General features: G+C 61.2%; 90 protein-coding genes, 3 pseudogenes and 1 other annotated feature. Of the genes and pseudogenes, 67 read left to right on the top strand and 26 right to left on the bottom strand.

All coding sequences use genetic code 11. The annotated features are described in order from the left end of the window. Window positions 1–309: 309 nt before the first annotated feature. From SSPSH_RS10415 to pelG, 9 genes are all read left to right on the top strand, one after another. Window positions 310–1,371 (top strand): MraY family glycosyltransferase, encoded by a 1,062-nt coding sequence (locus tag SSPSH_RS10415; RefSeq protein WP_006912570.1) that lies wholly within the window; start codon window positions 310–312, stop codon window positions 1,369–1,371. Between the two features lie 223 nt (window positions 1,372–1,594). Then, window positions 1,595–1,990, top strand: coding sequence for a hypothetical protein (locus SSPSH_RS18755; protein ID WP_152522790.1), 396 nt, complete (start codon window positions 1,595–1,597; stop codon window positions 1,988–1,990). After that, window positions 1,987–4,839, top strand: coding sequence for a bifunctional glycoside hydrolase/polysaccharide deacetylase family protein (locus tag SSPSH_RS10410; RefSeq protein ID WP_006912569.1), 2,853 nt, complete (start codon window positions 1,987–1,989; stop codon window positions 4,837–4,839). Before SSPSH_RS18755 ends, SSPSH_RS10410 begins: the two co-directional genes overlap by 4 nt. Continuing rightward, window positions 4,832–8,482 (top strand): tetratricopeptide repeat protein, encoded by a 3,651-nt coding sequence (locus SSPSH_RS10405; protein WP_006912568.1) that lies wholly within the window; start codon window positions 4,832–4,834, stop codon window positions 8,480–8,482. Before SSPSH_RS10410 ends, SSPSH_RS10405 begins: the two co-directional genes overlap by 8 nt. 60 nt (window positions 8,483–8,542) lie before the next feature. After that, window positions 8,543–9,067: a hypothetical protein gene (locus SSPSH_RS10400; protein WP_006912567.1), complete on the top strand. Its 525-nt coding sequence runs from the start codon at window positions 8,543–8,545 to the stop codon at window positions 9,065–9,067. 45 nt (window positions 9,068–9,112) lie between these two features. After that, a complete protein-coding gene (locus tag SSPSH_RS10395) occupies window positions 9,113–10,477 on the top strand; it encodes a PelD GGDEF domain-containing protein (RefSeq protein ID WP_006912566.1) in 1,365 nt (454 codons plus the stop codon). Beyond that, window positions 10,464–11,456 (top strand): tetratricopeptide repeat protein, encoded by a 993-nt coding sequence (locus tag SSPSH_RS10390; protein WP_006912565.1) that lies wholly within the window; start codon window positions 10,464–10,466, stop codon window positions 11,454–11,456. The genes SSPSH_RS10395 and SSPSH_RS10390 overlap by 14 nt, the downstream gene beginning before the upstream one ends. Then, window positions 11,453–13,036, top strand: coding sequence for a GT4 family glycosyltransferase PelF (pelF, locus tag SSPSH_RS10385; protein WP_006912564.1), 1,584 nt, complete (start codon window positions 11,453–11,455; stop codon window positions 13,034–13,036). The genes SSPSH_RS10390 and pelF overlap by 4 nt, the downstream gene beginning before the upstream one ends. Window positions 13,037–13,039: 3 nt before the next feature. Beyond that, window positions 13,040–14,422, top strand: a complete 1,383-nt coding sequence (pelG, locus tag SSPSH_RS10380; RefSeq protein ID WP_006912563.1) for an exopolysaccharide Pel transporter PelG — start codon at window positions 13,040–13,042, stop codon at window positions 14,420–14,422. A 54-nt stretch (window positions 14,423–14,476) separates the two neighbouring features. Here the strand turns inward: pelG and SSPSH_RS10375 are convergent. From SSPSH_RS10375 to SSPSH_RS10325, 11 genes and pseudogenes are all read right to left on the bottom strand, one after another. Beyond that, a pseudogene (locus tag SSPSH_RS10375) lies at window positions 14,477–14,949 on the bottom strand (transposase); the annotation flags it as partial. Further along, window positions 14,555–14,671 (bottom strand) — a sequence feature (AL1L pseudoknot). (Overlaps the previous pseudogene by 117 nt.) A 183-nt stretch (window positions 14,950–15,132) precedes the next feature. Next, window positions 15,133–16,085 (bottom strand): annotated as a pseudogene (locus SSPSH_RS10370) (IS481 family transposase). Between the two features lie 87 nt (window positions 16,086–16,172). Beyond that, window positions 16,173–16,649 carry a pilin gene (locus SSPSH_RS10365; protein ID WP_006912559.1) on the bottom strand — a complete coding sequence of 159 codons (477 nt, stop codon included), beginning with the start codon at window positions 16,647–16,649 and terminating at the stop codon, window positions 16,173–16,175. A 279-nt stretch (window positions 16,650–16,928) separates the two neighbouring features. Further along, window positions 16,929–17,624 (bottom strand): transposase, encoded by a 696-nt coding sequence (locus SSPSH_RS19500; RefSeq protein WP_006912558.1) that lies wholly within the window; start codon window positions 17,622–17,624, stop codon window positions 16,929–16,931. Window positions 17,625–17,779: 155 nt separating this feature from the next. Continuing rightward, a complete protein-coding gene (locus tag SSPSH_RS19705; RefSeq protein ID WP_006912557.1) occupies window positions 17,780–18,256 on the bottom strand; it encodes a pilin in 477 nt (158 codons plus the stop codon). A 572-nt stretch (window positions 18,257–18,828) separates the two neighbouring features. After that, a complete protein-coding gene (locus SSPSH_RS19205; RefSeq protein ID WP_006912556.1) occupies window positions 18,829–19,155 on the bottom strand; it encodes a transposase in 327 nt (108 codons plus the stop codon). A 167-nt stretch (window positions 19,156–19,322) separates the two neighbouring features. Next, complete coding sequence (locus tag SSPSH_RS10345; RefSeq protein WP_006912555.1) at window positions 19,323–19,820, bottom strand: pilin; 498 nt, start codon at window positions 19,818–19,820, stop codon at window positions 19,323–19,325. A gap of 163 nt (window positions 19,821–19,983) precedes the next feature. Then, the gene (gene infA / locus SSPSH_RS10340; RefSeq protein WP_006912554.1) at window positions 19,984–20,202 is read right to left on the bottom strand and encodes a translation initiation factor IF-1; all 219 of its coding nucleotides are present in this window, start codon (window positions 20,200–20,202) and stop codon (window positions 19,984–19,986) included. Window positions 20,203–20,289: 87 nt separating this feature from the next. Further along, complete coding sequence (gene aat / locus SSPSH_RS10335; RefSeq protein WP_006912553.1) at window positions 20,290–21,033, bottom strand: leucyl/phenylalanyl-tRNA--protein transferase; 744 nt, start codon at window positions 21,031–21,033, stop codon at window positions 20,290–20,292. Next, window positions 21,030–22,172, bottom strand: coding sequence for a GNAT family N-acetyltransferase (locus tag SSPSH_RS10330; RefSeq protein ID WP_006912552.1), 1,143 nt, complete (start codon window positions 22,170–22,172; stop codon window positions 21,030–21,032). Before SSPSH_RS10330 ends, aat begins: the two co-directional genes overlap by 4 nt. A gap of 107 nt (window positions 22,173–22,279) precedes the next feature. After that, complete coding sequence (locus SSPSH_RS10325; RefSeq protein ID WP_006912550.1) at window positions 22,280–22,615, bottom strand: hypothetical protein; 336 nt, start codon at window positions 22,613–22,615, stop codon at window positions 22,280–22,282. Between the two features lie 210 nt (window positions 22,616–22,825). On the opposite strand from SSPSH_RS10325, the gene SSPSH_RS10320 reads away from it, so the two are divergent. The 4 genes from SSPSH_RS10320 (at window position 22,826) to SSPSH_RS10305 (ending at window position 27,828) form a co-directional block, all read left to right on the top strand. Beyond that, window positions 22,826–25,285 (top strand): DNA translocase FtsK, encoded by a 2,460-nt coding sequence (locus SSPSH_RS10320; protein WP_006912549.1) that lies wholly within the window; start codon window positions 22,826–22,828, stop codon window positions 25,283–25,285. 131 nt (window positions 25,286–25,416) lie between these two features. Beyond that, window positions 25,417–26,058 carry an outer membrane lipoprotein periplasmic chaperone LolA gene (lolA, locus tag SSPSH_RS10315; protein WP_006912548.1) on the top strand — a complete coding sequence of 214 codons (642 nt, stop codon included), beginning with the start codon at window positions 25,417–25,419 and terminating at the stop codon, window positions 26,056–26,058. Continuing rightward, window positions 26,058–26,462 carry a VanZ family protein gene (locus SSPSH_RS10310; RefSeq protein ID WP_006912547.1) on the top strand — a complete coding sequence of 135 codons (405 nt, stop codon included), beginning with the start codon at window positions 26,058–26,060 and terminating at the stop codon, window positions 26,460–26,462. Before lolA ends, SSPSH_RS10310 begins: the two co-directional genes overlap by 1 nt. Continuing rightward, window positions 26,431–27,828, top strand: a complete 1,398-nt coding sequence (locus tag SSPSH_RS10305) for a replication-associated recombination protein A (protein WP_006912546.1) — start codon at window positions 26,431–26,433, stop codon at window positions 27,826–27,828. Before SSPSH_RS10310 ends, SSPSH_RS10305 begins: the two co-directional genes overlap by 32 nt. A 196-nt stretch (window positions 27,829–28,024) precedes the next feature. Here SSPSH_RS10305 and SSPSH_RS10300 read toward each other — a convergent pair whose 3' ends face one another. Continuing rightward, a complete protein-coding gene (locus tag SSPSH_RS10300; protein ID WP_006912545.1) occupies window positions 28,025–28,702 on the bottom strand; it encodes a haloacid dehalogenase type II in 678 nt (225 codons plus the stop codon). 289 nt (window positions 28,703–28,991) lie between these two features. Between SSPSH_RS10300 and SSPSH_RS10295 the strand changes: the two genes are divergently transcribed. Then, window positions 28,992–29,663, top strand: coding sequence for a response regulator transcription factor (locus SSPSH_RS10295; protein WP_006912544.1), 672 nt, complete (start codon window positions 28,992–28,994; stop codon window positions 29,661–29,663). A gap of 9 nt (window positions 29,664–29,672) precedes the next feature. Here SSPSH_RS10295 and SSPSH_RS10290 read toward each other — a convergent pair whose 3' ends face one another. Beyond that, a complete protein-coding gene (locus tag SSPSH_RS10290; RefSeq protein WP_152522788.1) occupies window positions 29,673–33,335 on the bottom strand; it encodes a PAS domain-containing hybrid sensor histidine kinase/response regulator in 3,663 nt (1,220 codons plus the stop codon). Window positions 33,336–33,354: 19 nt separating this feature from the next. On the opposite strand from SSPSH_RS10290, the gene serS reads away from it, so the two are divergent. Next, window positions 33,355–34,629: a serine--tRNA ligase gene (gene serS / locus SSPSH_RS10285; protein ID WP_021031675.1), complete on the top strand. Its 1,275-nt coding sequence runs from the start codon at window positions 33,355–33,357 to the stop codon at window positions 34,627–34,629. Window positions 34,630–34,728: 99 nt separating this feature from the next. Here the strand turns inward: serS and cysB are convergent, their stop codons facing one another. Then, window positions 34,729–35,709 (bottom strand): HTH-type transcriptional regulator CysB, encoded by a 981-nt coding sequence (gene cysB, locus SSPSH_RS10280; RefSeq protein WP_006912541.1) that lies wholly within the window; start codon window positions 35,707–35,709, stop codon window positions 34,729–34,731. Between the two features lie 126 nt (window positions 35,710–35,835). Here cysB and SSPSH_RS10275 point away from each other — a divergent pair, with 126 nt between their 5' ends. Then, the gene (locus tag SSPSH_RS10275; protein ID WP_006912539.1) at window positions 35,836–36,648 is read left to right on the top strand and encodes a sulfite exporter TauE/SafE family protein; all 813 of its coding nucleotides are present in this window, start codon (window positions 35,836–35,838) and stop codon (window positions 36,646–36,648) included. Window positions 36,649–36,670: 22 nt separating this feature from the next. Next, the gene (cysG, locus tag SSPSH_RS10270; protein WP_040607929.1) at window positions 36,671–38,089 is read left to right on the top strand and encodes a siroheme synthase CysG; all 1,419 of its coding nucleotides are present in this window, start codon (window positions 36,671–36,673) and stop codon (window positions 38,087–38,089) included. 73 nt (window positions 38,090–38,162) lie between these two features. On the opposite strand, the gene SSPSH_RS10265 is transcribed toward cysG, so the two are convergent. Beyond that, entirely contained in the window at window positions 38,163–38,834 is a 672-nt protein-coding gene (locus SSPSH_RS10265; RefSeq protein WP_006912537.1) for a Bax inhibitor-1/YccA family protein, read from the bottom strand. Window positions 38,835–39,064: 230 nt separating this feature from the next. Between SSPSH_RS10265 and SSPSH_RS10260 the strand changes: the two genes are divergently transcribed. From SSPSH_RS10260 to SSPSH_RS10240, 5 genes are read left to right on the top strand one after another with little or no spacing between them, the layout of a single operon-like run. Then, window positions 39,065–39,811 carry a DNA/RNA non-specific endonuclease gene (locus SSPSH_RS10260; protein WP_161627828.1) on the top strand — a complete coding sequence of 249 codons (747 nt, stop codon included), beginning with the start codon at window positions 39,065–39,067 and terminating at the stop codon, window positions 39,809–39,811. Between the two features lie 52 nt (window positions 39,812–39,863). Then, the gene (locus SSPSH_RS10255; RefSeq protein WP_006912535.1) at window positions 39,864–43,502 is read left to right on the top strand and encodes a response regulator; all 3,639 of its coding nucleotides are present in this window, start codon (window positions 39,864–39,866) and stop codon (window positions 43,500–43,502) included. A gap of 3 nt (window positions 43,503–43,505) precedes the next feature. Then, window positions 43,506–44,369 carry a CheR family methyltransferase gene (locus SSPSH_RS10250; RefSeq protein WP_006912534.1) on the top strand — a complete coding sequence of 288 codons (864 nt, stop codon included), beginning with the start codon at window positions 43,506–43,508 and terminating at the stop codon, window positions 44,367–44,369. Beyond that, on the top strand, window positions 44,366–44,947 hold the full coding sequence (locus SSPSH_RS10245; RefSeq protein ID WP_006912533.1) for a chemotaxis protein CheB: 582 nt from the start codon (window positions 44,366–44,368) through the stop codon (window positions 44,945–44,947). Before SSPSH_RS10250 ends, SSPSH_RS10245 begins: the two co-directional genes overlap by 4 nt. 6 nt (window positions 44,948–44,953) lie before the next feature. Next, entirely contained in the window at window positions 44,954–46,027 is a 1,074-nt protein-coding gene (locus SSPSH_RS10240; RefSeq protein ID WP_006912532.1) for a diguanylate cyclase domain-containing protein, read from the top strand. Here SSPSH_RS10240 and SSPSH_RS10235 read toward each other — a convergent pair. Then, window positions 46,024–46,314, bottom strand: a complete 291-nt coding sequence (locus tag SSPSH_RS10235; protein ID WP_006912531.1) for an exodeoxyribonuclease VII small subunit — start codon at window positions 46,312–46,314, stop codon at window positions 46,024–46,026. The genes SSPSH_RS10240 and SSPSH_RS10235 overlap by 4 nt on opposite strands. A gap of 188 nt (window positions 46,315–46,502) precedes the next feature. On the opposite strand from SSPSH_RS10235, the gene parE reads away from it, so the two are divergent. The 3 genes from parE to htpX all read left to right on the top strand — a co-directional run bounded on the left by parE (window position 46,503) and on the right by htpX (window position 51,776). Next, a complete protein-coding gene (parE, locus tag SSPSH_RS10230) occupies window positions 46,503–48,410 on the top strand; it encodes a DNA topoisomerase IV subunit B (protein WP_006912530.1) in 1,908 nt (635 codons plus the stop codon). A gap of 104 nt (window positions 48,411–48,514) precedes the next feature. After that, window positions 48,515–50,740 (top strand): DNA topoisomerase IV subunit A, encoded by a 2,226-nt coding sequence (gene parC, locus SSPSH_RS10225; RefSeq protein WP_006912529.1) that lies wholly within the window; start codon window positions 48,515–48,517, stop codon window positions 50,738–50,740. A 139-nt stretch (window positions 50,741–50,879) separates the two neighbouring features. Next, window positions 50,880–51,776, top strand: a complete 897-nt coding sequence (gene htpX, locus SSPSH_RS10220) for a protease HtpX (RefSeq protein ID WP_006912528.1) — start codon at window positions 50,880–50,882, stop codon at window positions 51,774–51,776. A gap of 18 nt (window positions 51,777–51,794) precedes the next feature. Here htpX and SSPSH_RS10215 read toward each other — a convergent pair whose 3' ends face one another. Next, window positions 51,795–53,891 (bottom strand): EAL domain-containing protein, encoded by a 2,097-nt coding sequence (locus SSPSH_RS10215; protein WP_040607927.1) that lies wholly within the window; start codon window positions 53,889–53,891, stop codon window positions 51,795–51,797. Window positions 53,892–53,908: 17 nt separating this feature from the next. Further along, complete coding sequence (gene epmB, locus SSPSH_RS10210) at window positions 53,909–54,985, bottom strand: EF-P beta-lysylation protein EpmB (protein WP_006912526.1); 1,077 nt, start codon at window positions 54,983–54,985, stop codon at window positions 53,909–53,911. Window positions 54,986–55,073: 88 nt separating this feature from the next. Here epmB and efp point away from each other — a divergent pair, with 88 nt between their 5' ends. Together efp and epmA are read left to right on the top strand one after the other, a co-directional pair. Continuing rightward, entirely contained in the window at window positions 55,074–55,646 is a 573-nt protein-coding gene (efp, locus tag SSPSH_RS10205; RefSeq protein ID WP_006912525.1) for an elongation factor P, read from the top strand. Between the two features lie 40 nt (window positions 55,647–55,686). Further along, on the top strand, window positions 55,687–56,631 hold the full coding sequence (epmA, locus tag SSPSH_RS10200; protein ID WP_006912524.1) for an EF-P lysine aminoacylase EpmA: 945 nt from the start codon (window positions 55,687–55,689) through the stop codon (window positions 56,629–56,631). 8 nt (window positions 56,632–56,639) lie between these two features. Here the strand turns inward: epmA and asd are convergent, their stop codons facing one another. Continuing rightward, window positions 56,640–57,536 (bottom strand): archaetidylserine decarboxylase, encoded by an 897-nt coding sequence (gene asd / locus SSPSH_RS10195; RefSeq protein ID WP_006912523.1) that lies wholly within the window; start codon window positions 57,534–57,536, stop codon window positions 56,640–56,642. A gap of 174 nt (window positions 57,537–57,710) precedes the next feature. Here asd and prmB point away from each other — a divergent pair, with 174 nt between their 5' ends. The 3 genes from prmB to SSPSH_RS10180 all read left to right on the top strand — a co-directional run bounded on the left by prmB (window position 57,711) and on the right by SSPSH_RS10180 (window position 61,332). Beyond that, window positions 57,711–58,646, top strand: a complete 936-nt coding sequence (prmB, locus tag SSPSH_RS10190; protein ID WP_006912522.1) for a 50S ribosomal protein L3 N(5)-glutamine methyltransferase — start codon at window positions 57,711–57,713, stop codon at window positions 58,644–58,646. A gap of 22 nt (window positions 58,647–58,668) precedes the next feature. After that, window positions 58,669–59,769, top strand: a complete 1,101-nt coding sequence (aroC, locus tag SSPSH_RS10185) for a chorismate synthase (protein WP_006912521.1) — start codon at window positions 58,669–58,671, stop codon at window positions 59,767–59,769. A gap of 81 nt (window positions 59,770–59,850) precedes the next feature. Then, complete coding sequence (locus tag SSPSH_RS10180) at window positions 59,851–61,332, top strand: nuclear transport factor 2 family protein (protein WP_006912520.1); 1,482 nt, start codon at window positions 59,851–59,853, stop codon at window positions 61,330–61,332. Here the strand turns inward: SSPSH_RS10180 and SSPSH_RS10175 are convergent. Then, the gene (locus SSPSH_RS10175; RefSeq protein WP_006912519.1) at window positions 61,329–62,216 is read right to left on the bottom strand and encodes a LysR family transcriptional regulator; all 888 of its coding nucleotides are present in this window, start codon (window positions 62,214–62,216) and stop codon (window positions 61,329–61,331) included. The genes SSPSH_RS10180 and SSPSH_RS10175 overlap by 4 nt on opposite strands. A gap of 107 nt (window positions 62,217–62,323) precedes the next feature. Here SSPSH_RS10175 and leuC point away from each other — a divergent pair, with 107 nt between their 5' ends. From leuC to SSPSH_RS10080, 19 genes and pseudogenes are all read left to right on the top strand, one after another. Further along, window positions 62,324–63,733 (top strand): 3-isopropylmalate dehydratase large subunit, encoded by a 1,410-nt coding sequence (gene leuC / locus SSPSH_RS10170; RefSeq protein ID WP_021031673.1) that lies wholly within the window; start codon window positions 62,324–62,326, stop codon window positions 63,731–63,733. Window positions 63,734–63,744: 11 nt separating this feature from the next. Continuing rightward, window positions 63,745–64,533, top strand: coding sequence for a class I SAM-dependent methyltransferase (locus tag SSPSH_RS10165; protein WP_006912517.1), 789 nt, complete (start codon window positions 63,745–63,747; stop codon window positions 64,531–64,533). A gap of 42 nt (window positions 64,534–64,575) precedes the next feature. Next, window positions 64,576–65,220 carry a 3-isopropylmalate dehydratase small subunit gene (gene leuD / locus SSPSH_RS10160; RefSeq protein WP_006912516.1) on the top strand — a complete coding sequence of 215 codons (645 nt, stop codon included), beginning with the start codon at window positions 64,576–64,578 and terminating at the stop codon, window positions 65,218–65,220. Window positions 65,221–65,277: 57 nt separating this feature from the next. Continuing rightward, entirely contained in the window at window positions 65,278–66,354 is a 1,077-nt protein-coding gene (gene leuB, locus SSPSH_RS10155; RefSeq protein WP_006912515.1) for a 3-isopropylmalate dehydrogenase, read from the top strand. A 45-nt stretch (window positions 66,355–66,399) separates the two neighbouring features. Continuing rightward, complete coding sequence (locus tag SSPSH_RS10150; protein ID WP_006912514.1) at window positions 66,400–67,425, top strand: aspartate-semialdehyde dehydrogenase; 1,026 nt, start codon at window positions 66,400–66,402, stop codon at window positions 67,423–67,425. A gap of 16 nt (window positions 67,426–67,441) precedes the next feature. Next, a pseudogene (locus SSPSH_RS19985) lies at window positions 67,442–67,936 on the top strand (type IV pilus assembly protein FimV); the annotation flags it as partial. Window positions 67,937–67,992: 56 nt separating this feature from the next. Next, window positions 67,993–70,098, top strand: coding sequence for a FimV/HubP family polar landmark protein (locus SSPSH_RS10140; protein ID WP_084623564.1), 2,106 nt, complete (start codon window positions 67,993–67,995; stop codon window positions 70,096–70,098). 224 nt (window positions 70,099–70,322) lie between these two features. Beyond that, the gene (truA, locus tag SSPSH_RS10135) at window positions 70,323–71,102 is read left to right on the top strand and encodes a tRNA pseudouridine(38-40) synthase TruA (RefSeq protein ID WP_006912510.1); all 780 of its coding nucleotides are present in this window, start codon (window positions 70,323–70,325) and stop codon (window positions 71,100–71,102) included. A 44-nt stretch (window positions 71,103–71,146) separates the two neighbouring features. Beyond that, entirely contained in the window at window positions 71,147–71,818 is a 672-nt protein-coding gene (locus SSPSH_RS10130) for a phosphoribosylanthranilate isomerase (RefSeq protein ID WP_006912509.1), read from the top strand. Window positions 71,819–71,888: 70 nt separating this feature from the next. Next, window positions 71,889–73,136, top strand: coding sequence for a tryptophan synthase subunit beta (gene trpB, locus SSPSH_RS10125; protein WP_006912508.1), 1,248 nt, complete (start codon window positions 71,889–71,891; stop codon window positions 73,134–73,136). Continuing rightward, a complete protein-coding gene (trpA, locus tag SSPSH_RS10120; RefSeq protein ID WP_006912507.1) occupies window positions 73,133–73,969 on the top strand; it encodes a tryptophan synthase subunit alpha in 837 nt (278 codons plus the stop codon). The genes trpB and trpA overlap by 4 nt, the downstream gene beginning before the upstream one ends. After that, a complete protein-coding gene (gene accD / locus SSPSH_RS10115; protein ID WP_006912506.1) occupies window positions 73,966–74,853 on the top strand; it encodes an acetyl-CoA carboxylase, carboxyltransferase subunit beta in 888 nt (295 codons plus the stop codon). The genes trpA and accD overlap by 4 nt, the downstream gene beginning before the upstream one ends. Next, on the top strand, window positions 74,850–76,106 hold the full coding sequence (gene folC / locus SSPSH_RS10110) for a bifunctional tetrahydrofolate synthase/dihydrofolate synthase (protein ID WP_006912505.1): 1,257 nt from the start codon (window positions 74,850–74,852) through the stop codon (window positions 76,104–76,106). Before accD ends, folC begins: the two co-directional genes overlap by 4 nt. Before the next feature lie 8 nt (window positions 76,107–76,114). Continuing rightward, window positions 76,115–76,783 (top strand): SPOR domain-containing protein, encoded by a 669-nt coding sequence (locus SSPSH_RS10105; protein WP_161627827.1) that lies wholly within the window; start codon window positions 76,115–76,117, stop codon window positions 76,781–76,783. A gap of 67 nt (window positions 76,784–76,850) precedes the next feature. After that, entirely contained in the window at window positions 76,851–77,381 is a 531-nt protein-coding gene (locus SSPSH_RS10100) for a CvpA family protein (protein ID WP_006912503.1), read from the top strand. Window positions 77,382–77,393: 12 nt separating this feature from the next. Beyond that, complete coding sequence (gene purF, locus SSPSH_RS10095) at window positions 77,394–78,905, top strand: amidophosphoribosyltransferase (protein WP_006912502.1); 1,512 nt, start codon at window positions 77,394–77,396, stop codon at window positions 78,903–78,905. A gap of 27 nt (window positions 78,906–78,932) precedes the next feature. Further along, window positions 78,933–79,667, top strand: a complete 735-nt coding sequence (locus tag SSPSH_RS10090) for an NYN domain-containing protein (protein ID WP_006912501.1) — start codon at window positions 78,933–78,935, stop codon at window positions 79,665–79,667. A 173-nt stretch (window positions 79,668–79,840) separates the two neighbouring features. Further along, window positions 79,841–81,028: an O-succinylhomoserine sulfhydrylase gene (locus SSPSH_RS10085; protein ID WP_006912499.1), complete on the top strand. Its 1,188-nt coding sequence runs from the start codon at window positions 79,841–79,843 to the stop codon at window positions 81,026–81,028. A 32-nt stretch (window positions 81,029–81,060) separates the two neighbouring features. After that, complete coding sequence (locus SSPSH_RS10080) at window positions 81,061–81,819, top strand: ferritin-like domain-containing protein (protein ID WP_051339827.1); 759 nt, start codon at window positions 81,061–81,063, stop codon at window positions 81,817–81,819. Between the two features lie 16 nt (window positions 81,820–81,835). On the opposite strand, the gene SSPSH_RS10075 is transcribed toward SSPSH_RS10080, so the two are convergent. The 4 genes from SSPSH_RS10075 to dusA all read right to left on the bottom strand — a co-directional run bounded on the left by SSPSH_RS10075 (window position 81,836) and on the right by dusA (window position 85,050). Continuing rightward, entirely contained in the window at window positions 81,836–82,597 is a 762-nt protein-coding gene (locus tag SSPSH_RS10075) for an SDR family NAD(P)-dependent oxidoreductase (protein ID WP_006912497.1), read from the bottom strand. A 71-nt stretch (window positions 82,598–82,668) separates the two neighbouring features. Next, window positions 82,669–83,397 carry a UDP-2,3-diacylglucosamine diphosphatase gene (locus SSPSH_RS10070; protein WP_006912496.1) on the bottom strand — a complete coding sequence of 243 codons (729 nt, stop codon included), beginning with the start codon at window positions 83,395–83,397 and terminating at the stop codon, window positions 82,669–82,671. A gap of 16 nt (window positions 83,398–83,413) precedes the next feature. Further along, the gene (locus tag SSPSH_RS10065) at window positions 83,414–84,004 is read right to left on the bottom strand and encodes a peptidylprolyl isomerase (protein WP_006912495.1); all 591 of its coding nucleotides are present in this window, start codon (window positions 84,002–84,004) and stop codon (window positions 83,414–83,416) included. Continuing rightward, window positions 84,004–85,050: a tRNA dihydrouridine(20/20a) synthase DusA gene (gene dusA / locus SSPSH_RS10060; RefSeq protein WP_021031668.1), complete on the bottom strand. Its 1,047-nt coding sequence runs from the start codon at window positions 85,048–85,050 to the stop codon at window positions 84,004–84,006. Before dusA ends, SSPSH_RS10065 begins: the two co-directional genes overlap by 1 nt. Window positions 85,051–85,591: 541 nt before the next feature. Between dusA and SSPSH_RS10055 the strand changes: the two genes are divergently transcribed. Beyond that, entirely contained in the window at window positions 85,592–86,674 is a 1,083-nt protein-coding gene (locus tag SSPSH_RS10055; RefSeq protein WP_006912492.1) for a quinone-dependent dihydroorotate dehydrogenase, read from the top strand. On the opposite strand, the gene SSPSH_RS10050 is transcribed toward SSPSH_RS10055, so the two are convergent. Then, entirely contained in the window at window positions 86,637–87,143 is a 507-nt protein-coding gene (locus tag SSPSH_RS10050; protein ID WP_006912490.1) for a YqiA/YcfP family alpha/beta fold hydrolase, read from the bottom strand. The genes SSPSH_RS10055 and SSPSH_RS10050 overlap by 38 nt on opposite strands. A gap of 150 nt (window positions 87,144–87,293) precedes the next feature. Between SSPSH_RS10050 and SSPSH_RS10045 the strand changes: the two genes are divergently transcribed. The 17 genes from SSPSH_RS10045 (at window position 87,294) to SSPSH_RS09965 (ending at window position 108,597) form a co-directional block, all read left to right on the top strand. Beyond that, window positions 87,294–87,533 carry a hypothetical protein gene (locus SSPSH_RS10045; protein ID WP_006912488.1) on the top strand — a complete coding sequence of 80 codons (240 nt, stop codon included), beginning with the start codon at window positions 87,294–87,296 and terminating at the stop codon, window positions 87,531–87,533. Window position 87,534: 1 nt separating this feature from the next. Beyond that, entirely contained in the window at window positions 87,535–88,980 is a 1,446-nt protein-coding gene (locus SSPSH_RS17960) for an alpha/beta hydrolase family protein (protein ID WP_051339820.1), read from the top strand. Window positions 88,981–89,059: 79 nt separating this feature from the next. Then, complete coding sequence (locus SSPSH_RS10035; protein WP_006912486.1) at window positions 89,060–90,181, top strand: beta-ketoacyl-ACP synthase III; 1,122 nt, start codon at window positions 89,060–89,062, stop codon at window positions 90,179–90,181. A gap of 63 nt (window positions 90,182–90,244) precedes the next feature. Beyond that, window positions 90,245–92,863, top strand: a complete 2,619-nt coding sequence (gene pepN / locus SSPSH_RS10030) for an aminopeptidase N (RefSeq protein ID WP_006912485.1) — start codon at window positions 90,245–90,247, stop codon at window positions 92,861–92,863. Window positions 92,864–92,956: 93 nt separating this feature from the next. Further along, window positions 92,957–93,652: a phosphate regulon transcriptional regulator PhoB gene (phoB, locus tag SSPSH_RS10025; protein WP_006912484.1), complete on the top strand. Its 696-nt coding sequence runs from the start codon at window positions 92,957–92,959 to the stop codon at window positions 93,650–93,652. Window positions 93,653–93,679: 27 nt separating this feature from the next. Then, window positions 93,680–95,008, top strand: coding sequence for a phosphate regulon sensor histidine kinase PhoR (gene phoR, locus SSPSH_RS10020; RefSeq protein WP_006912483.1), 1,329 nt, complete (start codon window positions 93,680–93,682; stop codon window positions 95,006–95,008). A 296-nt stretch (window positions 95,009–95,304) separates the two neighbouring features. Further along, complete coding sequence (locus SSPSH_RS10015; RefSeq protein WP_006912482.1) at window positions 95,305–96,561, top strand: porin; 1,257 nt, start codon at window positions 95,305–95,307, stop codon at window positions 96,559–96,561. A gap of 510 nt (window positions 96,562–97,071) precedes the next feature. Then, on the top strand, window positions 97,072–98,097 hold the full coding sequence (locus SSPSH_RS10010) for a PstS family phosphate ABC transporter substrate-binding protein (RefSeq protein ID WP_006912481.1): 1,026 nt from the start codon (window positions 97,072–97,074) through the stop codon (window positions 98,095–98,097). Between the two features lie 106 nt (window positions 98,098–98,203). Next, entirely contained in the window at window positions 98,204–99,433 is a 1,230-nt protein-coding gene (pstC, locus tag SSPSH_RS10005; RefSeq protein WP_006912480.1) for a phosphate ABC transporter permease subunit PstC, read from the top strand. Between the two features lie 20 nt (window positions 99,434–99,453). Further along, window positions 99,454–100,623 carry a phosphate ABC transporter permease PstA gene (pstA, locus tag SSPSH_RS10000; RefSeq protein ID WP_006912479.1) on the top strand — a complete coding sequence of 390 codons (1,170 nt, stop codon included), beginning with the start codon at window positions 99,454–99,456 and terminating at the stop codon, window positions 100,621–100,623. Between the two features lie 56 nt (window positions 100,624–100,679). Next, complete coding sequence (gene pstB / locus SSPSH_RS09995) at window positions 100,680–101,513, top strand: phosphate ABC transporter ATP-binding protein PstB (RefSeq protein ID WP_021031667.1); 834 nt, start codon at window positions 100,680–100,682, stop codon at window positions 101,511–101,513. A gap of 26 nt (window positions 101,514–101,539) precedes the next feature. Continuing rightward, a complete protein-coding gene (gene phoU, locus SSPSH_RS09990; RefSeq protein ID WP_006912477.1) occupies window positions 101,540–102,277 on the top strand; it encodes a phosphate signaling complex protein PhoU in 738 nt (245 codons plus the stop codon). A 227-nt stretch (window positions 102,278–102,504) separates the two neighbouring features. Beyond that, window positions 102,505–104,805 (top strand): penicillin-binding protein 1B, encoded by a 2,301-nt coding sequence (gene mrcB / locus SSPSH_RS09985; RefSeq protein ID WP_021031666.1) that lies wholly within the window; start codon window positions 102,505–102,507, stop codon window positions 104,803–104,805. A 107-nt stretch (window positions 104,806–104,912) separates the two neighbouring features. Continuing rightward, the gene (locus tag SSPSH_RS09980) at window positions 104,913–105,455 is read left to right on the top strand and encodes a tetratricopeptide repeat protein (protein WP_021031665.1); all 543 of its coding nucleotides are present in this window, start codon (window positions 104,913–104,915) and stop codon (window positions 105,453–105,455) included. Continuing rightward, entirely contained in the window at window positions 105,452–107,359 is a 1,908-nt protein-coding gene (locus SSPSH_RS09975) for a DNA repair helicase YoaA (protein WP_006912474.1), read from the top strand. Before SSPSH_RS09980 ends, SSPSH_RS09975 begins: the two co-directional genes overlap by 4 nt. Further along, complete coding sequence (gene tsaB / locus SSPSH_RS09970; protein ID WP_006912473.1) at window positions 107,356–108,045, top strand: tRNA (adenosine(37)-N6)-threonylcarbamoyltransferase complex dimerization subunit type 1 TsaB; 690 nt, start codon at window positions 107,356–107,358, stop codon at window positions 108,043–108,045. The genes SSPSH_RS09975 and tsaB overlap by 4 nt, the downstream gene beginning before the upstream one ends. Before the next feature lie 24 nt (window positions 108,046–108,069). Beyond that, complete coding sequence (locus SSPSH_RS09965) at window positions 108,070–108,597, top strand: gamma carbonic anhydrase family protein (protein ID WP_040607921.1); 528 nt, start codon at window positions 108,070–108,072, stop codon at window positions 108,595–108,597. A gap of 14 nt (window positions 108,598–108,611) precedes the next feature. Here SSPSH_RS09965 and SSPSH_RS09960 read toward each other — a convergent pair. Then, window positions 108,612–109,078 (bottom strand): class I SAM-dependent methyltransferase (locus SSPSH_RS09960; RefSeq protein ID WP_021031664.1); only part of this gene is annotated, 467 nt, incomplete at its 5' end.

Raw genomic sequence — 109,078 nt, 5'->3', positions numbered from 1 at the left:
GGAGGAGCGGATCCATCTCATCCACCTACGGTGTTGGTGCCGGTTCGCCTTGGTTTCCATATGAAATCGCGCCGCGACGCCTGCTGTTTGACTAAGCGGCTATTGCCTTTGCGCGCTTCGTTTGATCGTTCGCAGCCTGAGAGCAGGGCGGCATAGGGCGCAGATTGAACGGGCTGTGCCGAGGCTTTCGGGTCAGCTGCTGGCTTCGCGTTCAGGTGCGGTTCAAGCAATTGTCATAATCATCGTTATAATGTAGCCCGCGATACGTAGCAGACTGGTTTATACCGAGGGCCGAACGGCGATTATCAAGTGATATTTAATCTGGTACTCGGTCTGGTTGCATTCGTCTTGAGCGCTGTCGCGATTCTCATATTGCGGCCGTTGTGCCACAAGATTGGCCACGTTGACCACCCGGGCGGCCGTAAAGGGCATTCCCTTGCTACGCCGCTTTGCGGCGGTGTCGCTATTGCATCCACGGTCGTGCTGCTCGGCATGGGGGCGGTGCCGTCGCGCCAGTTCGCAGGTTTCGCGTTTGGAATTACCGTGTTGCTCGTGCTGGGCGCGCTTGATGACCGAAAGCATGTGCCGGCCCCGGTGCGTCTAGCCATGCAGACACTCGCCGTTGGTGCGGGTATGTGCTTTTTGGGCGAAATATATCTACAGAATCTTGGCGCAATATTCGGCGCGGCGGATTTCGAGCTCGGTGGCCATGCCATATGGTTCACCATCTTTGCGGCGGTGGGCGTGATCAATGCCGTCAATATGGTCGACGGCATGGATGGGCTGGCCGGCGGGTTCTCCGTCATGATTGTCGGCACGATACTGGCGCTGGCCGCTGGGACGAGCGCGGTAAATGTCGTGCTGCTGTGCGTGACGCTTGGCAGTCTTCTCGGCTTTCTGGCGTTCAATTTGCGTATGCCGTGGCAAAAACATGCCCGCATCTTCCTGGGCGATGCCGGGTCGCTGGTGCTGGGATTTATTCTGACCTGGTTCGCAATCCAGGCAGCGCAAGGTCCGCAGGCGGTCATTGAGCCGATTACCGCCGTGTGGCTGTTTGGTCTGCCGCTGGCCGACACGGTCTATCTGATGGTTTCGCGGATGGTGCGTGGCAAGAGCCCGCTAGCTGCGGACAGTTACCATTTCCATCATCTGTTGCAGCGACTCGGCCTGACGCCGGGTTGGGCGTTGTATGCGTGGCTTGCGGTTGCCGGCGCGTTCATGGCCACTGGGCTCGTAACCGAAAGTCTTGGGGTCAGCGAGTCTGCCCGGTGCGTCGCATTCCTGGGCGTGTTCGCCGCTTACTGTGTAATAGCCAATCTGCTGTGGGGGCGGGTGCGCCAGCGAATGGTCAGACAGGCGGCAGCGACCTAGCCTGGCCCCGGTGCCGCAGTCGAGCCTGCCTCTTTGCCTCGGTCGCCTTGGGCCGAAAAACACCCGGCTCGGTTCTGCGCTGGCGGATCTTGTCGGGGCATCCTAAATAATTTCTTTTCGGAGTCGCGAATTTTCGGTTGCCTGCCGCTTTTCGTGCTAGATTATTGTGCGTTGGGTATCGCTGGTAACCGGCTGCCCCGGGGGACGTTTTAAGGGAGCAACGATGGCGCGTAACTATGGCGCCGAGCTTGTGGTGGATGATGGTGTCGAGGCTATTCGGCCCGGTGCCGTTTTGGCATCGCTTGCTCGCAGTTCCGGGATATTGAAGCGCGCTGCCGCGGTTCGTCGGCTGTTTCGAAGTTCCTTGGTGTTGCGCGTCGTTGCTACGCTTGAGCGCGATAAGGTCGATTACGTGCGGCCGTTTTCTCAAGTCGAAGTCTATGCCCCCGCAACTGCGGCATGCGCTGATACGGATTCTTATCCGAGGCGCACGGGTAAGTTTGCGATGCCGTTGTCAGCCTTCGCTGCGCGCGGCTTGCCGGTTGTTGAACCGGGGTTGAGCGCTTTCGTTGGCCGACGTTGTGTTGGCAAGAGTTTTTGTGAAGGAGTTCGTGCGTGAGCACTTTTCGCCTGTTGTTCGACGAAACGTGTGTCGCAACGAACCGCGCCCGGGTATGGCGGTGCACCGGCGTGGCTTTGCTGGCCGCGTTTTTGGCGGTTTTTTCCGTGAATGCGAATGCGGATGTCGATAATCAGCCAAGCGTGGCGATCTATTACGGCAATGATGTGCCGGTGGCCATGCTCGATCAGTTCGATTGGGCTGTGGTCGAGTCCGAGCACATGGGCGAGGGGCAGCTCGACGCGTTGGAGCAGTACGGCACCCAGGCGTTTGCGTATGTGAGCCTTGGCGAAGCCGAGCACTGGCGGGCTGGTGAGACGCTGCCGAACGAAGCCTTCAAAGCGCGCAACGAGGGCTGGAATAGCCAGGCCGCCGATCTCACTCGCAAGGAGTGGGGCGATTACATCATTAATAAGCGCATTCGCCCGCTATGGAGCGAAGGCTATCGCGCGGTGTTCCTCGACACGCTCGACAGCTATCGCCTGTTTGCGACCGACGACGAGTCGGTCAAGGCGCAACAGCAGGCGCTGGTCGCGCTGATCAAGCGTATCCGCACCGAGTTTCCCGGCGTCAAGCTGCTGCTCAACCGCGGTTTCGAGATCCTCGACCAGGTGCGCAGCGATATCGTCGGCGTGGCCGCCGAGTCCTTATATAAGTCGTGGGACGTGCGCACGCAGAGTTATCGGGACGTCAAGCCCGAAGATACGCAGTACGTGCTCGATCGCTTGCGCGAAGTGCGCAACGACTACGGTTTGCCGGCCATCGCAATCGACTATGTCGATCCGGCCGATCGCGACACGGCGCGCGCTACGGCTCGTCGAATCGCGGACGACGGCATCGTGCCGTGGGTGAGTAACGGCGCACTCAATCAGGTGGGCGTGGGCTCGATCGAGCCGATGCCTCGCAAGGTGCTTGTGCTGTACGACGCCTCGGAAAGCGATTACGGCGAACTGGCTTATTCGAGCGCACATCTCAATATCGCGATGCCGCTGGAATACCTAGGTTACGGCGCGGTATATAAGGACGTAGACGGGGCCTTGCCTGACGACACGCTTCGTGGCCGCTACGCCGGGGTGGTGAGCTGGTTTTTGACTGGCGTAGGAGCCCAAGCGAACTATCGTGATTGGTTGCTCAAACAGATGCGTGACGGCGTGCCGGTCGCGTTGCTTGGGGATCCGGGTATACCGGTGACCGGGGAACTGTCTGAGTTGATGGGTCTGCAGGCGGTGCCCTCGATTACGGATCAAGGCCTGGCGGTGGTCGATCACGACGATTTTCTAGGGTTTGAAGGCATGCCGGAAAAGCCGGCTATGAGCGGATCGGGCTACTCGGTGGTTGACGACAAGGTCAACGTTCACCTGAAGGTTCGCGACGGTAACGGCGCCGAGTTCGTTCCGGTTGCGACCGGCGACTGGGGTGGCGTGGCGCTTTCGCCTTGGGCCATCCAGCAGGGGTTGGCCGATCAATCCCGTTGGATTCTCGATCCCTTCAAGTTCATCAAGACCGCGCTCGCGCTGCCGGATATGCCGGTGGCTGACGCGACCACCGAGAACGGCTCGCGCTACTGGATGACCGAAGTCGACGGCGATGCCTTTAATAGCCGCGCCAGTGCGCCGGGCAGCCCGTTCAATGCGCAATTGTTGCTCGACCGTATTCTCAAGAAGTATCGCGTTCCGACCACAGTTTCGGTAATAACGGGTGAGATCGGTCCGGATGGCCTATACCCGGAACTGACCGATCAGGTCGAGCCCATTGCGCGCGAAATCTTCAAGCTACCGTGGGTCGAGATTGGTACCCATACATATAGCCATCCGTTTGAGTGGCTTGGTTTGACGGAGGGTGAGCTAACCGGTGCAGGGCGCACGGCCGCCGGCTATGCGTACAACCTGCCGCTCAAGAATTATCGCTTTGATCTGGAACGCGAAATAGCCGGCTCGACCCGCTATATCAACGATCACTTGGCGCCGCCGGGGAAGAAAGTCAAGGCAGTGCTGTGGAGCGGTAATGCCTTGCCGCCGGAGAAGGCGCTGGCTATTGCGGAGCGCATTGGCATCGCCAATATCAATGGGGCCGATACCCACGTCATGTCGGACAACCCGACGTTGACCGACGTCATGCCCATGCTGCGTCCGCTCGGTGATCATATTCAGGTGTATTCGCCTCAGACCAACGAAAACGTGTACACCAACAACATGACCGGCCCGCTTTGGGGTTATCGGCGTGTGATTGAAAGTTATAAGATCACGAACGAACCGCGCCGCCTTAAACCGATCGATATATATTTTCATTTCTATTCAGCGACCTACCCGGCGTCTCTGAAGGCGCTCAATCAGGTGTTCAGCTATGCGCTGTCGCAACAGACCGTGCCGGTGTATGCGAGCACCTATAGCCGCATCGCGCGTAACTGGTATGACGTAGGCGTCGCGCGCACGCTTGATGGCGGCTGGCAGATCACCGGTGCGACTCAGATGCGCACGGTGCGCTTGCCCGAACGACTCGGCTGGCCGGATGTGCGCACCTCACGTGGCGTAGTTGGCGTGCGCGACCTGACGCAAGGACGTTACGTGGCGTTGTCGGGCGAACCGAGGGTCAAGCTGAACCTCGCCAGTGGCGCCCCTTCCGTACCTTACGTGCACCGTTCGAACGGCCGCATCACGCAGTGGCGTCACTCCGGCGGCGACGTAACGCTGGAAATGGCGGCCGAGCACGTGCCGCTTGAGATCGAACTGGCCGGTACGGCCGGTTGTCGTGTCTCGGCAAACGGCGCTTCGCGTCGAGGCGGGGGCAATACGGTAACGCTGCGCTACACAGGCAGTACGTCGGGACCTGTAAGGATCGACTGTGGCTGAACACAAACAAGAAAAAGACCTGCCCAAACGCACCCGCTTTGTTCGGCCGCTCACGCTGCTGATCATCGCAGTGGTACTCGTGGTCGCGCTGGTGCTGCTGTTTCCGGCGCGCCGCTTTCTGTCGCTCAGCCAGGGCGACGCGGGCCGGGACGACCCGAGCAGCGTATCGATCACCTATCTCGAGGCCTTGCTGGAAGCCAACCCCGGAGACGATCAGCTGCGTTTGAAGCTGGCGCGCCAGCTCGCCGCGGCCGGCAATATCCCCAAGGCCATGGAAGTGATGCAGCCGCTGTCGGACAGCACCGACGCGAACGCTCGCTGGCTGTATCACCAGATTTCCTGGCAGGCATTCAACGGGCTCGAGGCCGACGACCCGCGTCGTGATGAGCAGCAGGGCGAACTGATCGCCCAGATGAACGCGCTTGAGCGTAACGACTCGCTCACGCCCGACCAGCTCGAAACGCTCGCCCGTCGCTGGCTGGAACTCGGGCGGCCGGCACGGGCAGCCGATCTTTACGAACGCCTGGCCGCACAGGATCCGGCACGCGCCTACGAACGCTACGGCGAGGCCGCGCGCTGGTGGCTGGCAGCTGACGCGCCCATGCGTGCTGCCCAGGCATGGCAGTCGGCGTTTGCGGCGACCGACGACGAATCCCAGCGTCGGGATGCCGCACTGGCCGCACTCGACGCCGCGCAGCAGACCAACGATGGCAGCAGCCTGCGCATGGCGGGCGAGTTCATCGATGCTTACCCGGACGATCCGACGTTCCTGGATATCGGTATCGAAATGGCGCTGGCGAACAACCGCCTGGCACAGGCCCAGATCTGGTCGCGCCGCTACGTCGAACTGCGTCCGGATGACGAAAAGGGCCTCGAGCGCAATGCCCAGATCGCACTGGCGAATAACCGGCTCGATGAGTCGCTTGCCGGCTTGCAACGTTTGGTGGAACGTAATCCCGACAATGTTGCCTTGCGGGCGCAATTGGCCCAGGTGCAGGTTTGGGCCGGCCAGCCCGCGGCAGCACTCGCCAATTACAAGTGGCTTGCTCGCCGGAGTGGCAACGACGACTACGACAATCAGATTATCGATCTTGGGGCGGGTCTCAACGATACCTCGGCGGTGCTTGGTGCACTCCAGAGAATCCAGGCGCGGCATCCGCTGAATGCGAGTCAGCGTCGTCTGTTGGTCAACGTGCTCAACAGCGAGGGTGACCCGGATCGCGCGATCGCGGTGTTGTCGAACTGGGTAGAAAGTGGCTCCCAGGATCGCGATCTTTGGGTGCGTCTGGCAACCTTGCAGGCGTACCGTGGGAATACGGACACGTCGCTTGCGACCTGGAACGACATCGCCTCCCGGTTCGGGCGACGGCTTGACGAAACCCAGGCCAGAGCACGGCTGCTGGCCGAGGACTGGCAGACGGATAAGGCGATAGCGGTCTTGCGATCGCTGCCTGACAAGCCCCCTGCGGACACGCCAGACCAGGTGTATTACTGGCAGACGCTGGGCGAACTGGCCTGGAATCAGAATCAGCCAGAGGCCGCCCGTGAGGCTTACTATCAGCTGTATCTGGCGCGCAAGCTGGATTCCAGCGGTTATATCCGACTTGTGGAAACAGCGGTCGCCACTGATCACATGGATATGGCGATGGAAGTCGCACGCAGCGACTGGCGCGAAAACAAGCATGCCGACATTATCGTGGCAATGCTCGGTGCGGCACAGCGCGAGGATCGACCAGAACTCACGCGCGAATTAATCGCGATGGCGCAAACCCGGCCGGCGTTGTTTGCGCAGTCGCCATACTACTGGCAGTACTACGGCGACTATCAGTTCGAACAACGCAAACTGGGCGAAGCACGCAGGGCCTATCTCAAAGCGCTATCACTGGCACCGAACAATACCGGTGTGCGTACGTCGTTACTGTCCACGCTCGCGCAGGGCGGTTACGACGAAGAGCTGGCGCGCTACGTCAACGAATGGTCGGACGAGGCCACGAACAGTCCGAGTATGTGGTCGGTGTTCGCCTTGGCCAATAGCGAACTGGGACAGACCAACACCGCGTTGCGGTGGTACGACCGGGCCGTGCATTACGACCCCGATAATTATTTGCTGGTGCTCGATTACGCCGATGCACTTGAGCGGGGCCGGCGGTTCGACTCGGCGCGACGCATGCGTGAGTACGCACTCATGGAGCTGCGGCCGCGCTTGCTGGCCGACTTGCAGGCACAGGGCAAGCTGACCCGTGCGCAACGTGAGCAGAATCGCCGTATTCTCGCCGTGCAGGCTGAAATGCTTGGCAATGATGGGCGCCATGCATTGCTGGGGAGCGCGCTTAACGGGCGTTCCGGCGACGATTTGACCGCGACCGATATCGAACTGTTGCTGGGTTACTATCTCAGCGAGCAGGAACCGAGCTACGCACGCTACTGGCTGCTGCAGGCGCATCGTCGTCGTGTCACGACCGAAGACTGGCAGCAGCTGGCGGTGGCCCTACAGGCCAATGATCAGGTAGCGATGCAACGCATCCTGGCGCGCTCCCGCGAGAATGCGGATATTGGTATTGCCGACCGGATTACCGCACTGCGCCAGCTCGATTTCCGCGCTCGTGCGCTCACGCTCGCCCTGGATCACGAACGCCCGAGCGAGCCGTACGTTACCGGCATCGATACGGTTCCGCGCTATGCCGCGGAGCTCTATCAGACCATGCCGCAGAACTTCGGTACCGAACTGATCGTGCGCAGCATCAGCGATCTGGAGGTCAATTCCGAAAGCGTGTTTCTGCGCTTGAGTGGCGAGAAGCTGTCCACACGGGTCGAGCTGGGTGCGCGTCAACTCTCTGCAGACGATGATTTCGTCGACATGGACGGGCTCGAGGACGAACGCTACGCAAACCTCGTGCTCAATTGGCGCGAGCGTCGTGGCACGACCACCGTGCGCGTCGGCGCGATCTCCACCGATGCTGAAAACACCACTCAGTTCGGCCTTCGGCAGGATTATCAGCTCACCGATAATGTATCGGTAGCCGGTTTCATCAACTATAACGAGCTGCCCGACGAGACCGGACAGTACCGCGTGCTCGGACTACGCGATGATCTCGGCTTCGACGTCGACTGGGTGTTGAACGCCCGCGACAGTTTGTCGCTGACCGCGACGTATTCGAAGTTCTACTCGCGCGAGGAACGCAATGATCTCGGCGACGGCTACAGTGTGGAAGCGTCGCTTGCCCATTACTTGATGGTCGGTCCGACCCATCAGGTGCAGGCACGTGTATTCGCGAGTACCGAGCAGAACTTCCTGGAGGACGATCTGCCGTCGGATATGGCCGCGCGTTTGCCCGCAGATACCGATCTCAACGATGTCGTGCCCACGCGCTATACCTTTCTGGGGGCCGGGCTTTCCTTTGCCCGCGGTATTCCGGGCGAGGAGTATCCGTTGGTGGCATCGCCGCGATATCAACTGGATATCGATGCCGGTTATGTGCTGCCGGACAACGACATTGGCATCAGTGCGAACTTTGCGATCGGCACCCGTATTCTGGGCAGTGATGAGCTGAGCCTGAATTTCGGCGTCGATCAGACAGGTAGCCAGACACAGGACAATTCCTACAGCGGCTCCATCAAATACCAATATTTCCTCGGTCGCTGATGCGCCCAATACATGAACGCTCAACACAACGTCACTCGTAGGCAGGGAGAAACCACCACCATGAAACGCTCTACTCTTATCGCAAGTCTGTTCGCGCTTGCCGTCGCCATGCTGTCCGGCTGTGCGGTCACTGATGTGCACCGCAGTCAGCAACTCGATGGCTCCGCGCGGTGGGCGTTGCTGCCGATCGCCAACTATGCGGAAACGCCGCAAGCAGGCGAGCGCGCCGAATCGATTCTGACCACGCTGCTACACCAGCGCGGCGTAAACATGCTCACGCCGGCCCCGCGTAGCGACAACGGCGGCCTGCCGGAATTCGACCAGAACGCCGCACTTGATCAGGCGCTGAGCTGGGCCCGCCGTCAGGGTTATCAGTACGGCGTGACCGGCGCGGTCGAGGAATGGCAGTACAAGACCGGCCTGGACGGCGAGCCTGCCGTGGGTATCAGTCTTCGCGTTATCGACGTGAATACCGGCGCGACGGTCTGGAGTGCCTCGGGCTCCAAGGCCGGTTGGGGTTATTCCACCGTCAGTGGTACCGCGCAGCAGCTGATGAGCAGTCTCGTCAGCGATATGCCGCTTTAAAGTTCGAAGCGCTTCGAGCCGGCACGATAGTACGAAAGGTTGCCTATGGTCACCCAAATTGAAGACGTGAACTACCAGGTGCCGCCAATTTGGGTGCGCATGCTGGAAACAGCTGTGCTTACGCTGCTGGTGCCGCTGGCCGGCTGGCTGTTCAACGCTGACGATCCGCTGTTCTACGCGAGTTCATTCGCCTGGCTCATCCTGGGCCCGCTGCTTGCGGGATTGCGCTACGGCTTCCTGTTCGGCTTTGCATCGGCGCTGCTCACGGTGGCCATCATGATGGTCGCCTCGGGTACCGGCTGGGCCGAGACGGATCTGCCGATCGAATACGCCATCGGTGTGCTGCTCACCGGCATGGTGGCCGGCGAGTTCACCGATATCTGGCGTCGGCGCATCACGCAGATGAAGATCATCAACGAATATCAGGGCACCCGCCTTGAAGAGTTCGTGCGTAATTTTCATGTGCTGCGCGTGTCGCATGACCAGCTCGCTGAGCGCCTGGCTGCCAACCCGCACAACCTGCGTGACGTTCTGTTGGCGCTTGCCGAGCGCTTCGACGTAGTCGAGCCGGGCGACGATATCCTGACCGAGCGTGCGAGTGATCTGTTGAGCTTTATTTCGCATGAGGGGCGTGTCGAACAGGGCGCGCTTTATCGTGTGGACGAACATGAACGGGTGGAGCGCGAACCGTTGGCGTTTATCGGTGGCCGGCCTTTGGATCAGGACATCGCAGGCGATCCGATGGTTCAGGCCTGCCTCGAGCAGCGCAGCATGATCAGCCTCAAGAGCGAGATGGAAGAGGAGTTGCAGAATCGCGCTCAGCCTCTGCTGGCCGTGATTCCGCTCATCGACGTCAACGACAAGATCTGGGCGATCGTGACGGTTACGGAAATGCCGTTCGTCGAGTTCGAGCGGGGCAATCTGCATCTGCTGTCGGTACTCGGCGGCAATCTCGGCGATATCATCACCGAGGCCTACGAGCGTACGCCGGCCGATGCGGAACTGGCGCGGTTCCAGTTCGAACAGCGTCTCAAGCGCTGGTCGCGTTATGCCGCACGCTACAAGTTGAATTCGTTGCTGGTCGCCTTCGAAGTGCCGAGCCACATCGGTAATGTGGGCAGCGAAACGCTGACCGATCTGATCTACGAGCAGCTTCGGGCGCTGGACTATGCGTGGACCACGAATCTCGGAAGTAACTCCCGGCTGATTTACGTGCTCATGCCGTTAACGCCTGAGCGTGGATCGGCCGCGTATCGTGAACGCATGACACTGTTGCTCAACGAGCGTTTCGGCGTCGACGTGGCCGAAAGCGGGCTGGTATTCCATCAGCGTAATGTCGACGGCAAGCAGTCGGCGGCGAATCTGGTCGCCGGTATCCGCCGTCAGGCCGAGCAACATGCGCCTGCTTAGTCTTATTCTCATCCCCATCGGGTTGCTGGTCGAGGCGCTGGCAACCTGGGCGTTCGTCATCGGCTGGCATGCCCCGGTGGGGCTGATTACGATTCTGCTGGTGCATGTCGTCGGTTGTGCTGTGCTGATCGTCGGCCTCTATCTGGCGCTGCCGCCCAATTACAAACGCCCGGTCGGCGGCGGATTCGCGTTTCTTGCGACCGCCAGTTTATTCACGCCGCCATTGGGCGCGATCGGTCTGACGATCGGCATGTTGGCGGGGCTGTACTTCGCCTACCGTGAAAAGCCCAAGGCTTGGGATGCACTGGCGATTCCCGATCTGCCGTTCCAGCCGGTCACGGTGGACCCGAACGATGTATTCATGCGTGACGGCTTGTCGTCGGTGCTCACGCATTTCGACGACCGTAACCGTCGCCAGCAGGCCATCATGGCGTGTCGCCATTTGCCGCGGCGCGAAGCGGTACCGATCTTGCGCTCGGCGCTGAGTGACTCGGCCGACGAAGTCCGATTGCTCGCCTACGCGATGCTCAATTCCATCGAGCGTGATCTCGAAAGCCAGCTCAATGAAGTGCGCGACGCCATCGCCGCGAGCGGCGATCCCGACGGCGAGCTGCACGAGGAACGTGCGCTGCTTTTCTGGGAGTTTTCCTATCTCGAGCTGGCCAAGGGGAGCGTCAAGGAATTGATGCTGACCAAGTCGCGCGACGCGATCGATACCGCCATCGAGCGGCATGATTCCGCACAGCGGTCCTTGTTACGCGCCCGAATTTGTATGGAATTACGTCACTATGACGAGGCCGAGGATGCGCTGCGCCGAGCCGAGCGCCAGGGCCTTTCGAACGACGACGTCGCACCGCGCTGGGCAGAACTCGCTTTCGTGCGCGGCGATTACCGCGACGTGGCTCCGGCATTGGAGCGCATGAGCGCCCGTGCATCAAACAACCCCGTTATGCGGCCGGTAATGGAGTACTGGTTATGAAATGGCCCACCCTGCGACCGAACGACCCGCCGGCGGACGTCACGCTGCTGCTCGAAGGCACGTATCCCATGGTGCGCGGCGGTGTTGCGAGCTGGGTCGAGCAGATGATCCGCGGTTTGCCGCATCGCCGATTCGCGATCGTTTTCATGGGCGGCAGCGAAGCCGCGTATAATGGCATTCTGTACGACAAGCCTGACAACGTCGTGCATCTGGAATGCCATTATCTGATGGATGCAGGCCAGGGCGTCGACGAGCCGCGCCAGTTCGAAGGCAACCGCAAGGCGTTCGAGGCCAGCGACGGCCTACACCAGTATTTCAAGGATCCGCGCACCTCTGACCCGAACAAGCAGCTTTGTGAAGTCGCGCAGCTGTTAGGCAAGAAGGGCGGCCTGGCACACGAGGATTTTCTCTATAGCCGTCAGGCCTGGGAACAGATCGTCGAGTATTACCGCAAATACTGCACCGATCCGTCGTTTCTAGATTACTTCTGGTCAGTCCGTAACATGCACTCGCCGCTGTTCATGCTGGCGCGTATTGCCCGTAATCTGCCGCCGACTCGTTGCCTGCATTCGATCTCGACCGGCTATGCGGGCTTTCTTGGCGCGCTCGCGCGTCATATGCACGATCTGCCGTTCATCGTTACCGAACACGGCATTTATACCAAGGAACGCCAGATTGATCTGACCGAAGCGGACTGGATCAGAACCTACGACGATGTGCTTACGCATGGCTTTCGCCACGACGTAAGTTATATCCGTCGTCTCTGGATTCGCTTCTTCGATGGGATCGGTCGTTTGACCTATGCGGCGGCGAATCCGATTACCACGCTTTATGAAGGCAATCGCGAGCGCCAGATCATCGATGGGGCGCCGGCCGAACACACCCGGGTTATCCCCAACGGCATCAATATCGCGCGCTTCTCGCCATTGCGCGAACAGACGCACCAGAATACTGCGCCGATTATCGCCCTGATCGGCCGCGTGGCGCCGATCAAGGAAATCAAGACGTTCGTACGCGCCATGCGCATCGTCGCGTCGCGCCTGCCGGGTGCCCAGGGCTGGATCGTGGGTCCCGAATCGGAAGATCCGGAATACGCACAGGAATGTCGTGATCTCGCCGCCCAGCTCGATCTCGGCGGGACAGTTCAGTTCCGTGGTTTCCAGAAGGCAGAAGACGTGTTCGCGCGTATCCGCGTGGCCACGCTGACTTCGATCAGCGAAGCGCAGCCTTTGGTCGCGCTCGAAGCCATGGCATCCGGTATCCCGGTGGTGTGTACGGACGTGGGTTCGTGCTACGAACTGGTACACGGTCATCCAAAAGAACGCGCAACGTCTCTGACCACACCCCCGGACCCGGCGCATGCGGCCGGCCGTATTGTGCCGATCGCGGATCCAGGCGAGACGGCGGCCGCCATTCTCGATCTGCTGACCGATCGCGAGGCCTGGGAGTCGGCGCGGGCCGTGGGTATCCGTCGTGTCGACGAGCATTATTCCGAGCAGCTCATGCTCGAACGTTATGAACATCTTTACGCGGAAGCGGCCGATCAGCGGGCGCGGCCGGTAGCCGCCGCAGGGGAGTAGGGCATGGCCGGTATCGGTTTCGAGCTGCGCAAGCTGCTACGCAAGGACAGTTACTTCGGTCTGCTGCGCGCGTATGGCTACGCGGGCATCATCAGCTCCGGGCCGTGGGTTCTGTCGATTCTGGTCATTATGGCGATCGGGCTGCTCACGCTCGGGCTTTTGCCGGATCGTTCGCAACAGATCTGGCAGTTTCTGGTGTCGGTCACCTATCTGGTGGCTGCTTCGCTGAGCCTGTCAGGCATCGCGCAGTTGCTGTTCACCCGCTTCGTTGCCGACCGGCTGTTCGAGAAGAAGGACGGCACGATTCTGCCGAACCTGATCGGCCTGCTCACGATGATGAACGTGCTCGCCGCCGCGATCGGTCTGACGGTGTTGATCACGCTGTTTGGTGATACGCCGCTGTTGTATCGCGTCGAGATGTTCGTCGGCTTCGTGCTGCTCACCAATATCTGGTGCATCACGGTGTTCATTACGGGCATGAAAGCCTATCGCCAGGTGCTTTGGGCGTTCTTCATCGGCTATGCGATTACCTTCATGCTTGGTATGGCGCTGCGGCGCTACGATCTTGAAGGCCTGCTTGGCGGCTTCGTGATCGGCCAGGGCATCCTGTTCTATATTCTGCTGTTCCTGGTCCTGCGTTATTACCCAGGCGACAAGATCGCAGCCTTCGATATTCGTCATGCGAAGATGACGTATCGCTCGCTTGCCTTTACCGGGCTGTTCTACAACCTCGGTATCTGGGCCGACAAGTTTCTGTTCTGGTATAACCCGGCCACTTCGGAGCAGGTCATCGGGCCGCTGCGTGCGTCGCCGATCTACGATTTTCCGATCTTTCTCGCGTATCTGTCGATCGTGCCGGGCATGGCCGTGTTCCTGATTCGCCTGGAAACCGATTTTGCCGAACGCTACGATGCCTACTACGACGCCGTACGCGGTGGCGATACGCTCGGCCATATCGAACTGCGCCTCGATCGCATGGTCGAGACCGTGCAGCAGGGTGTCTACGACATCTTCAAGATTCAGGGCATCACAGTGGTCGCGCTGTTGCTGATCGCACCATCGCTGATCGACTGGCTGGGCTTCTCACCGTACTACGTGCCGCTGTTCAATATCGATATCGTTGCCGTGGGCATGCAGGTCTTGTTCATGGCGATTCTCAACGTGATCTTCTATCTCGATAAGCTCAAGATCGCGCTGGGGCTTTGTCTGCTGTTCTTCGTCAGCAACGTGTTGCTCACCTTACTGAGCATGTACCTGGGCGCGATCTTTTACGGCTATGGCTTCGCCATCTCGCTGATGATCTCGTCGCTCGTTGGCCTGGCGTTCCTGGATCGTGAATTCCAGAAGCTGACCTACCAAACGTTCATGCTGCAGCGCCAGGGCTGACAAGCAAAGGCGAATCAACGGCATAGGCCGGCTTGGGTCTTGGGTCGCCTCGGACACGGCGGTGTCGCGCTGGGCGCGTACCGAACGCCGCGTGGCATCGGCCTGCTGGGTCTTGGCGTCGTAATAGGTCGACGGTGCGATCGGCACTATCCGGCAGATCGGCTCGACACCGTAAACCCGACGATGGTCGTCGATGAAATCGACCATCACTTGCCTCGGCGGTCGAGCTCCGCCTGGGCAAAATACGCAGAGGCCTTGCGCAGGATCTCATTGGCGCGCTTCAACTCGCGGTTCTCGCGCTCAAGCGCTTTGACGCGCTCACGTTCTTCTGTGGTCTGGCCATCGCGCAGCCCGCGATCACGCTCGGCCTGGCGTACCCAGTTACACAGCGTCTGAGCGGTGCATCCGAACTTGCCCGCAATCGAGCCGATCGCCGCCCACTGCGAGGCGTACTCGCCCTGATGATCGAAGACCATCCGAACCGCACGCTGGCGAACTTCAGGGGAATAACGTTTGCTTGCTTTCATGGCTCCAGTCTCTCAAGAGTTGGAGCCTCCGACGAACCCGGGGCGATTCAATCCCTTTCTGCAGAAGCCCTTCAGGCGAACTTTCCACCTTGGATCAGCACGCATTTGAACCGGAGGGCTTCGGGTATGGCGGGACAGGCGTGTTGGGAAAACTCGCGTGTGCCAAAACCCGCTCGGAGGCGGCTAGCTGTGTAACCCCACCAGGTTGTTCACGGACAAGCCGAGTCGGCTGACGGGTGGTTGATAATCGAGACTGGCATGCGGTCGATGCCAATTGTAGTGGTGCAGCCAGCGCGGCAGATGAGCCGCACGCTGATCTGAGTGTGGGTAAGACCGCGCGTACGCCGATTCGCGCAGTGCGGTCTGAATCAGTCGCTCGGCCTTGCCGTTGGTACGCGGCCGATAAGCCCGCGTGCGGCGGTGCCGAATACCCAGACGACGGCAAGCACGGGCGAACACCCAGGACTGATAGCAGGCGCCGTTATCGGTGAGCACGCCCCGGATAGTTACACCAGGTGGCGGTAGTACCGCACGGCCGCGATCAACGCACGCCAGGCGCTGGCGCCGCTCTCATCCGGCCTGATCGTCGCCCAGCTGATTCGGCTGTGATCATCGATGGCCACATGCACGTAGTCCCAGCCGGCGCCGCGTGAGCGGCCGGCTTGCCGATCGCCGGTCACGCGATGCCCAGGGCGCTCGAAGCGCCCCAGCTTCTTGATGTCCAGATGCAGCAGATCACCCGGCGCGTCTTGTTCGTAGCGCCGCACCGGCGGTGCCGGGTGAAGCGCCGAGAGCCGGTTCAAGCCAGCCCGGCGCAACACACGAGCCACCGTCGATACGGGCACGCCAACCGTCTCGGCGATATCTCGATAGATCCGGCGTGCTCGGCGTAATGCGATGATCCGGTCGCGCTTGGCCGAACACAGCTGATGCGGACAACGCGTCGGCCGAGAACTGCGCTCGACCAATCCCGGCCAGCCGTGCGCTTTATAACGGTGAAGCCATTTGTAGGCCGTTCGCGCGCTCACGCCAACCGCCTGTGCAGCCTCGACCGGTCGCAAGCCATCATCGACGATGCACTGGACCAAGTGGGCTCGACCGTGAACGGTCAGACGCGCATTCTTGTGCGTGTTCATCCGGGTTGCTCCTCGAAGTGACGGACTTCGAACACCCATCAGCTTCGGGACTGCGGCCCGGATGAACAACCTACTGAGAGATCACACCTAGTCCGTGATCGGCACCGTGTCTGAGTCGATATTATTCGGCGTCGCTGCGTTACAGGTCGAAGGCGCCTTGGCGGGCGGCGCCGTTGTGGTGCATTGCCAGGCCAATGCGTCTTTGTTGATCGTGGGTATCAACGTCATCGTCTTGCCATCGAGTGCGCTATCCGTCTTGAATGTGGCCGTGATAATGCCATCGGCGACTACGACATTTTCAACATAGGTGCCCGTTATGGCGCTGGCCGCCGGTATCGAGCCGACGCCGTTATCAATCCCGTCGAGGTCGTCGCGGCCCTGATAGGCATCCGCTACCGCGGTCTTCACACCACTAACCAGACTGAGCGCCTCGGAAAACTGTGCGCGGGCGACATAGTTCGAGTAGGTCGGCACCGCGATCGCCGCGAGAATGCCGATGATCGCAACCACGATCATGAGCTCGATCAGCGCGAAGCCGGACGCGCGCCGCGAAGCCTGGATCATTATTGTTCTCCTGAGAAACGCCTTTTAGGAGCGCTCGGCGAAGCACTTCTGCGAATGGATAGCCGTTACCCAAGGGGGTTATCGCGGCTGGCAACTTCTAGCGAGTGGTAATCAAATAAAAGCGGCAACAACAGCCTGGCAACCCCTGAACGCCGCTAATCAAGTCCGTCTGAGAGCAATCAAAAAATCTCCACTAAAAGGGGTCAGACACAATTAAAACACGCCGGCATTGTCGATCGGTTATTACCTGCCGTAACTATCTGCTGTGCGATCGCACCATTAACTACGGCGATTACGTGGGCGGCCGCGGCTCCCCGGCCGAGCACGCATGTCCAATGCCGCTTCGATCTGATCTCTGAACTGTTCTCCGCCGAGTGCGACGCCTTGATTCACGGTCTGTCGTATCTCCTGTACCGCCTCTTGCGTCAGCGCTTCGGTAAACAGCGCTCGGTAGCGCGCTTGCCGTTCGGCTGGCGATCCGCCGAGATCCGAGTAGAGCGGATGCGGCGTAAGCCACGCGTCTCCACGCCCTAGCGCATTGGCATGATAACTGGACCAGCGATAGTTCTCCGGCTTATCGGGCAAACTCTTGGCGCGGACCGGGTTCAATTCGATATAGCGATAACAGGTCAGTAGATACCGTTCGGCTTCAACCAGACTCGCCCTGTAGCGGCCTTCCCAGAGTGTGCCGGTCCGCTGATTTCTCCTATTGACGTATTGCACATACCGCCGACCGACTGACTGCATCATGCGTGAAACGGCATGGTCGCGACGTGGCGTGGCGAGAATATGCACGTGGTTGGTCATCAGCACGTAGGCGTGAATATCGCACCCGGCGGATTTCGACGCCTCCTTCAAACATTCGAGATAGAACAGATAATCGTCCGCCTCGAAAAAGCAGGCCTGACGATTGTTGCCACGCTGAATCACGTGTTGTGGCACATCAACGAGATTGAAGCGGGGCAGGCGGGGCATGGTTATCGGGTTGTTTGTTTTGAGTTTTGATCCTAGCAGGAAATTGTGTCTGACCCCTTTTCTCTCATCCGGGTTGCTCCTCGAACTGACGGACTTCGAACACCCATCAGCTTCGGGACTGCGGCCCGGATGAACAACCTACTGAGAGATCACACCTAGTCCGTGATCGGCACCGTGTCTGAACCGATATTATTTGGCGTCGCTTCGTTACAGGTCGAAGGCGCCTTGGCGGGCGGCGCCGTTGTGGTGCATTGCCAGGCCAATGCGTCTTTGTTGATCGTGGGTATCAACGTCATGGTCTTGCCATCGAGTGCGCTATCCGTCTTGAATGTGGCTGTGATAATGCCATCGGCGACTACGACATTCTCCACATAGGTGCCCGTTATGGCGCTGGCCGCCGGTATCGAGCCGACGCCATTATCAATCCCGTCGAGGTCGTCGCGGCTCTGATAGGCATCCGCCACCGCGGTTTTCACGCCACTAACCAGAGTGAGCGCCTCGGAAAACTGTGCGCGGGCGACATAGTTCGAGTAGGTCGGCACCGCGATCGCCGCGAGAATGCCGATGATCGCAACCACGATCATCACTTCAATCAGCGTGAAGCCGGATTGAAGCGGCGAGGGCTGGGTCATTGTGGCTCTCCCGAAAATGCCAACGACAGTCGCTCGCCATGGCACTGTTGCAAATTGGTCGCGATCACCGGAAGGTTTATCGGCGGCAAGCCCATTCTAGCGAGCCGTGCTTACAGCTAAACAATGAACGGCCGCCATAGCTAAATATCTCGATATCTCTAAAGGGGGCAGACACGATAATAGGACCTACCGATTGGCTTCGATTATGCCTTGCGTTTGCGCGGACGTCCGCGATTTCCCGGTCGGGCTCGGATGTCCAGTGCGGCTTCGATCTGATCTCTGAATTGCTCTCCACCGAGTGCGACGCCCTGATTTACGCTCTGTCGTATCTCGTGTATCGCCTCTGGCGGGAGGGGCTCGGCGAATAAAGCGCGGTAGTGTGCCTGCCGGTTGACGGGAGTCCGGCCGAGATCGGAATAGAGCGGGTGCGGCGTGAGCCACGCGTCCCCGCGCCCCAGCGCATTGGCATGGTAGCTGGACCAGCGATAGTTCTCAGGTCTGTCGGCCAAGCTCTTGGCCCGGACTGGGTTCAACTCGATGTAGCGTTGACAGGTCAATAGATATCGCTCGGCCTAAATTAGGCTGGCTTTGTAGCGGCCTTCCCATAGGGTACCGGTCCGCTGGTTTCGTTTATTGACGTACTGCACATACCGCCGACCGACGGACTGCATCATGCGGGAAACGGCATGGTGTCGTCGCGGGGTAGCGAGAATATGCACATGGTTCGTCATCAAGCCGTACGCATGAATATCGCAGCTTTCCTGATCAGCGGCAGACTTCAAGCAGTCGATATAGAACAGATAATCGTCAGGTTCGAAAAAACAGGCCTGGCGATTATTGCCGCGGTGAATCACGTGCTGCGGCACGTCGACAAGATTAAAGCGGGGCAGGCGAGGCATCGGCGGGTTCGGCGAGTGCTTGGGCTATTAAGCGGCATTCCTAGCAAAAACGTGTCTGGCCCCTTTTCTTCGCAACTCTTCCCACTAATCTGCGATGAACCAATAAAAAGCCCACCTCGGGAGGTGGGCTTGCTAGCTATTATATAATGCTTGCAGAAGGCAATTTTTTACAGCCCTGACGTACAGCTCCCCGGGAGATATTTCGCTTCCGCGTCGCTTTTGCATTCCCACGTAATGGACCCTACCTCTGACGCAGTTGCTGAACTTAAGGCTGTGAACCCCGCCCCTGTGGTTACGCCCGGCGTAAGTTGAACTTTCTTGCCTTGGATAGCTGCACTCACGTCGCTGCCGGTACCACGAAGTGTTGCCGTAATAACACCATCTGAGACAGCAACGTTATCAACGTAAGTGCCGCTAATTTGTGAAGACGGCGGGATTTGGCTGGCTGCAGAATCGGTACTGCTATCCGCCGAAGAAACCGAGCCTGTAGTGTTATAAATTTCTGCCACATCTGTTTTTACGCCGCTTGCAAGAGTCATTGCCTCAGACATCTGCGAGCGTGCGACATAATTCTGATACTGCGGGATAGCAATCGCCGCCAAGATGCCGATGATCGCGACGACGATCATCAGTTCGATGAGAGTAAAGCCTTGTTGCTTCTGCATTGGGTTCCCCCGATTGAGCGTGAATTAGGACGCCGAGTGGTGACGCACCAGTGTTATAGCACGTGGCGTGCCATCTTATAAATTCTTATTGAACGCGGGTTTGCGGTCGAAGTGACGCGAGTGGGCACATCCGAACGCGTCAGAAGGTGACGCGAAACGTCACCTATCGGCCGCGGTAGGTGATTCGGCCCTTGCTCAGGTCGTAGGGCGTGATCTGTACCGTGACGGTATCGCCCCGCAGAATACGAATATAGTGTTTACGCATCTTGCCGGAAATATGGGCAGTGACGATGTGTCCGTTTTCCAGCTTTACGCGGAAGGTGGTGTTAGGCAGCGTCTCGACGACCGTGCCCTCCATCTCGATGTGGTCTTCTTTGGCCATTGACTCCTGATCTCGATTCTGACGGTTTAACCGGTGGATTATCGGTGATTTACGGCGGCGGTTCAATCCTGTAGGCGCCGTAACCGATTATCTGCTGCCGATATGGTCCGGGTTGGCGGGGGCGTCGATATCGAAATGCCAGGCGCCGGACGGTCCGGGTTTGCTGATCGCTTGGCGTACGATCTTGAGGAACTTGCTGCGGGGGAGGTCGATCGCGCCCATGCGATAAAGGTGGTCCGAGCCGACCTGGCCGTCGAGTAGCGGGAAGCCCCAGGCATGGAGTTGGCGTGCAAGCCAGACCAGCGCGATCTTGCTGGCATCGCTCTCACGCGAAAACATCGATTCGCCGAAGAACATGCGCCCCAGCGCGACGCCATACAAACCACCGATCAGTGTGCCGTCGCGCCAGACTTCGATGGAGTGGGCGTCGCCCAGGGCATGAAGTTTGGCATAAGCCGCGCGCATTTCCGGGCCGAGCCAGGTGCCGGGATTGCCCGCGCGTGTGCCGGCACAGTTGCTGATCACGCTGTTGAAGTCTTCGTCGAGCGTGACGGCATAGTCGGCCTTGGCAAGCGTACGCCTGAGTCGGCGGGAGATGTGAACGGCGTCGGTTTCGAATACCGTGCGCGGGTCGGGGCACCACCACAGCACCGACTCGTCCGGGTTGTACCAGGGGAAGATACCTTGCGCGTAGGCGCGCCGTAGGCGTTGCGGTGACAGGTCGCCGCCCATGGCGAGCAGGCCGTTGGGTTCATCCAGCGCCAGTTCCGGGTCGGGAAAGGCACCGTCAGGCGTATTCGGGTCCAGCCAATACACGCGCAGCCCGCTCACGAGTCCGAGTGGGCGGGTTCTGCGAAATTGCTGCGTTCGCGTTGTTCGTGTTCGAACGATTTCATCATCTGAGCTTCCCGGACGCAGAAGTCGTCGATCGCCGTCGCGAGCCTCTGATCCGCTATTACGTGGTATGACCAGGTCGCCACCGGTTCGAAGCCGCGGCGAATCTTGTGCTCGCCCTGGGCGCCGGCATCGAAGCAGGCCAGGCCGTTCTGGATACAGTACTCAATACCGGCGTAATAGCAGGTCTCGAAATGAAGGCTGTGGTAGTCCGTCTCACAGCCCCAATGTCGGCCGTAAAGCGTATCGTCGCCGAGCATCATGAACGCCATCCCGACCGGTCTTTCACGATGATAGGCTACAAAAAATCGCACCCGATCGGGTATGCGCGCGCACAGTTCGTTGAAGAATGCGCGCGTCAGATAGGGTGCTTGGCCGCGAATGGCGTAGGTGCGACCGTAAAAGGCATAGAGCGTGTCCCATAGATCGTCGTCGATCTCGTCGGGCCGCAGTACGCGAACATGCACGCTTGCGTCATGCATGCGTTTGCGTTCGCGCCGGATTTCTTTACGTCGCTTTGAAGATAGCTGGCTGAGGAACGCTTCGAAATCCGTATATCCGCGGTTATACCAGCGATACTGGCAGCCGCGCCGGGCGCAAGCGCCCGTCTCACGCAGTGCGTGTGCCGCGTCATTATCTACGAACAGACTGTGCAGCGACGAAGCCCCATGCTCGCCGGGCAGGGCGGCCATAGCCTGGGCTAGCGCGCGCCGCGCTGCGGTATCGACACCGAGTATGCGGGGCCCGCAAACCGGCGTGAACGGTATGGCGTTCAACAATTTCGGGTAGTAGTCGAGCCCGACTTGCGCATAGGCGTTGGCCCAGGCGAAGTCGAAGACGAATTCACCGTAGGAATGATGCTTCTCATAGAGCGGCGCCGCAGCGACGATCTGGCCATCGTCGTTTTCCAGAAGGCAGTGGGCCGGTATCCAGCCGTTGGATTCTCCTACGCTGTTGCCAGCTTCGAGCGCGGCCAGGAAACCGTGGCGGACGAAAGGCTGACCGGTGGCGCAGAGTGCATCCCAGCTCGCGGCGGGTATGTCGAGGATGGAATCGACTTGAACGAGTCGCGCCATGGCAGCATCACATCGGAAATTATAGAAACGATTGAAGACCGTATACGCTTCAAGATGCGTATACGGTTGTCGTGGCAGCGCGTCGCAGCCGCGCGTGATCGTTCGGGTTAATTCAGCGCGTAGCGCTGCCCCACGGTATCGCGAAGCGCATACTGTACGCAGGCATCGTGTTCGAAGGCGTCGAGTTTGTCCTGTTCGTTGTCGGCCGTACCGGCCTCGCGCAAACGCCCCGCGTCGTCGAAACTCACGATCGCGCCCAGCGTTTTGACATGGATCTCGCCATTTTCGTTGGCTTTATCTTCATAGGCGACCTGAACATAGCGCAGACGTTTATCGGCGAACTGGGGCAGCTCGCGCTTGCCCTCGGCCACAGCCGCGGCTTCGTCTTCGCTGAATTCTTCGATCGCCCCATCCTGGGTGAGCAGAAAGTGATGTACGGACATGACGTACTCCGCTGGTTGATCGCGACTGAACTGAATATTGATCGCTGCTAATTAAATGGTGCACAAATCGCGCCGATTCAAGGCGCTGCGCCGATGTGTTCGAGATATGGCTCCGCTGGGATCGATGGTGTCGGGTACAATTCGCGCGATGAAGACAGGACTGTTCGATAGGCAATGCCGTGTTCGACACACGGCCGTGAAGGGCGATTGATGGCAAAGGCAGGCGCCAAACAAACCAAAGCCAGTAAAGCAGGGCCCAAGCCCAGTGCCAAGGCGCGCGAAAAAAGTGCGGAGCAGGCGCCGCCCAGTCGCTACCGTCAGCGCTTGGGGCGACTGATGCGCGAGGCCGTGCTGTTTGCGGCTGCGGCGATCACATTGTTTCTGCTCGCAGCGCTGGTGTCTTACAGCCCGCGCGATCCGGGGTGGTCCGGTCTCGGCGACGGCACGGCGATTCGCAACCTGTTTGGCGCGCCGGGGGCTTGGTTTGCCGATGTGCTGCTGAGCCTGTTTGGCTATCTCGGCTTCATCTTTCCCTGGCTCGTGCTTTACGGCGGCTGGTTGGTTTTTGCCAACAGCGAGCGTGAGCGGAGCGATGTCTTCTCACGAAGCGTGCGCGCGAGCGCGCTTTTGCTTTGGCTGGTGTCCGGCTGTGGTCTGGCCTGGCTGGCACTCGGGGATCAGAACCAGGTCATGCCGCAAGGCAGCGGCGGCATTCTGGGCGCGGCCAGTGCGGGCGCGCTCGCCAGCGTAATCAACAAACTGGGCGCAGCCTGGCTGTTGATTACCGTGTTCGTGATCACGCTGTCGGTGGGGCTGGGATTCTCCTGGCTGGTCGTGACCGAGCGCACCGGTCATTTCGTGTTGACCCTGTTACAGGGTGGGTTCACAGAAACGATCGATCGGGTGCGTGCCTGGCAGGCCAACCGCGCCGAGCGTAAGGCCGCAGCGCCACCCAAGCCCGCGCCGGCGCAGAAAAAGAAATCCCGCGTTGCCCCGACGCTCGATAATGGCGGGCCCGCGGCGGGGGCGACAGGTTCGCCGGCGGCTGGCGCATCCGCCGGTGGCAGCGGCGTACAGGTCAAAAAGCCCAGGAAATCGGTCAAGGCGAATCAGCTGGACTTGCCGATCGAAGAGCATGTGGACGTGCCGACCTACGATCCGGAGCGCGATAGTCCGATTCCGCCGACCGCGCTGCTCGATCCGGCCCGCGAGAGCAAGAACGATCAGGACGAGTCGGTGCTCCAGCGGATGTCGGAGCAGCTCGAGCAGCATCTCGCGGACTTCAATGTCCAGGGCAAGGTCGTGGCGGTGGAGCCGGGGCCGGTGATCACGCGCTTTGAGCTCGATCCCGCTCCGGGCGTCAAGGTCAGTCAGATTTCGAATCTGGCCAAGGATCTGGCGCGTGCCATGTCCACCACCAGCGTACGCGTGGTCGAGGTGATTCCCGGCAAATCCGTGGTGGGCCTGGAAATTCCCAACGCAGATCGCGAGATCGTCATGCTGCGTGAAATCCTCGAATCACCGCTCTATACTGGCAACAAGTCGCCGTTGACCATGGCACTCGGCAAGGATATCGGCGGCAACCCGGTTACCGCCGATCTCGGCAAAATGCCGCACCTGCTGGTGGCGGGCACGACGGGTTCGGGTAAGTCGGTGGCGGTCAACGCCATGATTCTGTCGATCCTGCACAAGGCCACGGCCGAGCAGGTTCGCCTGATCATGATCGACCCGAAGATGCTCGAGTTGTCGGTCTATGAGGGCATTCCGCATCTGTTGGCGCCGGTGGTGACCGACATGAAGGACGCAGCCAATGCGCTGCGCTGGTGTGTGGGCGAAATGGAGCGCCGCTACAAACTCATGGCCGCACTGGGCGTGCGTAACGTAGCCGGCTACAACACCAAGGTACGCAAGGCGATCGAAGCCGGTACGCCGATCGAGGACCCGATCCTCAAGAACGCCCAGTCAAACGATCAGGCCGAGGCGGGCGAGGAAGTGCCGACGCTCGAGCCGATGCCCGCGATCGTGATCATCGTGGACGAGCTGGCCGACATGATGATGGTGGTCGGCAAGAAGGTCGAAGAGCTGATTGCGCGTATCGCACAGAAAGCACGTGCGGCCGGCCTGCATATGATTCTGGCGACCCAGCGCCCCTCGGTCGACGTGATCACGGGGCTGATCAAGGCCAATATTCCGACACGGATCGGCTTTCAGGTGGCCTCAAAGATTGACTCGCGCACCATTCTCGATCAGCAGGGCGCGGAAAGCCTGCTCGGCCACGGCGATATGCTGTATCTACCGCCGGGGACCGGGTTTTCGACGCGTGTGCACGGCGCGTTCGTCGACGATCACGAAGTCCACAAGGTGGTGGAATATCTCAAGCAGGTGGGCGCGCCCGACTATATCGATGAAATTCTCGATGGCGGCGGCGCCGACGGCGAGGGCGGCATTGACGACGAAGAAGATGCCGAAGCCGACCCGCTCTACGATCAGGCCGTTGCGATCGTCACCAAGACCCGCAAGGCCTCGATTTCCTATGTTCAGCGGCGTCTGCGCGTCGGTTACAACCGCTCTGCTCGTCTGATCGAGCAAATGGAGAATGCCGGTATCGTCAGCGCGGCCGAGGGCAGCGGGGGACGTGAAGTGCTCGCCCCGCCGCCGCCCGAGGATTGAACTCGCGCAGCGCTGCTGCCGTTAATTCATCAAACGGGTTCGAGCCTCGAAGTTCAGGCGTGATTCATGGCTGGCGCCTAGCATGCGTCAGCGACTATCCGCCCGTTTCATCTATCAAGGAGAGCGCTGTAATGCCTCTGCGTCGAATTCTCGTAGCCTTCGTTCTGCTGTGTGCCGCCGTAACCGCCCAGGCCGATGGCGTAGGCGATCTTGAAGCGTTCTATAACAACGTCGACAGCCTGTCCGCACAGTTCGAACAAGAACAGAAAGACGACAGCGGACAAACGCTGCAACAGGCCAGCGGAACGTTTCTGCTGTCGCGCCCGGATCGCTTCCGCTGGGAATATACGGCGCCTTATCAGCAGGTGATCGTCAGCGATGGCGAAACCTTTCGCTTCTACGACGTTGATCTTGCCCAGGTGACCATCCGCAGTATCGATGCCACGTTGCAGGCCACGCCCGCGCTGTTGTTGACTGGCGGTGCGGCGCTCGAAGATGCCTTCAATATCGTATCGGCGGGCCGACGCGACGGCATGAGCTGGGTGCGCTTGACGCCGCGCGCAGACGATACCGATTTTCAGGAAGTCCGCCTCGGTCTGAAGGATCAGGTCCCGAGTGTGATGGAACTCGACGACAACCTGGGCCAGACCACGCATATCCGTTTCAGCGATATCGAGCTCAATCCGACACTCGATGAGTCCCGTTTCACGCTCGATATCCCCGACGATGTCGAAGTGGTCGACGGCCGTGGCATGAACGGGCAGGGGCGGTAATGCCCATCGTGCGCGACGATTACGCGCTGGGCCGGCTCTGGCTTGCCCTTGGGCTGCTTGGGTGCGGCGTGTTGACCTATGCCTGTCTGATGCCGCAACCGCCGCAGCCGCAAATCGAGCATTTCGACAAGTTCGAGCATTTCGCCTCGTTTGCACTGCTGTCTGGTTGGTTCGCCAATCTGCTGGCACCGCGTTATGTGCGCGTAATCATCGTGATGATTCTGTTCGGCGCATTCATCGAAGTCGCACAGTCGTTCACGCCTTATCGGAGCGCGGACATGCGGGATCTGACGGCCGATGCCTTCGGGGTTCTGTCGGGTGTCGCGCTCGCGCGCTTTGGGGCAATGCGCTGGCTGGGTTATCTTGACGCCCGTGTCGCAGCAAAAACAGATCAACCTCGATAGCCCCGTAACCAGCGCCGGTCGGCCACTGGCCGATCGTATGCGCCCGGCGCGTCTGGCCGATTATGTGGGCCAGACGCATATTCTCGGCCCGGACAAACCGTTGGCACGGGCGCTTGCGGCCGGCCGTATTCATTCGATGATCCTGTGGGGCCCGCCCGGTACCGGCAAAACCACGCTCGCGCGTCTGCTCGCCGCCGAGGTGGATATTCGTTTCGTGCAGATTTCCGCGGTGATGGCCGGCGTAAAGGATATTCGCGCCGCGGTGGCCGAAGCGCGCACCGCGCGCGAAGCCGAAGGCCGCGGTACGTTGTTGTTCGTGGATGAAGTGCACCGCTTCAACAAGGCGCAGCAGGATGGCCTTTTGCCTTATGTCGAAGACGGCACCGTCGTGCTTGTCGGCGCGACTACGGAAAATCCGTCGTTCGAAGTCAATAACGCGCTGCTTTCACGTACGCGTACCTATGTGCTGCGCGCGCTTGAGCCGGTGGTTGTTCGTGAACTGATCGATCGTGCACTTGATGACAGCGAGCATGGGCTGGGTGCGCGTGAACTGGATATGTCGGCCGAACTGCGCGACCAGCTCGCCGCGCGTGCCGATGGCGATGCGCGGCGCGCGTTGAACCTGCTCGAGCTCGCGGCGGATATCGCGGCGGGACGCGACGACGGCCGGGGCGAAATCACCCAGGCCGATCTCGACGAAGTACTGCGCGAGGGCCTGCGCCGCTTCGACAAGGGCGGCGATTATTTCTACGACCAGATGTCGGCGTTGCATAAAAGCGTGCGTGGCAGCGATCCCGATGCCACGCTCTACTGGCTTTCGCGCATGCTCGAAGCCGGCTGCGACCCGCGCTATGTGGCCCGCCGTGTCACGCGCATGGCCAGCGAAGATATCGGCAATGCAGACCCGCGTGCGCTGCGACTTACGCTGGATGCCTGGGACACCTACGAACGCTTGGGTTCACCGGAAGGCGAGCTGGCGATTGCGCAGGCGGCGGTCTATCTCGCCTGTGCGCCGAAATCGAACGCCGTCTATATGGCGTTCAACGCCGCCTGGCGAGACGCACGCGAACGGGGCACGCTGGAAGTCCCCATGCATATTCGCAATGCGCCGACAAAACTGATGAAAGACCTCGGCTATGCCGACGGCTATCGCTACGCGCATAATGAGACGGAAGGTTATGCCGCCGGCGATAGCTATCTGCCGGAGGAGCTTGCCGGCACGCGCTACTACGAGCCGGTGGCACGTGGGCTGGAAATAAAAATCGGCGAGAAACTGGCGCGTTTGCGCGAGCGCGACGTGCAGGCACGCGACCCGCGTGTAAGCCGGAGTCATCCGCAGGGCGCGCCCGGTAAACAGCGCGAATAGCCCAGCCGGCAGGCTGGGGTGTCACCGCAGGCGCCCCGGCGCAGTCTGGAAATAAACCCCGGCTTAGTACACAGGCGTATTCGCGCGTGGTTCGGCGCCGCGTTTCACCTGGCCGCTGATTACGGCAAGCGATAGGCGCTCGGAACCAGCCGAGGCGAAACGCGGTCTGCGTAACCGGTTACCGCAATACACCCGTCTAGCGGGTGTAGATGTCGTGTTCGATGATCTGCTCGGCCACATCCGCCAGGTCGGTGCCGACAATATCGGGTGTCTCACCGACCGGGTTCATGACTTCGCCATTGCGTGCGACAAACGCACCCGCGCAGCCGGCCCGTATCGCGCCGGTGATATCCCAGTCGTGAGCGGCGATCAGGCGCAGCGAGAACAGATCGCAATCGAGTGCGTTCGCCGCCACCGTGTAGGCGGTCGGATGCGGCTTGTACTTGCGGGCATGATCCACCGAAAGCACATGATCGAACAGCGGCGTGAGGCGGGCGTTCGCGAACTGATGGTCGACCGTCTTCTGCGCAGAGTTGGTTAGCGCAACCAAGCGAAAGCCGTGTTCGCGCAGCAGCGCCAGCGCGTCGCCGACTTCTGGATGGGGCGCAAGCGTACCGATGGTTTCGAAAATCCGGCTCTTGTCGGCGCTCGATATTTTGCCGTCCTCTGCCAGAGCATCGAGACAGGCGTCGGCGAGCTGGCTGAAATCGCGATATTCGCCGGTGAGCGTTGTCACCGTGGACCAGTGCAGCAGGTTGGCAAACCAGCGTTGGCGTGCATTGGCGTTTCCAAACACGGCTTCAAAAACCGGGTCCAGTGGCGACAGGTCCAGCAGCGTTTCGTTGACATCGAAGACGAGATGACGGTGTGGCATGGTAATCGTGGTGCGAAAATCCGTGTTGTCGCAATGCTACGACCGCAAAGCCGATTTTGCGATATGGTTTCGCTGAAACATGGCCTGACAATGGATTCGGCGAAACGCTGTGTTTTCGGATGACCCGGTTTGCGCCCGTACTGGGTATCTTCTGAGCGTCGAGCGGTATGGTACGCAACACAATGATCCTCGATAGATCGTAGGTATGACCTCGATATGTCGTTTATGATCACCGCATCAATCGTCGCCGACCTGTGCTGGCTACGGCGGCCAACCCCCTAGAGGTGCGATGAAAGTCTTAATTGCAGATGACCATCCGTTGTTTCGTTCCGCGCTCAGTCAGGCGGTCAAGCAATGCCTGGATTCGCCGGTGCTGGAGACCGTGGGCTCCTTCGAGGAACTCAGTGACATCTTGAAACGCACCAGCGATCTGGATTTGCTGTTGCTGGACTTGAACATGCCCGGTGCGCGCGGCTATTCTGCGCTGGTTCATGCGCGCAGTGTGGCGCCGGCACTGCCGGTGATCGTGGTATCAGCCTACGAAGACGCCGGCGTCGCCCGCGCGGCACTGGATCACGGCGCGGCCGGATTCATTCCGAAATCGGCATCGCCCGAGACGATGGCGCATGCTATCGATACCGTGCTGGCGGGCGACCGCTGGGCGCCGGAAGCGGTCGATGAAGTCGCGAATAGCGATAACGAATTCACCGATAAGCTCGCGCTGCTCACGCCGCAACAGCAACGTGTACTGGTCATGCTCACCGATGGGCTGCTCAACAAGCAGATCGCGATCGACCTGGATATTTCCGAGGCAACGGTCAAGGCGCATATCACGGCCATTCTGCGCAAGTTGGGTGTACATACGCGCACCCAGGCGGTGATTGCCGCGCGCAGTCTGGAGATCGACTGGGCCAGCTATGGCCGAAGTTCACCCGGCGCACCAAGCAACAGCGAACACTGAGTAAACGAATCAACCCCGCGCAAGCGTGGCAAGCGTAGCGCGCAGCTTGGCGGGTTCGAGCGGCTTGTAGAGTACGGTCACGCCCATTTCGCGCGCGCGGTCGACAATCGTGCGATCGCGATTGGCTGTTATCAACAAGCAGCGCAGGTTGCGAACGCGCAGTAGTTGTGCCGCAAGTGCAAGCCCGTCCGGTGTATCGTCACCCAGGTCGAAATCCAGTACGGCGATCTGAATATCGAGATCGGCGACAATGGCGGCGGCATCGGTTGCCGGCGCGGTGATGCACTCGGCGTGCCAGCGTTCAAGTAAGCCGGTGAGCGCATCAAGCGATGCCTCGTCGTCGTCTACGCACAGAATCTGGCAGCCGGTGAGTGCCTGCGCCTCGTCCACCGGCGTGAGCACGCGGGATGTCTCGCTCGTTTCGTTTCCGGCGGCGACGCGTTCGACTTCCAGACAGAACAGCGTGCCGCGCCCGAGTTCCGAGCGCACCTCGATACGATGGCCGAGCAATCGTGCCATGCGATCGGCAAGCGATAGACCGAGACCCAGCCCGCGGTCGCCCGATACGCTCGTCGACGCGCCGCGTGAAAATTCGTCGAAGATCGTGCCCAGTTGTTCATCCGGGATGCCGGGACCGGTGTCCCACACCTGGATGCGCACCGAGTCGCGGCTACGCCGAACGCCCAGCAGCACGCGGCCATGCGGTGTGTAACGCACGGCATTGGAAAGAAAATTCTGCAGAATGCGGCGCAGGAGCGCGGGGTCGGATTTGACCCAGCAACTGGATGCCACGCTATGCAGTTCGAGATCGGCATCTTGGGCTAGCACCGAAAATTCGGCGGTCAGCGGTTGGAGTACCCGAGCGAGCGGAAACGAGGTCGGGCTGACGTCCCAGGCGCCGGCATCGATCTTGGAGATATCGAGCAGCGGTTCAAGCAGTGCCTGGGCGGCTTCCAGCGAGCTTTGAATATGGGTCAGTGCTTCGCTCTGATCGGCATGCCCGCGCTCACGCGCGGTCGCCGCGAACAGACGGGCGGCATTGAGTGGCTGGAGCAGGTCGTGGCTGGCTGCCGCGAGAAAGCGGGTCTTGCTCAGATTGGCTCGTTCGGCCTCGCGTCGGGCCTGCTGGGCCGCTTGTTGTGCCGCGGCACGTTGATCGTTTTCGCGCCGTAGGCCTTCGTTGGCGCGGCTGAGGGCTGCGGTGCGTTCGGCCACGCGCGCTTCGAGCTGTTCATTGGCCCGGGTGAGCGCGGCTTCGGTGCGTTTGAAGGCAGTGATGTCGTTGAACGTGGTGACGAAACCGCCGCCCGGCATGGGGCTGCCCGTCATCTGCAGAACGGTATCGTTGTGTCGGTGGCGTTCAAAGCGGTGGGCGCGGCCTTCGCGCATATGCGCCAGGCGCTTGCGGACATGTTCTTCGACCGGGCCCGGCCCGCATTCGCCGCGCATCGCATTGAACCGAATCAGATCGGCGACCGGGCGGCCGGTACGCACCAGTCCGGGCGGGTACTCGAACAACTCCAAATACCGTGTATTCCAGGCCACGAGGCGCAGGTCCTGGTCGATCACGGAAATGCCCTGATCGATATTTTCCAGCGCGGCCTGTAGCACGCTGCGATTAAACTGTACGGCGTCGGCGGTGCGATCGATCAGACGCACCATGTCTTCGATGGCCAGATCGCGCTGGCGCAGGCCGGATGCCAACATCAGCCGCGCCGAAGCACTGCCGACAACGCCGGCCAGACGGCGTTCGGCGAACTGCAGCAGATGGGCATCGACCAACTGATTCGACCGGATCTCGCGGTCGTGATTGCCCCCGTATTCGTTGAGCGCAGCATGCGCGGCTTGAACGCCGAGAAACCGTTGCAGCAACACTTCGAGCTCGCCGACGCGGATTGCGGGCTGGCGGGGTTCCACGCGCCGTCGTTGGGCGCGCTGCAGGCCGAGATCGACGAACGCAATGGCCTGAGCGCGCTCGATAAGGCTGGTCGAGCTATTCAGTGATACGCCGGTCATTACCACGATATCGACCAGAAGAATCCAGAACACGCCGTGGGTTAGCGTATCGCCGAAATCGTAGCCGAACAGCGCCTGGGGCGTGAGCCAGCTGATATGGAACGGGCCGGTACTCACCCAGCCGGCATCGAACCAGCCGACGGCGGCCAGGTTGGGCAGCACGAGCGTATACGCCCATACACCCAATCCTGCGGCGAGTCCCGCAACCACGCCGCGGCGGCCGATGGCGCGGATATAAAGCCCACCGATGAGTGGCGGCAAGAACAGCGCGACACCCGCGAACGACAACAGGCCGATCGAGGCCAGCGCTTCCGAATTGCCGAACAAGCGATAGCAACACCAGGCCAATACGAGGATCAGAACGATCAGGGCGCGGCGGATATGCAGCAGCGCGTTGCCGATATCGCGCCGGCCGATGAACCCCAGCCGCGGAATGCGCAAAACCAGTGGAACCACCACCTCATTACAGAGCATGGTGGCCAGCGTGACGGTTGCCATGATCACCATGCTGGTGCCCGCGGACACGCCGCCAATATAGGCAGCCAGCGCCACGCCGGGCGCGTCGACGGCCAGCGGTAGCGCGAGCACGAAGCGATCCGGATTGACCTGGCCGGGCTCGAACAGGACCAGGCCTGCCGCCGCCAGCGGGATGACGAACAGCGACATCAGCAACAGATATAGCGGGAAAAGCCAGCGCGCGGTGTTCAGGTCGCGCGTTTCGGTATTTTCCACCACGCCCACATGAAACTGTCGCGGCAGGCAGAGCGCGGCGCCGACGGCAAGAACGCATGTGGTGACGAAGCGCGCGTCCAGAAGCGGCGCGTCGAACAGTTGGTTGAACTTCTCGACTTCGCCGGCTTGCGCGAACAGATCGCCCAGACCGTTGAACATGCCGTAGACCACGAACAGCCCAACGAACAGGAACGCGGCAAGTTTGACCACCGACTCGAAGGCGATCGCGAGAATCAGGCCTTGATGCGATTCGCGTGGATTGACGTGACGGGTACCGAAAAAGATGGTGAATACCGCCATCAATACCGCCACATAAAGGCCGGTATCCACCCATGGCACGTGCGGCTTCGCGTCGACGTTCGCAGCCTGCGCGCCCTGCGAGAGCGTATAGAACGACATGGTCAGCGCCTTGAGCTGCAGCGCGATATAAGGCAACACCACGAACAGCGCGATCCCGGAGACGAGCGCGGCCAGCCCCTGCGACTTGCCGTAGCGCGCGGCAATGAAATCGGCGATCGACGTCGTGTTCTGCTGCTTGGCGATCAACAGCATCTTGCGCAGGACGGGCGAGAGCACGAGCAACGCAAACATCGGCCCGACGTAGATCGGCAGATAGGTCCAGCCGCGCGTCGCCGCGCTGCCGACGTTGCCGAAAAACGTCCACGAGGTGCAGTACACCGCCAGCGACAGCGCGTAGACGACCGGACGCGGGCCGGGGCGCTTGTGGGCACGTCCGCGGCGATCGCCGAAATGGGCGATCGCGAACAGGATCCCGATATAGACGATCGAACTGGTGACCAGTATCCAGGCGCTGATGATGGCGAAATCCCCCGCGGCCGTTTGCGGCCGTTTTGTTCGATGAATAAGGCGGCGCGATGTGCTCGGGCTGCAGGTTGCGCCTGTGGCCCATATAATGCCGCGCAAATCCAATGACGACGACGTTATGCTCGATCCCCGTCTGCTCCGCAACGATCCGCAGGCTGTCGCGGCAGCGCTGAAAAAGCGCGGCTTCGACTTCGATGCCGCGGCCTATGCCGATCTCGATGCGCGCCGCAAGACGCTGCAAACGCGTACCGAAGAACTGCAGGGCGAGCGTAACCGGCGATCCAAGGCCATCGGCAAGGCCAAGGCTGCGGGAGAGGATATCGAACCGCTCAAGGCCGAAGTGGGCGATCTCGGCGATCAGCTCGATGCCGCCAAAGCCGAGTTGGACACGATTCAAGACGAACAGGACGCCATTCGCGCAGGTCTGCCGAATCTCGTCGCCGACGACGTGCCGGTCGGCGAAAGCGAGGATGACAACGTCGAGACCCGGCGCTGGGGCGAACCGCGCGCGTTCGATTTCGACGTGCGCGATCATGTCGAAATCGGTGAAGTACTCAATGGGCTGGATGCGGCGACCGCGGCCAAGCTCACCGGCGCGCGTTTTACCGTGCTTCAGGGCGGCGTGGCGCGCCTGCATCGCGCGCTGATCGCGTACATGCTGGCCACCCATACGGCCAACGGCTATACCGAGCTGAACGTGCCGTATATCGTTAATTCGAAATCGCTTTATGGCACCGGCCAGTTGCCGAAGTTCGGCGAGGATCTGTTCCGTCTCGCCGAGCCCGACGATTACTACCTGATTCCGACCGCCGAAGTGCCGATGACGAACATCGTCGCTGATGAAATCGTCGATCATGATCGGCTGCCGCTGAAGTTCGTCACCCATTCGCCATGTTTTCGCGCGGAAGCCGGCGCGGCCGGGCGCGATGTGCGCGGCATGATCCGCCAGCATCAGTTCGAAAAAGTGGAAATGGTCAACGTGGTGGCGCCGAGCGAGTCGGCGGCTGCACTTGAGGCGCTGACGGCCAGCGCCGAATCCATCCTTCAGGGGCTGGAACTGCCGTATCGGGTGGTGACGCTATGCACCGGTGATATCGGCTTCGCCGCGGCCAAGACCTACGACCTGGAAGTCTGGCTGCCGAGCCAGAACACTTATCGCGAGATTTCGTCCTGCAGCAACTGCACCGATTTCCAGGCCCGGCGCATGGGCGCGCGTTATCGCGATCCGGAAACCGGCAAGCCGGTACTGCTGCATACGCTCAATGGTTCCGGCCTGGCCATCGGCCGCACGCTGGTAGCCGTACTGGAGAACTATCAGAACGCCGACGGCAGCGTGGATATTCCCACGGCATTGCAGCCATTCATGGGTGGTATCGAGCGTCTCGAGGCATAACGCCCGACTGAAGCCGTTTGCCCAGGACGAGCCCGGCGATCGCGCCTTCGGATTTTGCTGTGGATCGGGTGGCGACATGAGGTATGTGTCGCCGCCGTCCTACAATTCAGGCAGCTCGGCCCACAGTTTCTTGACCAGTGCGTCGTAGCGCGCGCCCGGATATTCGGCGAGGGCTTCATCGATGGTTGCGCTGGTCAGGTGCGGCGCGAAGATTTCGATGAATCGTCGCATATAGCCACGCAGAAACAGATTGTGCCGAAAGCCGATATGCGTGGTACTGGCCGCAAACAGGTGGCTGGCGTCCAGGCGCACGAGATCGGCATCGGCGACCGGGTCGTAGGCCATGTTCGCGATCACGCCTACGCCCAGCCCCAGTCGGACATAGGTCTTGATTACGTCGGCGTCGACGGCCGTGAGCACGACGTTGGGGGTGCGGCCCTCGGCCTCGAACGCTGCATCGAGATGCGAGCGGCCGGTAAAACCGAAGGTGTAGGTCACGATCGGCTGCTCGGCAAGTTTGGCCAGTTCCAGACGCGGCGTATCGGCCAGCGGGTGATCGCGCGGCACGAGCACGCAGCGATTCCAGTGATAGCAGGGCAGCATCACCAGTTCGTCGAAATGTTCGAGCGCTTCGGTGGCGATAGCGAAGTCGGCGTCGCCGGCCGCGGCCCAGCCGGCGATTTGGGGCGGCGCGCCCTGGTTGAGATGCAGAGACACCTCCGGGTATTCGCGCCGAAACGCGTCGACCACCGGCGGCAGCGCATAGCGTGCCTGGGTGTGAGTGGTGGCAACACATAGAGAGCCGCGATCCGCGTCGGCAAATTCGCTGGCCGTACGCGTAATGTTTTCGACCTCGGACAGAATACGACGCGTGGTTTCGAGAATGCGCGCGCCCGCCGGGGTGATTCGATCCAGATGTTTGCCGTTCCGCTCGAACACGAGTACGCCGAGTTCTTCTTCGAGCAGGCGAATCTGCTTGCTGACGCCGGGCTGCGAGGTATGCAGGGCTTCGGCGGCTGCGGTGATATTGAGCCGTCGCTTGGCGACTTCATTGATATAAACGAGTTGGCGCAGTTTCATGGCAAGAGATGACCGCTAACGTTATGCCGAATTCTTATTAAACCATGATTATATAGTTCTATCGGATTTGACGGCCACCTGCTAGCCTGCGCGCTTTCTTGCTTTGGTCCGAGAGTAGCGCAGGCGATGATTGCGTTCAGCTTAGCCGGGTTATTGGTCGGCGTTGCCGTCGGCGTGACCGGTGTCGGCGGCGGGTCGTTGATGACGCCGCTATTGATTCTCTTGTTCGGTTTTGCCCCATCCGCGGCGGTGGGCACCGATCTTTTGTATGCCGCCGGTACCAAAGGTTTCGGCACTTGGCTCCACGGTCGTCAGCAGACTGTCGATTGGTCGGTCGTGGGTTTGATGGCCAGCGGTAGTCTGCCTGCTGCGGTGCTCACCATATTCTGGCTGCACTACGTCGGACTCGATCCGTGGGTCGAGCACCTGATGACCATTACGCTATGCGTGGCAATCATCGCGACTGCCGTACTCACCCTTGTGCGTAAACGCATCATGGCGCGCCTCGGTGAGGAGAATATGGGTGAATCGGGCCTGCCGCCGCGTCTGTTGGCGGTGCGCTCACCAATCACCGTGATCGGTGGCGTCGTGCTGGGTGTGCTGGTCACGCTGTCGTCGGTCGGTGCGGGCGTACTGGGTACGACGCTGTTGTTGTTGCTGTATCCGCGCCGCGCAGCAATCCGGATTGTGGGTACGGACATCGCTCATGCCGTGCCCCTGACCCTGGTAGCAGGGGTCGGTCATTTGAGTCTGGGCACGACCGATCTGCCGGTGCTCGGTTTCCTGTTGCTGGGCTCGCTTCCCGGTATTTATCTGGGCACGCGCCTGGGGTCACGGTTGCCGGATGGACTGTTGCGACCGATCATATCCGTTCTGTTATTGGTAATCGGCGCAAGCATGCTCTTTGATAGCGTAATGTCGCTGATCCCGCCCGGTTGAGGGCCTGCCCAGAACTTCTGCCTTGTCGAAAAGCGTTTCCACTCTACCGATTTTTGTACGCCTTGCGTCACGCCCTGTACTGGTGGTGGGCGCAGGGGATGTGGCGACTCGGCGTATCGCGAGTCTGCTGGACGTTGATGCCGATGTATCGGTGGTCGCGCCTGACGCGACAGATTCCGTACATGAATGGGCCGAAGCCGGGCGACTACGGCTGAGCCAGCGCGCGTTCGAGGATACGGATCTGAACGGGCCGGTGCTCGCTTTCGCGTGCACTGGCGACGCTCAGGTCAACGCCATGGTGGCCGAGCTTGGCCGCAGCAAGGGTGTGCTTGTCCAGCGCGCCGATGATGCCGGCGCATCTGATTTCCTCGTGCCGGCCGTCGTGCGCCGCGACGCACTCCAGATCGCGATTTCCAGCGATGGCCAGGCGCCGACGCTTGCCCGTATCCTGCGTAGTCGACTCGATGCCTGGTTACCGCGTGCCTACGGCGACCTGGCGCGTCTGGCGGGCGATTTTCGCGATCAGGTCAAGGAGACGCTGCCGCGTCAGCATCGGGCCCGTTTCTGGCTGCGTGTTCTCGATGGGCCGATCGCCGAGAAAGTCTTTACCGGCCGGCTTGCCGAAGCGCGGCGGGACATGAAGCGGGCCTTGGCGGATGACCGGCCCGATGTGCCGGTTCGTGGAGAGGTCTATCTGGTCGGGGCAGGCCCCGGCGATCCGGATCTGCTGACGTCGCGCGCGTTACGGCTCATGCAGCGTGCTGATGTCGTGCTCTACGACAGCCTCATTCCGCGTGCGATCGTAGATCTTTCCAATCCACAGGCCGAACGTATTCACGTGGGCAAGCGTGCATCGCGCCATACCTTGCCGCAGGACGACATCAACGCATTGATGGTGCGGCTTGCGGGTGAGGGCAAACGGGTACTGCGTCTCAAAGGCGGGGACCCTTTCGTATTCGGCCGCGGTGGCGAGGAAATCGCCCAGCTTGCCGAGGCCGGAGTGGCTTTTCAGGTGGTGCCGGGTATCACCGCGGCCAGCGGTTGTGCCGCTTATGCGGGTATTCCGCTGACACATCGTGACTACGCGCAGTCGGTCACGTTTGTCACCGGCCATCTCAAGCAAGGCGAACTGGAATTGCCTTGGCCCCAGTTAGCGCGCACCGGTCAGACGGTCGTATTTTTCATGGCCGTCAAGAGCTTATCGGGTATTTGTGAAGCGCTGCGCGAACATGGGCTGGCAGAAAATTGGCCGGCGGCGCTGGTTATAGAAGGTACGACCATACGCCAGCAGTTACTGGTCGGCACACTCGCTGATTTGCCGGCGCGCGTTGCCCGCGAGACAATTGAAGGGCCTGCGCTTCTTATTGTCGGCGAAGTGGTACGGCTTAACGAAACGTTGGGGTGGTTTCGTCCGAACCCAGACACCAGTGACTCAGTATAAAAAAACCCGAAGCGAAAACTTCGCTTCGGGTTCTTGGGGCGGCTTTAAGCCCCGCGATTCAATCGCTTATGCGTTATTCTTCACCCATGAATACACCGAGCAGCTGAAGCAGGCTCAGGAACAGGTTGTAGATGGTCACGAACAACGTCACGGTCGCGGTGATGTAGTTCGTTTCGCCGCCGTGCACGATTTCGCCGGTCTGGTAGACGATCAGGCCCGACATCAATAGTACGAACAGCGCAGAAACCGCCATGGACAACGCCGGGATCGAGAACACCACGGCGATGATGCTCATCACGAAGGCAACGAGAATGCCCATGAACAGCATGCCGGCCCACTGATTGAAGCGCTTGCCCGATGCCAGCGCATAGGCCGACATACCGAGAAAGATCGTGCCCGTGCCGCCCAGCGCCAGCATGACAATCTCGGTACCGTTCGAGAAATTGTTGATATAGAGATTGAGAATCGGGCCGATGGTGTAACCCATAAACCCGGTCAGGGCGAAGACGCTGACCAGCCCCATGCCGCTGTTCTTGGTTTTTTCGACTGCGAACAGCAGACCGAAATAGCCGACCAGGGTGATGATGATGCCCGGGTGCGGGGCGTTGAGCGCCATGGCCGTGCCGGCAACGACTGCAGAAAACAGCAGCGTCAGCGACAACAACATGTAGGTATTGCGCAGTACGCTATTGGTGGCTAGCGCAGTCTGCGCGCGCGAAGTTCGAAGAGTGCGTTCCGCGTTCATTTATCGATCTCGGATTGAAGATGATTGAAAGACTATCACGCTTTATTCGCAAAGAAATCTTTGCCTGAACAATGCATATAAACCGTTTTCCAAAGCGTGCGTTACTACTGATACATAGACCGTTTCAGCGTGTAAACGTTCCCGCGCTTGTAAGGCTGTGCCTGCTGGCGGGCTGGGTATTTGCCAGTGCCGCGCCGGCGTCGCCTTCAGCATGGCCTGAAGAGTTGGGTTTGCCGTTTACCGCCAGTCGAGATATACGTCTTATCGACAACGACGGATTCGTGATCGGCTACGACATGGCGCGCGCGCAAGCGGCCTGGGTGGCTTATCGTGTCGTACCGGTTGCCGACTATGTCGAACATCGGCGTCCGCCGTTCGTTGCCGATCCACGGCTGGGCGAAGAACCCGATACCGGCATTTATGCCGGGCCCCGCTACGATCGGGGCCATCTTGCGCCCAACTACGCCATGAGTCAGCTGTATGGTGAACACGCGCAGCGGCAAAGCTTTTACTACACCAATATCGTGCCGCAACGCCCGCGTCTGAATCAGCTTGTCTGGCAACGGTTGGAAGAAATAGAGATAGACGACGTGGCCACGCACAATTCGCCGCTTTGGGTAATGCTGGGCCCGATTGCTGCCGATACTACCGATAAGCCGGCCGCGTTTTTTCGGATCTGGCTGGCGCGTTCCGAGGCCGGGGATTGGCAGGCGATGGCATTTATCGTGCCGCAGTCAGTACGTGGCGATGAAGCGTTGAGCCGTTTTCTCGTATCGATTGACCGGATCGAGGCCATGACCGGACTGGATTTTCTTCCAGCGTTAGCGCAATCGCGCCAGGCGCGGCTAGAACAGGGTGTAGCGCCCAGGCGTCGGTTCGGTCTGGCAAAACTCGCGTGCAGCCCGGCAAGGTATGCGGCACGCTGGCAGGGCCGCGACGGCGCTCGGCTCGATTTCGATCGATGCGCCACGCGTTGAATTCGGGATTTTGGGGCGCGCCGAGGCGTGACGTATATGAGTAAAGCAATCGATGCCTGACACCAAAAAATGGGTCGAAGAATCGACAGAGTTCTGGCGTCGCTTGTCGATCCGGCAAGGCTTGGTCGGATCGGTCGTATTCATTCTTCTACTGTTTGGTACGGCCTGCGCGGTGAGCTTTATCGCCTTCGAGAATGTGCGTTCTGCCCGCGTGCTCTCAGGCGATGTCACTTCCGCATTGATGCGTACCGCCGAACTCGAGGAGGCGGTTACGCGTAGTCAGAGTGCGCTTCGTGCTTATGCACTGTCTGGCGATGCGCGCTTCGTGGATACGATCGATCGCATGACGGGCCAGTATCAGACGGCGCTCGAGGCCCTCTATGAGTACAGTGCGCAATCGGCTAAGCAACGTCATCGACTAGACGAGATAAAGCGGCTTCAGCGCGAATGGCAATCGAGCGTAATATTGCCGGTCATAGAGGAAGTCAAAGAGGGCAATCTTCAGCAGGCGCGAGGCGACCTCACCGGAGGCGCGGGTACGAATTTGACTGACCCTTTGCGCAAGACCCTGGATCAGTTCCGTTTTCAGGTACAGAATGAACTTGATCGCAGCGTCGCGCTGATCAATTACCGCCAGGATCGCGCTCGATGGGTATTGCTTGGCGTGCTGTTATTCGGCCTGCTGACCGGTCTTTTTACCGTCCGTGCGGTTGTACGGCGTGTTACCCGGCCCCTGGGCGCGTTGGCCAGAATGACGACACGGCTGGCGCAAGGCGAACGCGACCTGCACGTGTATTTTCGCGAGCGTAACGACGAGATTGGGCAAGTCGCCAACGCGCTCGAGAAATTTCGGCAAATTATTCTCGAGCAGGATCGTCAGGCGTGGATTCGGGATCATCGAGCGCGGCTGACCGTTGCGCTGCAAAAATGCAAAACCGAGCAGGAAGTCGGCAAACGGCTGCTCGAAGAAATCGCGCCGCTATTCGGCGTGGGGTATGCGGCGTTGTTCACCCCGGTCGCCGGTGCCGATAACGAGGATACTTTCGCGTTGGTTGCGAGTTATGGCTATTGCCGCGATGTCGCCCAGACGTTCGAAGTCGGCGAAGGCCTTGTGGGGCAGGTGCTCGCCAACGGCAAGCAGATCGTGATGAACGATGTGCCGGCGAACTATCTGACCGTACGATCGGGATTGGGCGAGGTGGTGCCCAAGGTGCTAATGATTGCGCCCGCGAAAGCCGCCGGCAGTATTCTCGGCGTGCTGGAACTGGGCATGCTGCATGAGCCGTCCGAGGCCCAGCAGGGGCTTCTGGATACGCTCTTACCCAGCGTCGGTCTCGGGTTGCTGTCGTTGGCGCGCACCCGTCGTGCAGTGGAGCTTCTCGAACAAAGCCGCGCGCAGACCGAGGCGCTCAAGGAATCCGAGCAGCGTCTGCGTGATCGTCAGGAAGAACTCAAGAATGCGAACAGCGAATTGCGTATGCAGAGCGAAGAGCTCAATGCCCAGTCCGAAGAGCTGCGTGCTTCCGAGGAAGAGCTCAAAGTGCAGTCGGATGAGCTGCAGGCGACCAACGAAGAGCTCCGTCAGCGCCAGGAGTTGATGCGCAAGCAGCAGAAGGAACTGGCACGGCTGCATGCGGAGACCAAGCGGCGCGCCGAGGCGCTGGCCCAGACCAGCCAGTACAAGTCGGATTTTCTGGCGAACATGTCGCACGAGTTGCGTACGCCGCTCAACAGCTTGCTTATTCTTTCGCGCAGCTTGGCGGACAACACCTCGGGCCATCTCGACGAGGAGGAGTCGGAAGCTGCCGCCATTATCCACGAATCCGGCACGGGGCTGCTGAGCCTGATCAACGATATCCTCGACCTGTCGAAGATCGAGGCGGGCAAAATGGTGGTGACGCCGGAGCGCACGCCGGTCGACGGTATTGTGCGTCGCATCGAACGCGACTTTGCACATGTGGCACAGCGCAAGGGCATCGCATTCGAGGTGTATGTGGGCGTCGGCGTGCCGGACACGCTGGTCACCGACCCGGGCAAGCTCGACCAGGTCATTCGCAACCTGGTGAGCAATGCGATCAAGTTTACCGAGCAGGGCACGGTGCGCGTGGAAATTGCGGCGCCGGCCGCGGACACCGTATTTCGCACGAAAGACCTGGTCGCCGAGGAAGCGCTGGCAATCCATATCATCGACGACGGGATTGGCATTCCCAAGAATCGGCTCGAGCAGATTTTCCAGGCGTTCGAGCAGGTGGATGCCGGCACCAGCCGTACCTATGGCGGCACTGGGCTCGGTCTGTCGATCTCGCGTGAGCTAGCCCGTCTGCTGGGCGGCGAAATCAGTGTGGAGAGCGAACTGGGCGAGGGCAGCCGGTTTTCCATTTATGTGCGGCGCGTACTCGATACCGACATCGAGATCTCGCCAACGGTCAGCGACAAGGCGCAGACCCGCCGGATCGACGAGGGATCGACGTTACGCGCACAGCGGCCCTCCGAGGTTGACCGCCAGGACTCGAGCGGGCGTGCGCATGTGCTGATCATCGACGATGACATGGACTTTGCCCGTATCGTGGCCAAGGCTGCGGAGGAGCGAGGTTTCGACTGTAGTACCGCGTCGAACGGGGATCGTGGCCTGGATATGGTGCGCCAGCAGCTGCCCGATGCGATCGTGCTCGATCTCGGCCTGCCGGGTATGGACGGTTGGGCCGTACTCGATCGGCTTAAGGCCAACGAGCGTACGCGAAATATACCGGTACATATCGTATCGGCAGCAGACGACAACGGACGTTCAAAGCAGGCCGGTGCTGTCGGCTATCTGAGTAAGCCGGTATCCAAGGAGGATTTGGAAACGCTATTCGCGCGGGCGGAAGTACTGAGTGGACGCCAGGCACGCCGAGTCCTCGTGGTGGATGACGACCGCGGCGCGCATACGGCGATCAATCACCTGCTGCAAACGGAAAGTGTGGATATCACGGCTGTTGTCAGCGGCGCCGAGGCAATTCAGCGCCTTGACGCCGAGGGCTTCGACTGTGTGGTCCTGGATTTGAGTCTGCCCGATATCAGTGGCTTCGACCTGCTCGAACAAATCGCCGAGCGCGATGACGCGCCTCCGGTGGTGGTCTATTCGGCGCGTGAGCTTTCCGAAGAGGAAACACGCCGCTTGCGGGCCCATACCGACAGTATCGTGATCAAAGGCTCACGTGCGCAGGAACGCCTGCTCGACGAAGTGTCCCTGTTCTTTCATCAGCTAAGCGAGCGTAGCGACACGGCAGCGGCCAAAGCCGTCGACAGCGAGACCGCGGCACGAATGGTTGTTGCGCCGAATCTTGCGGGACAAACCGCGCTACTGGTCGACGACGACATGCGCAATACCTTCGCGCTTTCGCGGGCACTGCGCGAAAAGGGCTTGAAAGTCCTCATGGCCAGCGACGGGTTCAAGGCGCTCGACCAGCTTGCGGCGAATCCGCAGGTCACGATCGTGCTCATGGATATCATGATGCCTGGTATGGACGGCTACGAAACAATCCGGCGCATTCGTGCGCAGTCTGAATACGAAACGCTGCCCATCATTGCCTTGACGGCCAAAGCCATGACCGGCGACCGCGAAAAATGTATCGAGGCCGGCGCGACCGAGTACCTGCCCAAGCCATTGGATATCCAGGCATTGCTCAAGCTCATGGCGCGGTTGCTTTAAACGATGATCAAACCCAGGGATCCCGACGCGGAAGCAGCGCTCGAAGCAGACGATATTGCACTCGAAGTGTTCATTCATGCGCTCAAGCTGCGCCATGGTTATGACTTCTCTGAATACTCGCGGGCGTCGCTCAAGCGGCGTGCGCTCGAGCTGACCCGCAAGTTCGGCGTGGAACGCCTGGGCGATCTGATCCCCAGCACCCTCTACGAACCGGCGCTGGTACGCGAAATCGTGTCGCACCTTTCGGTTCCGGTGTCGTCGCTGTTTCGGGATCCGGAAGTCTTTCTGCGGCTGCGCGAAGAAGTGTTGCCCATGCTGGCCTCCTGGCCACGGATCAATATCTGGCTGGCCGGCTGTGCCTACGGGGAAGAGGTGTATTCGCTGGCAATCATGCTTGCTGAGGCGGGCCTGACCCAGCGCTCGCAGATCTATGCGACCGACTTCAACGATTACGCCCTGGAGCGTGCGGCCGAAGGCATTTTCAACCGCCAGAATCTGCCGGAATACCGCCGCAACTATATGGAATCCGGCGGCCAGGCTCGGCTGTCGGACTACTATCACGCCCGTTATGAACTCATGCGTATGCGGCGCGAGCTGCTCGAACGGGTGGTGTTCGCGCATCACAATCTCGTCACCGACGGCGTGTTTGCCGAAGCGCATCTAATCATGTGCCGCAATGTACTCATTTACTTCACACAACCGCTCAAGGATCGCGTACTGGAACTGTTCGCGGACAGTCTGGTGCGCGGGGGCTTTCTCGTACTTGGCAACAAGGAAGCGTTGAGCGCCACCTCGCCGGTAGCGGATCGGTTCGAACTGGTCAGCGCGACGGATCGGATCTATCGGCTCAAACGTGACGGCGTATGAGCGAGTCGGGCTACGCTGCGCTGGCGATCGGTGGCTCCGCGGGTAGCCTCGAAGTGCTTTGCGGAATACTCGAAGGGTTGGTTTCGCCCACGCGGCTGGCGGTGGTCGTATGTCTGCATACGGCCAGTCGGGAAATCGGCGAGCTATGTACCGTGCTATCGCGGCATTCAGCATTACCCGTCATCGAAGCGCAGGAAAGCGCCGCGGTCGCGCCCAATCAGGTGCATGTGGCCGGCGGCGGTTATCACCTGCTCGTCGAGCGCGCGGCGACGTTCGCGCTCTGTGCCGGACCACGTATCCAGTACGCACGGCCCAGTATCGATGTACTTTTCGAATCCATGGCCGATACTTATCGAAGGCGCCTGGCGGGTATGCTGCTATCCGGCGCCAATGGGGATGGCGCGGCTGGCCTCAGGGCCATTCATCGCCTCGGCGGGTTGACGATCGTACAGAGCCCGGAGACGGCCAGTGCGCCCGAAATGCCGCAGGCCGCTTTGAAACTTTTTGCACCCGACCGGCAGAATACGCCGGATCAACTTATAGACGCCGTGCGCGGCATTTCACGGCTAGCACGGTGAACCCTGATGTCGATCGTCGATAGTCCGTCCGAGCAAGGGCCTCCGCGCATATTGGTCGTTGACGATTTGTATGCCAACCGGTTGGCAATGCGGCGTGTGCTCGCGACGCTGCAGGTGGAAGTCGTCGAGGCCGAAAGCGGTAACGAGGCACTCGCTGCATGTATCGACGCCGAGTTCGCGCTGATTCTGCTGGACGTTCAAATGCCTGGTATGGACGGCATGGAAGTCGCGGAATTCCTGCATGGAGAAGAGTCGACGCAGCATACGCCGGTTATTTTCGTAACCGCCGGCGCGACCGACGATATGGACCGGCTCAAGGGTTACGACGTCGGCGCGGTCGACTACATCACCAAGCCGCTCAATCCATCGCTGCTGTCGGCCAAGGTGCGTAATTTCATTGAGCTCTACGAAAGCCGCCGCGCGCTCAAGAAAGCGCTAGCGGAGCTGGATGAGCGCAATACCCAGCTTGAACGCGAAATAGAAGAACGTCGGCGTGCCGAAGATCGTGCCCAGCAACTGGCAACGCACGATGCGCTGACGGGTTTGCCCAATCGGCTGCTGTTTCTTGATCGGTTGGCGACAAGCATGCAGCGGGCCAAACGCAACAGCACGATCTTCGCGCTCGGTTATATGGATCTCGATGGTTTCAAGCCGGTTAACGACGAGTTCGGCCACGGCATTGGCGATATTACCTTACAGACCATCGCGGACCGGTTGCGGGAGCACACGCGAAAAACCGATACGGTTGCACGCTTTGGGGGTGACGAATTCGCGCTGATCCTCGAAAGCGTCGACAGCGAAGAGACCTGTATCGGTATTTGCGAAGAACTGCGCGCCCGGCTGAGCGCCCCGATTTCACTACCCTGTGCGGGCGGCAGCAACGGCATCACCGTGGGGGTGAGTATTGGGCTGGCGTTCTATCCGGCAAACGGCGAAAACGCCGACCGGCTGATGCATAATGCCGATCGTGCGCTCTATAGCGTCAAGCACTCGGGCAAGGGCGCGGTCCATGTGTTCAACGCGGCCGACGACGACGGCGCGCATGTGCACGGCGCGCAGGTGCATGCCAAGATGCGCTAGCGCTGGTCGTCTGCTTGGGTGTCCGAGGGCGTATCGAACGTGGCTATATGCTCGCCGTCGCCATCGGCAAGTAGCTGGTCGACGCGTAATTCGGCGTGCTTGAGCGTTTGTTGACATTCACGCGCCAGGATCACGCCCCGCTCGAATTTTGCGAGCGCCTGTTCAAGCGATACATCGCCGCTTTCGAGTGCTTCGACCAGCCCTTCGAGTTCGGTGACCGAATCCTCGAAGGCGGCAAGACGGGGCTGGGTATCGGTCTCGGCCGAGGGCGCGCTTTTTTTCGCCATGACTGTGTTTGTGTCGCGTGAACAATAGGCCGGACAGTCTAGCGACAGAAGAGCGCGGCGTCAGTGCTGGGTACGGCTCTATTGCCAGCCCAGGCGCCTTGGCTTAACGTGCCGCGCATTCGCCGACAAGCGGTTTGTGCCATTCATGGCAATACAAACCGTGGCTATTTCAAGTAAGACGAGGGCTCATGGCCAGCCGCTACGACGCTGCCGATATCGAAGTACTGTCCGGACTGGACCCGGTACGCAAACGCCCGGGCATGTTCACGGATACGGCCCGGCCGAACCATCTGGCCCAGGAAGTCATCGACAACAGTGTCGATGAGGCGCTGGCGGGCCATGCCACTGAAATCGATGTGGTCCTGCACGCCGATGGCTCCTTGTCGGTCGCGGACAATGGTCGCGGCATGCCGGTCGATGTGCACCCCGAGCAGGGCGTGCCCGGCATCGAACTGATTCTCACGCGTCTTCACGCGGGCGGGAAATTCTCCAACAAGCAGTACCAGTTTTCCGGCGGGCTGCATGGCGTAGGCGTATCGGTCGTCAATGCGCTGTCGACTTCGCTGGTAGCGCAGGTCTGGCGCGGCGGTACGCATTACGAGATGCGTTTTACCGGCGGCGAACTGGAAAGCCCGCTCACCGAAATCGGCACCTGTGCCCAAAACAAGACCGGCACCAAGCTGCATTTCGACCCCGACCAGCAGTATTTCGATAGCCCGCGCTTCGCGACCGCGCGCTTGAAGCACCTGCTGCGGGCCAAGGCGGTGCTGTGCCCGAACCTCAAGGTGCACTTCGTCGACGAAGCCGCTGAAGAGGATATCGTCTGGCAGTACGCCGACGGCCTGGCTGATTACATGGCCGACGCGCTGCAGGATATCGAATGTGTGATCACGCCGGCTTTTACCGGCGCAGAAGACGGCGGCAGCCAGACCGTCGACTGGGCACTGACCTGGCTCGCGCCCGAGCAGCCGGGTGTCGACGGCGTGGCTGAAAGCTATGTGAACCTGATTCCTACGGCGTCGGGCGGCACCCACGTAAACGGCCTGCGCAGCGGTCTGACCGAAGCCGTGCGCGAGTTCTGCGAGTTTCGTAATCTGCTGCCGCGCGGCGTGAAGATCGCGCCGGAAGATGTGTGGTCCGGCTGTACCTATGTGCTGTCGGTCAAAATGAACGAACCGCAGTTCTCTGGCCAGACCAAGGAACGCTTGTCGTCACGCGATATCAGTGGCTTCGTGTCCAACGCGGTCAAGGACGCGTTTTCGCTCTGGCTGAACCGGCATGCGGAAACCGGCGAACTGCTGGCCGCCCAGATCATTGGCAATGCCCAGGCACGGGCGCGTAGCGCCAAGAAGGTCAAGCGCAAGAGGGTGACGGCCGGGCCGGCACTACCGGGCAAGCTCACCGACTGTGTGACCGACGATCCGTCGCGTTCCGAGCTGTTTCTGGTCGAGGGCGATTCGGCCGGCGGCAGTGCCAAACAGGCACGTGATCGTAATTTCCAGGCAGTGATGCCGCTGCGCGGCAAGATACTCAATTCCTGGGAGGTCGAGCCGGCCGATATCATGGCCTCGAACGAAATCCACGATATTTCGGTCGCCTTGGGCCTCGATCCGTCCAGCGACAATTTCGACCGTCTGCGCTACCACAAGATCTGCATCCTGGCCGACGCCGATTCAGACGGTCTGCATATTGCAACGCTTTTATGCGCGCTGTTCGTCAAGCATTTTCGCCCGCTCGTCGAGCACGGGCATGTGTTCGTGGCCATGCCGCCGCTGTTTCGTATCGATGCCGGCAAGGAAGTGTTCTATGCGCTCGATCGCGATGAGCGCGATGTGATCTTGCGCCGGCTCGAAAACGAAAAGAAAAAGCGCAAGGTCAGCGTCACGCGCTTCAAGGGTCTGGGCGAGATGAGTGCGCTGCAACTGCGTGAAACCACCATGGCGCCGGATACGCGTCGCCTCGTACAGCTATCGATCGACAAAGACGGCCTGCCGGATACCGAAGTCGACGAGCTCATGGATATGCTGCTGGCCAAAAAGCGTGCCTCGGATCGGCGCAGCTGGCTGGAAGCCAAGGGCCACGAGGCCGAAGTCTAGATACGTAGAAATTAAGCCGCGCAAGGCGATGAGGCCGACCGCTGAGCCAAAGAGCAGGCGGTGTAAGGCGCGGCTCATTCCGACTGGAACGCATTTAAAAGATCATGGCGACAACCACAGAACACGAAAGCGAGCGCCAACCGCTACGCACCTTTGCCGAGAAGGCCTACCTCGATTATGCGATGTACGTCATTCTCGACCGTGCGTTGCCGCATGTCGGCGACGGCCTCAAACCGGTGCAACGCCGTATCGTCTATGCGATGTCCGAACTGGGGCTGTCCGCGGCGTCCAAGCCCAAGAAAGCCGCGCGTACGGTCGGCGACGTGATCGGCAAATTCCATCCGCATGGCGATTCCGCCTGCTACGAAGCCATGGTGATCATGGCGCAGCCGTTTTCCTATCGCTATCCGCTGATCGACGGGCATGGCAACTGGGGCACCGCAGACGATCCGAAATCGTTCGCGGCCATGCGCTATACCGAATCGCGCCTGACGGCGTACGCGGCCACGCTGCTCTCCGAGCTGGGCCAGGGCACGGTCGAGTGGCAGCCGAATTTCGATGGCACGCTCAACGAACCGGTGACCATGCCGGCGCGCTTGCCGAACGTGCTCTTGAACGGTGGGACGGGCATCGCCGTGGGCATGGCCACCGATATTCCGCCCCACAACCTGCGCGAAGTGGCCGATGCCACCGTGCATCTGCTCAACAACCCCGATGCCGATCTGGACACGCTCTGTGAATATCTGCCGGCGCCGGACTTTCCCACCGGCGCAGAAATCATCACGCCGGCCGAAGAGATTCGCGAGCTCTATGCCAAGGGCAACGGCATCGTGCGCCTGCGTGCGACCTACACCATTGAAAACGGCGAGATCGTGATCGATGCCTTGCCGTACCAGACCTCTGGCGCACGCGTGCTCGAGCAGATCGCCGGCCAGATGGCGGCCAAGAAGCTGCCGATGGTGTCGGATCTGCGCGACGAGTCCGATCACGAGAATCCGACGCGCCTGATCATCGTGCCGCGCAGCAACCGTGTCGATACCGACGCGCTCATGGCGCATCTGTTCGCCACCACCGGCCTGGAAAAGGGCATTCGCGTCAATCTGAACGTAATCGGGCTCGACGGAGCGCCTAGAGTGAAGAATCTGCGCGAGATTCTCACCGAGTGGTTGACCTATCGCCGCCAGACGGTCACGCGCCGGCTCGAACATCGTCTCGATGCCGTGCTCGACCGGTTGCATATCCTCGAAGGCCTGCTCACGGCCTACCTGAATATTGATGAAGTAATTCATATCATCCGTACCGAGGACGAACCCAAGCCGGTGATGATGGAACGCTTCGGGCTCACCGGCACGCAGACCGACGCGGTACTGGATCTGCGTCTGCGGCACCTGATGAAGCTCGAAGAGTTCAAGATTCGCGGCGAGCAGGAAGAGCTGGAAGCCGAGCGCAAGACGTTGGAAGCGATCCTCGGCTCGCGCAAGAAGCTCGACAAGCTGATCGGCGACGAGATCAAGGCCGACGCCGAGAAATACGGCGACGCGCGCCGTAGCCGCATGGTCGAACGCGATCAGGCCAAAGCACTCTCCGAGGCTGATCTGCTGCCCAGCGAGCCGATTACCGTGGTGCTGTCGCGCCAGGGCTGGATACGCGCAGCGAAAGGCCATGATGTCGATGCCGCGGGCCTGAGTTTTCGCAGCGGCGACGACTATCTCACCCACGCGGTGGGGCGGAGCAACCAGACGCTGGTGGTGCTCGATTCCACCGGGCGCAGCTACACACTCGCGGCCCACAAGCTGCCGTCGGCCCGCGGGCAGGGCGAACCACTCACCGGCAGTCTCAACCCGGCCGATGGCGCCCGCTTCGTAGGCGTCGCACTCGGCGACGAGAACACGCGCTGCGTGCTCGCCAGTACGGCGGGCAACGCGTTTGCGACAACGCTGGGCGACATCAGCAGTCGTAACAAGAGCGGTAAGGCGGCGCTGTCGGTCGGCAAGAACGCCGATGCGCTCGCGCCGGCGCCGATCGAGGGCGAGGATCCGGAAGTCTGTGTCATCACCAGCGCCGGGCAGTTGCTTTGCCTGCCGGTGGACGAGCTGCCGGCGCTTTCCAAGGGCAAGGGCAACAAGCTGATCTCGCTTAACAAGGACGAACAGGTCGTCGCGCTTGCAGCGCTGCCTGCAAGCGCGGTACTGACGATCTATAGCGGCAAGCGGCACATGACCCTCAAGGCCGGTGAGCGCGATGCGTATCGCGGCCCGCGCGCGTCACGCGGCAAACGGCTACCCCGCGGATTCACGCAAGTACAGTCGGTTTCTGTCGAACAGCGCTGAGTACGAGCGGGTAAGGGGCAGTGAACTGCAGGGTAGACACCGGGCCCTGCCTTCGCTTGTAAAAAAACGCGCCTTGGTATTGAAACCTATTCGCGGGTTCGCTATCTAAGCATTCGAATCTTGCACTCCAGGGTAGTCGATGAAACGTATCGGGCTGTTTCTGCTGACCAACATCGCCATCATGCTGGTGTTGTCGGTCATTCTTCAGCTGTTTGGCGTCACCAGTCTGCTCGCCGCCAACGGCGTGGATCTCGATATTCCGTCGCTGCTGATCTTTGCAGCGGTGTTTGGCATGGGCGGTTCGCTCATTTCGCTTGCCATGTCCAAATTCATGGCCAAGCGCATGACTGGCGCTCAGGTGATCCAGCAACCGTCGAACGCGATGGAAAGCTGGCTCGTATCGACAGTTACGAGGCAGGCGCGGCAGGCTGGTATCGGCATGCCGGAAGTTGCGATCTACGACTCGCCCGACATGAATGCGTTCGCCACCGGCATGAGTCGTAATAACGCATTGGTCGCCGTATCCACCGGTCTACTACGCCAGATGAGTCACGACGAGGCCGAGGCTGTGATCGGTCATGAAGTTACGCATGTCGCCAATGGCGATATGGTGACGCTGTCGCTCATTCAGGGCGTGGTCAACACGTTCGTCTTCTTCTTTGCCCATGTGATCGGGCATATCGTCGACCGTATGGTGCTGCGCAATGAGCGTGGCCATGGCATCGGTTACTTCATGACCGTGATCTTTGCCGAAATGGTGCTCGGTGTGCTGGCGAGTCTGATCGTGTTCTGGTTTTCGCGCCGGCGCGAGTTCGCCGCCGATGCGGGCGGCGCCCATTTGGCGGGGCGCGCCAAGATGATCGGCGCGCTGCGCCGTTTGCAGGCGGGCACGATCGCCACCGAACTGCCCGATCAGATGCAGGCGCTGGGTATTTCCGGCAAGAAAGCACTTGGCATCAAGCGCTACTTCATGACCCACCCGCCGCTTGAAGAACGCATTGCGGCTCTCGAAAGCGTTCACGCTCAGCGCGCTTGATGTACGCCGGTGCCGTCGCTAGTACGGCTCGGCGGCGGTATCGTCAGTCAATGCTTCGGTGTCGGGTTCCTGGATGAAATGGCCCTGCACGTAGTTGATACCCGCCTGCCATAGCCGGGCCATGCTGTTGGCGTCTTCGATCTGTTCGGCGATGAGCGGGATCTCGCGCTCGCGCGCGCTGGCGATGATATGGGCCAGGCGTTCGTCCTCTTCTCGGCCAAGCATCTGGCGCGCGAAATCGGGGGCGAGTTTGATGAAGTGGGCAGGCATGCGATCGAGAACCTGAACGGCCTTGGGCGTACTGCCGTAATGGGTTAGGGCCACGCGAAAGCCCGCATCCGCCAGCGACTGGGCGAGGTGGGTAGCCGGGCGGGCGTTGCTGCGGACATCGTCTTCGCGGAAGCTGAAGATGAGCGCGCTCGGCTCGACCGGACGCTGCTCGATCGCAGTCGCAAGCCAACTCGTGAAGGCCTCGCCGGCCTCGATCGTGGCCGGCGAAAGTTTTACGAACAGTATGATTTCAGTGTTCTTTGCCTTCTGCTGCCAGATCACGTCGATTGCGCGTTGTACGACCCAGCGATCGATATCGGGCATCATGTTCGCTTGCTCGGCAGCCGGCAGGAATTCGCCCGGGCGTACGAGTGCGCTGCGATCATCGACATAGCGCAGCAGCACATCGAAATACGGCTGGCTGTCGCCCGCGAGGCTGGTGACGCCCTGGTATGCGAGGCTGAATCGATCCTGGTCGAGCGCTTCGCGCAAGCGCTGGGCCCAAGCCTCGTGTGCGCCCGTGCTGGTATCGTTCGGACTATCGACGACGCATTTCTGGCAGGCATCGCCGCCTTCATCGCGCAGCTCGTATACGGTATCCATCAAGCGCTGCAAGCGCGCGTCGTTCTGGGACGAGCCGCCGGAAAGCACGCAATAGGACAGGCTCGATGACATTGTCGTGCTTTGACGATCGTCGCCGAAGACTTCGTCGGAAAGCGCGGTATGCAGGCTCTGTGCGAAATCTTCGATCTCGTTGGCCGAATGGCGTTCGATGATCATCACGTATTCGCCAGCGCCGAAACGAAATACACGGTCTTCACCGCGTATGGCTTGCAACAGATACAGCCCTACTTCCTGAAGCAATAAATCGCTTTCGGCGAGTCCGAACTGATCCTGCAGCCCCGAAATTTCATCGATAGCGATGAAGACCATGCCGAGCACATATTCCTTGGCCCGGCTTACGGTTTGGGACAACACCGAATGCAGCGCCATGCGGCCGTCGAGCGCGGGCCCGCGGGACGCGTCTCCGGCTCGGTGTTCGCTGTCCACCGATTGCAGTACGACGTTGGTGCGGCGCTCGTCGCTTTTCTCGGCAACGCCCGGGGTCAATAGTGCGCGCACGCTCTGACGATGGTTCAGATGCGTGGTTAGATCGAACACCAGCGACGCATCGGACTGCTCGGTGGTGACTTGGTCGAGCGCGCTGGAAAAACGGTCGCGGTCGTGCGGTGCGACGCGTTCGAGCAGGTCGATGCCGCGTGCGCTTTCGATATCGTTGACGCCGATCATACGGGCGAATGCCGGGCTCGGGTCAGCCACGCGCTGGCCGACGAGCGTCGCGCGCGCATCCTGTCCATGGCTGAGCAACACATCCAGGCGGCGCTGGGTCTGGTTGAGGCGCTGTGCGGCGTCCTGCAGTTCGACCCGCACGCGCCCGATATCGAGCGCCTGACGCAGGCGCAGTTCCAGCAGATCGGTTTCGGCGAGCGCCACCATGTCCCAGGCGCCGGCGGCGAACGCGTCCTCGCGTTCAAGCCCCGCGTCACCGTTGTCGAGCACGACGACGGGCGCGAGTCCGGCAAGCCCATGAACCAGCCCCAGCTCGCGGCGGGCGCGTGCGTTGTCGGTATGGCAATGCAGACCGATCACGGCAACGCCGGAGATGGCGTCCTCTTCGCCCAGTTGGCTCGGATCCTCGGAGCGAATCAGATCGACAGGATCGTCGCTGTCGTCAAGCACCTGACGAATCCGCTCGAAGACGGCCTCATCGGCCGTGATCGCCATGACCGCAAGCGTCTTGCCGACCCCGGTACCCGGCTGTGATGCCGTTGTGTGCTGGTTCAATGGTTACCCCTTCAACATCATCGCGTATCGGCCGCACTCGGCCCGGCGTCGTAGCCGAGAACCTGCTTGGCGGCATCGCCGGCGTTTTCGCGCGCCAGCCGTGGTACCAGATAGCCGGGCAGTCGCCCGGCCACGCGGCCGATGAGTATGCGTGCACGCGCCTCATCGACTTCGAAATGCGCGCTTCCGGCCACCCGGTCGAGCAGGTGCAGATAGTACGGCATCACACCCAGCGCAAAGAGCCGCTCGCTGAGTTGTATCAATGTATCGACATCATCGTTGACGTTCTTGAGCAAAACCGCTTGATTGAGCAGGGTCGCGCCAGCGGCACGCAGTTCAAGCAGCCGCTGGGCAACCGTGTCGTCGAGTTCCTGCGCGTGATTGGCATGGATGACGATCACGCATTGCTGGCGGCGTTCACGGACCCAGGCGATCAAATCCGCATCAATACGCTCGGGCAGCACCACGGCGGTACGGGTATGAATACGAATACGCGTGACGTGCTCGATTGCGTCGAGTGCGTGCCCGAGCGCATCGAGACGGTTATTACTCAGCGATAACGGGTCGCCGCCTGAGAGAATGACTTCGTTGATGCTCTTATCGGCGGCAATATGCGCGAGTGCGGCCTCGCCCTGACGGGCACCGGCATGCTGGTTTGCATAGTCGAAATGCCGCCGGAAGCAATAGCGGCAGTGCACGGCACAGGCGCCGGTGGTCACCAGCAGGGCGCGGCCATGGTATTTGTGCAGAACGCCGTCACCGAGCGCGCTCGCGTGATCGCCCACCGCGTCGATCGAAAACCCCGGCACAGGTTCGTTTTCTGCGGCTATGGGCAGAACCTGACGTAGCAGAGGGTCGTCGACATCGCCGCGGCGCATGCGTGCGATATAGCTACGCGGTACGCGCAACGGGAAACCGGTTCGTATGCCGATCAACGCATCACGCTGGGCGTCCGACAACTCGAGCAGGTCGCAAAGCGTGCCGATATCGGTCACCGCTTCACGCATGGCCTGCTGCCAGCCGTGACCGGTTTGCGATAGACTGGCGCGCTTTCGGGCAGGCGCGCGCAAGGTCTCGACTTGGGCGTGATGCATGGCGACCAGTGTAGAGCGCCACCCGCGCTGCGCCAACCGGCCGCGCCTATGAGGCGTGCGGTTTTCAACCAATCAGAAACAAGCTTTTATGGCGACCTTCAATACCAACCAGTTCAAGGGCGGGCTCAAGATCATTCTCGACGGCGACCCGTGCGCCATTGTCGAGAACGAGTTCGTGAAACCCGGCAAGGGTCAGGCGTTCAATCGCGTCAAGATTCGCAACCTGAAAACCAACCGCGTCATCGAACGGACCTTCAAGTCGGGCGATAGCGTGGAAGCCGCCGACGTCATGGACGTCGACCTGCAGTATCTCTATCACGACGGCGAGTTCTGGCACTTCATGGAGCCGAACACCTTCGAGCAGTATCAGGCCAGTGAAGCCGCGGTTGGCGATGCCACCAAGTGGCTCAAGGCCCAGGACACCTGCAGCGTGACGCTCTGGAACGGTACGCCGTTGCAGGTCGATCCGCCGAATTTCGTGACCCTGACCGTGACCGAAACCGATCCCGGCGTGCGCGGTGATACGTCGGGCGGCGGCGGCAAGCCGGCCACGCTGGAAACCGGCGCGGTGGTGCGTGTGCCCTTGTTCATCGAAGAGGGCGAAACGCTGAAGGTCGATACGCGCAAGGGCGAGTATGTCTCGCGCGCCAACGAAGGCTAAGCGTTTATCGCGCGTGGCCTAGCCTCGTAAGGTCGTGGAGATGACCGATTGGCGCCCGCGGGCCAAGCGGGCAACGCTCGAACGCCGTGCCCGGCTGCTTGGCGACATCCGCAGCTTCATGGCGCGCCGCGAAGTGCTGGAAGTGAGTACGCCGCTGATCGCCAGTGCCGCACCGGCCGAACGCGGGCTGGCCAGCATGGCGGTCGGGGTCGATGGCTATCTCGTGCCTTCGCCCGAACATGCGCTCAAACGGTTGCTCGCCGCCGACATGGGCGCGATCTATCAATTGGGGCCCGTGTTTCGCGCGGGCGAAGCCGGGCGCTGGCATAACCCCGAATTCTGGATGCTTGAGTGGTATCGGCCACAGGCGAGCATGATGGATATCGTGGCCGAGACTCGAGATCTGGTCGAAGCGGTTGCCGGCGTTGCCTGCGCACCGGTTTGCGAATACCGCGCGGTGTTTGAATCCGTGACCGGCATTGATCCGATCGAAAGCGAAGGCGCCGTCTTGGCCGACTGGGCGCGTCGACGGCAGCTCGCACCCGCGCAAGCTGCTGACGACGACGATCGCGCCTTCTGGCTCGATCTGATCATGAGTCTGGCGGTCCAACCCACGCTTGGCCGGCAAGGGCCCGTGTGCGTCGTCGATTTTCCGAATGACGATGCCGTACTCGTGGCGAGCGACTCCGAACGCGCGGGTATCGCCCGCCGCTTCGAATGGTTCTGGCAGGGCGTGGAATTGGCCAATGGCGCCGAGGAACTTACGGACGCGGCGATCGCACGCGATCGCATGCAGCGCGAGCAGCGCCTGCGCACCGAGGCCGGTGTAGCGCAAACCGGCCTGGATGAGCGCCTTTTGAATGCAATGCAGGCGGGCATGCCGGCAAGCGCCGGGGTGGCGCTCGGCGTGGACCGACTACTCGCGCTGATCTGCGGGTTCGACGGCATCGGCGACGCACTGGCTTTTGATTGGCCGCGTCGCTAGCCGCTATTTCAGGCGCCGTTGCCCAAACGTGCGATCGAATCGCCCAGCTTGACGGGCTGGCCGTTGAACAGCTCGTTTTCCCAACCCAACGCGCCTGGGCCGAATAGCAGGATTACACTGGAGCCGATCGAGAAGCGGCCCATTTCCTCGCCGCGTGCATAGTAGGCGTTCTCCAGGGTTGCATCGATGAAGCTCTCGTTGCGTGGCGTGCGTCGATGCGGCGGACAGATCTGGCCGGCCCACCGGGTATGGATGCCGCCCACGATGAAGGCGCCGACCAGGACCATGGCCATGGGCCCGACCGCGGTATCGAACATCGTGACCAGCCGCTCGTTGCGCGCGAACAGGCGCGGAATAGCGCGGACACAGCGCGGATTCACCCCGAACAGCCGGCCGGGCACATAGCGCATCTCGCGCACACAGCCGTCCAGCGGCATATGTACGCGATGATAGTTGGACGGGGCGAGATAGAAGGTCGCATAGCGTCCGCCCAGAAAAGCGGCGGACCAGGCTTCGCTGCCGCCCACGAGCGTACGCAGATCGTAGGCCATGCCCTTGGTCTGGCAGATCATGCCGCTACGGGCATCGCCAAAAGCGCCCAGCGTACCGTCGACCGGCGACACGATACGTTCGCGGTCGTCAGGCATGGGCCTCGCTTCAGGCGTCAGTGCGCGAGTGAAAAAAGCGTTGAAGCTCGAATAGGCGCTGGGGTCGGGCTGGGCCGCTTCGCTCATATCGATGCCAGGATAAAGCCGCATGAACGCGTTGATCAGACTTTGTTTCAGCCAGGGCATTCGTGCGCGCGCCAGCGCATGGGCTGCGCGCGAGATTGCGCGGGTGGGCAATAGCCACAGCATGGCGGCAAACAGGCGGTCACCCGCGCTTGCCGGGTTCGATGAAGCCATTCGGAATATCGTGAATCAGTGGATGCGCGCAGCGTAGCGTCGCTTTGCATCCGCGCAAAGTACAGATGTGGTTTATCCTTGCGCGACACGGCGCTTGGCGCCGCCACGATCGCGTATCGGTCGAATGCCCGGCAGGCCGGGTAACGGCTGTTTTCAGGCTATATACAGGCAGGTATGACCCACCACGACAACACCGACATCGCTGCCACGCTCACGCGCGTGCTGGACTATATCCGTTGGGGCGCATCGCGCTTCGCCGCGTCGGAGTTGGCGTTCGGCCACGGTAGCGACAACGCTGTGGACGAGGCCGCCCATCTGGTGCTCGACACACTGGGGCTGGATGCGACGCTGCCAGACGTCTATCTGGACAGCACGCTCACCTTTGCCGAGCGCGATGCGGTTATCGAAATTATTCATCGCCGCATCGAAACACGCCGGCCTGCGGCCTACATTACGCAGAAAGCCTGGTTCGCCGGTCTCGAATTCTTTGTCGACGAACGGGTGATCGTGCCGCGCTCGCCGATTGCGGAGCTCGTCGAAACCGAATTTCAGCCCTGGCTCGGGCATCGCGAGCCGCTTTCGATCCTCGATTTGTGTACGGGCAGCGGCGCGATCGCGATTGCCTGTGCACTGGCCTTCCCAGAAGCACGTGTTGTGGCTACTGATGCCAGTAGCGATGCGCTGGATGTCGCGCGGATCAATAGTGACAAGCACGATATCGGGCCCCAGGTGGAGTATGTGAAGGCCGATCTGTTCGATGGGCTTCCTGAACAGCGTTTCGACCTGATCGTGACCAATCCGCCGTATGTCACGCGGGATGAATGGTCGGGCCTGGCACCGGAATATCGGCACGAACCCGGTTTCGCCTTTCATGGTGACAGTGACGATCTCTCCCTGGTCGCACGGCTTTTGTTCGACGCCCGCAACTATCTCAGCGAAGATGGGCTGCTGGTGCTGGAAGTCGGTTACAGCGCCTTTGTCCTGGAGCAGACTTACCCGGACCTGCCGATAACGTGGGTGGAACTCGAGCGCGGCGGCTTGGGTGTCGGCGTTCTGGAGGCACAAGATCTCGACGCCTGGGTGGATGCACAGGCCGCGACCGCGCAGTAGTTTTTTCGACGAGCTAAGACTTATGGCAGGCAATACCTGGGGCGAACGATTCACGGTCACGACCTTTGGCGAAAGTCACGGGCCGGCGATCGGCTGCATCGTCGACGGCTGTCCACCCGGCATCGAAATCAGTGAAGACGATCTCCAGGTCGAACTGGACCGGCGCAAGCCCGGAACCTCCCGCTATGTGACGCAGCGCCGCGAAGACGATCGCGCGCGGATCGTATCCGGCGTCTTCGAAGGCAAGACCACGGGCACGCCGATCGGGCTGATCATCGAAAACACCGATCAGCGCTCGCGCGACTATTCCAAGATCAAGGACGTGTTCCGGCCCAATCACGCCGACTACGCCTATCTACAGAAATACGGCATCCGCGACTATCGCGGCGGTGGACGTTCCTCGGCACGCGAAACTGCCACGCGCGTCGCGGCCGGGGCGATAGCGCGCAAGGTGCTCGCCGAGCGTTTCGGGGTGCGTATCCAGGGGTATCTCGCGGCCATGGGGCCGCTCGAACTGGCCTGTACGGATCTCGATGCGGCCAACCACAACCCGTTCTTCTGTGCCGAGTCAGAACGTCTTGAAGAGCTGGAAAACTATATCAACGCGCTGCGAAAAGACGGCGACTCGATCGGCGCGCGGATCAACGTCATCGCCACCGGCGTGCCTCCGGGCTGGGGCGAGCCGGTATTCGACCGCCTCGACGCCGAGATCGCCAAGGCGTTGATGAGCATCAATGCCGTCAAGGGGGTGGAAATCGGCGACGGCTTTGCGGTGGTGAACCAGCGCGGCTCGCAGCATCGCGATGAAATGTCGCCGGACGGATTTGCCAGCAATCATTCCGGCGGTATTCAGGGCGGGATTTCCAGTGGCCAGACGATTCGCGCGAGCATGGCGCTCAAGCCGACGTCGAGCATCATCATTCCCGGTGACACGATCGATACCAGCGGCCAGGCCACACAGATGCGCACCACGGGCCGACACGATCCTTGTGTCGGCCTGCGGGCGACACCGATTGCCGAGGCCATGCTCGCGCTCGTGCTGCTCGATCACGCCCTGCGCCATCGCGCCCAGAATGCCGACGTGGCCAGTGGTCTGGCGCCGATCGCATCAGAACGCGCTTGAAAGGCTATGTTTGTCTGGCAACGCAATGACTAAACGGCATAATACGAACGCAACAGAACTCGCTCGGGGGATTTCGTTCCGATGACCATCAGAATCAAGACCACGGCCGCTACGGCCCTTATCGTTGCCGCACTGTCGGGCGGCGTGGCTCATGCGGATATGGATTCGGCACGCGATGCCTTGTCTCGCAACGATTATTCGAGCGCGGTACAACAACTTAACGCAGTGCTCGCCAAGACGCCGAACAACGCCGAGGCGCGTTTTCTGAAAGGGCTGGCCCTGGCGCGTAGCGGTGATACCGCTGCGGCGCTGGATGCGTTCAACGCCTTGGTTGCAGACAATCCCGAAATGGCCGAGGCCTGGAACAATCTCGGCGTGCTGCGTGCCCGCAACAACGATCTCGAAGGCGCCCAGGCGGCGCTGGAGAAAGCCGTCGAGATCAATCCGCAGCATGGTCCGGCCCAGGAGAATCTGGGCGATATCTACGTGGCGATGGCCCAGGGCGCCTATGCACGCGCGGGCGAACTGGAAAGCGACAACGCGATCGCCCGCGCGAAAAGCCAGCAGCTGGCCGAATTCATCGGCGGCGGCATGAGTGCAGGTTCGGCAAAATCCGGCAAGCCGACGCCGCCGGCCGTTCCCAACGTCACCGCACGCGCGAAGACACCGGTCGAAGTCGACACGAGCACGCCGCAATCCACGCTCCAGAGCTGGGCCAAAGTCTGGTCGGCACAAGACGTCGACGGCTATCTATCGATGTACAGCCCGGACTTCGTGCCGGACGACGGCATGAGCCGTTCGGCGTGGGCCGCGCAGCGGCGCGCTCGTGTGAGCGGTCCCGCACGTATCGACGTCACCTTGAGCGATACGCAGATCGATCGGCGCGGCGAACAGGCGCTGGTCAAGTTTACCCAGCGCTACAAGTCGAATACCTATCAGGATCGCGAGTCCAAGACATTGCTGATGCAGGAAACCGGCGACGGCTGGCAGATCCTGCGCGAGGGTGATGCAGACGCGGTGGACTTCACGGTTGCCGCCACGTCGCCGACCCAGACCGAAAGCGTGGACAGCCAGACGGTGAGCGAAGCGCCGCCGGCTGACGACGCGCCGGCGCCGAACCCGGCCGACACGGCATCCGAAGCACCGCCGGCGCAGACGGCCGGCACCGAGAATGCGAATGCGTCCGCCGGTTCCGCACCCGCGCAGATGCAGGCAGAAAGCCAGGCACAGGCGCGTCAGGCCGTCGAGCAGGCGCTTGAGGACTGGGCCGAGGCCTGGTCTTCACAGAATGTGCGTCGCTACCTGAATGCATACAGCGATAACTATCAGCCGAAGGGCGGTACCAGCCTGACCGCCTGGGCCAAGTCGCGTGATCAGGCCGTCAAGGGCCCGGCCTGGATCCGGGTCGAGATCAGCGATATCCAGGTGAGTCTGCTGGGCGACGATCGCGCACAGGCAAGCTTCAACCAGCACTACAAGTCCAGTACGTACGAAGATCGTGAACGCAAGCGCGTGACGCTGGTACGCGAGGACGGCGGCTGGCGTATCGTTCGCGAAAGCTAGGCGGGCGCTTTGGGCTCGCGAAGCGCGTCCAGCATGGTCAGCAGGGCGCGCGCCGCGTTTGACAGGCTGCGGCGCGGGTGACGTATCGCGCCCAGCCGGCGTTCGATCACAACGTCCGGTAACTCGACCCGCGTCAGTTCGGGATGTTGCATTGACGTGGGCAGCACGGTCCAGCCAATGCCCACGCCCGCGAGCATGCGCAGTGTCTCCAGATAGTGGCTGGTCATACGCGGCTCGATCTCCAGCCCGCTCTGGCCCAGCGCATCCGCAATGATGGCGTAGGTATAGCTTTCCACCGGCGGCAGAACCGCCGGGTAAGCCGCCAGATCGGCCACGTCGATCGTCCCGGCAGTGGCCAGTGCGTGATCGCGGCCCACGAAAATGCTCATGGGATCGGCCCAGATGCAGTCTTCGACGAGGCCTGGGGGCGCCGGGCTCGGCAGTGTGATCACGGCCAGTTCGCGCTCGCCGTTAAGTACACTGCGACAGGCCGCTTCCGAATCCACGAACACGATTTCCGGCGCGACTTTGGGGTAGCGCGCGATATAGGCGCGCAGTACCTCGGGCATGCGGTGGAGGCCGACGTGGTGCGATAACGCAAGGCGCAACGGTCCGCCGGTGTCGGCGTCCAGATTATCCAGCGCGCGTCGGCCGTCCTGCACCACCGCAAGCAGCTCGCGGGCATGGGGCAGGTAGGCATGCCCGGCCTCGGTGAGCGCCACGCCGCGTCCGACGCGGTCGAACAGATCGTGGCCGAGCCGTGTTTCCAGCGCGGCAAGGCGTTTGCTGATCGTCGGCTGACTCAGGTGCAGCGTTTCCGCTGCGGCTTGAAAAGAACCCCGGTCACAGACGGTAACGAAGGCCCGGATCGCTTCGGTTTGCATGCTGCATGACTATTGCCAAAAGGTAATCGATTATATCCAAAAGATTCATTTGAGTAATTCGCGCGGTGCGCTTAACCTCTGCGCCATTCCCAGATCCGGAGCGAGTCATGGCACAGACGCTTTACGAAAAACTCTACAACGAACACCTGGTTCGCGAAGAAGACGGCAACGGCCTGCTTTATATCGACCGCCACATGGTCCATGAAGTCACGTCGCCGCAGGCTTTCGAAGGTTTAGAGTTGGCCGGCCGGCCGGTCTGGCGTGTAAATGCCAATCTCGCCGTGCCCGATCACAACGTGCCCACCATCAATCGCGACGGCGGCATCGCCGACAGCATTTCACGCGCCCAGGTCGATGCTTTGCTTAAGAACTGCAACGAGCATGGCATTCGGCTGTTCGGCCTCGGCGATCCGCGTCAAGGCATCGTGCATATCATCGGACCGGAGCAGGGTGCGACCCAGCCGGGTATGACGATCGTGTGCGGTGATTCGCACACCGCGACCCACGGCGCGTTCGGTGCCTTGGCCTTTGGTATCGGCACCTCGGAAGTCGAACATGTACTGGCCACGCAGACGCTGCCGCAATCGCGCTCGAAGACCATGCTGGTGCGCGTCGATGGCCAGGTGGCGCCGGGCATTTCCGCCAAGGACATTATGCTGGCCATCATCGGCAAGATCGGCACCGCCGGTGGCACCGGCTACGTGATCGAATACGGCGGCGAAGCCGTGCGTGCCTTGTCGATGGAAGGGCGGATGACGATCTGCAATATGTCCATCGAAGCGGGCGCGCGCGCCGGCATGGTCGCCGTGGACGACACTACGATCGAATACATGCGCGGCCGGACCTATGCCCCGGAAGGCGAGCAATGGGACCGCGCCGAGAAGTACTGGCGCACGCTGGTTTCCGATGAGGGGGCCGAATACGACGAGGTCGTGGTCCTCGACGCCGCCGATATCGCACCCCAGGTCACCTGGGGCACGTCGCCGGAAATGGTGGGCCCGGTGACCGACCGTGTGCCGGCCCCGGAACATGCGGCCAACGAGAATCAGGCGGAGGGCTGGCGTGCCGCGCTCGAATACATGGATCTCACGCCGGGCGTACCGATGACCGAGATCATGCTCGACAAGATATTTCTCGGTTCCTGTACCAACGCGCGTATCGAAGACCTGCGCGTGGCGGCGGAATACCTCAAGGGCCGCAAGGTCGCCCCGAACATCGAACTGGCGATGGTGGTGCCGGGTTCCGGTTTGGTGAAGCAGCAGGCCGAAAAAGAGGGCTTGGATCAGATCTTCAAGGCCGCCGGCTTCGAGTGGCGGGATGCCGGCTGTTCCATGTGCCTGGGTATGAACGACGACAACCTGTTGCCGGGAGAGCGCTGCGCGTCGACCTCGAACCGTAACTTCGAAGGGCGCCAGGGCAAGGGTGGACGTACCCATCTGGTCAGCCCGGCGATGGCTGCTGCGGCGGCGGTCTATGGACACTTCGTTGATATCCGCGAGTTGGGCATCGCCCAGTGAGCGGCTCTGTTATGCCAAGCGGCGATACGCCGGGTGGCTGGAATGCGGCCGACTACGCGCGCGATGCGCGCTTTGTGGCCGATCTGGCGGCGCCGCTCGTCGATTTGCTCGATCCCAGGCCGGGCGAGCGAATCCTCGATCTGGGTTGTGGCGACGGCGTATTGAGCCATACGCTCGTAGAACGTGGTGCCGATGTGCTGGGCGTCGATGCCAGCCCCGATCTGGCCACGGCGGCACGCGAGCGCGGGATTCACGCCATTGTGGCCGATGGCCATGCGCTGGCTGACTGCGCTGAAATTTCGGGCCGGTTCGATGCCGTGTTTTCCAATGCGGCTCTGCACTGGATGAAACGCGATCCGCAAGTGGTGATCGATGGCGTTTATCAGCGGCTTGTGCCGGGCGGTCGTTTCGTGGCTGAATTCGGCGGCGCCGGCAATGTGGCGCCGATTCAGGACGCCCTCAGAGCGCAAGCAAAGGCGCGAGGCGTCGACCCGGATACGCTCGATCCCTGGTATTTTCCGACCGATGCCGAATATCGACAGCGCTTGGAAAACGCAGGTTTCGTTGTTGATCAGTTGGCCAGCTTCGAGCGGCCGACGGAACTGCCCGGCGACGTGAGTCAGTGGCTGACCACGCTCGCACGGCCGTTCGTGGCCGCATTCGAGCCGGGCGCCGCTCGACAGGACTATGTCGCGGCGGTACGCGATCGTCTCGTCGACTCTCTACAAGACGAGCACGGCCGCTGGATTGCGCCCTACGTGCGGCTGCGTTTCGTCGCGCATCGACCCGCCGAACGATAAGCGTCGATCCTTCCACCTTTTCAAAGTAGCGAAGATAACATCATGCAAGCATTCACTATTCACGAAGGGCTGGTCGCGCCGTTGGACCGTTCCAACGTCGATACTGACGCGATCATTCCCAAGCAATTTCTGAAATCGATCCGCCGTACCGGATTTGGCCCGCATCTGTTCGATGACTGGCGCTATCTCGATCAGGGCGGGCTGGAAACCGATGTGGCCAGCCGCCGCGAAAATCCCGATTTCGTCCTCAATCGCGAACCCTATCGTCAAGCAAGTATTTTGCTTGCACGAGAGAACTTTGGCTGCGGTTCTTCACGTGAACACGCGGTATGGGCCCTGGAAGATTTCGGCATGCGTTGCGTCATCGCGCCCAGTTTTGCTGATATTTTCTACAACAATTGCTTCAAGAACGGCGTGTTACCTATTGCTTTGGAAGAGGAAAAGGTAGACGCTTTGTTTTCGGAGGCTGAGGCTGATATCGGTATGACTGCACGCGTCGATCTTTACGAGCAAAAGATCGTCACCGCGGCCGGGCACGAGTACGCGTTCGATGTGGATGCTTATCGGCGCAAGAATATGCTTTCGGGATTGGACGATATCGGGCTGACATTGCAGCATGCCGATGAAATCCGTGCGTTCGAGGCCAGGCGCGCTCAGGAAAAGCCGTGGCTTTTCCGCGATCTGTAAGATGACGTCGGCGCCAGCCCGGCTCGCCAAGCATTCGGTAAAAGGACCAGCGAATCCATGACAGCAAGAATTCTCGTGATGCCCGGCGATGGCGTGGGCCCTGAAATATGTCGTGAAGCGGTACGCGTACTCGAGGCGCTTGCCAGCGATCATGGCCTGGATATCGAGTTGGAGGAGGCTCTGGTAGGCGGTGCTGCAATCGATGCCGAAGGCGTGCCGTTGCCCGAGTCTTCGCTGACTGCGGCACGAGCAGCCGACGCGATTCTGTTCGGCTCGATCGGCGGCCCGAAGTGGGACGATCAGCCACGCGACAATCGGCCCGAATCGGGCTTGCTGCGTTTGCGAAGCGAACTCGGGTTGTTCGCGAATCTGCGGCCGGCGATTCTGTATCCGCAGTTGGCGCATGTATCCGCGCTTAAGCGCGATATCGTGTCGGGCCTGGATATCATGATCGTGCGCGAGCTCACCGGCGGCATCTACTTCGGTAAGCCCGCCGGGCGCCATATGAATGCCAACGGCAAGCGTGAAGCGTTCAATACCATGCGCTATGACGAGGACGAGATTCGGCGTATCGGGCGCGCTGCTTTCGATATCGCGCGTGCGCGCGGCGGTCGCCTGTGCAGCGTGGATAAGGCCAACGTGCTCGATGTATCGCAGCTCTGGCGCGACGTGATGACCGAGCTGCACGCCGAGTACGAGGACATCGAGCTCACGCACATGTATGTCGATAACGCGGCGATGCAGCTGGTACGCGCACCCAAGCAGTTCGATACGCTGGTCACCGGTAATCTGTTCGGCGATGTGCTCTCGGATGCGGCGGCCATGTTGACCGGGTCCATCGGTATGCTGCCGTCGGCATCGATGGATACCAACGGCAAGGGTCTGTACGAACCCGTGCACGGCAGCGCGCCGGATATCGCGGGTCAGGGGGTAGCCAACCCGCTCGCCACCATCCTGTCGGTGGCGATGATGCTGCGCTATACGCTCGATCGCGGTGATCTGGCCGACAAGGTCGAGAATGCGGTCGGTTATGCCTTGGATAGGGGCCTGCGTACGCGCGACATCATGGACGACGAAACACAGATGGCGAGCACCCAGGAGATCGGTGGTGCGATCGTCGATATGCTACGCTGAAACGCATTCCCAGCCCGTTTAAACGGACTTGAAACAGGACCCTGGATGGCCGAGGCATACGATGTTGCCGTGGTGGGTGCCACGGGCGCCGTCGGCGAAGCCATGCTCGAGATTCTCGAGGCGCGTGACTTTCCGGTAGGTCGGATTTTTGCTCTCGCCAGCGAGCGCTCTGCCGGCAAGCGCGTGCGCTTCAAGGGCAAGAGTATTAGCGTCGGCAATCTGGCCGAATTCGATTTCGCACAGGTTCGGATTGCATTGTTCTCGGCGGGCGCTAAGGTCTCCGAGAAATTCGTTCCTCGGGCCGTCGAGGCGGGCTGTGTCGTTATCGACGATAGCGCGCATTTTCGTCAGGCCGACGACGTGCCGCTGGTGGTTCCCGAAGTCAATCCCGAGGCGATCGCCGGCTACCGCACGCGTGGCATTATCGCCAATCCGAACTGCGCGACCATTCAGATGGTAGTCGCACTCAAGCCTATCCACGATTTCGCCCATGTCGAGCGCGTCAACGTGGCGACGTATCAAGCGGTATCCGGTTCGGGCGGGGCGGCAATGCGTGAACTGGCGGACCAGAGTGCGCGTCTGCTCAGCGGCCAGGCGATCAAGCAGCCCACGGCGTACGCCAAGCAGATTGCATTCAACGCGCTCCCTCGGATCGATGCTGTGCTGGATAATGGGTATACCGGCGAAGAGATGAAGATGGTCTGGGAGACGCACAAGCTTTTCGACGACCGGGGAATTCGTATCAATCCGACTGCAGTGCACGTGCCGGTGTTCTTTGGGCATTCCGAGGCGTTGCATATCGAAACGCGCGACAAGGTGTCGGCCGAAAAAGCCAGAGAGCTATTGCAGGCGGCGCCCGGGGTGACGGTCGTCGACACGGCGGATGCCGAGGGCTATGCAACGGCGGTGACCGACGCCGCGAACCAGGACGGTGTTTTCGTGTCGCGTATCCGAGAAGATATTTCCTGTGAAAATGGTCTAAATTTCTGGGTCGTGGCCGATAACGTACGCAAGGGCGCTGCACTCAACAGTGTGCAGATCGCCGAGAAGTTGATAGAAAAATACATCTAGACATACACGACGCGACATGGCGGAAAGCCGGCATGCGCGTCGGCCGGCGCATTCGAGTTCTTCGGGAAGGCGAATGCGCGGGTCGAATCCAGGGGGATATGCAGGCGCCGTGGTCGATTCAAAATCGTATTTGAGGCGCAGGCTGCAGGGCGCAGCCGTAGCGGCCTTGTTATGTAACGCGGGCGTGGCGTCCGCGCTTGGTTTCGGTGCCATTCGTGTGCACTCCGCGCTTAACGAGCCGCTGGATGCCACGATCAATCTGGTGGCCCTCACGCCTGCGGAGAAGACCGCGCTACAGGTCGATATGGCCAGCGTGGATATGTTTCGGCGCTTCGGAATCGAGCGTACGGCCCTGGCGGATCGAATCCGCATCGTGGCCAGTCCGGGCAACGAATCCAGCCAGGTATTACTGCGTTTGACCACCGACGCGCCGGTGCGTGAACCGTTCCTGCGTTTTCTTATCGAAGCCGATACTGGTAGCGGCCGCGCGCTGCGCGAATATACGGTCTTGCTTGATCCGCCCGGACGGGCGCCGGCTACGCCGCGGCCGCGAACGCGCCGGCGGCGGTGGCACAGCCGTCTTCGGCCGCGCGCGAGCGTTCTCCCAGTAACGCCAGCCCCGCGCAAACGACATCGCCAGCCCCCAGCCGTCGAGATGAGCCGCGTACCGATCGTTATGGCCCGGTACAGGCCGGTGAAACGCTTTCGCGCATTGCCGCGGGACTACGACGGCCGGGCACCACGCTGGACCAGATGCAGGTCGCGCTTTATCGCAATAACCCGCAGGCATTCAGCGACAACATGAATATTCTGTTGCGCGGTGCGGTGCTGGCGATTCCGCCAGTCGAGCGTATTCGATCGATCGGGTCTGACGAGGCTCGTGCGGTGGTGAGCGCACAGCAGGCAGAGGCAGTCGAGCAACTGGCACAAGCCGCCCCGGACACGGCGGCCGGTCGTAGTGGGCCCGGGCGCGAACTAGCGGCGCCCACCACCGATGCCCGCTTGCGGCTGGAACCGCCGCGCGTGGACGGCCAGGAATTGGGCGGCGCGGTCGGTACCGCCGGTTTCGGTCGTTTGACGATGCCCGACTTTGCCGACAGTGGGGCCGACGGCAGTGCGGCGACACAGGCGACTCGTAACGATGACGCAGGTGTGGATGGCGATACGGATCCGATGGTCTCGCAAGGCACGGTGCCCTCGGACCAGAGCAGCGATTCGACCCGTGCGGGTGGCACGGTCGATGCTGCGACCGGCGTGGCCCCCACGGCTGCCACAGGGGCCGCTCAAGCCGATGCCGATGCGAGTTCTGATGCTGAAAATGCCGTAGACGCCACGGCGGGTGTCGAGCCTGCGCCGGCCGCCGCGGCGTCCGACGATGCGGTGACCGAAGCCGTCGACACGGATGAGGCGGCCACCACGGCGGCAGACACAGCGGCCCCCGTAGACGAAACAGCCGGAACTGACGACTCAGTCGCACGACCGGACGACGATTACCAGCCGTTGCCGGCGGACGATATCGATGTTGTCGGCTCAAGCGGCTCAAGCAGCTCCAGCAGCTTGTTGCGCCCGCGCAACCTGTTGCTGTTTGCTGGCGGTTTGTCGCTGGTTGCTTTGCTCTTGGCCTGGCGTCGACGCCGTCAATACAAGCCGGTGCCCTTGCACTTCGAGGCCGAGGGCGATCGGCCGGTGCCGCCGTCGGCCGAAGAAGAGTTCGAGCGGCCGGCCGAGTCGCGACAGGCTTATGACGCCCCGGCGCCGAATACGGCACGGCCTTCGCAGCGGGTCGAACGCGCCGAAGCCCAGATCAAGGCAGGCGATTTCGAACAAGCGCGTGACACACTCGAGGTGGGTCTGGCCGAGCATCCGAACGACAACGCGCTACAAGACAAGCGCCTGGAACTCGACTATCTCACCGGTGACGAAAACGCCTTCATGGCCAATATCGAGCGCTTTGGAACGGGCTTGACCGACAACGGCGTGCGTTGGGCTGGCGTGGCGTCAATGGGCCGCGTACTGCGGCCGCAGGATCCACGCTTTGCGCTCGGGCTGCAGGATAGTGACAGCTCGGAAAGCGCCGACGAAGCCGTCCCGCCGAAGCCCGATCCGGAGTCGGCAGAAGCGTTGTACGAGAGTTTCGTATCCGGCCGCGATAGTGGTCTCGACGACGAGCTACCGGCTGCGGTCGACGAAGATGACGCGAGCCGGGATGCGCACTATTTCACTATCGACGACTCATTGCCCGATACGGAAGAGGCCGAGGCCCCCCGTGCCGGGCTCGATCTTCCGGAAGCTGTGTCACGTAACGAGACGTTGCGCGAGGACGATGGTTTCGACTGGCAGGATCAGGAGGTCGTGGAGGGCGATGAGCGCCAGCATGATCAGGGCAATGAGCCCGGTCTGGCCTTCGATCTCGATAGCACCAGTCAAACGCCGCCGGCTGACACGCCGAAATCGGTCGAAACGATCGATATGAGCGAATTCGATCTCGACGACGACGAGGCCGCTTCCGACGACGATGTGGAAACCGATCCGATCGAAATTCGGATTGATCTCGCACGCATGTATATCGAAATGGAAGACAACGCAGCTGCACGGGAGCTCCTTGAAGAGGTCCAGAACGATGGCAATGATGCCCAGCGCGCGACCGCCGAGGAGCTGTTGAACAAGCTCTAGGCGCTGTTCATAATCGTGCGGCTATGCGCCTGTCCCGGCTGGGACGGGTACGCGTTATGCGTTGAATCCGTTCAAAGAACCGCGAGCACAGTCGTTTTGTATATTTTTAGACACCCGGCTGCCAAGCCGATTGAAGACGTGCGCTCGTACTATGCGGCCCTTGTTGGGGCGCGAGCCCGGCTGCATGCTGCACGTAGTCCGGCTTTCGGTATGAAATGCCCGTAGTGCGCTGGGCCGCCTGTGTCGAATACGACGGTTCTGCCTATCACGGCTGGCAGAGTCAGCCCCATGCTTCGAGCGTACAGGACACGCTCGAAGCAGCGCTTACGCGCCTGGCCGCCGCGCCGATCCGTACCATCTGTAGCGGTCGCACCGATACCGGCGTGCATGCCCAGGGCCAGATCGTGCATTTCGATACCGAAGTCGAGCGCAGCGAACGTGCCTGGCTTCTGGGCACCAACCGCTATCTACCGGAGGATATCGCGCTGCAGTGGGTTGTTCCGGTCCCACAGGCATTTCATGCGCGCTTTGGTGCGGTCGCTCGCGAATATCGCTACTGGATACTCGACCGTACCGCGCCCAGTGCGCTCTGGCGCAACCGTGCTTACCATTCGCATCACCGGCTCGATGTCGACGCCATGCAAACCGCTGCCCAGCATCTGGTCGGCTACCATGATTTCAGCGCGTTCCGTGCCGCAGCCTGTCAGGCCAAGACGCCATGGCGCGACCTCACGCGCTGTGACGTCGTCCGGCGTGGCGACTGGATACGTCTGGAAGTGCGGGCCAACGCGTTTCTGCACCACATGGTGCGTAATATCGTCGGTAGTCTGTTGCCGGTCGGCCGCGGCGAGCGCGGCCCGGCGTGGCTCGCCCAGCTGCTCGCGAATAAAGACCGGCGCCGGGCCGGTATGACCGCGCCCGCGCAGGGGTTGTCGCTGCGCCGTGTCCATTATCCGCCGGATTTCGAGCTCCCGGCGCCGGCGCTGGATGACGACGGCTGGTAAACTGTCGTATTGGCAAACCAAGGCCATTCGCCCACGCGACGGCTATGAAACGAGTACGCATCAAGATTTGTGGTGTCACGCGCCTGGAAGATGCGCTGGTATGCGTGGATGCCGGTGCAGACGCGATCGGCTTCGTCTTTTACGAGGCCAGCTCCCGCACGATCGACGTCGAGCAGGCCTGTGCGATCAGCCGCGAGCTGCCACCGTTCGTCGCCCGCGTCGCGCTATTTCTCGAGCCGGCCCCGGCCGCCGTACAGACGGTGCTCGATCAGTTGCGCCCCGATGCCTTGCAATTCCACGGTCGTGAGACGGCCGAATTCTGCCGGCGCTTCGCCTGGCCGTTTTTGAAGAGCGTGCCCATGGGCGAGGAAAACGTCGAGCCGCGGGCCTGGGCCGATTATTATCATGATGCGCAAGGGCTCTTGCTCGATGCCAATCGGGCCGGTGCGGCCGGCGGCAGCGGCAAGACATTCGACTGGCAGCGCGAGGCCGCGATGCCGGACATGCCGATCATCATCGCCGGGGGACTGCATGCCGATAACGTCGGTGAAGCTATTACCCGTTTTCAGCCGTATGCAGTGGATGTGAGCAGCGGCGTGGAAAGTGCGCCGGGAATAAAGGATGCCGAACGCGTCCGAGAATTCACCGCGGCGGTTGGCCGCGCACGCCCGGGCGGTATGGAACGTCGGCTGAGCGAAGGCGCGACCGAAGCCTGAAGCGACACGAATAACGATTGAACGATAGGTGCCCGTTTTGGCGTATCGATCGACCAGAGGCTTGAACAGCATGACAAAACCCGAACCCCAGCAGCTCGATCCCGGAACACCGTTGGCGCACGCATGGCGCAATATGCCGGACGTACGCGGCCATTTCGGCCCGTATGGCGGGCGCTTTGTCGCCGAAACGCTGATGGCGCCGCTCGATGAGCTGGCCGACGCCTATGAAACGGCGCGTAACGACCCGGCCTTCATGGCAGCGCTCGACAAGGATCTGGCCGATTACGTCGGACGTCCGACGCCGATCTATCATGCCGAGCGGCTGTCGAAGAAAGCCGGCGGCGCCCAGATATGGTTCAAGCGCGAAGACCTCAACCATACCGGCGCGCACAAGATCAACAACACGATCGGGCAGGCCTTGCTGGCTGCGCGTATGGGCAAGACACGCATCATCGCCGAGACCGGTGCGGGGCAGCACGGCGTGGCGACGGCCACCGTTGCCGCGCGCCTGGGCCTGGAATGCGTTGTGTTCATGGGCAGTGAAGACATGCGTCGCCAGGCGACCAACGTGTATCGCATGCGACTGCTGGGCGCCGAGGTGCGGCCGGTGGAGTCGGGCTCGAAGACGCTCAAGGACGCCATGAACGAGGCGCTACGCGACTGGGTCGCCCATGTCGACGACACCTTTTACATCATCGGAACAGTCGCCGGCCCGCATCCGTATCCGGCCATGGTGCGCGATTTTCAGGCGGTGATCGGGCGCGAGTCCCGGCGTCAGATGCTCGAGCGCCTTGATCGGCTGCCAGACGCGCTGGTCGCCTGTGTCGGTGGCGGTTCGAACGCGATCGGCATGTTTTATCCGTTCCTCGACGATGAACAGGTCCACATTTATGGCGTCGAAGCCGGCGGCGATGGCCTGGCCACGGGGCGTCATGCGGCGCCGCTCTCGGCGGGGCGTTCGGGCGTATTGCACGGCAATCGCACCTATCTCATGCAGGACGATAATGGCCAGATCAGCGGGACGCACTCGGTATCGGCCGGTCTCGACTATCCTGGCGTCGGGCCCGAACATTCCTGGCTCAAGGATATCGGGCGCGCCCATTACGTCGATATCACCGATACCGAAGCGCTCGAAGCGTTCCACGAATGTACCCGGATCGAGGGCATCATGCCGGCGCTCGAGTCCGCACACGCTGTGGCTTATGCCAAGAAACTGGCCGCAACGATGCGTCCCGATCAGGTCGTGCTCGTGAACATGTCAGGTCGCGGCGACAAGGATATGTCGAGCGTGGCCGAGGCTGCCGGAGAGTCGCTATGAGCCGGTTGGCGAATCGTTTGGGCGATCTGCGCGCGCAGGGGCGTACCGCACTCATTCCTTATGTCACGGCGGGTGACCCGGCGCCGGATGCCACCGTCGGTTTCATGCATGCGCTGGTCGAAGCCGGCGCGGACGTGCTCGAAGTCGGCGTGCCGTTTTCCGACCCCATGGCCGATGGTCCGGTCATTCAAGGCGCCTGCGAGCGCGCATTGGCGGCCGGCACGAGCCTGTCGGGCGTGCTTGATATGGTGACGGAATTCCGTCAACGCGATAACGAAACGCCGATCGTGCTGATGGGGTATCTCAACCCGATCGACCGCCTGGGGCTCGACGTATTCGCACAGCGTGCCAGCAAGGCGGGGGTGGACGGTGTACTCATCGTCGACATGACCGCGGAAGAGGCGCCCGATGTCGCACCCACGCTGCAGAGTGCCGGTCTCGATGCGGTGTGTCTGATTGCGCCGACGACGGGCGACGAGCGAATCGGAAAGATCTGTGCCAACGCGGGCGGTTTTATCTATTACGTATCGTTCAAGGGCGTGACCGGTTCGGCGAGCCTTGACGTATCGTCGCTTGCTGCGAGTATTGATCGTATTCGCGCAAAAACCGAGCTGCCGGTGGCGGTAGGCTTCGGCGTAAGCACACCGGACAACGCCGCTGACGTATCGCGCGTCGCCGATGCCGTGGTCGTCGGCAGTGCGCTGGTGCGACAGATCGCCGAACACGGGGCCGACCGCGACGCCACGCAGAGCGCGTTACGCGATACGCTGTCGGCGATGCGTCGGGCGATCGACGAACAGGACAACACAAAAGGGGAGGCACGCCGCGCATGAGCTGGCTCGAAAAACTCATGCCGTCGCAGATGCGCAACGACTCGGCGGCAAAGAAAAGTACGGTTCCGGAAGGGCTCTGGACCAAATGCAGCAACTGCGGCGCGGTGCTCTACAGCGCCGAGATGGAGCGCTCGCTCGAGGTATGCCCGAAGTGCAATGCGCACCAGCGTCTGCGCGCGCGCAAGCGCCTCGATCTGTTTCTCGATGCCGACAATCGTGAAGAACTGGCGCTGGGCATCGAACCGCGCGATCCACTCAAGTTTCGCGACAGCCGCAAATATCGCGAACGGCTGAGCCAAGCCCAGAAAGACTCGGGTGAACGCGAAGCGGCCTTGGTCATGGCGGGCAGCCTCAAGCAAATGCCGGTGGTGGCGGGCGCACTGGACTTCGGTTTCATGGGCGGCTCGATGGGCAGCGTCGTCGGCGAAGCGTTCGTACGCGGCGTACATGCCGCGATCGATCGCAACTGCCCGTTCATCTTCTTCTCGGCTAGCGGCGGCGCTCGCATGCAGGAAGGGCTGTTCTCGCTGTTACAGATGGGCAAGACGAGTACGGCGCTCACGCGTCTGGCCGATCGCGGTCTACCGTTTGTTTCGGTGCTTACCCATCCGACGATGGGCGGCGTGGCAGCAAGCTATGCCATGCTCGGCGATATCAACGTCGCGGAACCGGAAGCGCTGATCGGCTTCGCCGGGCCGCGCGTGATCGAGCAGACCGTCAAACAGACGCTACCGGAAGGCTTCCAGCGCAGCGAATTCCTGCTTGAGCACGGCGCGATCGACATGATCGTGGAACGCAAGCACCTGCGCGATCGGATTCACAAGGTGATATCCGTATTCATGCATCAGGATGCTGCGCCTGAGCAGGCCGCCGATGTAACGTGAGCACGGCCGCGCCTTTAGAAGGCAGCGTCGACGACTGGCTGGCCTGGCAGCTCACGCTGCATGCCAGCGAAATGGAGCTGGGCCTGGATCGCGTCGCCGAGGTGGCACGTCGGCTGGGTGTGCCCTCGGGCCATGGCCAACGCGTGATCGTTGCCGGGACCAATGGCAAGGGCAGTTGTGTCACCCTCATCGAGAACCTGCTCGCAGAGCATGGGCGCGTGGGCACGTATACGTCGCCGCACCTGTGGCGTTATAACGAGCGTTTTCGGCTCGACGGTGAACCGGTTTCGGATGCCAGGCTGCTCAGCGCGTTTCGTGCCGTTGAAGCAGCCCGTGGCGATACGGGACTGACGTTTTTCGAGTACGGCACGCTTGCTGCGCTCTGGCTGTTTGATGATCAGGCGGTCGATTTCGCTGTGCTTGAAGTCGGACTCGGCGGGCGTCTGGACGCGGTCAATATTGTCGACGCGGATGTCGCTTTAATTACCAATATTGGTCTCGACCATATTGATTGGCTCGGCGACGATCGCGAAAGCATCGGCCATGAAAAAGCCGGCGTCATGCGTACCGAGCGTCCGGCGCTGTGTTGCGATCGACAGCCGCCGGCGTCGCTGATCGCGCATGCACAATCAATCGGCGCCCGGCTTGAGTGTATTGGCGATGCGTTCGATATCGAAGCAGACGTCGATGGCTGGCGTTTCTTTCGCGGCCCGCACACGCGCAGGTTGCATCCGACGAGCGGCGTGCTCGCCGATAATCTGGCCGGCGCACTGGCGGCGGTCGATGCGCTGACGGGCGCTTTGCCTGAAGCTCAGTCCATTGAAAAGGCTTGCTGCGCGCAGGCTCGACTGCCGGGCCGGCGCGAACGCGTCGACGGCGAGGTAGCGATCATCTACGATGTCGCTCATAACGCCGAGGCAGTCGCTGTGCTCGCAGACGAGTTGGCTGAACAGCCGGCGGCCGGATGTACCCATATCGTTCTCGGCATGCTTGCCGATAAACCGGTCGAGACGGTCGTATCGCATCTTGAAAAAGTGGCGGATCGATTCTATTTCGCAGGCTTGGACACGTTGGGAAGCCGGGGGCTGGCTGCCAGGGATCTGGCCGCGCGCGTTGGCGTCGAGGGCGGGTGTTTCGATTCGCCGGCGGCTGCGCTTGCTGCAGCCTGCCACGCGAGTCAGGTCGGCGATCGTATTGTCGTCTGTGGTTCCTTTCTTACCGTGGCGCACGCCCGGAGGCCAATGCCGTCATGAAGGATGTGATGAAAAAACGAGTTGTCGGGGCCGCAGTGCTGGTCGTTCTGGGTATCGCGCTGCCGCTGATGCTGGCGCGCTGCATGCAGGGCGGTGATGGCGATACCGAAGCGATGCGGGTCTACGAGGTGGCGCCGGACGGCGAGGCGCGACCCGCCAATGCCAACGACAATAGCGCGCCTGATGAAGACAATGCCGATAGCGCCAGCGGCGCACCGGCCGCCAACGAGCGTGAAGCCGAGGCCGCTGCGAGCGAAGTTGAGACGCCCGACTTGCCTGATGCGGTATCGCCGAACAGCGTGCCGGAGCGCACGCCGGTCGAGAGTGTGCGTGCACCCGAGCCGGAGCCCGAGCCCGCGGCGGAAACTCCGTCGGAGCCGGCCGGGGCGACTGCCCAGCCGGAATCGTCGAATTCCGCTGGTTCGCTGCGCCAGAATGCGTCGTTCTCGGGCGGCTATGTGGTTCAAGTGGCAAGCTTTCGTGACGAGGCCAGCGCCGAAAAGGTCGCGCGCGAGCTCAACAGCGAGTTCAAGGCGTTCTACCGCGCGGGCGATGTCAACGGCACCACCTATTATCGCGTTCGTATCGGCCCGTTCGAGAATGAAGCCGCAGCGAATACAGCGGCGGCCCAGCTGCGTCGCGCCGGGCGTGCCACGCTGGTTCGACGAGCCGAGTGAGCATGCACGGTCGGGTACGGTGGCCCTTTGCTAGACTATGCGTATCCGGCCGGCGTGAACGGGTGCAATGATCTGGGTCGATATCGCCATACTGGCCGTGGTCGCGCTGTCCGCGATCATCGGTTTCTTCCGAGGATTCCTGCGCGAAGCGATCGGGCTTGCGACCTGGATTCTGGCCTTCTATCTGGCGTTTTCCTTTGCCGATACCGGCGCACTGTTTCTGGAGCGCTGGATATCGGTCGGCTCCGCGCGCCTGGCGGTCGCATTCGGTGTCATTTTCATCGTGGTGTTGCTGTTCGGCGCGATTATCAACTATGTGATTGCGCGCCTGGTGAATCAGACCGGGTTCGCGGGTACCGATCGTGCCATCGGCGGCTTGTTCGGCGTGCTGCGCGGTATCGCGCTGTTGATCCTGCTGGTGTTGTTGGCGGGTGTGACGCCGGTGCCGCGCGATGCCTGGTGGCAGCAATCGATTTTTATTGGCCACTTGGAAGACGGCGCGCTCTGGGCGCGCGATTTCCTGCCGCCGGACCTGGCCGGCGCGATCACCTATCCCGAGCCGGCAACGCCGGCTGAAGATTCTTCCCCTTCTATCTGAACTGGTCTCGCTATGTGCGGCATTGTAGGCATTGTTTCTCATACTCCCGTCAATCAAGAGCTTTATGACGCGCTGACGGTGCTTCAGCATCGCGGCCAGGATGCCGCCGGCATCGTCACCACCAGTGGCGGCCGGCTGTTTCTGCGTAAAGACAACGGCTTGGTGCGTGATGTCTTTCGTACCGACCACATGCTGCGCCTGCAAGGCAACGCCGGAGTGGGTCATGTGCGCTATCCCACCGCCGGGGTGGATACCAGCGCGGAAGCGCAGCCGTTCTATGTGAACACCCCGTACGGGATCTGTCTGTCGCACAACGGCAACCTCACCAATGCAGATCAGCTCAAGGAAGAGCTGTACCGTTCGGATCGGCGCCATCTGAACACCGACTCCGACTCGGAGATTCTGCTCAACGTCTTCGCGCATGAGTTGATGCGCAGCGAACGCCTACAGCTGGCGCCCTCGGATATCTTTGAGGCGGTCACGGCCTTGCATCGGCGTTGCAGCGGCGGTTATGCCGCGACCGCGTTGATCACTGGTTACGGCCTGATCGGATTTCGCGATCCACATGGCATTCGCCCCGTGGTTTACGGCAAGCGTGAAACCGAAGTCGGCACCGATTACATGATCGCCTCGGAATCGGTGGCGCTGGACGCGCTGGGCTACGAACTCATCGACGACATCAATCCCGGTGAGTGTGTGGTCATCACGCTCGACGGTCAGATCCACGTGCAGCAATGTGCCGATAACCCGAGCTATGCGCCGTGCATCTTCGAGTATGTCTATCTTTCGCGCCCGGACTCGGTGATCGACGACGTCTATGTCTACAAGGCGCGTTTGCGCATGGGTACGTATCTGGCTGAAAAGATTCAGCGTGAATGGCCCGACCACGATATCGACGTGGTGATTCCGATTCCCTCGACCAGCCGCACCGCGGCCGTGGAGCTGGCCAGTCAGCTCGACGTGAAATATCGCGAGGGCTTCATCAAGAATCGCTATATCGGGCGCACCTTCATCATGCCCGGCCAGCAGCAGCGGGCGAAATCGGTACGCCAGAAGCTCAACCCGATCGATCTGGAGTTTGCGGACAAGAACGTGCTGCTCGTCGACGATTCGATCGTGCGTGGGACGACTTCGCGCCAGATCATCGAGATGGCGCGCGAGGCCGGCGCCGCCAAGGTGTATTTTGCCTCGGCGGCCCCGCCGGTGCGCTACCCGAACGTTTACGGCATCGATATGCCCAGCGCTACCGAGCTGGTCGCCCATGGTCATAGCGAAGAGGAGATCGCCGAAATCATCGGTGCCGACAAGCTGATCTATCAGGATATGGACGATCTGGTGCGGTCAGTCAACGTCGGCAACGCCGATCTGGAACGTTTCGACGACTCGGTATTCACCGGCGAATATGTCACCGCCGATATCAGCGCCTCCTATCTCGAGCAGCTGGAACTGTTTCGTGCCGACGCCGCGCGCGAGGACCGGCGGACCAAGGACAACGCGGTTCTGGAACTGCATAACGACGGTTAGCGTGGCCCAAACGTTTGAGGTGCTTTAATGGTCGTTGATCGGTACGACAAACTTGCAGTACTGATTGATGCCGACAACGCGCAGGCACTGCGTTGTACCGAACTGCTTAGCGAAGTTGCCTCGTTCGGATTAGCGAGCGTAAAACGTGCTTACGGAGACTGGACTACAGAACATCTGAGAGGTTGGAAAGAGCAACTTAACGAGCACGCTATCCAGCCGATTCAGCAGTTTCGGTATACAAGCGGCAAAAATGCGACTGATTCTGCGTTGATTATCGACGCCATGGATTTACTGCACCAGGGGCATCTTGACGGATTCGTCCTAGTTTCATCGGATAGCGACTTTACGCGCTTGGCGACCCGAATTCGGGAATCCGGCTTGACCGTCTACGGATTCGGTGAAAAGAAGACACCTCGAGCATTCGTTTCTGCCTGTGATCGCTTTGTTTATACCGAAATTCTAAGTGCCGCAGAGCTTATTTCGATCAGCGACGAATCGAAGAACGTCGATTTACGCCGCTTAATGGAGTCGGCTATTAGCGCTGTTTCCAAAGAGGACGGCTGGGCCTCCCTGTCTGCGGTTGGTAGTCAAGTCAACAAGAACGATCCCTCTTTCGACGCTCGCAATTACGGTTATCAAAAACTGGGGCAGCTGGTACACGCTTTGACGTACGTCGAAGTAGAAGACAGGCGCGACGATTCAGGCTCCGGTACAGCCGTTTATTACGTCCGGATAAGTGGTACGCAGCGGTTGGAGAGGTAAACGCCGATATGGTTGCCGATCGGAGCCAATCGCTTCATAATGCATGCGCGCCGATTTGTAACAGCTTGCGGGCGCCCTATAAATTCCGCTAAACGGTCGAGGGACAGCAAGCCTGCATCGCATTGCGACTGCGGGTTTTTTTATGCCCGAAACCGCCTGCCTGGAGATTTTTTATGACCGATGATTTCGACGAAAGCTGGGGTACCGCTACGCGTGGCGTACGGGCCGGCACGCACCGTACGCCGGAAGGCGAGCACAGCAACGCGATCTATATGACGTCGAGCTTCGTGTTCGAATCGGCTGAAGAGTGCGCCGAGCGCTTTGCCGGTGATGCACCGGGTAATATCTATTCGCGCTTCACCAACCCCACGGTCGATGCCTTTTCCAAGCGTCTGGCAGCGATGGAAGGCGGTGAGTGCTGTGTGGCGACGGCGTCCGGCATGTCCGCGATTCTGGCGACCTGTCTGGCCACGCTCGAGGCCGGCGACCATATCGTGGCGGCGCATACGCTGTTCGGCTCCACGATCGGCATGTTCAACAACTATCTGTCCAAGCTCGGCATGACTACAAGCTACGTCCCGCCTGAAGATGTCGAGGCCTGGAAGGCCGCGATCACGCCGGCCACCCGGATGTTGTTCGTGGAAACGCCGTCCAATCCGTTGACCGAAATCGTCGACATGGCGGCCCTTGCCGAGATCGCCAACGACAACGACGCTCTGTTGGTGGTCGACAACTGTTTCTGTACGCCCGCCTTGCAACGCCCGCTCGATTTCGGTGCCCATGTCGTTACGCACTCGGCGACGAAGTTTCTGGACGGGCAGGGCCGAGCGCTCGGCGGCGCCGTTGTTGGCGATGCCGATATCGTAGGTGACAAGGTGTTTCGCTTTCTGCGTACCTGCGGGCCGACGATGAGTCCGTTCAATGCCTGGGTGTTCTACAAGGCCCTGGAAACACTGGAAGTGCGTATGCAGGCCCATTGTCGCTCCGCCCAGCGCGTGGCCGAATGGCTCGATGACCAGCCCGGCGTGGAGCATGTCTACTATCCGGGGCTGGCATCGCATGCACAGCACGAGCTCGCCGCGCGTCAGCAGCCGGGCGGCTTCGGCAGCGTGTTGTCGTTGCGGGTCGCTGGTGGGCGCGAGGCCGCGTTCAAGCTGATCAACAGTACGAAAATGCTGTCGATCACGGCGAATCTTGGCGATACGCGTACGACGATCGTACATCCGGCCAGTACCACGCATGCGCGCATCTCAGCCGAGGATCGTGCGCGTGCGGGAATTACCGACGGCGTGATCCGTATTTCGGTCGGGCTGGAGAACGTCGAAGACATCATCGCCGATCTTGCACGCGGGCTGGAGTGATCGTGCAAATCGACGACGTCCATGCCGCGCTGATGATGCGTGACCCCGCGCAGAAATGCGCGGCGACACGCGCGCTGCACGCAGGCGACAGTTCGGCGCTTGCCGAGGCGCGCGGTACGCCCGAGGCCGTTATTGTTCCCGGCCGACCGGATGCGCCCGCACTGGTGCATCCGGCCAAACTCGCCAAGCGCGGGCTCGGCAAGCCAGCCGGCCGGGCAGCATTGATTCACGCGATCGCCCATATCGAATTCAATGCGATCAATCTCGGGCTCGATGCGGCGTATCGCTTTCGCGGCATGCCGGCGGCGTTCTATGCCGACTGGCTGAGTCTGGCCGCCGACGAGTCGCGACATTTCGAAATGCTCAACAACCGCCTGGCCGACTACGGTTTCACCTACGGCGATTTCGATGCCCATAACGGCTTATGGGAAATGGCGGTGAAAACCGCACACGACGTGATGATCCGTATGGCGTTGGTGCCGCGTGTACTCGAAGCCCGCGGGCTGGATGTCACGCCCGGCATGATCGAGAAACTGCGCCAGGCCGGCGACAGCGAGACCGTGGCCATCCTCGAAGTGATTCTTGAAGAAGAAGTGCCCCATGTCGAAATCGGCACGCGCTGGTTTCGCTACTGCGCCGAGCCACGCGGGCTCGACCCGGACAGCACGTTCACCCAGCTACTCGACGAATATATGAACGGCGGTCCGCCGGGACCGTACAACTTCCCGGCGCGTCGCCAAGCCAAGTTCTCCGAAAACGAACTCGACTGGCTCGCACGTCGGCATTCCTAACGGCGTTACCGCCGATTCAGCTATTGATACGGTAAGCTATTCGCCGTAGCAGGGCGCGCGGAGTGATTTTGCCGCCCCAGACCATAAGCTTGTTACGCACGCCTGGCACGACGATCGTATTGCGATGATTCTTGATACCGATTGCGGCCACTTTCTGGCTGCTCATCGTGCCCATCTTGAAGAGGTTGGCCTTGCTCGCCTCGGCACGCTCGGCAAATTCCGATGCCGTCGGACCGGGACATAGCGCGCTCACCGAGACGCGCCCGCGCAGTTCTTCCGACAGGCTTTCCGAAAACGACAGTACGAATGCCTTGCTGGCGTAATACACCGCCATGTTCGGCCCGGCCTGGAAGGCGGCGACCGACGCGACGTTGATGATGAACGGCGCCTGGGCACGCTCGAGTGTCGGCAATAGCCGATGGGTAAGATCCACCAGTGCGGTGACATTTACCTGGATCATGGCGAGTTGCTTTTCGCGAGGGCGCTTGGAAAATGCGCCGCTGTCGCCAAAGCCCGCGTTATTGACCAGGCCCATTAATGCCCAGCCGCGGGCGATAATCGTATCGGCCAATTCGGCCACGCCGTCAGGATTGCCCAGATCCGCACTGATGACTTCGACGGTACGACCGTGCTGCTCGCGTAGTTGGCCCGCCAGTTTCTCGAGGCGATCGGTGCGGCGCGCGGTGAGGATCAGATCGTACCCACCTTCAGCGTATTCGCGCGCGAGACTTTCGCCGATGCCCGAGCTGGCGCCGGTGATCAGAGTGTAATTCGGCATGGTGTTAACTGTTTATGAAATGAATTAATTTCACATTATCACCGCCCGAGCCTGCTTGCGCTGGGACGTCATTAAAGTGACGCGATATCTCGCCTGTATACGCCGCCAGGATCGGCGACCAGTATCTGCGCACAGGCCGGGCGCCAGTCCGCGATCACGATGCGTTCGCAAGGCTGTCCGTCGATTTCCAGCGGGTGCGTGTCCGGGCGATGCGTATGGCCATGGATAAGCCGCGAGACACCGTGCTTGTGCATGCTCTCGCGAACGCTATGTGCGTTGACGTCCATGATGTGCGCGGGTTTTGCCGCCTTGCCACGCCTGCTGCGTTTTCGGGCACGTTTGGCAATATGTCGACGCAGCCAGAGCGGCAGTTTCATCATCCGCGCGCGCCAGCGGGGATCGGTATAGCGGGCACGAAATTTTTGGTGTGCGGTGTCGTCGGTACAGAAAATATCGCCGTGCGAGAGCAGGGTGGGCGTGCCATACAGATCGACCACGATCGGATCGTTAAGAATCTGCATATGACTGGCGGCCACGAATGCTTCGCCGACGGCAAAATCGCGATTGCCGCGCATGAAATACAACGGCACGCCGGAACGTGCGAGCGCGGCAAAACGATCGATCACCCGTGCATGCATGGGCAAGGAGCCATCGTCGCCGACCCAGACATCGAACAGGTCGCCCAGCACATAGACGGCCTCAGCCGCGCGGGCCGGGCCGTCCAGGTAGCGAATCAGGCGTTGGGCATTGGGATCGTCGTCGCCGATGAGATGTACATCGGCGAGCAGGTGCGTCGCCATCAAGCCCGGCCGTCGACTAGTTGTCGACGACTTCCGCGGTTTCGATCACGACCTGCTCGCGCGGGGCGTCCTGGCGGAACGGGCCGGCCGAACCGGTCGGCGTGGCGGCGATCTTGTCGACCACGTCCATGCCGTCGGTGACCTTGCCGAACACCGCATAGCCGGCGTTGCCGCGGCTCGGGTTGAGGGGCGCGTTGTCGGTGAGATTGACGAAGAACTGCGAGGTGGCCGAGTTGGGGTCGCTGGTACGGGCCATCGACAGGGTGCCACGATCGTTCTTCAAGCCGTTGTCGGCTTCGTTGGTGATCGGGTCGCGCGTCTTCTTCTGCTGATAGTCCTCGGTGAAGCCGCCGCCCTGAATAACGAAGCCCGGAATCACGCGATGAAAGATGGTGCCGTCGTAGAAACCGTCACGCACATACTGCAGGAAATTCGCGGCCGATTTCGGCGCGTCGTCTTCGAAAACCTCGATGGTGATATCGCCGAGATTGGTATGCATAACAACCATGGAGTCATCCTTGCTGGTATCGCCGGCAGCGAACGCGAGAGGCGCCGACAGTGCGAGTGAGAAAAAAACGGTAACGAGCAGACTACGTACGGACTTCATCAGGCAACGGCCTCGGTTGGTTCGACGCGGGCGAGTGCCGCGTCGAGAACGTTCAGGTCGGCATCCTTTTTATGACCCTGCTCGGAGAGCACGCGTCGCCAGGCCCGACCGCCCGGCTGGCCATGATACAGACCGAGCATATGCCGGGTAACGTCCTTGAGCGCGCCGCCCGCTGCCAGGTGATCGGCAATGAAGCCGCGCATGTTGGCAACGATATCGCCGCGTGCCGGCACGGCAGCATGGGCATCGAAGAAACGACGGTCCACCTCGGCCATCACATACGGATTTTTGTAGGCCTCACGGCCGATCATGACGCCGTCGACGTGTTCGAGCTGAACGGCTGCGGTATCCAGATCGACGATGCCGCCATTGATACTCATGGGCAGGGCTGGGAAGTCGCGCTTGAGCGTATGGACACGCGCATAGTCCAACGGCGGCACTTCGCGGTTTTCCTTGGGGCTAAGGCCGGACAGCCAGGCCTTGCGCGCGTGCACGATCAACGCATCGGCACCGGCGGTGGCGACCGCGCGCGTGAACGCATGGAGGAATTCGTAGCTGTCCTGATTATCGATGCCGATTCGCGTCTTCACGGTCACCGGGATGGAAACACGGGCCTTCATCGCCGCAACACAATCGGCCACTTTTTGCGGCTCGCCCATCAGGCAGGCGCCGAAGGTGCCATTCTGGACACGATCCGACGGGCAGCCGACGTTGATATTGACCTCGTCATAACCGTGCGTTTCGGCCATCACCGCGCATTCGGCCATGGCGGCGGGATCGCTGCCGCCGAGCTGCAGCGCGATCGGATGCTCGTCGGCGTGATAAGCCAGAAAACGCGTGCGATCCCCGTGAATCAGTGCCCCGGTCGTGACCATCTCGGTATAGAGCAGGGCAGATCGGCTGATCTGGCGCATGAAATAGCGCTGTTCGCGCGTGGTCCAGGCCATCATCGGGGCCACGCTGATGCGTGCACCCGGCGTCGGGCGCAACGTGTTTGGGTGCGTCGCCTTCGAAGCTATGGCGTTGTTGTCATCGGCTAACCTCATCCGCGCGTATTTTACGCGCTTTGGCTTCGTGGCTGTAGGACCGGCAGTGGCCTGCGCTGGCGCGCAAGCCCACGAGACACTCGTAAGTTTCGTGCGACGCCAAGACGGATCTTAGGCCGATGTCCCGGTACAAGAACGAATCAATAGGCCGGCACACGCTTGATACGTTCGCATGATTCGCACTGCCACTTGTGCGGGCGGTTGAAAATACGCTGCACGCGGTTGCGATGAATTCGAAAACAGCTGTATTGGTGCAATGTGGGCAGTAGTTCACTCGTGTCATGGACATCGTCCGGCTGATGAACAAGTGCTACTGAAATTAATGTTCCCGTTGTCTCGGGGCATGATCAAATTTATGTATGCCCGGTCGTTTTGCAAAGTTTCGAATTGCACGTGATTCGTTCGGTATGTCAGCAAAACGCGCGTGAACATCCGGTGGCCTAAGCAAAACCGCGCACGTACTAACTCGCAAGGTCAGTCGATCAACGTCACAATGCACTGCAACTGACGTGTTCTCGTCATTCAATTTGCAGGAGCGTTTATGTACGCGTTCGCCCGGAGTGCGTTGTTTGCGCTTGAACCGGAATCGGCACACGACGTCACGCTGCGTACGCTTTCGCACAGCGCGGCGCTTGCGCGTCGAATCTATGCGCGCAAAGTGCCGCATGTGCCGGTCGATCTCATGGGATTGCAGTTGCCGAATCCGATCGGTCTGGCTGCGGGGCTCGATAAGGACGGGCGCTGTATCGACGGGTTGTCGGCGTTGGGCTTCGGGTTCGTCGAAGTGGGGACGGTCACGCCCGAGCCGCAGCCGGGCAATGCCAAGCCGCGGTTGTTTCGAGTGCCGGAACAGCGGGCGTTGATCAATCGGCTGGGGTTCAACAACGACGGTGTGGCGGCCCTGGTCGAACGTGCGAAACGGCGTCGCGGCGCCACGGCCCTGGGTATCAATATCGGCAAGAACGCGATTACGCCCCCCGAACGTGCCGTGGCGGATTATCTGGCAGGCCTGAACGCGGTTTATTCGATCGCCGACTACATCACGATCAACATTTCGTCGCCGAATACGAAAGGTCTGCGTGACATGCAGGGCCGTGAGAGCCTCGACGAACTGCTGGGCGCGCTGCGCGACGAGCGCGATCGGCTGGCCGAAGCCGAGGCGCGCTATGTACCGCTGGCGGTCAAGATCGCGCCGGATCTGGATGAATCACAACTCGACGCCATTGCCGACCGACTGCTGCATCACGGTATCGATGGCGTGATTGCAACGAATACCACCACCGCTCGCGATGGTGTGCCTTTGCGCTGGACGAACGAGGCCGGCGGGTTGAGCGGCGTGCCGGTACGCGAACGTTCGACCCAGGTCATTGCGGCCTTGCGCACGCGCTTGGGCACGAAGTTGCCGATCGTTGGGGTGGGCGGCATACAAAGCGCGCGCGATGCCACCGACAAGCTTGAAGCCGGGGCCACGGCAGTACAGATGTATACCGGGCTGATCTATCAGGGCCCGCGCCTTATCGCGGACTGTGCCCGTGCAGCCCAGCTGGTCTATGCCGATCAGCGGGCCCGGGAACTCAAGAGTGTGGTCAGACGCGATCGAGCGCGCGTTTCAGCTGAGCGCTGAACAAGGCGCCAATGAACTCGATGGATTCGGCCAGCCGGTGGCCGTCGGCAACGACATGGAGGGCCGCACGGCGCGATTTGGCAAAGGTATAGCTGGAATCCAGCGGTACGATGTCGTCATCCCAGCCATGTACGACGATGGTGTCGTCGGGGCAGCCGGCCGGCTCGCCGGGATAACCGTCGAGATAGAGCGCGGGCGCCATCAGCAGTAGCGCCTCCGGTTCGAGCGCATCGCAGGCCATCGCCGAGACATAGCCACCCATGCTCGAGCCGACCAATATCAGCGGCGCGCCCGCAGGGGTGTGGTCGACGAGCCGTTCGACGCGCGCGAGCGGATCCATAAGATCGCTGTAATCGAGACTCTCGACCGCGAAACCCTGGGTTTGCGCGATAGTGGCCAGGTGCTGGATCTTGCTGCCCCACGGCCCGCTTTCCTTGCCGTGGGCGAAGACAACGCGTGGTTCGGACATATCGAGCCTGTGCGTGGACGTTGATTGGTAAGCCGGCGTACTATGCCACGGCGCACAGTCTCATCGTGCGCTGACTGCTCAGGATCACGGGGACCGACACTGAAACTCCTGTCTTTTCTCAACTGGATCGCGCTCGGCATCGGTGCGCTGATGACGCTGCTTTATGCCGTCGTCTGCCTGATGATGTGGCCGTATCCCCAGCTTGTGGCCGATGCCGGGGGCGGGTTCGACCATGTCGTACAGATCACATTGGTCACCGCGATATTCACGGCGGCCGCGGCGCTGTCGACCTGGCTGGTGCAAAAGCGCCATCCGGCGCTGTGGCTGGGCCAGGGCGTATTGCTTGTCGCTCTGATTGGCGTGATCGTTTTTGCGGTGACTCAGCGTTGAAATGAGCGAACCTCGCCGCATGCGCGATCAGCCGCGTTGGCAGGCGGCCGCACTTATTCCGCTGGTCGTCGGCCTGGCATGGCTGATCTTCGGCTGGTCTCATGGCCTGGTTGTGGCGGTTCTGGCTACGCTCGCCGGTGTGCCGCTTCTCGGCTGTGCGACCGCGATCGCATTCTGGCCGGGCGATCGCCAGATTACCCAGTATCTCGCCGTGGGTGCGGTCGCGAGCATATTCCTGGCGGTGGTGCTGTGGCCATGGCTCGGCCTTGTCTCGCTCGGTTTGATTGTCGGTGGGAGCGTGTGTTTTCTCGCGGCGGGCTGGGTCGCAACCCGGGAATCCGTACGACCGCGCGCTGTGCCCGAGCCGCCATTATCCCTGGGCGTTTGTCGAAAAGTGGCGACCGACGAAGCGCTGCTTGGTATGTTCGTCGCCGGCGCACGTATTCCACGTGGCGCGGTGGTAAAGCGTGATTTCGACGAGCTCAGTGCGCTGCACGATCTCGCCGAAAGCGGGCATTGGAGCGCCGATCGGCGATCCTGGCATCGTACGCCTGCGCCACCGCGTGATGTTCGACTCACGCCATCGAAAGCCCAGGGTTGCCGGTTTGACTGGCTGCATTTCGATAGCGGTTTCGAAGCGGATACGGCGCTGCCCGGTGCGGCCCGCTGGCAGGCACATCGCCCCAATCAGCGTATGGCCGCGCGTATTTTCCGCCATGAAGGCGAACCTCGGCCGTGGTTGATCTGCATCCACGGCTATCGCATGGGCATCAACGAGCTCGATCTATCGTTATTCCGGGCGAAACGTCTGCACCTCAAATTCGGCATGAACGTGGCGATGCCGATCCTTCCGCTACACGGTGCGCGAAGAATCGCGCGTGTGACCGGTGGCCATTTTCTCGACGGCCCGATGGCCGATCTCGTACACGCGCAGGCCCAGGGCTTATGGGATCTGCGCCGGCTCAAGGCCTGGATCGGAGCCGAACAGCCGGACCAGCCGATCGGCGCGCTCGGTTACAGTCTCGGCGGCTATCACGCGGCGTTGCTTGCGGCCTTCGAAGCCGATCTCGCCTGCGTGATCGCCGGCATTCCGTTAACCGATATTCCGGCAGCGTTGTGGGCGCATATGCCGACGCTGCATCTGCGCTACCTGGAAGCGCAGGGGCTGTCGCAGGCGCAGCTCAGCGCGTTAATGGCGCCGGTGTCGCCGCTGCACCTGACGCCGGTCGTTCCCTATGAACGTCGTTATATCTTTGCTGCGACCGCGGATCGGCTAGTGGACCCGGAACAGCCGTTGCGCCTGTGGCGCCATTGGGGCGAGCCGGCGATGCACTGGTATCACGGCTCGCATCTGTCGGTTCGGCGTGAAGCGGAGTTGTTGCCGTTCGTCGAAGATGCGCTCGATCGGCATGGCCTGATCGTCACCCGCAGTGGCGCCGCTCGATAAGACACGGTTGTGACACACGCGCTCGCGCGCGAGAATGCCGCGCAATGCTTGCTTTGTCGGTCATGGAAGGGGAATACAGGTGAACAACGTCGTTATCTCGGCCTCCGGGCTCTACACGCCGCCGGAGTCGGTTTCCAACGAAGAGCTGGTCACCGCCTTCAACGCGTACGTCGAGAATTACAATCGCGACAACGCCAGTGCGATCGAGCGCGGCGAAGTCGAAGCGCTTTCGCCTTCGAACGCGGATTTCATATACAAGGCATCGGGTATCAAGAGCCGCTATGTGGTCGAAAAGAGCGGCATCATCGACCCGGACGTGATGCACCCGTGGATTCGTACGCGCGGCAACGACGAGCCGTCGCTGCAATGCGAAATGGCGATGGCCGCGATCGAGCCCTGTCTCGAAAAGGCCGGTAAACGCCCGGAAGACATCGACGCTGTGCTGGTGGCGTGTTCGAATCTGCCGCGCCCGTATCCGGCGCTGGCGGTCGAGGTACAGAAGTATCTCGGCGCGGGGCGCTTCGGTTTTGATATCAACGTGGCCTGCGCGTCTGCGGCCTTCGGTATCCAGACCGCCGCCGACATGATCAAGTCTGGCAGCGCGCGTACGGTGCTCATGGTCAACCCCGAAATCTGTTCGGCGCATCTGAATTTCCGTGATCGCGACAGCCACTTCATCTTCGGCGACGTATGCACAGCGGCGCTTATCGAGCACGCCGACGCTGTCGAAGACGGGCAGGGCTTCGAGGTGTTGGGTACCCGGCTCAAGACCGAGTTCTCGAATAACATCCGCAATAATTTCGGCTTTCTCAATCGCGCCGAGATGGACGAGCGCTCCGAGGCGGATCGCCTGTTCGTGCAGAACGGGCGTCGCGTGTTCAAGGATGTCGCCCCCATGGTGGCGCAGATGATCGTCGAGCATGCCGACGAGCTGGATGTGGATGCGGCCGATATCAAGCGGCTGTGGTTGCATCAGGCCAACATCAACATGAATACGCTGATCTGCAAGCGCGTGCTCGGCCGCGAGGCCAGCGAAGCCGAGATGCCGTCGGTGCTTGCCGAATACGGCAACACCAGTTCGGCTTCGCCGGTGATCGTGTTCCACAAGTTCTCGGACGACATGGTCGCCGGCGATGTCGGCGTGCTGTGCGGTTTTGGCGCGGGCTACTCCGCGGGTAGCGTTATTACTCGCAAGCGATAAGTGCGACTGGTATAGAAGCGCCTTCGCGACGACGTATCCATTCATCCTCTTAGGCAGCCTGTCATGACTGGCGACACCCAGCGCAAGTATCGCGCCGACTACCAGCCGCCGGCGTATCTGATCGATACGGTTGATCTGGATTTCGAAATTCGAAGCGATCGCACGCAGGTGCGGGCGACGTACGCGGTACGGCGCAACCCTGACGCGAACGATACGTCCCAATGGCGCCTGGACGGCCGGGACATGCAGTTCTTGTCGGCCGCCATCGACGGTCGCGCGCTGGATACGCATGAATATGCGTTGAGCGACAACGCGCTGGTTATCCATAACCCGCCTGAAATATTCACGTTCGTCGTCGAAAACACTATCGGCCCCGAGCAGAATCTGTCGCTCGAGGGCTTCTATCGCTCCGGCGATATCCTGTGTAGCCAGTGCGAGTCGAACGGGTTCTCGCGGATTACATATTTCCCGGACCGTCCGGACGTCATGGCGCGCTACACCACGCGAATCAGCGCCGATGCACACAAATTCCCGGTGCTGCTGGCCAACGGCAACTGTGTCGATTCCGGTACGCTCGACAACGGCCGTCATTACGCGGTCTTCGAAGACCCGTTCGCCAAACCCTGTTATCTGTTCGCGATGGTGGTCGGTGATCTGGGCATGATTCGCGACAGCTACACTACAGCGTCGGGCCGTAAGGTCGATTTGCGGCTGTATACCGAGCACGGCAACGAAGACCAGTGCCACCACGCCATGGCTTCGCTCAAGCAGGCCATGGCTTGGGACGAAGACACCTACGGTCTAGAGTACGACCTGGACAGCTACGTCACGGTGGCCGTGGGCAGCTTCAACATGGGGGCCATGGAAAACAAGGGCCTGAACGTGTTCAACACGGCCTGTATCTTTGCGCGTGCGGATACTGCAACCGACAGCGATTTCGCGCTCGTGCGCGACGTGGTCGCCCACGAGTATTTCCACAACTACACCGGCAACCGCGTGACCTGTCGCGACTGGTTCCAGCTGTCGTTGAAGGAAGGGCTCACCGTCTATCGCGAGCACCAGTTCGCGATCGATCAGGGCTCGCCTGGCGTCACCCGTATTCGCCAGGTGCGGACCATGCGCGAAATCCAGTTCCCCGAGGACGGCGGCCCGCGGGCGCATCCGGTACGCCCGGAATCCTATGTGGAGATGAACAACTTCTACACCATCACCGTCTATGAGAAAGGCGGCGAGGTGATCCGCATGATCGCGCAGATGGCCGGGCGTGATGCGTTCATTATTGCTGTGCGTCATTATCTCGACAAGCACGACGGCCAGGCGGTGACCATCGAGGATTTCGTGGTCGCAATGGAAGAATCCACCGGCCTCGACCTCGCTCAGTTCCGGCACTGGTATGCCCAGGCAGGCACGCCGCGGGTACGGGTCGCGACCGACTTTGAGGATGGCCGGCTGCAGCTGACGTTGTCACAGCACACGCCGGCCACGCCCGACCAGAACGACAAGCCGCTGTTCGATATCCCCGTTGAAATCGCGCTGTTCGATGCCGAGGGTGCGCCCGTGCGCGAAGCCGAGGTGCTGCGCTTGAACAGCGCCGAACAAAGCTGGACGTTCGATGGCTTCGACGCCGAGCCGACCGTGTCTGCGCTGCGCGGTTTCACCGCGCCCGTGCGCCTGGAATATGAGCAAAGCGACGAAGCACTCGCACGCCTGATGGCACACGACAGCGATCCGGTCTGCCGCTGGGATGCGGCCCAGGCGCTGTATCTGAAGACACTCGTGGCCGATGTGTCGGCGCGCCGTGAAGGCAACGCGCCAGTGGCGGCGCCCGAGCTGTTGTTCGAGGCGATAGAGACACTGCTCGACAATCCACCGGCCGATCGTGAATTGCTTGCCGAAATGCTGACGCTGCCTAGTGAAGCGATGCTCGGCGAACAGTTCGACGCTGTCGATATTTTTGCGATCGATGCCGCACGGCGCGAGCTGAAAGAAGCGATCGCCACTCGGTTCGCCAAGCGTTTCCAGGCGCTCGCGGATACGCATGCGGCAAGTAGCGCGTATATATTCGACGTTGCCGAAGCAGGGCGCCGACGTGTTTTTGCAGTTGCGCTGGATTATCTGGCGACGATTGAAGCACCGGGCTTAGCCGCGCGCGCCGCCGCTGTCTACGACGGCGCAGACAACATGACTGATCGCATGGCCGCGCTCGATGCGCTGCGCGATCTGAACGCGCCCGAACGCCAACGCGTGCTCGACGATTTCGCGCAGACATGGGCGGATTATCCGCTGGTCATGGACAAATGGCTCAGACTGCAAGCGACGACGCGTCGTGACGACAGCGTGGAACGCGTGCGGGAATTGCTGGCTGATGCGCGCTTCGATTTCACCAATCCGAATCGTATTCGTGCGCTGCTGGGTGGTTTCGTACGCGGCAATCGTGTCGGGTTTCATCGTGCCGACGGTGCAGGCTATGCACTGATTGCCGACGAGATACTGCGCCTGGACAGCCTGAACCCGCAGCTCGCTGCTGCGCTGGCCGGCATGCTCACCAACTGGGCACGCCATGTTCCGGCGCAGGCCGACGGCATGCGGGCAGCGCTTGCGCGTATCGCCGAAGCCGAGTTGTCGGACAACACGCGTGAGATCGTTGCCGCCGGGCTCGAACAGAGCAACGTGGCTGCCTGAACGGTTCATGGGTCGCCCGGCCAGCGTTGTCATATTGCTGTAATATCGAGTGCCTAGCGTTACGGCGTCATAGTCCCCATGAGACCCCACGTAATGCAGCACAAGCATGTTCTGATCGTCGAGGACGAAGCGCCGATCCGCGACATGATTCGATTCGCCCTGGAGCGAGCGGATTTCGCCGTCAGCGAAGCAGAGGACGCGCAGAGCGCACGTCTTGCCATGGCCGAGCGGCGTCCGGATCTGGTGTTGCTCGACTGGATGTTGCCGGGTGTTTCGGGCGCAGAGTTCGCGCGCGAACTGCGCCGCGACGAGCTCACCGCCCAGTTGCCAGTGATCATGGTCACCGCCCGTGTGGATGCCGACGACCGGGTGCGAGGGCTCAATCTCGGCGCGGACGATTACATCACCAAGCCGTTTTCCTCCTCCGAGCTCGTCGCGCGCGTGCGCGCGGTGCTACGCCGAAGCCTGCCAGGTGGCGAGGACGAAACGCTGGAGCTCGATGGGCTGGTTCTGGACGCCGCCAGCCAGCGGGTCGCGGCCGGCGATGCACCGGTCAAGCTCGGACCCACCGAATACCGGCTACTCCGATTCTTCATGAGCAATCCGGAACGCGTGTATTCACGTGAGCAGATGCTTGACCGCGTTTGGGGCCAGAATGTGTTTGTTGAAGAACGGACGGTGGATGTACATATTCGGCGTCTACGCAAGGCGCTTGCGCCGTTCGGTTTCGATCATTTCATTCAGACGGTGCGGGGCAGCGGTTATCGATTCTCCAGCAAGGCGGTGTAGCCTCGCACTATCGCGACTGGCGAGGTTATGAGTATTCCCTCGGCGGGCGCGGCACGGGTATGGCGTCGCGAACTGTTCATCATCGGCGCGTGGCTTGCGCTGTGCGCGGTGGTCGGGCTACTGACCGGCTACGAGCTTGTCGCCATTTTGATCGGCGTGTGTGCCTATCTGGGTATGCACCTGATGTATGCCTACCAGCTGCATCGCTGGCTGGCCTCGGATCGAATCGAGCCGTCCGAGGGCATCGGTGTCTGGCAAGAGATCTATACCGAGCTGTACCGGCTCAAACAGCGCAACCGCAAGCGCAAGAAGCGGCTCAAGAGCATCGTTCACGAATTCCAGGCCTCGACGGCGGCTCTGCCCGATGGCGCGGTCGTGCTCGATTCGCAAGGACGAATCGTGTGGTTCAACGAGGCCGCAGGTGCGCTGATGGCGCTGCGCAGCCCGCAGGATTTGGGCCAGCGCCTGGCGAATCTGTTACGCCATCCGCGTGTATCGAGCCAGTTGATGAAGGCCGAGCACATCGGCGAGCTCGAGGTGCCGTCGCCGGTTAACGAGGCGGACACGCTACTGCTTCGGCTGATTCCGTACGGTAATAACCAGCGCCTGCTCATCGCGCGCGATATCAGCGAGCAGAAACGCCTCGAACATACCCGCCGGGATTTCGTCGCCAATGCATCCCACGAGTTGCGAACGCCGTTGACGGTACTGCGCGGCTATCTGGAAATGATGGAAGAAGAGGCGGGTAGCGATGGCGCGCTCACCGGCTGGCAGGCGCCGATTCGGGAGATGGGTGAACAGTCGCGGCGCATGAACCGCATCATCGACAGCCTGCTCAAACTGGCGCGCCTCGAAAGCGAGGGGTTGCAGCAGCGCCAGGAACGTATTGATATCCCGACCATGATTCAATCGCTCGTCGACGATATCCGACGTGCGAACAGCACGACCCATGAGATCGTGCTGGATATCGAACCCGACCTGGACCTGTATGGCCGGCCGGGCGAATTGGAGAGCGTGTTTTCCAATCTCTTATCCAACGCGGTGCGTTATACCACCACCGACGCCGGCACGATCCAGGTGCGCTGGTGGCGAGAAGAGGACGCGGCCTGTTTTTCGGTCACCGATAACGGCCCCGGTATCGAAGCTCAGCATCTGCCGCGTTTGACCGAGCGCTTCTATCGCGTCGATCCAGGGCGGCAAGCGAGCAGCGGTGGGACCGGTCTCGGGCTTGCGATCGTCAAACACTGCCTCGAGCATCACGAAGCTGAGCTGGAGATCCACAGCGAACCGGGCTTTGGTTCGACGTTTACTTGCCGGTTCCCGGTACAACGCGCACTCGACCGTCAGGCCGCCTGAACGCAGCCGTTCCGATCGCGACCTGGGTCCGCTCCCGGGCCGGCGAGGCGCACGAGTGTCCATATATCGTTTGCCCGACGGCGGCCCGATCAGACGGTATCGCCGCGCTGCCCACGCCTGAGGCCGGCTATTGCAAGTGTTTCACCTTCGACGTCCTATGGCTGAAAAGCCAATCTCAGCGCGCTCGTTCGGCACCGTCATATGACCGTCATAAAGCGGTTACCTGACTGTCACACGTCTTAGGTAGTTTCTCCCGCGGCTGCACAAGCCGAGACACAATCCAGGGAGACCTACTGATGAACCGTTTTCAACTGCGCGCCATGGGCGTGCTCGCCGGCGCGGCTGTTACCGCCATGCCCATGCTCGCTTCGGCCGGCATTACCTTGTACGAGGAAGGCAACAAGTCGCTTGAGATCGGCGGCCGTCTTCAACCGCAGTACCGTCTGGTCGATGCCGATAGCGAAGGCGAAGGCAGCGACTCGGGCGACGATTTCTTTCTGCGCCGCATGCGCTTCTATATCGAAGGCACGCTCACGGAAAACATTTACGGTATCTGGCAGGTCGATTTTGGCGATACGTCGGAAGATCCGGAAGTCAAGGACGCTTTCATCAACTATTCGGGGCTATCGGCCGGCGAGATCCAGGTTGGCAACATGAACGTGCCGTACTCGCGCGAGTTGCTTACCTCGTCCAAGCGTCAGCAGTTCGTCGAGCGTACCGTGGTGGGTGACCACAATTTCGGTGTGCCGGATCGCCAGATCGGTATTCTGTATACCGCCGCGCCGAGTGACGTGTTTCAGGTGGCAGCAGGCGTATTCAACGCCGGCCTGGAAAGCGATCTGGACAAAGTGGACTTCGAATCGCGGGTAAGCGGCGATCCGGATTACTTCGGCAAGATGTTTGCCGGCCGTATCGATTTCACTCCGTTGGGTGGGTTCAAGCTCGCTCAGGGTGCGTTCGGTGAAGAAACCAAGTTCGGCCTTGGCCTCAACGGCTTCTACTGGGACAACGACAGTGACGCCGGGTTCGAGGATTTTGAAGCCGATAGCAGCCCGGAAGGCGAATATGACAGCGTCACTGGCCTGGGCGTGGATGCCGCTTTCCGTTCGGGGTATTTCTCCGCGGATGCTGCCATTCAGTACACCAACGCGGAAGTGACCGATGGCACCCGTGATTTTCTCTCCGACAACGGCGTGACCGACGGTATCGGCTTCGTCAACGATGAAGGCGACGCGAAGTTCATGACCTACATGGTCAAGGCCGGCTACATGATCGTGCCCAGCAAGCTCGAGTTCACCGCCGGCTTCTCTGCGCTGGATCTGGACGACGGCTATCGCGATGCCGACGGCACCATTATTTCCGACGACATGGACAAGCGTTACTCGGCCGGTTTGAACTACTTCTTCAACAAGCATGACGCCAAAATCCAGCTGACCTATGAAATCGGTCGTGACGTGCTGTATGCGAACGATGCGAACGGGCAGGTGATCAACCCGGCCGGTATCGGCGAGGATCAGAACACGCTGTTCCTGCAGTTCCAGCAGGTCCTGTAAAAACTCCCCTGAAAACAAGAAGCGGATTGCTCCCTTTGATCATGACCCCGGCTTGCCCGGGGTCTTTTTTTGGCTGCTATTTATCGCCACGCGTTTCCGGCAGGGTTCGTCGGGCATAAGGGCATTGGCAACGGCTTGATGCCGTAAGGCGCGGTGTCGAACGAGGCCTACACGTTTTCGAAACGCACTCGGGCCCGTGAATGCCGCGTCATCAGACTTGGAAATCGCCCGACGGGTTGCGCATTCGCCTCGCCGCCCGGGAGAGCGCCGATTCGGTTAGTGTCGGCCCCCGGTGCACAGCGCGGGCGCGCTCGGCCAGCAACCGCTGGGATGAAGGGTCGAGCGGCCGCGGCTATTGACTCGCTAGTGCCCAGAAAACAGCGAACAAGACCTATTTATACGGCTTGTCACAAATCTGTCATCGATCGGCAATACCCTGTTCAAAGTTTGCTCCCACACTCACCGCAGGTCAGAACCGCTGGCCTGAAATCTTTCATCCGGGAGACATTGATGAAACTTCGTTTGCAACACACGCTGGGCGCGGCGGGTATCGCTGCGGGCCTGCTCGCCACCGCTGGTGCTGCGCAGGCTGCCGATCAGATTCGTATCGTGGGCTCGTCCACGGTTTATCCGTTCTCGTCTTATGTCGCCGAGGAACTGGGCGCGACGAGCGACGTTCGTACGCCGGTGGTCGAGTCCACGGGTTCCGGCGGCGGCATGAAGCTGTTCTGCGGCGGTGTGGGCGCCAATACGCCGGACATCACCAACGCCTCGCGTCGCATGAAACCGTCCGAGTTCAAGATGTGCCAGGACAATGGCGTCAAGGACATCACCGAGAATGTGGTCGGCTTCGACGGTATCGTGTTCGCGCAGAGCAAGACCGACGATGCGATCGATCTGAGTCGTGAGCAGATCACCCTGGCTGTCGCCGCCAAGGTGCCGAAAGACGGCAAGATGGTCGACAACCCGTACAACAAGTGGAGCGACATTGACTCGTCGCTGCCGGATCGAGACATCCTGATCTACGGCCCGCCGACATCCTCGGGTACCCGTGACGCGTTCGAAGAACTGGTCATGGAACACGGTTCGGAGAACATCGAAGGCTATGACGAGGCTTACACCACGATCCGTCAGGACGGCAAATACGTGCCCTCCGGCGAGAACGACAACCTGATCGTGCAGAAGCTTGCTCAGAACAAGGATGCCTTCGGCGTCTTCGGTTTCTCCTATCTGGAAGAAAACCGCGACAAGATCCAGGGCGCGAAGATCGACGGCGTCGAGCCCGAGCGCGATCTGATCTCCTCGGGTGAGTACCCGGTTTCGCGCTCGCTGTTCTTCTATACCAAGAACGCTCACGTCGATCAGGTCGAAGGCATGGAGCAGTATGTCGACATGTTCCTGTCGGATCAGATGGCGAGCGACCGCGGTTATCTGAAGAACCTCGGTCTCATCCCGCTGCCCGAGGATCGTCTGAAAGCCGAGCGTAGTGAGTGGGAATCGCGTGCCAAGCTCAAGGCCTCGGATCTCGAAAGCTAGACGTTCGACTGACACGGCGCCGGTACACGTCGATAAGCGGCGTGCCGGCGCCATCTTGATTATCATGGCGGCCCGCCGCATTCGCTTTTCAGCCTAGGATCGCGTTTTGGAAACCAGCCAAATACTGCTCGTCTTCTTCGGTGGCCTCGTACCGATGGCCGCTGTCGCGTTCGCTCTCGGGCGACGCAAGGCATTGTTATCGGACGCCGCGGGCAGCCGTATGCATTCTTTGCCGGCGCAGTACGGCGTTTATGTGGCGACCTGGATGGCGCTGCCGGCCCTTGCAATCGGTATCGTTGCCGCATCGGCTGCGTTGCTGGGATTGCAGGTTCCGTCTGCACCGTTCGTGCTGTCTTTCGCGCTCTTCGGTGCCGCGGTCGGGCTGATGATCGCGCTACGCAAGGTCGAGCCGACGCTGCGTGCACGCAATGCGATCGAGAAATTTGTTTATTGGACGCTCTTTGCCGCGTCGCTGGTGTCGATTCTCACCACGTTCGGCATCATCATTTCGATTCTGTTCGAGGCGCTGAAGTTCTTCAGCCAGGTCAGCGTCTGGGACTTCGTGACCGGTACCAACTGGTCGCCGGTGGCGACATTCCGCCCCGGCCAGCAAGCCGCTGATTCCCAATTCGGTTCGGTACCGCTGTTTGCCGGCACGTTCATGATCACGCTGGTCGCTATGTCGGTGGCGATTCCGGTGGGGCTGCTTTCGGCGATCTATATGTCCGAATACGCCAGCTATCGCGTACGCACGCTGGCCAAGCCGATGCTCGAAATTCTGGCCGGTATCCCGACGGTCGTCTACGGTTTCTTCGCCGCGATCACGGTCAGTCCGCTGGTGGTCGAGGTGGCCAATTTCTTCGGCTTGCATGCCTCGTATACCAACGCGCTCGCGCCCGGATTGGTGATGGGGATCATGATCATTCCGTTCATCTCGTCGTTGTCCGACGACGTGATCAATTCGATTCCCAACAGTCTTCGTGAAGGCGCCTATGCACTGGGCGCAACCAAATCCGAGACCATCAAGCAGATCATTCTGCCGGCGGCTTTCCCCGGCATCATGGCCGCTGCGCTGCTGGGTGTTTCCCGCGCGCTGGGTGAGACCATGATCGTGGTCATGGCTGCCGGTCTGCGGCCGAACCTCACCTGGAACCCGCTCGAAGACATGACCACGGTGACGGTGCGTATCGTCGATGCGCTCACCGGTGACCAGGCCTTCGACAGCCCCGAAACGCTGGCCGCATTCGCGCTCGGCCTGGTGCTGTTCGTGGTCACGCTCACGCTGAATCTGATCTCGATCATCGTGATTCGCAAGTTCCGCCAGTCCTACGAATAGCGCTCAAAGGGCATTCGATTATGAGTCAAGGCATTACGCTGTCGCCTTCGCGCCAGCTCAAGAAACGCTACCGTGCGGAAAAACGCTTCAAGGCCTATTGCATCGGCGCGCTGGTGTTGGCCATGGCGTTTCTCGTGCTGTTCTTCACTGACATGATTCGCCAGGGCTATTCGGCGTTCGTGCAGACCGAGATCGAGGTCGAAGTCACCTACAACGAAGACACGGTCAAGTTCACCAACGAATCGGTACGCGAAGAGGTATCGCCGCTGATTTCGCGGGCGTTCTATCGCACCATTCCGCGTCGGGTCGATGCCAACCCCGAGCTCATGGGTACGACCGAGACACGCTGGCTGACCGCCACCGCGCATGTCGACCAGTACCGCAAAGGCTATAGCGATCGCCTCGATCCGGAACTCAAGGCCACACTCGACCGCCTCGATTCGGAAGGGCGCGTAAGTTATGGCTTCAATTCCGGCTTGTTCTTTTCCGGCGACTCCAAGATCCCGTCCAACGCCGGGCTGTGGTCGGCTTTCGTTGGCTCGTTCTACGTCATGATCGTCGTGCTGCTCGTGAGTTTCCCGATCGGTGTTGCGACGGCGATCTATCTTGAGGAGTTTGCGCCGGATAACCGCTTTACCCAGGGCATCGAGATCAATATCAACAACCTGGCAGCCGTGCCGTCGATTCTGTTCGGTTTGCTGGGTCTTGCGATTTTCATCAACTTTTTCGGCGTGCCGCGTTCCTCGGCGCTGGCGGGCGGCTTGACGCTATCGCTGATGACGCTGCCGGTGATCATCATCAGTACGCGCGCCGCGCTCAAGGCAGTGCCACAGAATATCCGCCAGGGCGCGCAGGCGGTGGGTGCCTCGCGTTGGCAGGCGATTCGCGATCATGTCCTGCCGCTGTCGCTGCCGGGCATTCTCACCGGCACGATCATCGGCATCGCACAGGCCATGGGCGAGACCGCGCCGCTGCTGCTGATCGGCATGATCGCGTATATCCCGGATGCGCCAACAAGCATGACCGAGGCGGCAACGGTCCTGCCGGCCCAGATATTTACCTGGTCGGGCATGCCGGAAGGCGCCTATGTGAGTCTTACCGCGGCCGGCATTCTGGTGCTGTTGTCGCTGTTGATCACGCTCAATGCCACGGCGGTCATTCTGCGTAATCGGTTCGAGCGCCGCTGGTAGGCGGGCGCCGACTCAACGGTTTGAAAATTTTCCCTTTTCTTGGGCGGAGACTTAGGATGCGTACACGAGATTTGACCGGCGACAGTACCCAGGTGGTACGAGTGCCGACCACGGAGCGCCCGCGAGTGAATCAGAAGACGAAGATGAAGGTCCGTGACCTCGAGGTCTGGTATGGCGAGAAGCAGGCGCTACACGGCGTATCGATGGATGTGGCAGAAAACGAAGTCACGGCGCTGATCGGCCCCTCCGGCTGCGGCAAATCGACGTTCCTGCGGTGTCTCAACCGCATGAACGATCTGATTCCGGATGTGCGCATCAAAGGTGAAGTCGAGTTCGAAAACCAGAACATCTATGCGCCGGAGGTCGATGTCGTCGAGCTGCGCTCGCATATCGGCATGGTGTTCCAGAAGCCCAATCCGTTTCCGAAAAGCATCTACGATAATATTGCCTACGCGCCCAAGATTCTCGGTCAGGTGCGCAAACGCACCGATATGGAAGACCTGGTGGAGCATTCGCTCAAGCGCGCGGGCTTGTGGGAAGAGGTCAAGGATCGGTTGCAGATGCCTGGTCTGTCGCTTTCCGGTGGTCAGCAGCAGCGCCTGTGTATCGCGCGCGCGATCGCGGTGAGCCCGTCGGTGCTGCTGATGGACGAGCCCTGTTCGGCGCTCGATCCGGTCGCCACCGCCACGGTCGAACAGCTTATCGATGAGCTCAAAGAGAACTACACCATCGTGATCGTTACCCACAACCTGCAGCAGGCAGCGCGTGTGGCGGGCTATACGGCCTTCTTCCATCTCGGCAATATCGTCGAATACTCGGATACCGACTCGTTGTTCACGCATCCGCGCGAGAAGAAGACCGAGGACTACATCACCGGCCGATACGGCTGAACGGCAACGGCCGGCAGGAGAGCGTTATGGATAAAGTCGGGCTGGAAAAACATACTTCGAAGCAGTTCGATGCCGATCTGGAGGATGTGCGAGAACTTGTACTCGCCATGGGCGGTCTGGTCGAGCAGCAGATCGCGGACGCGGTGCGCGCGCTGATCACCGGCGAGGGCGCGCTCGGCGAAGAGGTGGTCCAAGGCGATACCGAAGTCAATCGCATGGAAGTCGAGATCGACGAGGAATGCACGCGCATTCTCGCTCGACGTGCGCCCCAGGCTGGCGATTTGCGCCTGATCATTGCCGTGGCCAAGACCATTACCGATCTCGAGCGTATCGGTGACGAAGCCGAAAAGATCGGCCGTATGTCCACGCATCTCGCCAGCTACGACCGCCCGAAGAGCGCGTTCTACCAGATCGAAATGCTGGGCCGGCACGTGCGCGAGATGCTGCGCGACGCGCTTGACGCCTTTGCCCGCCTGGATTCGGAAGCGGCGCTGCGTGTCGCCCAGCAGGACGAGGATGTCGATCGCGAGTATGAGGGCATCGTACGCCAGTGCATCACTTACATGATGGAAGACCCGCGCACCATACGACATATGCTTGACGTGCTCTGGGCGGTGAAGGCATTGGAGCGTATAGGCGATCACTCCACGAATATCAGCGAGTACGTGGTGTATTTCGTGGAAGGCAAGGACGTGCGCCACATCGGGCTCGAGGCCATGGAAAAAGAAATCAACGAGGGTGCGGCGCGTCGGCGCGGCGATTGAATCGACTGCCTGGCTGCCGTGTCGTACCGTCGGTCGGTGCGGCGCACAAAACTCGCGCTGAGCTTTGGTACTATCGGCGTCCCTGACTGGCGCGGATAGCGGAATTGGCCCAGAAAAAGCGACCCACTCGAGCTGCACCCAAGCGCAAGGCGCGCAAACCGACGCGCACGAAAGCGAAGCGTGGGTTCTTCCGACGTCTTCTGCCATATGTGTTCTTGCTGGGCTGTATGGCGGCTGCGGTACTGGCCGGCTACATGGTCTATCTGGACGGCGCGGTTCGTGCCCAGTTCGAAGGCACACGCTGGACGTTACCGGCCAAGGTGTATGCGAGCCCGCTCGAACTCTATTCCGGCCTCGACCTATCACGCAGCGAGATCGTCTCGCGGCTCGATCGCCAGGGCTATCGGGCCAGTTCCAGCCTGTCGCGGTCGGGCACGTATCGCAGCAGCGTTAGCCGGCTGGATATTCATACCCGGGCGTTTCATTTCTGGGACGGACAGCAGGCGTCCCGCGAAATCCGGCTGAATTTCGACAGTACCGGCGTGAGTTCGCTCTCCGCGCTCGACAAACAGGGTGATCTGGCGTTGATCCGGCTCGACCCGCTCATGATCGGCAGTATCTACCCCAAGCAGGGTGAAGACCGGATTCTGGTCAAGCTTGGCGATGTGCCGCCGATGTTGCCCGCCGGCCTGATCACGGTCGAAGACCGGGATTTCATGAATCACTGGGGTGTATCGCCGAAATCGATTCTGCGTGCGGCGGTCGCGAACCTGCGCGCGGGCGGTGTGGTCCAGGGCGGCTCCACCATTACCCAGCAGCTGGTCAAGAACTTCTATCTGAACAATCAGCAGACGCTGGTGCGCAAGGCCAAGGAAGCGCTCATGGCGATCCTGCTCGATGCGCATTATTCCAAGCCGGAAATTCTCGAGGCCTATCTCAACGAGGTCTATCTCGGCCAGGATGGCGGCCGCGCGATTCACGGCTTCGGTCTGGCGAGCTATTTCTATTTCCAGAAGCCCCTCGAAGAGCTGCAGCCCCAGGAGATCGCGTTGCTGGTGGCCATGGTCAAGGGCCCGAGCTACTACGATCCCCGCCGTAATCCGGAGCGCGCTCTGCGCCGCCGAAACCTGGTGCTGGACATGTTTCACAGCGCCGGTTTTCTGGAAGAAGACAGCTGGCGTGAAGCCAAGAAGGCTGATCTGGGTGTAACCGCACGCACGGTGCGCAGTACCAGCCAGTATCCGGCCTTCATCGATCTGGTGCGTCGCCAACTGCTGGGCCAGTACAAGGACGCCGACCTGACCGAAGAAGGCCTGCGCATCTTCACCACGCTCGATCCCGAGGTCCAGGCCGCCGCTGAAAAACGGGTCTCGGACGGGCTCGACAAGGTCGAAGCGGCACGCGGTATTGAGCGCGACAGCCTGCAAGCCTCGGCCGTGGTTACCAGCGTCGAAGGCGGGCGCGTACTGGCGCTGGTGGGCGGTCGCGATGCCGGTTTCGCCGGCTTCAACCGTGCGCTCGATGCACGTCGGCCGATCGGTTCTCTGATGAAGCCGGTGGTTTATCTCACCGCACTCGCCGAGCCGTCGAAATACAATCTGATCACGCCGCTCGACGACAGTGCGCTATCGGTCAAACTGGCGAACGGCGATACCTGGCGGCCGCAGAATTACTCCAAGAGTACGCACGGCAGCGAAGTGCCGCTGCACTATGCGCTCACCCACAGCTATAACCTGTCGACCGCACGTCTCGCGCTTGATGTCGGTATTCCCGACGTTATCGATACGCTCAAAGAGCTTGGCTACAACGGCGATCCATTGTCCGTGCCGTCATTGGCACTCGGGGCCGTGGATATGGCGCCCATGCAGGTCGCACAAATCTATAACACGCTTGCGGCCGGCGGCTATTACACGCCCTTGCTCGCCATTCGCGATGTCACCACGCGCGAAGGTGAGCCGTTGTCGCGCTACCCGCTCAAGATTCGCCGCGCGGTGGATGAATCGCCGGTCTATCTGACCAACTGGATACTGCAGCGCGTGGCGCGCTACGGCACCGGTTCGACGATGTACAGAACCCTCGATCGCTCGATCAATGTGGCTGGCAAGACCGGTACTACGGACGATCTACGCGACAGCTGGTTCGCCGGGTTCGCGGCCAACCGACTGGCGGTGGTATGGGTCGGTCGCGACGACAACAAACCCGCACAGCTCACCGGGGCGACGGGTGCGTTGCAGCTGTGGGCCGGTATCATGGCCGATATCGACCCGCGCGGCTTGATGAACGTGCCGCCCGAGGACGTAGTGGAAGTTCCGCTGCGCCTACGGTTCGACCCCAACGGCGCGTCCGGCAATGATTACGGCGGCTGTAGCGGCACTACGCCAGTGCCGTTCGTGCGCGGCTATGTGCCGGACGGGCTTTCGGATTGCGATAGCGATATCATGCGCGAAAATCGCTATCGTCGTGAGCAGCCGCAACAGCGGCAAGAAGAACAGGAAGAGGGTAACTGGCTACAGCGCTTGTTCGGCTGATCGCGTCATCGGTCGCTCGCGTTCAAGCACCTGACGATGTCAGCGCAAAGGTTGCGGTCGTTACCCCCAGCAGATCGACGCTGCCATCTGAGTAGAGGTTTGGGATCATGCAACGAATCGCAGCACTTGTGGTGCTAGTCGCTCTGGCGGGCTGTGCCACGAACCAACGCACCAGCTTTCCGCCGCCACAAGGCCCGGCCTCGCCCACGATTCCGTCGCCCGGGCGTACACCCGAGCCAGAACGTGTGCCGGAGCGGCCGAGCGAGCCCGAGGTCATGCCGCCGCGCTCTGCACAGGAAGCCAGCAGCCCGGCGGTATTATCGCTGCTCGGGCGTGCCGATACGCTCGCGCGCAACGGCAACATGGATATGGCCGCGGCCACGCTGGAGCGTGCGCTCGATCTGGAACCGCGTAACGCGTTTGTCTATCAGCGCCTGGCCAGCGTGAAACTCGCCCAGGGCCAGGGCGGCCAGGCCGAGGCGATGGCGCGTAAATCCAATAGCGTCGCCGGGGACAATCCGTTCGTACGCGCCGACAACTGGCGCTTGATTGCCGAAGCGCGTCGTGTCGGTGGCGATCGCAGCGGCGCCGATGAAGCCATGCAGCGCGCCAGCAGCTATCGCAGCGCCAGCCAGCAGCTCATGCGATGAGTGCTGCGGCCGGCGCCGCGCTTTTCACCGACGATGACGCGCTCTCGCGTGCCTTGCCAGGCTACGCGGCTCGCGCCGGGCAGGCCGAGATGGCGGCAGCGGTCGCACGTGCCATCGATGCAGGCGAACGGCTCGTTGTCGAGGCGGGCACGGGCACCGGCAAAACGCTGGCCTATTTGCTGCCCGCACTGGCTTCGCAGCGCAAGATTATCGTTTCGACCGCGACACGCTATCTGCAAAGCCAGCTCGACGATAAGGATGTACCGCTGGCGCAGACGGTGCTCGGGCGCTCGGTGCATGCCACGGTGCTCAAGGGGCGTGCGAATTATTTGTGCCTGCACCGGCTCAATCTTACCGAGGCCAGCGGCGATCTCTATCTTGCGCCCAAGATCCGCGCGGTGCGTGATTGGGCGGCCCGTACCACGACGGGCGACCTGGGCGAATTCGGCGATCTCGGCGACGGCGACGCGCTCTGGCCGCGCATCACCTCGACCACGGACAACTGCCTCGGCCAGGAATGCCCGTTGTTCGACCAGTGCTGGGTCGTACACGCGCGCCGCGAGGCCCAGGCGGCGGACCTGGTAATCGTCAACCACTATCTGCTGTTCGCGGATCTGACCCTGCGAGAATCCGGGTTCGGCGAAGTATTGCCCGGCGCCGATGCGATTGTGCTCGACGAAGCCCACCGCCTGCCCGATATTGCCGGCCGGTTCTTTGGCCAGGCACTCTCGGCGCGCCAGCTTAAAGATCTGGTACGCGATGGTCTCGCGGAACTGGACACGCTCGGCGGTGACATGCCGGGTCTGAAAGCCAAGCTCAAGGATGTCGGCAACGCCGAGCGGCGATTTGCCGATGCGCTGGGCGACGCGCCCGGCAACCGGAGTTGGGAAGAACTGGAAACAGATGTACGCCGGGCAGCGCGCGACGATCTGGCGGCCGGGCTGATCGCGCTCAAGACCGGCCTGGAACCCGTGGCCACGCGCAGCGATCGGATGAAAGCGCTGTCCCGCCGCTGTGGCGAACTGGAAGCCGCGCTGACCACGGTCAGTGCGAGCGATGCCGATCGCATCAGCTGGCTCGAAAAACGGGGTAGTGCCTGGATTTGGCACAGCACCCCATTGGACGTGGCCACGCCGTTTTCGCGCGCGATCGAAGCCTATCCCGGTGCCTGGATCTTTACCTCCGCGACGCTGGCGGTGAAGAACGACCTGAATTACTTCTGTCGTCGACTGGGGCTCACGGATGTGACCCAGCAGGTGCTGCCCAGCCCGTTCGACTATGAACAAAACGCCATGCTCTATGCGCCGCGTACCATGCCGGCGCCGAACACGCCGGATTTCGATGACGCGGTGGTGTCTCAGGCGCTGTCGTTGATCGAAGCGTCCGGCGGCGGCACGTTTGTGCTATGCACCAGTTATCGTGCAGTCGCGCGCTACGGCGAGGCACTGGCTGCGGCTGGTATCGAGGTGCTTATGCAAGGCAGCGCGCCGCGCGCCGATCTGCTTGCCGATTTTCGCCAGGACGACGGCGCCGTGCTGGTGGCCACCAGCAGTTTCTGGGAAGGTGTGGACGTACGCGGTCAGGCGCTACGGCTGGTCATCATCGACCGGTTGCCGTTCGCGTCGCCGGCCGACCCCGTGCTTGCCGCGCGTTTCACGGCGATGAAAGAGGCCGGGGAAAACCCGTTCATGGACTATCAGCTGCCCCAGGCCATCATCACCCTCAAACAGGGCGTTGGACGTTTGATTCGCGATGCTGCCGATCGCGGCGTGCTGGCGATTTGTGATCCGCGGCTGTTCACGGCGCGTTACGGCGGGGCTATCCGTGCGAGCCTGCCGCCTATGCCCATCACTCGCGATCAGGCCGTGGCCTGCGAATTTCTCGACAGCCTGGCGCCCGCATGAAGTTACTTGCGCTGGACGCGTCGACCGAAGCGCTATCCGTGGCCGTGGTGGACTGTGTACGTGGCTACGAGGTCGAGCACTTCGAAATCGCGCCGCAGGCCCATGCGCGTCGATTGTTACCGCTCGCTGCGGAACTGCTCGAACGGGCCGAACTCACGCTCGCCGATCTCGACGGTTTTGCTTTCGCGCGCGGGCCGGGCGCGTTCACCGGCCTGCGTATTGCCGCCGGTCTCATTCAGGGTCTTGCAGCCGGTGTGGATCGACCCGTCGTACCGGTTTCCACGCTTGCGGCACTCGCCGCGCGGTGTCTGCACAACGACGAGCACGTGAATCGCGTGCGCGTGGTTCAGGACGCCCGCATGGGCGAAATCTATACCGCCGACTACGTGCGCGGTGACGGTGCTACGCCGCGGCCGCTGGGCGACGAACGCGTCATCCGACCGGAGATGCTCGAGATAGAGACGGCCAACGAATACACCCGTGCTGGCAACGGCTGGGGCGTGGTCGCCACCGAGCGCAGTCTGGCGCCCGAAGCACTAACGCCGAGCGAGCATTGGCCGCACGCGCTCGATATTGCACGCTTGGCGGTGCCGGCATTGCGCCATGGCGAGGGTTTGCCCGCATCGCAGGCGCTGCCGGTGTATGTGCGCGACGACGTCGCCCGCAAGCCGGGCGGCTCGCGTTAGCTATAAAACCGAAATCGGAGGAAAATCATGTTGTATCGACTGAACGCCACCACGCCGCAAACGCCCGACGCCGGGCAGTTCTTCGTCGCGGAGAACGCCACCGTTCTGGGTAACGTGAAGCTCGAAATCGATGCCAGCATCTGGTTCAACGCCGTGTTGCGCGGTGATCAGGAACTGATCACGATCGGGCGTGGCAGTAACGTGCAGGACGGGTGCGTGCTGCATACCGATCCCGGCTTTCCCTTGACTGTCGGCGCCGATTGCACGATTGGCCACCAGGCCATGCTCCATGGCTGCACGATCGGCGACAACAGCCTCATCGGCATCAAGGCGACCGTACTCAACGGCGCGAAAATAGGGCGCAACTGTCTGATCGGCGCCGGGGCGCTCGTGCCGGAAGGCAAGGAAATACCGGACAACAGCATGGTGATCGGTGTGCCGGGGCGCGTGAAGCGTGAACTCAGCGATGACGACGCGCAGAAACTGCGTCGCGGCGCGGCCCACTATGTAGAGAATTACAAGCGCTTTCTGGCCGGTCTCGCCGCGATATAAATAGGCAGCCGGGTTCAGCTCAGATAGATATCGAAGCGGATCGCCTTGCCTTCGACCTGACGGTCCGGGCGGGCGATCGACGTGGCCCGGGCATGTTGCTTGACCACCACCTGGCGCGCTGCCCGCTCGCGGGCGCGTTCCAGCAATGACGCGACATCGGTATCTGTGCCCACCAGTTCGTGCATCCACGCAAGCGCTTTTTGCGGGCGTGCCTTGCGCCGGGGTGCATCGAACATCGGATCGATATAAATGATATCGAATACACGATCTGGCGCCTGGGCCAGCCAGTCGCACGCATCGGCATGAATCAGATCACGCCATGCGGCGAGCCATACCGGCGGCGCGGTTTGCGCGCGCGCCCGGGCGTCGTCCAAGAGCGCGAATAAAACATCGTGGCGTTCGAGCGAGGTGACGGTACAGTCGAGCGCGGCGAGGGTGGCGCTGTCGCGGCCCAGGCCACAGGTAGTATCGAGTACCTGAG

The organism is Salinisphaera shabanensis E1L3A (assembly GCF_000215955.2).
Taxonomy (GTDB): Bacteria; Pseudomonadota; Gammaproteobacteria; order Nevskiales; family Salinisphaeraceae; genus Salinisphaera; species Salinisphaera shabanensis.
The sequence above is the reverse complement of the archived record's forward strand: the minus strand, read 5'-3'. Positions and strand labels throughout refer to the sequence as shown.

Bases quoted from the DNA above. Each gene is read 5' to 3' on its own strand.
- SSPSH_RS18755 (WP_152522790.1), top strand. From the start codon at position 1,595: ATGGCGCGTAACTATGGCGCCGAGCTTGTGGTGGATGATGGTGTCGAG.
- SSPSH_RS10400 (WP_006912567.1), top strand. From the start codon at position 8,543: ATGAAACGCTCTACTCTTATCGCAAGTCTGTTCGCGCTTGCCGTCGCC.
- SSPSH_RS10395 (WP_006912566.1), top strand. From the start codon at position 9,113: ATGGTCACCCAAATTGAAGACGTGAACTACCAGGTGCCGCCAATTTGG.
- SSPSH_RS10390 (WP_006912565.1), top strand. From the start codon at position 10,464: ATGCGCCTGCTTAGTCTTATTCTCATCCCCATCGGGTTGCTGGTCGAG.
- pelF (WP_006912564.1), top strand. From the start codon at position 11,453: ATGAAATGGCCCACCCTGCGACCGAACGACCCGCCGGCGGACGTCACG.
- pelG (WP_006912563.1), top strand. From the start codon at position 13,040: ATGGCCGGTATCGGTTTCGAGCTGCGCAAGCTGCTACGCAAGGACAGT.
- SSPSH_RS10365 (WP_006912559.1), bottom strand. From the start codon at position 16,649: ATGATCCAGGCTTCGCGGCGCGCGTCCGGCTTCGCGCTGATCGAGCTC.
- SSPSH_RS19500 (WP_006912558.1), bottom strand. From the start codon at position 17,624: ATGCCCCGCCTGCCCCGCTTCAATCTCGTTGATGTGCCACAACACGTG.
- SSPSH_RS19705 (WP_006912557.1), bottom strand. From the start codon at position 18,256: ATGACCCAGCCCTCGCCGCTTCAATCCGGCTTCACGCTGATTGAAGTG.
- SSPSH_RS19205 (WP_006912556.1), bottom strand. From the start codon at position 19,155: ATGCCTCGCCTGCCCCGCTTTAATCTTGTCGACGTGCCGCAGCACGTG.
- SSPSH_RS10345 (WP_006912555.1), bottom strand. From the start codon at position 19,820: ATGCAGAAGCAACAAGGCTTTACTCTCATCGAACTGATGATCGTCGTC.
- infA (WP_006912554.1), bottom strand. From the start codon at position 20,202: ATGGCCAAAGAAGACCACATCGAGATGGAGGGCACGGTCGTCGAGACG.
- SSPSH_RS10330 (WP_006912552.1), bottom strand. From the start codon at position 22,172: ATGGCGCGACTCGTTCAAGTCGATTCCATCCTCGACATACCCGCCGCG.
- SSPSH_RS10325 (WP_006912550.1), bottom strand. From the start codon at position 22,615: ATGTCCGTACATCACTTTCTGCTCACCCAGGATGGGGCGATCGAAGAA.
- SSPSH_RS10320 (WP_006912549.1), top strand. From the start codon at position 22,826: ATGGCAAAGGCAGGCGCCAAACAAACCAAAGCCAGTAAAGCAGGGCCC.
- lolA (WP_006912548.1), top strand. From the start codon at position 25,417: ATGCCTCTGCGTCGAATTCTCGTAGCCTTCGTTCTGCTGTGTGCCGCC.
- SSPSH_RS10310 (WP_006912547.1), top strand. From the start codon at position 26,058: ATGCCCATCGTGCGCGACGATTACGCGCTGGGCCGGCTCTGGCTTGCC.
- SSPSH_RS10300 (WP_006912545.1), bottom strand. From the start codon at position 28,702: ATGCCACACCGTCATCTCGTCTTCGATGTCAACGAAACGCTGCTGGAC.
- SSPSH_RS10295 (WP_006912544.1), top strand. From the start codon at position 28,992: ATGAAAGTCTTAATTGCAGATGACCATCCGTTGTTTCGTTCCGCGCTC.
- serS (WP_021031675.1), top strand. From the start codon at position 33,355: ATGCTCGATCCCCGTCTGCTCCGCAACGATCCGCAGGCTGTCGCGGCA.
- cysB (WP_006912541.1), bottom strand. From the start codon at position 35,709: ATGAAACTGCGCCAACTCGTTTATATCAATGAAGTCGCCAAGCGACGG.
- SSPSH_RS10275 (WP_006912539.1), top strand. From the start codon at position 35,836: ATGATTGCGTTCAGCTTAGCCGGGTTATTGGTCGGCGTTGCCGTCGGC.
- SSPSH_RS10265 (WP_006912537.1), bottom strand. From the start codon at position 38,834: ATGAACGCGGAACGCACTCTTCGAACTTCGCGCGCGCAGACTGCGCTA.
- SSPSH_RS10255 (WP_006912535.1), top strand. From the start codon at position 39,864: ATGCCTGACACCAAAAAATGGGTCGAAGAATCGACAGAGTTCTGGCGT.
- SSPSH_RS10250 (WP_006912534.1), top strand. From the start codon at position 43,506: ATGATCAAACCCAGGGATCCCGACGCGGAAGCAGCGCTCGAAGCAGAC.
- SSPSH_RS10245 (WP_006912533.1), top strand. From the start codon at position 44,366: ATGAGCGAGTCGGGCTACGCTGCGCTGGCGATCGGTGGCTCCGCGGGT.
- SSPSH_RS10240 (WP_006912532.1), top strand. From the start codon at position 44,954: ATGTCGATCGTCGATAGTCCGTCCGAGCAAGGGCCTCCGCGCATATTG.
- SSPSH_RS10235 (WP_006912531.1), bottom strand. From the start codon at position 46,314: ATGGCGAAAAAAAGCGCGCCCTCGGCCGAGACCGATACCCAGCCCCGT.
- parE (WP_006912530.1), top strand. From the start codon at position 46,503: ATGGCCAGCCGCTACGACGCTGCCGATATCGAAGTACTGTCCGGACTG.
- parC (WP_006912529.1), top strand. From the start codon at position 48,515: ATGGCGACAACCACAGAACACGAAAGCGAGCGCCAACCGCTACGCACC.
- htpX (WP_006912528.1), top strand. From the start codon at position 50,880: ATGAAACGTATCGGGCTGTTTCTGCTGACCAACATCGCCATCATGCTG.
- epmB (WP_006912526.1), bottom strand. From the start codon at position 54,985: ATGCATCACGCCCAAGTCGAGACCTTGCGCGCGCCTGCCCGAAAGCGC.
- efp (WP_006912525.1), top strand. From the start codon at position 55,074: ATGGCGACCTTCAATACCAACCAGTTCAAGGGCGGGCTCAAGATCATT.
- epmA (WP_006912524.1), top strand. From the start codon at position 55,687: ATGACCGATTGGCGCCCGCGGGCCAAGCGGGCAACGCTCGAACGCCGT.
- asd (WP_006912523.1), bottom strand. From the start codon at position 57,536: ATGGCTTCATCGAACCCGGCAAGCGCGGGTGACCGCCTGTTTGCCGCC.
- prmB (WP_006912522.1), top strand. From the start codon at position 57,711: ATGACCCACCACGACAACACCGACATCGCTGCCACGCTCACGCGCGTG.
- aroC (WP_006912521.1), top strand. From the start codon at position 58,669: ATGGCAGGCAATACCTGGGGCGAACGATTCACGGTCACGACCTTTGGC.
- SSPSH_RS10180 (WP_006912520.1), top strand. From the start codon at position 59,851: ATGACCATCAGAATCAAGACCACGGCCGCTACGGCCCTTATCGTTGCC.
- SSPSH_RS10175 (WP_006912519.1), bottom strand. From the start codon at position 62,216: ATGCAAACCGAAGCGATCCGGGCCTTCGTTACCGTCTGTGACCGGGGT.
- leuC (WP_021031673.1), top strand. From the start codon at position 62,324: ATGGCACAGACGCTTTACGAAAAACTCTACAACGAACACCTGGTTCGC.
- SSPSH_RS10165 (WP_006912517.1), top strand. From the start codon at position 63,745: ATGCCAAGCGGCGATACGCCGGGTGGCTGGAATGCGGCCGACTACGCG.
- leuD (WP_006912516.1), top strand. From the start codon at position 64,576: ATGCAAGCATTCACTATTCACGAAGGGCTGGTCGCGCCGTTGGACCGT.
- leuB (WP_006912515.1), top strand. From the start codon at position 65,278: ATGACAGCAAGAATTCTCGTGATGCCCGGCGATGGCGTGGGCCCTGAA.
- SSPSH_RS10150 (WP_006912514.1), top strand. From the start codon at position 66,400: ATGGCCGAGGCATACGATGTTGCCGTGGTGGGTGCCACGGGCGCCGTC.
- SSPSH_RS10130 (WP_006912509.1), top strand. From the start codon at position 71,147: ATGAAACGAGTACGCATCAAGATTTGTGGTGTCACGCGCCTGGAAGAT.
- trpB (WP_006912508.1), top strand. From the start codon at position 71,889: ATGACAAAACCCGAACCCCAGCAGCTCGATCCCGGAACACCGTTGGCG.
- trpA (WP_006912507.1), top strand. From the start codon at position 73,133: ATGAGCCGGTTGGCGAATCGTTTGGGCGATCTGCGCGCGCAGGGGCGT.
- accD (WP_006912506.1), top strand. From the start codon at position 73,966: ATGAGCTGGCTCGAAAAACTCATGCCGTCGCAGATGCGCAACGACTCG.
- SSPSH_RS10105 (WP_161627827.1), top strand. From the start codon at position 76,115: ATGAAAAAACGAGTTGTCGGGGCCGCAGTGCTGGTCGTTCTGGGTATC.
- SSPSH_RS10100 (WP_006912503.1), top strand. From the start codon at position 76,851: ATGATCTGGGTCGATATCGCCATACTGGCCGTGGTCGCGCTGTCCGCG.
- purF (WP_006912502.1), top strand. From the start codon at position 77,394: ATGTGCGGCATTGTAGGCATTGTTTCTCATACTCCCGTCAATCAAGAG.
- SSPSH_RS10090 (WP_006912501.1), top strand. From the start codon at position 78,933: ATGGTCGTTGATCGGTACGACAAACTTGCAGTACTGATTGATGCCGAC.
- SSPSH_RS10085 (WP_006912499.1), top strand. From the start codon at position 79,841: ATGACCGATGATTTCGACGAAAGCTGGGGTACCGCTACGCGTGGCGTA.
- SSPSH_RS10080 (WP_051339827.1), top strand. From the start codon at position 81,061: ATGATGCGTGACCCCGCGCAGAAATGCGCGGCGACACGCGCGCTGCAC.
- SSPSH_RS10075 (WP_006912497.1), bottom strand. From the start codon at position 82,597: ATGCCGAATTACACTCTGATCACCGGCGCCAGCTCGGGCATCGGCGAA.
- SSPSH_RS10070 (WP_006912496.1), bottom strand. From the start codon at position 83,397: ATGGCGACGCACCTGCTCGCCGATGTACATCTCATCGGCGACGACGAT.
- SSPSH_RS10065 (WP_006912495.1), bottom strand. From the start codon at position 84,004: ATGAAGTCCGTACGTAGTCTGCTCGTTACCGTTTTTTTCTCACTCGCA.
- dusA (WP_021031668.1), bottom strand. From the start codon at position 85,050: ATGAGGTTAGCCGATGACAACAACGCCATAGCTTCGAAGGCGACGCAC.
- SSPSH_RS10055 (WP_006912492.1), top strand. From the start codon at position 85,592: ATGTACGCGTTCGCCCGGAGTGCGTTGTTTGCGCTTGAACCGGAATCG.
- SSPSH_RS10050 (WP_006912490.1), bottom strand. From the start codon at position 87,143: ATGTCCGAACCACGCGTTGTCTTCGCCCACGGCAAGGAAAGCGGGCCG.
- SSPSH_RS10045 (WP_006912488.1), top strand. From the start codon at position 87,294: ATGACGCTGCTTTATGCCGTCGTCTGCCTGATGATGTGGCCGTATCCC.
- SSPSH_RS17960 (WP_051339820.1), top strand. From the start codon at position 87,535: ATGAGCGAACCTCGCCGCATGCGCGATCAGCCGCGTTGGCAGGCGGCC.
- pepN (WP_006912485.1), top strand. From the start codon at position 90,245: ATGACTGGCGACACCCAGCGCAAGTATCGCGCCGACTACCAGCCGCCG.
- phoB (WP_006912484.1), top strand. From the start codon at position 92,957: ATGCAGCACAAGCATGTTCTGATCGTCGAGGACGAAGCGCCGATCCGC.
- phoR (WP_006912483.1), top strand. From the start codon at position 93,680: ATGAGTATTCCCTCGGCGGGCGCGGCACGGGTATGGCGTCGCGAACTG.
- SSPSH_RS10015 (WP_006912482.1), top strand. From the start codon at position 95,305: ATGAACCGTTTTCAACTGCGCGCCATGGGCGTGCTCGCCGGCGCGGCT.
- SSPSH_RS10010 (WP_006912481.1), top strand. From the start codon at position 97,072: ATGAAACTTCGTTTGCAACACACGCTGGGCGCGGCGGGTATCGCTGCG.
- pstA (WP_006912479.1), top strand. From the start codon at position 99,454: ATGAGTCAAGGCATTACGCTGTCGCCTTCGCGCCAGCTCAAGAAACGC.
- pstB (WP_021031667.1), top strand. From the start codon at position 100,680: ATGCGTACACGAGATTTGACCGGCGACAGTACCCAGGTGGTACGAGTG.
- phoU (WP_006912477.1), top strand. From the start codon at position 101,540: ATGGATAAAGTCGGGCTGGAAAAACATACTTCGAAGCAGTTCGATGCC.
- mrcB (WP_021031666.1), top strand. From the start codon at position 102,505: ATGGCGGCTGCGGTACTGGCCGGCTACATGGTCTATCTGGACGGCGCG.
- SSPSH_RS09980 (WP_021031665.1), top strand. From the start codon at position 104,913: ATGCAACGAATCGCAGCACTTGTGGTGCTAGTCGCTCTGGCGGGCTGT.
- SSPSH_RS09975 (WP_006912474.1), top strand. From the start codon at position 105,452: ATGAGTGCTGCGGCCGGCGCCGCGCTTTTCACCGACGATGACGCGCTC.
- tsaB (WP_006912473.1), top strand. From the start codon at position 107,356: ATGAAGTTACTTGCGCTGGACGCGTCGACCGAAGCGCTATCCGTGGCC.